This window comes from Vibrio sp. 14G-20 (assembly GCF_026241515.1).
Taxonomy (GTDB): domain Bacteria; phylum Pseudomonadota; class Gammaproteobacteria; order Enterobacterales; family Vibrionaceae; genus Vibrio.
Window position 1 is genome coordinate 1 of the sequence record NZ_JAPHPW010000013.1, and the last position, 115,343, is coordinate 115,343.

General features: G+C 44.4%; 72 protein-coding genes (1 of these 72 running past the window's edge). 29 read left to right on the forward strand and 43 right to left on the reverse strand.

All coding sequences use genetic code 11. The annotated features are described in order from the left end of the window. Positions 1 to 84: 84 nt before the first annotated feature. The 7 genes from OQJ75_RS13205 to OQJ75_RS13235 form a co-directional block, all read right to left on the reverse strand. Entirely contained in the window at positions 85 to 1,506 is a 1,422-nt protein-coding gene (locus OQJ75_RS13205; protein ID WP_265973858.1) for a hypothetical protein, read from the reverse strand. Positions 1,507 to 1,739: 233 nt separating this feature from the next. Continuing rightward, the gene (gene cydC / locus OQJ75_RS13210) at positions 1,740 to 3,461 is read right to left on the reverse strand and encodes a heme ABC transporter ATP-binding protein/permease CydC (protein WP_265973857.1); all 1,722 of its coding nucleotides are present in this window, start codon (positions 3,459 to 3,461) and stop codon (positions 1,740 to 1,742) included. After that, the gene (cydD, locus tag OQJ75_RS13215) at positions 3,454 to 5,238 is read right to left on the reverse strand and encodes a heme ABC transporter permease/ATP-binding protein CydD (RefSeq protein ID WP_265973856.1); all 1,785 of its coding nucleotides are present in this window, start codon (positions 5,236 to 5,238) and stop codon (positions 3,454 to 3,456) included. The genes cydC and cydD overlap by 8 nt, the downstream gene beginning before the upstream one ends. Before the next feature lie 161 nt (positions 5,239 to 5,399). Continuing rightward, entirely contained in the window at positions 5,400 to 6,359 is a 960-nt protein-coding gene (trxB, locus tag OQJ75_RS13220) for a thioredoxin-disulfide reductase (RefSeq protein ID WP_265973855.1), read from the reverse strand. A 319-nt stretch (positions 6,360 to 6,678) separates the two neighbouring features. Next, positions 6,679 to 7,206 (reverse strand): hypothetical protein, encoded by a 528-nt coding sequence (locus tag OQJ75_RS13225; protein WP_265973854.1) that lies wholly within the window; start codon positions 7,204 to 7,206, stop codon positions 6,679 to 6,681. Next, entirely contained in the window at positions 7,206 to 7,601 is a 396-nt protein-coding gene (locus tag OQJ75_RS13230; RefSeq protein WP_265973853.1) for an STAS-like domain-containing protein, read from the reverse strand. Before OQJ75_RS13230 ends, OQJ75_RS13225 begins: the two co-directional genes overlap by 1 nt. 1 nt (position 7,602) lies before the next feature. Next, entirely contained in the window at positions 7,603 to 8,646 is a 1,044-nt protein-coding gene (locus tag OQJ75_RS13235; RefSeq protein ID WP_265973851.1) for a hypothetical protein, read from the reverse strand. Positions 8,647 to 9,554: 908 nt separating this feature from the next. Here OQJ75_RS13235 and OQJ75_RS13240 point away from each other — a divergent pair. Then, positions 9,555 to 10,211, forward strand: coding sequence for a 2OG-Fe dioxygenase family protein (locus tag OQJ75_RS13240; RefSeq protein WP_186728011.1), 657 nt, complete (start codon positions 9,555 to 9,557; stop codon positions 10,209 to 10,211). Continuing rightward, a complete protein-coding gene (locus tag OQJ75_RS13245) occupies positions 10,195 to 11,430 on the forward strand; it encodes a cysteine desulfurase-like protein (protein WP_265973850.1) in 1,236 nt (411 codons plus the stop codon). Before OQJ75_RS13240 ends, OQJ75_RS13245 begins: the two co-directional genes overlap by 17 nt. 155 nt (positions 11,431 to 11,585) lie before the next feature. On the opposite strand, the gene OQJ75_RS13250 is transcribed toward OQJ75_RS13245, so the two are convergent. Next, positions 11,586 to 12,257, reverse strand: a complete 672-nt coding sequence (locus OQJ75_RS13250) for a type 1 glutamine amidotransferase domain-containing protein (RefSeq protein WP_265973849.1) — start codon at positions 12,255 to 12,257, stop codon at positions 11,586 to 11,588. A gap of 214 nt (positions 12,258 to 12,471) precedes the next feature. Here OQJ75_RS13250 and OQJ75_RS13255 point away from each other — a divergent pair, with 214 nt between their 5' ends. Both OQJ75_RS13255 and OQJ75_RS13260 read left to right on the forward strand, forming a co-directional pair. Further along, positions 12,472 to 13,356: a LysR family transcriptional regulator gene (locus tag OQJ75_RS13255; protein ID WP_265973848.1), complete on the forward strand. Its 885-nt coding sequence runs from the start codon at positions 12,472 to 12,474 to the stop codon at positions 13,354 to 13,356. A 304-nt stretch (positions 13,357 to 13,660) separates the two neighbouring features. Continuing rightward, a complete protein-coding gene (locus tag OQJ75_RS13260) occupies positions 13,661 to 14,953 on the forward strand; it encodes a sensor domain-containing diguanylate cyclase (protein ID WP_265973847.1) in 1,293 nt (430 codons plus the stop codon). Positions 14,954 to 15,078: 125 nt separating this feature from the next. Here the strand turns inward: OQJ75_RS13260 and OQJ75_RS13265 are convergent, their stop codons facing one another. Further along, positions 15,079 to 15,903, reverse strand: coding sequence for a DUF2797 domain-containing protein (locus OQJ75_RS13265; RefSeq protein ID WP_265973846.1), 825 nt, complete (start codon positions 15,901 to 15,903; stop codon positions 15,079 to 15,081). 302 nt (positions 15,904 to 16,205) lie between these two features. On the opposite strand from OQJ75_RS13265, the gene OQJ75_RS13270 reads away from it, so the two are divergent. Both OQJ75_RS13270 and OQJ75_RS13275 read left to right on the forward strand, forming a co-directional pair. After that, positions 16,206 to 17,501, forward strand: a complete 1,296-nt coding sequence (locus OQJ75_RS13270) for a GGDEF domain-containing protein (RefSeq protein ID WP_265973844.1) — start codon at positions 16,206 to 16,208, stop codon at positions 17,499 to 17,501. Positions 17,502 to 17,629: 128 nt separating this feature from the next. Beyond that, positions 17,630 to 17,980: a GlpM family protein gene (locus tag OQJ75_RS13275; protein WP_048607138.1), complete on the forward strand. Its 351-nt coding sequence runs from the start codon at positions 17,630 to 17,632 to the stop codon at positions 17,978 to 17,980. A 248-nt stretch (positions 17,981 to 18,228) separates the two neighbouring features. Here the strand turns inward: OQJ75_RS13275 and OQJ75_RS13280 are convergent, their stop codons facing one another. From OQJ75_RS13280 to OQJ75_RS13290, 3 genes are all read right to left on the reverse strand, one after another. Next, a complete protein-coding gene (locus tag OQJ75_RS13280) occupies positions 18,229 to 19,599 on the reverse strand; it encodes an SLC13 family permease (protein ID WP_265973843.1) in 1,371 nt (456 codons plus the stop codon). Positions 19,600 to 19,796: 197 nt separating this feature from the next. Further along, positions 19,797 to 20,597, reverse strand: coding sequence for a SanA/YdcF family protein (locus OQJ75_RS13285; protein ID WP_265973842.1), 801 nt, complete (start codon positions 20,595 to 20,597; stop codon positions 19,797 to 19,799). Between the two features lie 172 nt (positions 20,598 to 20,769). Further along, positions 20,770 to 22,458, reverse strand: coding sequence for an NAD-dependent malic enzyme (locus OQJ75_RS13290; RefSeq protein ID WP_265973841.1), 1,689 nt, complete (start codon positions 22,456 to 22,458; stop codon positions 20,770 to 20,772). A gap of 183 nt (positions 22,459 to 22,641) precedes the next feature. Between OQJ75_RS13290 and OQJ75_RS13295 the strand changes: the two genes are divergently transcribed. Both OQJ75_RS13295 and OQJ75_RS13300 read left to right on the forward strand, forming a co-directional pair. After that, positions 22,642 to 25,026: a helicase-related protein gene (locus tag OQJ75_RS13295; RefSeq protein ID WP_265973840.1), complete on the forward strand. Its 2,385-nt coding sequence runs from the start codon at positions 22,642 to 22,644 to the stop codon at positions 25,024 to 25,026. A 203-nt stretch (positions 25,027 to 25,229) separates the two neighbouring features. After that, the gene (locus OQJ75_RS13300) at positions 25,230 to 25,607 is read left to right on the forward strand and encodes a transporter (RefSeq protein WP_248371848.1); all 378 of its coding nucleotides are present in this window, start codon (positions 25,230 to 25,232) and stop codon (positions 25,605 to 25,607) included. A 182-nt stretch (positions 25,608 to 25,789) separates the two neighbouring features. Here the strand turns inward: OQJ75_RS13300 and OQJ75_RS13305 are convergent, their stop codons facing one another. The 7 genes from OQJ75_RS13305 to OQJ75_RS13335 all read right to left on the reverse strand — a co-directional run bounded on the left by OQJ75_RS13305 (position 25,790) and on the right by OQJ75_RS13335 (position 31,899). Then, positions 25,790 to 26,893, reverse strand: coding sequence for a phosphoribosylaminoimidazolesuccinocarboxamide synthase (locus OQJ75_RS13305; RefSeq protein ID WP_260809383.1), 1,104 nt, complete (start codon positions 26,891 to 26,893; stop codon positions 25,790 to 25,792). A 275-nt stretch (positions 26,894 to 27,168) separates the two neighbouring features. Continuing rightward, entirely contained in the window at positions 27,169 to 27,576 is a 408-nt protein-coding gene (locus OQJ75_RS13310; RefSeq protein ID WP_248371844.1) for a SulA-like leucine-rich domain-containing protein, read from the reverse strand. 336 nt (positions 27,577 to 27,912) lie between these two features. Next, positions 27,913 to 28,101, reverse strand: a complete 189-nt coding sequence (locus tag OQJ75_RS13315; RefSeq protein ID WP_017078672.1) for a hypothetical protein — start codon at positions 28,099 to 28,101, stop codon at positions 27,913 to 27,915. Between the two features lie 165 nt (positions 28,102 to 28,266). Next, positions 28,267 to 29,382, reverse strand: coding sequence for a J domain-containing protein (locus OQJ75_RS13320; protein WP_265973839.1), 1,116 nt, complete (start codon positions 29,380 to 29,382; stop codon positions 28,267 to 28,269). 157 nt (positions 29,383 to 29,539) lie between these two features. Beyond that, positions 29,540 to 30,205, reverse strand: coding sequence for an OmpA family protein (locus OQJ75_RS13325; protein WP_248371840.1), 666 nt, complete (start codon positions 30,203 to 30,205; stop codon positions 29,540 to 29,542). 112 nt (positions 30,206 to 30,317) lie between these two features. Further along, on the reverse strand, positions 30,318 to 31,007 hold the full coding sequence (locus tag OQJ75_RS13330; protein ID WP_248371838.1) for a DUF2786 domain-containing protein: 690 nt from the start codon (positions 31,005 to 31,007) through the stop codon (positions 30,318 to 30,320). Positions 31,008 to 31,215: 208 nt separating this feature from the next. After that, positions 31,216 to 31,899, reverse strand: coding sequence for a DUF3334 family protein (locus OQJ75_RS13335; protein WP_248371836.1), 684 nt, complete (start codon positions 31,897 to 31,899; stop codon positions 31,216 to 31,218). Between the two features lie 222 nt (positions 31,900 to 32,121). Here OQJ75_RS13335 and OQJ75_RS13340 point away from each other — a divergent pair, with 222 nt between their 5' ends. Next, positions 32,122 to 35,157: an FAD-binding and (Fe-S)-binding domain-containing protein gene (locus tag OQJ75_RS13340; RefSeq protein WP_265973838.1), complete on the forward strand. Its 3,036-nt coding sequence runs from the start codon at positions 32,122 to 32,124 to the stop codon at positions 35,155 to 35,157. Between the two features lie 67 nt (positions 35,158 to 35,224). Next, positions 35,225 to 35,686: a methyltransferase family protein gene (locus OQJ75_RS13345; RefSeq protein ID WP_265973837.1), complete on the forward strand. Its 462-nt coding sequence runs from the start codon at positions 35,225 to 35,227 to the stop codon at positions 35,684 to 35,686. 142 nt (positions 35,687 to 35,828) lie between these two features. Here the strand turns inward: OQJ75_RS13345 and OQJ75_RS13350 are convergent, their stop codons facing one another. From OQJ75_RS13350 to hutC, 6 genes are all read right to left on the reverse strand, one after another. After that, on the reverse strand, positions 35,829 to 36,554 hold the full coding sequence (locus tag OQJ75_RS13350) for a DUF3581 domain-containing protein (RefSeq protein WP_265973836.1): 726 nt from the start codon (positions 36,552 to 36,554) through the stop codon (positions 35,829 to 35,831). A gap of 226 nt (positions 36,555 to 36,780) precedes the next feature. Next, the gene (gene hutH, locus OQJ75_RS13355) at positions 36,781 to 38,313 is read right to left on the reverse strand and encodes a histidine ammonia-lyase (RefSeq protein ID WP_265973835.1); all 1,533 of its coding nucleotides are present in this window, start codon (positions 38,311 to 38,313) and stop codon (positions 36,781 to 36,783) included. Between the two features lie 14 nt (positions 38,314 to 38,327). Beyond that, on the reverse strand, positions 38,328 to 40,022 hold the full coding sequence (hutU, locus tag OQJ75_RS13360; protein ID WP_265973834.1) for a urocanate hydratase: 1,695 nt from the start codon (positions 40,020 to 40,022) through the stop codon (positions 38,328 to 38,330). A 66-nt stretch (positions 40,023 to 40,088) separates the two neighbouring features. Next, positions 40,089 to 41,153: a formimidoylglutamase gene (hutG, locus tag OQJ75_RS13365; protein ID WP_265973833.1), complete on the reverse strand. Its 1,065-nt coding sequence runs from the start codon at positions 41,151 to 41,153 to the stop codon at positions 40,089 to 40,091. Continuing rightward, positions 41,140 to 42,390 carry an imidazolonepropionase gene (hutI, locus tag OQJ75_RS13370; protein WP_265973832.1) on the reverse strand — a complete coding sequence of 417 codons (1,251 nt, stop codon included), beginning with the start codon at positions 42,388 to 42,390 and terminating at the stop codon, positions 41,140 to 41,142. The genes hutG and hutI overlap by 14 nt, the downstream gene beginning before the upstream one ends. A 113-nt stretch (positions 42,391 to 42,503) precedes the next feature. Continuing rightward, positions 42,504 to 43,217: a histidine utilization repressor gene (hutC, locus tag OQJ75_RS13375; RefSeq protein WP_265973831.1), complete on the reverse strand. Its 714-nt coding sequence runs from the start codon at positions 43,215 to 43,217 to the stop codon at positions 42,504 to 42,506. Between the two features lie 181 nt (positions 43,218 to 43,398). Between hutC and OQJ75_RS13380 the strand changes: the two genes are divergently transcribed. Beyond that, positions 43,399 to 44,142: a sporulation protein gene (locus OQJ75_RS13380; RefSeq protein WP_016789246.1), complete on the forward strand. Its 744-nt coding sequence runs from the start codon at positions 43,399 to 43,401 to the stop codon at positions 44,140 to 44,142. A gap of 112 nt (positions 44,143 to 44,254) precedes the next feature. Here the strand turns inward: OQJ75_RS13380 and OQJ75_RS13385 are convergent, their stop codons facing one another. Next, complete coding sequence (locus tag OQJ75_RS13385; protein ID WP_265973830.1) at positions 44,255 to 45,238, reverse strand: DUF3187 family protein; 984 nt, start codon at positions 45,236 to 45,238, stop codon at positions 44,255 to 44,257. A 403-nt stretch (positions 45,239 to 45,641) separates the two neighbouring features. Here OQJ75_RS13385 and thrS point away from each other — a divergent pair, with 403 nt between their 5' ends. From thrS to OQJ75_RS13415, 6 genes are all read left to right on the forward strand, one after another. Beyond that, a complete protein-coding gene (gene thrS / locus OQJ75_RS13390) occupies positions 45,642 to 47,570 on the forward strand; it encodes a threonine--tRNA ligase (protein WP_016768282.1) in 1,929 nt (642 codons plus the stop codon). Between the two features lie 2 nt (positions 47,571 to 47,572). Next, positions 47,573 to 48,124 carry a translation initiation factor IF-3 gene (gene infC, locus OQJ75_RS13395; RefSeq protein ID WP_080572739.1) on the forward strand — a complete coding sequence of 184 codons (552 nt, stop codon included), beginning with the start codon at positions 47,573 to 47,575 and terminating at the stop codon, positions 48,122 to 48,124. A 104-nt stretch (positions 48,125 to 48,228) separates the two neighbouring features. Beyond that, positions 48,229 to 48,423: a 50S ribosomal protein L35 gene (gene rpmI, locus OQJ75_RS13400; protein WP_004738430.1), complete on the forward strand. Its 195-nt coding sequence runs from the start codon at positions 48,229 to 48,231 to the stop codon at positions 48,421 to 48,423. 42 nt (positions 48,424 to 48,465) lie between these two features. Beyond that, entirely contained in the window at positions 48,466 to 48,819 is a 354-nt protein-coding gene (gene rplT, locus OQJ75_RS13405; RefSeq protein ID WP_004733517.1) for a 50S ribosomal protein L20, read from the forward strand. A 208-nt stretch (positions 48,820 to 49,027) separates the two neighbouring features. Then, on the forward strand, positions 49,028 to 49,345 hold the full coding sequence (gene yqfB, locus OQJ75_RS13410) for a N(4)-acetylcytidine aminohydrolase (RefSeq protein WP_029203739.1): 318 nt from the start codon (positions 49,028 to 49,030) through the stop codon (positions 49,343 to 49,345). Between the two features lie 40 nt (positions 49,346 to 49,385). Further along, entirely contained in the window at positions 49,386 to 49,820 is a 435-nt protein-coding gene (locus tag OQJ75_RS13415) for a hypothetical protein (RefSeq protein WP_265973827.1), read from the forward strand. Between the two features lie 108 nt (positions 49,821 to 49,928). Here the strand turns inward: OQJ75_RS13415 and OQJ75_RS13420 are convergent, their stop codons facing one another. The 4 genes from OQJ75_RS13420 to OQJ75_RS13435 form a co-directional block, all read right to left on the reverse strand. After that, positions 49,929 to 51,167: a leucine-rich repeat-containing protein kinase family protein gene (locus tag OQJ75_RS13420; protein ID WP_265973826.1), complete on the reverse strand. Its 1,239-nt coding sequence runs from the start codon at positions 51,165 to 51,167 to the stop codon at positions 49,929 to 49,931. Between the two features lie 115 nt (positions 51,168 to 51,282). Next, positions 51,283 to 52,857: an ABC-F family ATP-binding cassette domain-containing protein gene (locus OQJ75_RS13425; protein WP_265973825.1), complete on the reverse strand. Its 1,575-nt coding sequence runs from the start codon at positions 52,855 to 52,857 to the stop codon at positions 51,283 to 51,285. Positions 52,858 to 53,329: 472 nt separating this feature from the next. After that, on the reverse strand, positions 53,330 to 53,908 hold the full coding sequence (locus OQJ75_RS13430) for a TetR/AcrR family transcriptional regulator (protein WP_265973824.1): 579 nt from the start codon (positions 53,906 to 53,908) through the stop codon (positions 53,330 to 53,332). Then, positions 53,905 to 55,341, reverse strand: a complete 1,437-nt coding sequence (locus tag OQJ75_RS13435) for a coniferyl aldehyde dehydrogenase (RefSeq protein ID WP_265973823.1) — start codon at positions 55,339 to 55,341, stop codon at positions 53,905 to 53,907. Before OQJ75_RS13435 ends, OQJ75_RS13430 begins: the two co-directional genes overlap by 4 nt. Before the next feature lie 561 nt (positions 55,342 to 55,902). Between OQJ75_RS13435 and speA the strand changes: the two genes are divergently transcribed. The 3 genes from speA (at position 55,903) to OQJ75_RS13450 (ending at position 84,080) form a co-directional block, all read left to right on the forward strand. After that, positions 55,903 to 57,810 carry an arginine decarboxylase gene (gene speA / locus OQJ75_RS13440; protein WP_265973822.1) on the forward strand — a complete coding sequence of 636 codons (1,908 nt, stop codon included), beginning with the start codon at positions 55,903 to 55,905 and terminating at the stop codon, positions 57,808 to 57,810. Then, positions 57,810 to 58,736: an agmatinase gene (gene speB, locus OQJ75_RS13445; RefSeq protein WP_009846513.1), complete on the forward strand. Its 927-nt coding sequence runs from the start codon at positions 57,810 to 57,812 to the stop codon at positions 58,734 to 58,736. The genes speA and speB overlap by 1 nt, the downstream gene beginning before the upstream one ends. A gap of 672 nt (positions 58,737 to 59,408) precedes the next feature. Beyond that, the gene (locus OQJ75_RS13450) at positions 59,409 to 84,080 is read left to right on the forward strand and encodes a retention module-containing protein (protein ID WP_265973821.1); all 24,672 of its coding nucleotides are present in this window, start codon (positions 59,409 to 59,411) and stop codon (positions 84,078 to 84,080) included. A 136-nt stretch (positions 84,081 to 84,216) separates the two neighbouring features. Here the strand turns inward: OQJ75_RS13450 and OQJ75_RS13455 are convergent, their stop codons facing one another. The 5 genes from OQJ75_RS13455 to OQJ75_RS13475 all read right to left on the reverse strand — a co-directional run bounded on the left by OQJ75_RS13455 (position 84,217) and on the right by OQJ75_RS13475 (position 90,016). Continuing rightward, positions 84,217 to 84,981: a transporter substrate-binding domain-containing protein gene (locus OQJ75_RS13455; protein WP_265973820.1), complete on the reverse strand. Its 765-nt coding sequence runs from the start codon at positions 84,979 to 84,981 to the stop codon at positions 84,217 to 84,219. Positions 84,982 to 85,244: 263 nt separating this feature from the next. Continuing rightward, a complete protein-coding gene (locus tag OQJ75_RS13460; protein ID WP_248371803.1) occupies positions 85,245 to 87,011 on the reverse strand; it encodes a sodium:solute symporter family protein in 1,767 nt (588 codons plus the stop codon). A gap of 1,002 nt (positions 87,012 to 88,013) precedes the next feature. Next, on the reverse strand, positions 88,014 to 88,640 hold the full coding sequence (locus OQJ75_RS13465) for a bifunctional 4-hydroxy-2-oxoglutarate aldolase/2-dehydro-3-deoxy-phosphogluconate aldolase (protein WP_017069898.1): 627 nt from the start codon (positions 88,638 to 88,640) through the stop codon (positions 88,014 to 88,016). A gap of 73 nt (positions 88,641 to 88,713) precedes the next feature. Continuing rightward, the gene (locus tag OQJ75_RS13470; protein ID WP_265973819.1) at positions 88,714 to 89,646 is read right to left on the reverse strand and encodes a sugar kinase; all 933 of its coding nucleotides are present in this window, start codon (positions 89,644 to 89,646) and stop codon (positions 88,714 to 88,716) included. 34 nt (positions 89,647 to 89,680) lie between these two features. After that, on the reverse strand, positions 89,681 to 90,016 hold the full coding sequence (locus tag OQJ75_RS13475; RefSeq protein WP_265973817.1) for a cupin domain-containing protein: 336 nt from the start codon (positions 90,014 to 90,016) through the stop codon (positions 89,681 to 89,683). A 333-nt stretch (positions 90,017 to 90,349) separates the two neighbouring features. On the opposite strand from OQJ75_RS13475, the gene OQJ75_RS13480 reads away from it, so the two are divergent. From OQJ75_RS13480 to OQJ75_RS13490, 3 genes are all read left to right on the forward strand, one after another. After that, the gene (locus OQJ75_RS13480; protein WP_265973816.1) at positions 90,350 to 92,548 is read left to right on the forward strand and encodes a heparinase II/III domain-containing protein; all 2,199 of its coding nucleotides are present in this window, start codon (positions 90,350 to 90,352) and stop codon (positions 92,546 to 92,548) included. A 2-nt stretch (positions 92,549 to 92,550) separates the two neighbouring features. Then, on the forward strand, positions 92,551 to 94,704 hold the full coding sequence (locus tag OQJ75_RS13485) for a heparinase II/III domain-containing protein (RefSeq protein WP_248371799.1): 2,154 nt from the start codon (positions 92,551 to 92,553) through the stop codon (positions 94,702 to 94,704). A 302-nt stretch (positions 94,705 to 95,006) separates the two neighbouring features. Continuing rightward, the gene (locus tag OQJ75_RS13490; RefSeq protein WP_265973815.1) at positions 95,007 to 95,843 is read left to right on the forward strand and encodes a fumarylacetoacetate hydrolase family protein; all 837 of its coding nucleotides are present in this window, start codon (positions 95,007 to 95,009) and stop codon (positions 95,841 to 95,843) included. A gap of 111 nt (positions 95,844 to 95,954) precedes the next feature. On the opposite strand, the gene phnE (OQJ75_RS13495) is transcribed toward OQJ75_RS13490, so the two are convergent. From phnE (OQJ75_RS13495) to phnD, 4 genes are all read right to left on the reverse strand, one after another. After that, positions 95,955 to 96,785 (reverse strand): phosphonate ABC transporter, permease protein PhnE, encoded by an 831-nt coding sequence (gene phnE / locus OQJ75_RS13495; RefSeq protein ID WP_265973814.1) that lies wholly within the window; start codon positions 96,783 to 96,785, stop codon positions 95,955 to 95,957. A 10-nt stretch (positions 96,786 to 96,795) separates the two neighbouring features. Continuing rightward, entirely contained in the window at positions 96,796 to 97,596 is an 801-nt protein-coding gene (phnE, locus tag OQJ75_RS13500) for a phosphonate ABC transporter, permease protein PhnE (RefSeq protein WP_265973813.1), read from the reverse strand. Beyond that, positions 97,593 to 98,411 carry a phosphonate ABC transporter ATP-binding protein gene (phnC, locus tag OQJ75_RS13505; RefSeq protein WP_265973812.1) on the reverse strand — a complete coding sequence of 273 codons (819 nt, stop codon included), beginning with the start codon at positions 98,409 to 98,411 and terminating at the stop codon, positions 97,593 to 97,595. The genes phnE (OQJ75_RS13500) and phnC overlap by 4 nt, the downstream gene beginning before the upstream one ends. A gap of 143 nt (positions 98,412 to 98,554) precedes the next feature. After that, entirely contained in the window at positions 98,555 to 99,433 is an 879-nt protein-coding gene (gene phnD, locus OQJ75_RS13510; protein WP_265973811.1) for a phosphate/phosphite/phosphonate ABC transporter substrate-binding protein, read from the reverse strand. A 345-nt stretch (positions 99,434 to 99,778) separates the two neighbouring features. Between phnD and OQJ75_RS13515 the strand changes: the two genes are divergently transcribed. Then, positions 99,779 to 100,495: a FadR/GntR family transcriptional regulator gene (locus OQJ75_RS13515; RefSeq protein ID WP_017632247.1), complete on the forward strand. Its 717-nt coding sequence runs from the start codon at positions 99,779 to 99,781 to the stop codon at positions 100,493 to 100,495. A gap of 262 nt (positions 100,496 to 100,757) precedes the next feature. On the opposite strand, the gene OQJ75_RS13520 is transcribed toward OQJ75_RS13515, so the two are convergent. The 4 genes from OQJ75_RS13520 to OQJ75_RS13535 all read right to left on the reverse strand — a co-directional run bounded on the left by OQJ75_RS13520 (position 100,758) and on the right by OQJ75_RS13535 (position 104,238). Then, a complete protein-coding gene (locus tag OQJ75_RS13520) occupies positions 100,758 to 102,257 on the reverse strand; it encodes a tripartite tricarboxylate transporter permease (RefSeq protein ID WP_210473535.1) in 1,500 nt (499 codons plus the stop codon). A gap of 8 nt (positions 102,258 to 102,265) precedes the next feature. Continuing rightward, positions 102,266 to 102,727, reverse strand: coding sequence for a tripartite tricarboxylate transporter TctB family protein (locus tag OQJ75_RS13525; protein ID WP_265973810.1), 462 nt, complete (start codon positions 102,725 to 102,727; stop codon positions 102,266 to 102,268). 88 nt (positions 102,728 to 102,815) lie between these two features. Further along, a complete protein-coding gene (locus tag OQJ75_RS13530; RefSeq protein ID WP_265973809.1) occupies positions 102,816 to 103,742 on the reverse strand; it encodes a tripartite tricarboxylate transporter substrate binding protein in 927 nt (308 codons plus the stop codon). 25 nt (positions 103,743 to 103,767) lie between these two features. Then, positions 103,768 to 104,238 (reverse strand): hypothetical protein, encoded by a 471-nt coding sequence (locus OQJ75_RS13535; protein WP_265973808.1) that lies wholly within the window; start codon positions 104,236 to 104,238, stop codon positions 103,768 to 103,770. 1,084 nt (positions 104,239 to 105,322) lie between these two features. Here OQJ75_RS13535 and OQJ75_RS13540 point away from each other — a divergent pair. The 5 genes from OQJ75_RS13540 to OQJ75_RS13560 all read left to right on the forward strand — a co-directional run. Continuing rightward, positions 105,323 to 107,101 carry a sodium:solute symporter family transporter gene (locus OQJ75_RS13540; RefSeq protein ID WP_265973807.1) on the forward strand — a complete coding sequence of 593 codons (1,779 nt, stop codon included), beginning with the start codon at positions 105,323 to 105,325 and terminating at the stop codon, positions 107,099 to 107,101. Positions 107,102 to 107,319: 218 nt separating this feature from the next. Continuing rightward, positions 107,320 to 109,398: a DUF4962 domain-containing protein gene (locus OQJ75_RS13545; protein ID WP_265973806.1), complete on the forward strand. Its 2,079-nt coding sequence runs from the start codon at positions 107,320 to 107,322 to the stop codon at positions 109,396 to 109,398. A 604-nt stretch (positions 109,399 to 110,002) separates the two neighbouring features. After that, on the forward strand, positions 110,003 to 110,884 hold the full coding sequence (locus OQJ75_RS13550) for an NAD(P)-dependent oxidoreductase (RefSeq protein WP_004733521.1): 882 nt from the start codon (positions 110,003 to 110,005) through the stop codon (positions 110,882 to 110,884). A 1,067-nt stretch (positions 110,885 to 111,951) separates the two neighbouring features. After that, positions 111,952 to 113,823: a methyl-accepting chemotaxis protein gene (locus OQJ75_RS13555; RefSeq protein ID WP_265973805.1), complete on the forward strand. Its 1,872-nt coding sequence runs from the start codon at positions 111,952 to 111,954 to the stop codon at positions 113,821 to 113,823. 238 nt (positions 113,824 to 114,061) lie between these two features. Continuing rightward, on the forward strand, positions 114,062 to 115,343 hold the 5' portion of the coding sequence (locus tag OQJ75_RS13560; RefSeq protein WP_265973804.1) for a polysaccharide lyase family 7 protein. Its footprint extends 461 nt past the window's final position; only the first 1,282 of its 1,743 coding nucleotides appear in the window; it begins with the start codon at positions 114,062 to 114,064; its stop codon lies off the right edge, out of view.

The following is a 115,343-nucleotide window of genomic DNA, read 5'->3' on the forward strand; positions in this document are numbered from 1 at the left end:
ACTCCGTTATTACTCAATTGTAGTTGCAATAACGGGGCGGACCATACATTTTTGTGTCTGCTCGTTGGAGCTTAAGCTGCCGAACTAGTTGTTTGGATAGCCTGGGAACTTAGCTTTAAGATTAGCGCGAGTAGGGAAGTATTTTTCCATAAACTTCACCATCTCTGGGTCGTTAGCTTGCAGCTCTGTGAATGTCGAAGAACTTAGCTCTTGAGCTCTGTAGCCTTTGTAGTTCACGTCGTAGTAGGCATACAGAGAGTAAGCTAGGTATTCTTGATCGTATGACTCTGCGTCTAGATCCGCTTCGACAATCGTTGAGTCTTTTCCGTTTGGAAAGTAAGAACCAGCAAGAATCGCTTTTTCATTGAGTTCATCTAACTCTTTCTGCATCTCTGCCCATTTCGAAGAAGACGATTGTACCGCTAGGTTCATCACACCGTAATCGTGTACAAAGTGGATGATCTCTTCAAAGGCAGCGTCTCTCTGAGTCGCTAAGTCCGGTTTGTTCTCACCTTTTGTCGTGTCTGTAGTTTCAGTCGCGAACAGATCTTGGAAGCGGTAATTCTCATCTAAGAAGTCACCTCCATCTCTGTCAGACCAATCTTCATCGTAAAAGAACCCCATGGTCGCTTTACTGTCGTAAATAGCCTTGGTCACTTCTGCCGGGAAGCTATCTAGGTAGTACTGCATGATGTTCTTAACGTGAGCGACTTTTGCTGCACCGTTATTCTTTGACTGGTCTTCAATCAACAGTGGAATCTTATAACCGTGTGCTTCTACGCATGTGCGTTGCTTGATGCCATTAGCGAGCAAATCACCTGTCGTATTCGTGGTAACAGAGCAATCGCTCGTTGGTACTCGCGCAAATGTCTCTGACGCACTTTGAGCAAAGGATGGAACAAATTGAATACCGTTACTCAAAGTGTTGCCCACACGAACATAGAGGTTCATCGGTCTCATTTGATCGATATTAAATTTGACGCCTGTGCTATCAGTAATGAATTGCTTGTTGATAGTGACAGTATCGGCCTGTTTCCATCGAACAACGTTGTTTATATTGTTTTCAACTTCGGCAATTGCAAGCTTTTCAAGAGTGCTCGTTGAGTTAAAGTTTTCGTAGTAAATACTGAAGTTTTCAACGTCGAACGTCTTACCTGCTGAGTTTGTTGCCGTCACAGAGAAGGTGATATCTGCATCACTTTGAGTCTTGTAATTGCGCTCAGGAATGCCGTGAACTTGCGCGAAACTGCCGCTCGCTTTTTGTGTATTACCGTACTGGGTAATATCAATGTTCACGTTCTTGTCTGTACCCGTTGCAATCGATTTAACACTGAATTGCAGTGAGTAATTACTTCCTAAGCTAACAACGGATTTGGCGCTTGATGCATCGATGACATTCTTTGATGCGCTCGTGTTATTGCTGTCGCTGCTTCCGCCGCACGCAGTGAGCATCGTAGTCAGAATTAGAATTAGAATTAGAGTTGGAATTGTGAGTTTGTATACCATAGGGGACCAAGTTATCTACAAGCTATAAAGCCTGCATGTTACAAGAAATGGCATTTGCTCTTGGTAAGCTTTTGTAAGTTGTGTATTGATGGTGCTTACAAATGAATGTCATGTTATTTGCTAGAGCTATTGGTTATTGGTTGATGGTTGTTCGCCACTAGAATCACAGGCAACAAAAAGCCCAAGCATGAACTCGGGCTTTGAATGGTTTTTAAATAGAAGCTATAAAGGCGCTAGACTGCCTGACGAAGTTGGAAGTAACGTCCTTCTGCGTTTAGTAGCTTCTCATGAGAGCCGTTTTCAACAATCTCGCCTTGTTCAATCAGAACGATAGAATCCATCGATTCCAGACCAATCAAACGGTGCGTAATGAAGATAACCGTCTTGCCTTCAAAGTGCTTCTCGAACAGCGTCATGATGCTTTGCTCTGTTTGCTTATCTAAGCCTTCTGTTGGCTCATCAAGAAGCAGGATAGGGGCATCATGAAGGATTGCACGCGCGATACCAATACGGCGCTTCTCACCACCAGACAGTTGACGACCACCGTCACCTAACCAGCTATCAAGTGCAGTATTCTCAAGCAGCTTTTCTAGGCCAACGTCTTTAAGGATGTTCGCTAGGTGATCATCATTAGCGTCTGGTTTTGCAATCAACAAGTTGTCACGCAGAGTGCCGTTTAAGATGTCGACACGCTGGCTCACCACACTGATAGATTCACGAAGCTGTGATTCGTTCCACTGAGTCAGTTCAATGCCCGCGATTGAGATGTAACCCTTCTTCGGATCCCAGTAGCGAGTCAGAAGCTGAATCAGAGTCGATTTACCAGAACCCGTTTGACCCACAATCGCCACCTTGTTGGTAGCCGGAATTGTTAGGTCGACAGCATTCAGAACATTGCGCTCAGAATCAGGGTAGTTAAATGTCACGTTTGAGAACGTAATATCAAGCGGCTTGTTGATGTCGAGTTTCTCTTCAGCGAACTGAACTTCAGGTTCTGACAGAATCACTTCGTTCAAGCGACGCGCAGAAGACAGAGTTTGACCTAAATGCTGGAACGCGCCTGCGATTGGCATTAATAGCTCGAAGCTTGCCATGGTTGCGAATGCCATTAGCGCGATGAACGGGTCTGGTGCATTACCACCCACGCCGTCAGCCGCAAGCCAAAGCATAAGAACCAGCGTCAAACCGTTGAACAGCATTAGCGCTGCTGAAGCCATACCGGTTAGGTTAGCGTTTACAAACTGATTCGCCATCAGCTTGTGTTGCGTTTCTAGAATTGCATGGCGGTAACGCTCTTCAGCACCGAACAGAGTCAGTTCGCTGTAGCCTTCAATCCAATCTAGCGTCGTTACACGAAGATCCGCTTTGTTCTGTGTCAGTTCACCACCGTTACGTTTTCCCAATTTGTAGAACAAGATTGGCCAAAACAACAGCATGATAAGAAGGATAGAACCTAAGATTAAACCTAGTGAGCTATCGAACCACATCAAGAACAGAGTCAGGAAAAAGATCCCGAACACACCCACCGTCACTGGGCTTACTAAGCGTAAGTACACGTGATCCATGGCGTCGACATCAGCAACCAAACGGTTGAGAAGATCAGCATCACGAAGGTTTGAGATACGACCTGGGATCAGCGGAGCCAGCTTCTTGAAGAAGAAGATACGCAGATCTGTTAACAGTTTGAATGTTGCATTGTGGCTGACAACACGTTCACCCCAACGACCCGCTGTTCGGCTCATTGCCAAACCACGCACACCACCACCCGGTAGCATGTAGTTGAAGGTTTCACGTGCAATCGTAAGGCCAGCAACCGCAGAAGCTGAAATGAACCAACCCGATAGCGTTAACAAGCCGATAGAAGCCGACAGAGTAGCAAAAGCCAATAGCATGCCTAGCGATAGGCCAAACCAATGCTTTTTATAGAGTTTCAGGTAAGGCAGTAAATCACGCATCTAAATTACCCTTATTGTCTTGTTGAGCTAAGTTCGCGTTAAGCATCTCTTCGAATAAACCACCCGCAGTCGAAAGCTGAGAGTAATGACCTTGTTCAACCAGACCACCATCGCGCATCACCAGAATATTATCGACTGATTTAAGAGGGGCAAGTTGGTGCGTCACAAGCAGGGCTGTGCGACTTTCGATGTTCCTGTTAATGCCTTTCATTACTAACTGTTCGCTACGAGTATCTAGGCTGGCAGTTGGTTCATCTAACAACCAGAATTGGCCATCTTGAATCATTGCGCGAGCTAGTGCCAAGCGTTGAGATTGACCAACAGACAGGCCGCCAGAGCGATCAGAAATCATATAATCTAAGCCGTGTTCGTTAACGAACTCGCTCGCAAATGATTGCTCAAGTGCATTCTCGACAACTTGGTCAGCGATATCATGCTTACCTAGAGTGACGTTGTCACGAATGCTGCCATGCAACAACAATGGGTTTTGACCAACCCAACTAATCGTTTTACGCCAAGAGGCTAAGTCGAGGTCACGCAGTTCAACGCCATTGATTTTCAAGCTTCCTTCATAAGGCATGAAACCAAGGATGGCGTTGATCAAACTTGTTTTACCCGCACCGCTTGGGCCAACTAATGCAGTTGATTGGCGAGTATTCAGTGCGAACGAAATAGGGCCAACTAGTTGAACACCTTCAGGGCTCAACACTTTAAGATCTTGAGCCTCAATATTGATGCCTTGAGCTGGGTCCAGTTGAGTGTCACCTGATTTAACCTTAGTGATGTCGGTTTCTAGGAACTCGACAATACTCTCGGCAGCGCCCACCGCTTGCTGCTTCGCGTGGTAGAAAGTACCTAAGTCACGTAGAGGCTGGTAAAACTCAGGAGCCAAGATAAGGATAAACAAACCAGCAAATAGCGTAATGCCAACGCCGTAGTGACCGAAGTTAAGCTCGCCGATGTAAGTGAAACCAAAGTAAACCGCTGTCATCGCGATAGAGATAGACGTGAAGAACTCAAGCACAGCAGAAGACAAGAAAGCGATCTTCAATACATCCATAGTGCGCGTTCTGAACACCTCTGATGCACCTTTCAATACTTCAGTTTCAGCGCTAGTACGGTCGAAAAGACGAATCGTTGTCATGGATTGCAAACGGTCGTAAAAGTGACCTGAAAGACGCTGAAGCGCTTTGAAGTTTTTACGGTTTGCATCAGCCGCTTTCATGCCAACCAATGCCATGAACATCGGCACCAGTGGCGCAGTCAGCAAGAAGATAAGGCCAGCCGCCCAGTTTACTGGGAACACCACGACTAAAATAATGAACGGAATCATTACCGACAAAGACATCTGAGGTAAGTAACGAGAGAAGAAGTCTTGCATGTCTTCAACTTGTTCTAGCAACAAGGTTGCCCACGTACCTGCAGGCTTACCTTTGATGTAAGCAGGACCAAGTTCGCGTAACTTATCGAGAATGAGCTGCCTAATATAAACACGGATCTGTTCACCACAGCGATAACCTGCGATTTCACGCCCCCATGTACAGCCCGCACGGCCAACGACCGAAAGTGCCAAGCCAGCAAAATGACCAACCAGTTCAGATTTATCGACATTCTCGATGATCAGCTGGTGAAGAATAGAGGCGAGAAGAGCTGCTTGAGCAATTAAAAACACGCTTGAAAGTACGCCAAGGCTAATCGCAATCATAAGCCAGCGTTTCGCTAACTTACTCTGTTGCTTAAGCCACTTGTTCAAGCTGCGTTGTTTTTTCTTATCCATTATGAAGGCTTAATGATAATTATTATTTGTTGAGGGCGGCTAGTATACAAAAGAAAGCCCAGTGGATATACCACTGGGCTTTAGGGATTTACAACAAAATGTGATGACGCCCTGCATCTACTGAGGCGAGAGCACCGATAATCAAATCTGCAATCTCAGATTTACTTATCGTTAAGGCCATCTAGGAAGCGTTCAGCATCCAGTGCAGCCATACAACCTGTGCCAGCAGAAGTGATTGCTTGGCGGTAGTTGTGGTCCATTACATCACCCGCAGCGAATACGCCAGGGATGCTGGTTTGTGTTGCGTTACCTTCTAGACCAGATTGAACGATGATGTAGTCATCTTTCATGTCCACTTGGCCTTTGAAGATTTCCGTGTTCGGTTGGTGACCGATAGCAATGAATGCGCCCATTACTTCGATGTCTTCTGTTTTATCAGACTGAGTATCTTTAATACGAACGCCCGTTACGCCCATATCGTCGCCTAGAACTTCGTCTAGCGTGCGGTCAGTGTGAAGAATAATGTTGCCGTTCTCTACTTTGTCCATTAAACGCTTCACAAGAATCTTTTCAGCGCGGAACGAGTCACGACGGTGAACTAGGTGAACTTCAGACGCGATGTTAGATAGGTAAAGTGCTTCTTCAACAGCCGTGTTACCGCCACCCACAACCGCTACTTTCTGGTTGCGGTAGAAGAAACCATCACACGTTGCACAAGCAGAAACGCCGCGGCCTTTGAATGCTTCTTCAGAATCTAAACCTAAGTACTTAGCTGATGCGCCCGTTGAGATGATCAACGCATCACAAGTGTACTCGCCAGAATCGCCTTTAAGACGGAAAGGGCGGTTTGAAAGGTCGACTTCGTTAATGTGGTCGAACAGGATCTCTGTTTCAAAGCGCTCTGCGTGCTCTTTCATGCGATCCATTAGAGCTGGACCCGTTAAACCTTCCGCATCACCCGGCCAGTTTTCTACTTCTGTCGTGGTTGTAAGCTGACCACCTTGCTGCATACCGGTAACAAGTACTGGGTTTAGGTTTGCACGAGCAGCGTAAACTGCAGCTGTATAGCCAGCAGGGCCAGAACCAAGAATCAATAAATTACAGTGCTTTACGTCGCTCATGAGGACTCCGAAATTGAAATTGTTTTTATTTATAATCGCTTAGGATTGTATGGAAAATATGGAGGCAATAAAAGTGTAAACAAGGGCTGAAGTGTAATTAATCGTTATAGTTTAGAACTTAATCGAGACAAACGTTTTCGTGGCTGGAAGAGCAGTGGGCTTGCTCTCTTTAGGAAGTCAGATTCATTGAGGAAAATGGGTAAGGAAACGGTTGTCTGTCGATTGATAGTTAGCTTTGAAGAAGGTGACTTGTTTGAATGTTGTCAGGGTTAGACGTTAGCCATAAATGAAAAAGCCTCCCTGAGGAGGCCGAGGCCGTTTAAAAAATTAGCGATGTAATTAGGTAGAGCATCGCTAATGTAGTGCTGGCTAGGAAAGTGTAACCAATACCAGTGTAATATGTTTGTGCATCATCTAGCTTAGGGTAACTAGGTTGAATCTCGTGAAAATATGCTTTGTCGATACTGCTTAGTAATTTATAGCAGCGTTTTCGAAACAATGGAGAGTTACTTATTATAGTTTCTACATCAAAAATCATCAGTTCTTGCAATGGTTCTTTAAGCTCCGTTACGTTAGATTTTTGAGCAAGGACTAAATATTTTGAAATTTCTAACTCGATAACCTTAATGTGCATACCAAGAATTAGTTCCCTTTCGCTTACAAGTAGTCTCCTGTTTTTCAATTCTCTTAAATTGCTCAAAACTTCAAGTCTGTTGACTAAGCTATCTCTGATTTTAGAAAGTTCACTTCTATTGAGGCTTCTTTGGTGAGTAAAAACGGCTATTGCTAAACCGGCAACAGTCGCGATGAGCGTTACTAGAGCTACTGTATTTGGGTCTTTAAACATTATAGTTCTGTCGTGCCATCTCTCGTTGGATCAGGTTCATAGCCAGGTGGCTCTGATGCATACTTCGATTCGGATATTGATAACTCAACGAGTGTCTTTACCTGAGTTGTATCTTCTGGATATATGAACTTTATTTTTTTAGGTAGGTGTTCTTTGGTGATATAGGCTTTTCTTATCAAACCGCCTATAGCTTCACTTAGGAACGAACGCCCATATAAGCTTTCATCGCTGAAATCGATAGTCAGCTCTTCTATGTCTTTATCAAGTATAGCTGGGAGGATGAATTGTTCTCTAAACACTTCCCCGGCAGTAAATTCACAGCCTGGAGCATCGAAGCGATATCTACCATAAGGAATATCGCTGAAATCTCTTATGATATTGATAGTTTTTTTCATTTTATAAGCTCCATTGAATCAAAGTGCCATTTAGATGGCTTTGTAAAGCAAATGTAATCTCAGGCTCATCGTCACCATCTTCTTTAAATAGTGAATATTGATAAAGACCTTTGCAACTGAAAATTAGAAGAAAGCTCTCTTTTTCATTTTTTATCAGCGCTTTAATTCGACTACTTCCTTTTCCATGCTTATCTTTTTTGGTCGTCGATAGCTCACTAGACATAGCCGCACGTATTAGAGCTTCATCTGCAATCGTTTCTCTCAAATGAGCAGTGACTGTAGGAGCTGGAAGGTCTTTTAGTTGTGTTTTTGCACTATCGACATCCTCGTAATACATTTCGATTAGCTTCGCATAGTCGACGTCACTTTGTAATATTGCGTTTGGAATTCCTCTCCCTGCGTCATAGATTGCTATGAATAGCTTATCTTCAATCATATCACAGCAAAACCACCATAAACGATCTTCATGGTTCATTTCTGGGTACGCATGTCTCCCTACATTATCAAGTGTTTCTTGTATAGCAATTCCTATTTCAAACCTGCGATCAGTAAAGTTTGGAGCTTCTTTGTCCAAGTAAAGCTCAACTACGGTATCGATTATTTTTTTTTGTAGCGCAATCACCTCAGCGTTGTTCCCTAAAATAACAGGAATTCCAGTTTTATTGTTTAAAGTATCCATTCTCTTTTCCGGTGATTGAAAGCCACCACAATTTTTTATGCAGGAATTAACTGAATCAGAGGTACTAGATAGAATAATACTGATGGTTTTACCTTTACCATGTGTATCTAATATCGAGTAGATAACTAGGGCTGCTGTTGCTAGTAAAATTTTAGTATTTCTGAATGAAATTATGATCTTGTCATGAGTTTTTAAAGCGTTTTCAATTGCTTCTAGGAATTGCTGGTTAGCAAGATCAAATCGAGTGTTTAGATAATCTATGTACTTTGGTGCTGTGATTGTTGGCACCGGTAAAGGCAAAAGCATCGGTTGACGGGGTTTTTGTTGTTTATATTTTTTAGTTCTTTTTTTTGCAGGTTTTGCCATACGACTAGTTCTCTCATGAGAAATGGATTCGCGAGATTGCGGTTAAAGTTTGTTTTTAGTTTTAACCAAGGAAGTGTATCTAAGTGTTTAATGGTTAACATTGTACTACTTAGAATCTTGATTTTAAATCAGAAGCTTAGTTAGGTTTTGTGAGTTCAGCATACATTCAAATAACGGTATCTATCCAAACGACATAGTTCTGTTTGTCTATCCTTCTCACCCTATCCTAAAGATACTAATACGAGCATTGCAAAGTGATGCTTATCTTTTCCAAATGTACTTTATGTTGAGATCGTTGATTAACGGCTCCAAACCACTGCAATTCTTCAAGGTAAATGGCTGTTCAGAGATATTCCGAAGGAAATTGCTAACTTAAAATCTGTGTGGTTTTATTTGGGGCGGCCGAGTTCCCCCCGAACTCGACCTGTTCCAGACGCGCAAGCAAAGGCGTGTGGATTCTGGCGTACTCATAAATTAACCAATTTCAGTTTGTTGTGTAAATAATCAATAGCTTGGCAATTGATAGGTAGGTCGTATTTCGCTGTGCAAAAGCATAGAAATGAATGATGACGAGTGTGATGCCTGAACTCATATAAGAAGGCTGGTGTATTGAAGCGAAAGGGCTGACACAATATGAAACATCAATTGCTAGTTAATAATGTCGTTAAATTTGAATTTGTAGGGATTTATAACTAGCTAGTGGAGTGTGCTAGTTTTAAGAGTTGGTCATCTTTTATTCTGGTGTTATACACTGCTTTTTAATTTCAGGTTAGACTTAGCGTCTGAATTATTAAATCTGACGGGATAAATGATTGTTTAATGTTGATTTGGCAAGATCTTCAAGTATCCTTTGTGTAAACAAAACGTTAAATATCGAAAGTTAATTAACAATCATTAAGGAGTCGATGATGTTACATGCTCACGAAAATACCCTACATATTACCCACCTCAGTAACCACGCAATTGAGGAGTTGTCACCGTCATTCTCTAAGCTTCCAAGCACAGAGCATGCGGATGGTCAGTTTCGATTGAGAAGGTACTCGGTGGTTCAATTCAGTAATGGACAAGTCGTAGAGCTAGACAAACATAACTTTGTTCAGTCTGAAGACATTAATCACTTTCAAGGTGACGTTGTTCGTCAATTCGAGCCAATTGAAGCACCAATCTTAAGCAGCGAAGGCATGCAAGAGATGTGTGAGTTGTTCATTGAAACCAATGGGCTTGAAGACGGACAAGAAATCGAAATCCACCAAATCCGTATCGCTGCCATTTTTGAAGAGACACAGGTTGCGCCAGAAGGTGTTCACCAAGACGGCTTCGACCACATCGCTTTAATTGGTGTTAACCGTCATAACATTGTAGGTGGCGAGATCATGCTGTACCAAGATTCACATGAAGCGCCATTCTTTAGAAAAGTGCTTGAAGATGGTGAAGTCGCAATGCTGGCCGACAGCAAGCTTTGGCACAACGCACAGCCGATTCGTACCATAGACCACGATGAGATGGGCTATATGGATGTGTTTGTTCTAACGGCTAAGGATGCGCGCAATGTCCTTCACTCTTAATGATGTGCGCCAGCAGTTTAGCGCGCTAGGCCAGTACCATAACGGCAAGCCGGTGACCTTTTTTGATGGGCCGGGTGGCTCTCAGGTTCCTGAAAATGTTTTAGCATCCATGACGGAATACCTCGGGCACTTTAATTCAAACCTAGGCGGTCATTACTTTTCTAGCCAAAAGACTACAAGCTTAATGCAGCAAGCGAGAGAAGCGGCACAAGCGCTACTCAATGCTGAGTCTTCTGGCAACGTTGTGTTCGGTGCGAACATGACCTCGCTGACCTTCCAACTTAGCCGCGCGATCAGCCGCGATTGGAAGGAGGGCGATGAAGTTATCGTCACTGCGTTAGACCATTACTCAAATGTATCGAGCTGGCAGCAAGCAGCAGACGACAAAGGTGCGATTGTTCGCCAAGTTCGTGTCGACGAGTCGGACTGCAGCCTAGACATGGCGCACTTTGAGTCTCTGCTAAATGAGAAGACCAAGCTTGTTGCTGTGACGTTTGCTTCGAATACCACTGGCTCGATTGTTGATATGGCGAAAGTTATTGAGCTTGCACATCAGCACGGTGCGCAGGTTTATGTTGATGCTGTGCATTATGCTCCTCATCACTTGATCGATGTTCAACAACTGAATTGTGATTTCTTAGCGTGTTCAGCTTATAAGTTCTTTGGCCCGCATGTGGGTATTGCTTACATTGCACCTCAATGGTTGCATACGTTAAAGCCATACAAGGTAGAGCCTGCAACTAACATTGGCCCAGGCCGTTTTGAAACTGGAACACAAAGCTTCGAAGGCCTTGCAGGTGTGATTGCAGCGGTGGATTACTTAGCACAGTTTGGTGAGCCAACAGATTCACTGCGTTCTCGTTTAGAGCAAAGCTACGCGCTTTATAACAAGCATGAAAGCCAGCTGAGTGAGTATTTCCTAAAACGCTTGGGCGATCTGGAAGGGGTAAAACTTTATGGTAAAACGGAGTTTGATTCGAACCTGAGAACGCCAACCTTTGCTATCACCTTTGATAACCACTTGCCAGAGTTCATCGCTAAGAAGCTGGGTGAGCATAATATCTGTGTGTGGAACGGACACTTCTACGCGCTAGGTTTGGTGAAGCAGTTGGGTATCGAAGAGCAGGGCGTGGTGCGTATTGGTTGTATGCATTACAACTCGATTGAAGAGATCGACTTGCTGTTCAATGTGCTTGAAGGGATCTTACGAAGCCATTAGCAGAAGTAACTAGCAAGAAGTCACTAGCACTTAATCGCGACAGAATTAGAAAAGAGCATACTTCTCTCATTAATATTGAGTAGGAAGTATGCTCTTTTTCGTTTCACCGCGCTTATTGAGTTAGCGCCTGTGACCTAATCAAGACAGCGATTCGACTAAGAAAGCTGCTCAACAATGGCGACACCCACTGCGTGTGCGCTGGTTGGGTTCTGGCCTGTAATCACTCGCTCATCAACAATCACAAGCTCTTGCCAAGGTTGAACCTTGTTGAAACATGCTGCGCCACGAGCAAGCGACTCTTCCAGTAGGAATGGAATGTCGTTGATGGTGCCAAAGTCGATCTCTTCTTCACGTGTAAAGCCCGTCACCGATTTAGAACTTAGTAGCTTCTCGCCGTTGCTCAGTACGATAGGAAGTAGGGCTGCTGGGCCGTGACATACTGCCGCGACAATCCCACCATCTTCATAATGCTTTGCGGCGATGCTAGCGAACTGCTCGTTGGCTGCTAAGTCCGAAAGCAAACCGAATCCACCTGGGTAGAAGATAGCGTCGTAGCTTTCTGCATTGATTTGGCTTACTGGAATCGTGTTGTTAATGCGGTTTTGGAAATCATCATCCGCCAAGATATCAGCATTAACCACATCTCCCTCAATATCCGTTCCGTAGAGTGGCGCTTTGCCACCATTGATAGAAGCTATGTCGTATTCGAACCCAGCAGCCATGATCTCTTTAAGAGCGTGGGTAAGTTCTGGAGCGTAAGTACCGTTCGCTTGGTCTGTATCGCCAAGCGTTGCGTGGTTAGTTACTGGAATTAGTATTTTTTTCATGATTCATCCCTTTGAGCTGCTGTTTTTTTATTTAGGTGCTGACGCTTTTCGTTAAGCGCTGATGCTTTTCGTTAGGCGCTAGGTATCGCGCTGTTACTTAGCTATCGCCGTCTTGTTGTATCTAATACTAGTTCCAAACCGATTAGGTGATAATATGCTAAACAGGCAAAACATTGTTGCCATATAGCAAAGATAGAATACGAGTAGATTAAGTATGGATAGCTTTGAAGGGATTAATGAATTTGTTGCGGTCGCCGAATGCCACGGCTTTTCAGCGGCCGCCAAGCAGTTAGGTTGCAGTACCAGCCATGTGAGTCGGCAGGTTTCAAGGTTGGAAGAGAGAGTGGGAGTGGCTCTGCTTGCGCGTTCAACTCGTATGGTTAGCCTGACTGAGTCAGGCCACACTTACTACCAACAGTGCAAAGACTTAGTGATTGGGCTGCAACAAGCAAATGAACAAGTTACGTCTCAACAAACTCAGCTTAGCGGTACTTTACGTGTCAGTGCGGCGGGTGCATTTGCAGAGAACCATGTTGCCGCAGCGCTGATGGAATTTGCTAAAGATCACCCTGATCTGACTATCGAAATGAACTTCAACACCAAGATGGTGAACTTCATCGAGGATGGTATCGACTTCGCGATTCGCTACGGTCGATTAGACGATTCAGGGCTGGTGGCAAGAAAGCTGGTTGATCGCCCGATGGCCGCGGCGGCAAGCAAAGATTACATTGCTGAGTTTGGTACGCCAGCGAATCCAGATCAACTCAAGCTGCACAGCTGTATTATCGCCAACAGTGACCAATGGTTATTCGAGAAAGATGGAAATCCGCTAACTGCAGTCAGAGTTCATGGCCGTTGGAGAAGCAACAATTCAAGCGTGGTACTGAAAGCTTGCGAAGAGGGGCTTGGTATCGTTTATCTTCCTAAAAGCAGCTTCAATGGCAGTCTTAGTAATGGAAAACTCGTCCCTGTGTTAGAAGAGTATTGGGGAGCGGGCACAAGCAGTTGGATTGTTTATCAGAACCGTCGTTTTCTTCCACAGAGAGCACGGTTGGCTATCGACTTCTTAGTCTCTTATTTCTCTGATTGGAATGAATAGCTCGTAGGTTCAAAGAATAGCGCGCAGGTTTAAAAGAATAGTGAACAGGGTTTGAAGTGGTTGGGAGCGGATTCTTTCATCAGTTCAAAGCCAAAAATAGAAAAAGATAATGGTTACATTGGTATAGGTTATCTATTTCTGTTTTTTGACGCGAATAATGGGATTGAGATGCTTGTCTACTTTTACTAACTCGTGTTAGCGATTGAGTTGTAGAGAAGGCCGCAACAGTACGATATACTAGATGGCATATTAATGTCCCTAGCGCGTGATAGATTGTGTGGAAGCGTTGGCAGGATGTGTTGTTATGCTCCAGTTCGTGAAGTATAGCTATAATGCGGAGTTGGCAATGTCTTCAATAAATTTCGAATCCACGTACGGTGTAATAACTATTCAAGATATGAATGTGGTTAGTGTTGACGCTAATTATGCTCGTATTTATGGATACCAATCACCCGAAGAACTACTTTCCAATATAGATAGCTTTCTGGATCTCATACCAGAAGAGTTTCATGTTCTCGCCTACCAAAATTACCTTGAAACCGTCAGTGGTCAACGCGACCCGCAGGTGCATACTTACACCAATGTTGATCGCCATGACCGAGAGTTCACTGTGTTCTCTATCGACCATGTCACTGAATGGCAAGGTAGGCCAGCACTGCAAGTAACGGTCATCGATCTTTCTCCTGCGATTCAGCTACAAAACGTAGTGCGCGAGCAAGACAAGATGTACCACGATATGATCATGCAATCCGGTCAGGGCATCTTGGTTCATCGAGATTTTAAGCCATTAATGGTCAATCAATCTTGGGTGAGACTTCAGGGTGGAGAGTCGATTGAGCAAGCCTTGAAGCTAGACTCTATCCTTGATTTGGTGCCTAAGCAAAATGTCGAAAGCATCTATCAACGCTATCAATCGGTGATTTCGGGTGAGCCTTCAGGCATGAGCAATGTGGTAGAGAACATCGGTTTAGACGGCGTGCATCGCTTCTTCAATATCTACGATAATGCGATCACTTGGAAAGGCCAGCCTGCGGTTCAGGTTGTGCTCGAAGACGTGACTCAAAAGGTGATGCTGGAAAGGCAATTGGTTCACCAAGCGAATTTCGATGAAATGACCGATTTGCTTAACCGCAGGGCGATTTATGAGTGGCTGAGAGATCACCTTGTCTCTGAGACTCACTTAGTGTGTATGTTGCTTGATATCGATGACTTTAAATCGATCAATGATACCTACGGGCACATGGTGGGTGACGAGGTGATTTGCGCATTGGCTGATATTACCAAGCGTAATGTTGAGGCTGTGGGCGGTGTTGCGGGTCGATGGGGCGGTGAAGAGTTCATTGTATTTATCCCAAATGCGTCGCCTCAGGTTTCACGTCAAGTGTCTGACCAGATCCGAGAGCAGTTTAATCAAACCGAATTTAAGATTGATGAGCACGTTCGCTTCAATGTGAGTGTGAGTATCGGTGTGAGTGATAGCCGAGCTTGTGAAGGAACGGTTTCTATCGATGCACTAGTGAACGTCACCGACCAATCCCTTTATCGTGCAAAAGCGGCTGGCAAGAATCGCGTGTGTGGCGATGTGGTCGCGCTTTAGATCTTGCTAGTAAGTAACACTGCTTTCTAATTAAAAATGCCCTGAAGTCATGAGCTTCAGGGCATTTTTCGTTTTGGCTACCAGCGGAAGAGCGCTAACAATTAGAAGCGCTCAAGTTCTACAAGTTATGCAGACACTTCCATTTCGTAAGAACCAAATTTACGGATGTTAATCACACCAGTATCTAGGATAAGGTATTGGCCTTTAATGCCTTGAAGTACGCCTGTCACTTCAGGGTTCTTATCAAAGTTGTGCGATACTATCTTCACTGGGTGCTGCTCAACTGGGTAGCTCAGTGAAGTGATGTTTTCGCTCAGAATCTCGATAGCATCATCACCAAACTTGGCTCTGATCTCTTGGATCTTATCCTCAACCAGTGGTAGCAGCTCTTTGGCTTTTTCTACCAACTCCATATCGTCGCCGTCGCCTTTTAGCAGCGTGCGCCAGTTGGTTTTGTCAGCAATGTGCTTCGCTAACTCAACTTCGATCAGGCCAGAAATCTGACGTGTTTTTACCTTCAAGATAGGCAAACCTTGAGTCGCGCCTTGGTCAATCCAACGGGTAGGGATTTGAGTGTGACGAGTGATACCCACCTTTAGGCTTGATGTGTTCGATAGGTAAACGAAATGATCAACCATGCAGTTCTCTTCGCCCCATTGAGGCTCACGACAAGTGCCTTCATCGTAGTGGCACGTCTCTGGTTTCATGATGCACATGTCGCAGCTTGCTAGCTTTTTCATGCACACAAAGCAGTGGCCTTGAGAGTAGCTTTTCTTGGTTTTCTTACCACACGAACAACAAAAAATATTGCCAGTATGGGTAAGGTTGATGGTTTTACCAATCAGAGGGTTTAGCTCTACAAACTCTTCACCTACAGGTAAACGGTAAGTAACCGCACCATCAAGGGAAGCACTCATCTTCTTGAGTGTTCCTTTTGCTAATAAAGACATGACATTACTCGTTGTATTTTGATTATTATTTCGTCCACTCGCTCGCCTTGTGAACAGGCGATACGGTTAACGATGATTTGCGATGAGTATAACAAATAGAGTCTACTTTTATACGCAATATTGCTCGATTATTGCGATGGATAATTGATGGTAAACACCCAGTTTAAACTATGGTATGACATTTTGTTCAGGCGTGATATAACGCTTTTTAGTGGATTATTGGCATCAATATCACTAATCAATTCAGTTTATTTTTTATCATGAAATCCCAACGATAGGGACCTTAAGCCGGAAGCTTAGACGTGAAGTGGATCCATAAGATTGTTATCTTTCTCGTTATCGCAACACTTGCCATTGTGCAGTATTACCGTGTGAGCGGAAATCGTGTGATAACGGCAATTACCCCTGATAAATATGAATTTATCGCAACCAGCGATCAAGTTGATAGGGGAATCAGTACATCCCAGTTTTTCTATGAAAATGGGCAGTACATTCTCGAGTGTGAACTTAAAGAATCCGAGTATCCGTGGCCTTATTGCGGCTTATCGATTCGAATCAACCCTGACATTACCGAAGGTCTTGATCTTTCCCAATATCACACCTTTAGAGTGAACATTGATTACCATGCAGAGGCTGACTCTAGCGGTCGTTTGAGAACCTACCTACGTAACTACAACCCTGCTTATTCGGTTCCTGATAACGAGTACACACATAAGTACAACGGAATGGAGTTTTCTCCAGGAATCGATGGTGGTGTGATTGAGATTCCGATCAAAAACCTACAAGTGATGACATGGTGGTTGGCTGATAACGATATTGCGTTAGAGCATTCGGCCCCTGAGTTTTCGAATGTGAATATGGTCGAGTTTGCTACTGCGTCTGGGGCGAAACTCGGTCACCACAGAATCGTCATACGAAGTATTGAATTCGAAGGCACGTATATCACGGGTGAAAGTCTGTTTATGATTTTGCTGTTTGTTTGGGTCGGTACGGGCACTGTGTTCCTGCTTTCAGAGTTGCATCGGTCAAGAAAGCGCATGGTGATTGCAGAGAAAAGACATCATCACTTGAAGAACGTTAATCGGGCACTGAGAGAACAAAACTTTGAATTTTCAGAGATGGCCCATCGTGATGAGTTAACAGGAATACTCAACCGACACGCGATTCGTGATTGGTTGAAAATGCAGTCACAACATGTGACGCAAGGACATGGCAAGCTGGGTATGTTGTATCTCGATATCGACTATTTCAAGAGCGTGAATGACAAGTACGGACACCAAATGGGTGACCATATTTTACGTGAGTTCAGCATGGTGGTGGGCAGTTCGATCAGCGCTACCGACAAGTTGGTTCGTTGGGGCGGCGAGGAATTTATTGTTTTTTGCCCTGAGACTGATCTTGGCGAAGCACAAAGGAAGGCCGAGAAAATTCGACTTTTAGTCAGCCAACACCTTTGGGTTCATGGCGATCCACTGACATGCAGTATTGGTGTTGCCGAGATGAAGCAAGAACGAGTGACAGAGACCATTGCTCGCGCTGATGAAGCTTTATATCTAGCGAAGCATTCAGGTAGAAATCAGGTGATCTTGAGTCACTAATCTGAAAATTGTTTTGATTACTTAATAAGCCACACGTGCATATGTGACGTGTGGCATTTTTATGGGCGCTATATGAGTTTACCCTCTAGAACCTTTTGTTGGTTAGTATGTTTGGATAACGTATTGAAATGATTTCACTGTTCTTTAAATGTTTGCTAGGTGCAGCGGCGGTTTTATTAATTGCTCTGTTGTCGAAAAGTAAGAGCTTTTATATCTCTGGTTTAGTGCCGCTGTTTCCGACCTTTGCTCTGATTGCTCACTACATTGTCGGAACGGAACAAACCATGGTCGAGTTGCGTACCACAGCGTTGTTTGGCCTGTTTTCACTTGTGCCATACGCCGCTTATCTTGGCGCAGTGTATGTGTTCAGTTATCGCTATAACTTGGTATCGACACTCTCGTTGGCAACCTTAGTGTGGGTGTTGTGTGCTTCGATGCTACTGCTAGGTTGGACGCGTTTGGTGCCAAGCGCAATTTAACGCTGTTGTTCTGAATAGTTATGAGTTGTTTGCTTTAGCCAATAGCCAATAGCCAATAGCCAATAGCCAAAAACAAAAAAGGTGGCGCGGGGCCACCAAAAGGGAAAAGCGTTTCTTGTTTTTATGTACCCGTTCAGTTGACTGATAGTTTCAAACTGAGCGGGCATTTTTGTATTGGTTGAACCGGGGGAAGTTCAACCAGTTTAGGGGAGCATTCCTACAAGTATGCGCTTATAGGACGTTAGTGCTTACCAGAAGATCCAAGCGAACAGAGTCAGAACTAGGATACAAACTAGGTTTAACACCATACCGATTCGCATCATCTCTTTCTGCTTAATGTGGCCTGATCCAAACACGATTGCGTTAGGTGGTGTCGCGACTGGCAGCATGAAGGCACAAGATGCAGCAACCGCAATCAGTGCAGACAAGATAACTGGAGACATACCCAGCGCTTCTGCAATAGTCGCAAATACAGGGACAAGCAATGCCGCACTCGCTGTGTTACTCGCAAACTCTGTTAGGAATACCACGAAGGCTACCACGGCTAGAATCGTAAGCAGTACGCCAGCTGTTTCTAAAAAACCGCTTAATGAGTGTGCTAGGAAAACGCTGGTGCCTGTTGCTTTAAGAATGTTACTTAGACAGATACCGCCACCGAACAGGATCAATACACCCCAGTCTGTCGTCTTCTCAACATCTTTCCACTCAACTGCTCTAGAAGCGCCTAGTAGTACCATCGCACCAATCGCTACCAAGCTGTCGAACTTAGAGAAGCCGCCGATCATTGCGTTGATTGGCTTACCGAATATCCAAAGCGTAACCGTTAGTAAGAAGATAGATAGCGTGATTTTTTTGCTGTTCGTCCACTCAACAGGCGCGTGGTCTAGCTCGAATTTGTGGTCAAGTTTTGGCTTAGTCATCACGTAAAGAATAATCATCGCGATTGGCAGTAAGATCATTGAGATAGGTAGGCCAAGTGCCATCCATTCTGTGAAGCTTAAGCCAACTTCTGCCGCCGCAATTGCGTTTGGTGGGCTACCAACCAAGGTTGCGATGCCACCGATTGAAGCACAGTAAGCGATACCCAATAGTACGAACACGTAGGTGTTGCGGTCTTCACTTTGGTCAACCTTGTTCATGATGCCAAGAACAAGAGGAAGCATCATTGCTGTAGTGGCTGTGTTTGAGATCCACATAGATAAACCCGCACTCACACCGAACAACATAAACACAGCGACCGACATTCTGCCTTTTGCTATCAGCAGCACTTTGTCAGCAATCGCTTTATCTAGCTCTTGCTTGTTCAGTGCGGCTGCTAATGCGAAGCCACCCATGAACAAGAAGATGATTGGGTTTGAGAAGTTAGCCAGTGCTGCGGGCGTGTTGAATACACCAAACAAGACAGCCAATAGGGGAACGAGCAAAGCGGTGATGCTGACGTGAATAGCTTCTGTTAACCATAGAATGGCAACGAACACGAGAATACTTAAACCTGTATTCACTTGCGCTTCGAATGGCAGGGTATTGAGCAAAACTGCAAATAGCGTGAAATTACCAATTAATATCATGCTGTTGCGGGTAAACAACCAGTGTTTCAGTGTAGTAACAAGTGCCGTCATAAGACGCTCCTTTTGTTTATCCTCGTTTTATTGGTGCACGACTTCATTGAGTCGTGCTTATTATTTTCGAGGTATATAGCTTGATGTAGGGTCAGACTTTGTTGGAAGAATGTTACTCAAGTTAATAAAGGAGTGTTGGTGTGTTTTTGCTTAACAATGGGGAAGTGTGAGGCAACAAATTCAAAATGTGTAGTTTTCTACACATCGGTCTCTTCAGGGGCTGCAATCGGGCTTGTTGTAGGGTCGACAACAGGGTTTACAGTGGGGTCAGTAATAGGGTTTGGGATCAGAAATGATTCCGGTTTTGGACTCGGTTGAATGGGCTCTTTAGGTCCAAGGAACTTTGGCGTTGTCCCCATGATATACAGATCAAGGAATGCTTTGGTGCGCGCAAACACTTCACGTAAACGTATTGAACTTCCCGAGTGATGAGTCGGTCCTGAAACCGCTAAACACTGCGCATGAATATCGTAAGAATTGGCGATAAACAGTGCTCTTTCACAGTGGAATTTTTGAGTGATGATCAGGAAGTTATCGGTATCGAATATCTTTTTGGCGCGAACAATTGAGTCTAAGGTTCTGAAACCCGCGTAATCTAGATTGATGCGTTCTTCGGGGACGCCTGCTTTTAACAAGTCGCGCTTCATCGTCCACGGTTCATTGTAAGAGCGATGAGCGTTATCGCCGCTCAGTAGAAATTGGTCTACTTTTTCACGATCGAACAGCTCAATCGCGGCTTCGATTCGGTGCTTATAATAGTCGTTGAGTGTTCGACCCAAATATTTGCTCGTGCCAAGCACAACGGCGACCTCAAGCTCGGGCACTTCATCTATATCGTAGATGATGCGATCTTCCGCTTGCCATGAAACCCAATAATCGATCGCAATAACCGCAGCGCTGCCTACTAAGAACACGAGGAAAGCGCCAAACAGAAAACCTTGCAGTTTTTTGTAAGCTTTATTTAAGTAGCTACGGATAATGTGAGAATCAAATTTCACTCTCGGTATGGTCCTTTGACTGAGCATTAATTTTTGAGTGCTCGATAATACCAAATAAAAATGATAAAAATCAGTTAAAAAGACAAGACAGTGTGAAGAAAAAAGCCCCTGCAGGTGCAGAGGCTCATATAAGAGTAGTTAACGCTCTTTATTTAGAATACAGCACACTTTATTAGAATGCCGTGCGCTTGTAGCGACGGTAAACTGGCTGCCAGAAGTGCTGGTCGATCGCTTGTTGCAGTGCTTCTTCAGTGATTTCCAGTGCCACACCCTGTTCAATCGCTTTCTTACCCACAGCAAAAGCAATCTTCTTAGATACCGTGTGGATCTCTTCCAATGGTGGAAGTAGAGCGCCTGAACCGTTAATTGCTAGCGGAGAACACGTTGCAAGCGCACGGCTCGATTCCATTAGCATTTCGTCAGTGATGCGTGAAGCGTTCACAGCCAGTACACCAAGGCCAATACCTGGGAAGATGTAGCTGTTGTTACATTGAGCGATTGGGTAAGTCGTGCCGTTGTGAACCACTGGCTCAAATGGGCTACCTGTTGCAACAAGTGCTTGGCCATCAGTCCAACGAATGATGTCGTTTGGCGTTGCTTCAACACGGCTTGTTGGGTTCGACAGTGGGAACACGATAGGGCGTTCACAGTGCAGGTTCATCTCTTTGATGACTTCTTTGCTGAATAGACCTGGAGCACCAGATACACCAACCAATACTGTTGGTTTCGCGTGGCGAACGACGTCTAGTAGAGAGAAACCAGTGCCGTCGCTTTCCCAGTCTTTGGTGTTTTCGTTGGTTTGAACGAGACGCTGTTGGAAATCAAGCAGGTTTTGCATGCCTTCCTGTAGCAGACCCCAACGGTCAACCATGTAAACTTGAGAGCGTGCTTGTGCATCGCTGATACCTTCAGACACCATTTGAGCAATGATAGCTTCAGCAATACCACAACCTGCAGAACCCGCACCTAAGAAGGTGATGCGTTGATCTGAAAGTTTGCTGTTTGCTGCTTTACATGCTGCAAGTAGAGAACCAACCGTTACGGCTGCTGTGCCTTGGATGTCATCGTTGAAACAACAGAGGCGATCTTTGTAACGCTCAAGCAGTGGCATTGCGTTCTTTTGTGCGAAATCTTCGAACTGAACTAATGCATCAGGCCAACGGCGTTGAACCGCTTGGATAAACTCTTCAACGAATGCATCGTAATCCGCACCTGTGATACGAGGGTGACGCCAGCCCATGTACATTGGGTCTGCAAGACGTTGAGGGTTGTTTGTACCCACATCGAGCACGATTGGTAGCATGTAAGCTGGGCTGATACCGCCACAAGCTGTGTACAGTGCTAGCTTACCAATTGGAATACCCATGCCACCGATACCTTGGTCTCCCAAACCAAGAATACGCTCACCATCCGTAACCACGATAACTTTAACGTTGTGGTTTGTCGCATTGTTCAGTAGGTCATCGATACGATCGCGGTTCGGGTATGAGATAAACAGACCACGGCCACGACGGTAAATATTTGAGAAGTTCTCACATGCTGCGCCAACCGTTGGCGTGTAAATGATAGGCATCATTTCAGAAATGTGGTTTTGAACTAAACGATAAAAAAGCGTTTCATTAGTGTCTTGGATGTTACGAAGGTAGATATGCTTATCCATATCACTTTCGAAGTTACAATATTGTTTGTATGCACGTCCTACTTGCTCTTGGATTGTTTCGGTTGTTTCCGGTAACAAACCTTCAAGGTTGAAAGAACTGCGCTCTTCAGCCGAGAATGCGCTGCCTTTGTTTAGAAGAGGTGTACTTAGTAGAGCAGGACCAGCATAAGGGATATATAGAGGGCGTTTATCGTTGTTCATTGGATGCCTAATATGGGAGAAAGGGTAACTGAAAAATGATAACGGTTTAGTTATTCAATTGTAAATAGTTTCTCCGCGATCTGAGCAAACAAAATGATATTCTTACCTCTGTCCCACACTTATCGAATTTCAACACGATAATTCGTTATACTCTGCACACACTTTTTCGCAATTCTCCATTTTATGTCATTACTTCCCATCGATGCTTATCAAAACGTATTCCACGAACAAATCGTTAGTTCTCACCTTGTCGTAGAGGCTGAAACCGGATCAGGTAAATCAACGCGCTTACCAATTTGGGCTTCTCAACATGGGCGAGTGTTGGTGGTGGAGCCAAGACGCATCGCGTGTACATCACTGGCTAAATATTTAGCGCAACAATCGAGAGAAAAGCTGGGTTCAAAGGTTGGCTATGCGATTAAGCTAGAGTCGGAATACAACGAGCAAACAGACGTTGTGTTTGTGACGCCCGGTATCGCGCTGCGTTGGCTGTCAGAAGATGGATTAGCTAACTTCGATGTGATTGTGGTGGATGAATTTCATGAGAGACGTTGGGACATTGATCTGCTGGTGGCGATTCTGAAGCAAAAAGCGAGTCATCGTTTGGTGATCACTTCAGCAACCATTGAAGGTGAACGCCTTGCTCAGTATTTGGAGGCGAATCGCATACGCTGTGAAGGACGAACTTATCAAGTTGGGATTGAACACCGAGCGAATGAATCCAGAGCTCTGCCGGATAGTCGACATCTAGAGCAGCGCATTGCTGAAGAAGTGAATCATCAATTGATAGCGTCTTCTGGCGATATATTGGTTTTTCTGCCGGGTAAAAAAGAGATCGTGCAATGTGAACAGGCCTTAGCGAAAAATCCAGATATCCAAGTCGTTAAATTACATGCGTCGGTGAGTGATAAAGAACGAGATTTGGCGCTCTCTGGTCGTAATATCGATACTAAAAATGACGGCGACAGTTTACGAAAAGTCATTTTGGCGACCAACGTTGCTGAAACCTCATTAACCATTCCTGATATTGGTGTGGTGATAGATTCAGGATTAGAAAGACGCACCGTCCAGCGTAATGGCAGAACCACATTGATGCTTAAATCCATATCACGAGCGAGTGCCAAACAACGAGCAGGCCGCGCGGGTAGGGTAATGGACGGCGTTTGCGTGCGTCTATATGGTGAGCATGCGGCGTTAGAGTTAGTCACACCTCCTGAATTACAGCGTGAAGAGTTGACCGAACCGATGTTGGCCGCAGCATGTTGTGGTGCTCCGCTTGAGAGCTTGTCTTTCCTTGATCCTATTCCTGAAAAATCATTAAACAGCGCGACTCAAACCTTGCTGACGATGGAAGCGATTAACGCCGACCATCAAATTACCGAGCATGGTAAAAAGCTGTATCCGTTGCCGATAGATGCTTTGTATGCCGATATCGTTACTCGAATCAAAACCAAATCATTAAAAGAAGCGATGGTCGATCTCACTGCGGCGTTGTCCGTTCCTGCTCGCTTGTATCAGTTACCAAACAATGCAGAACACCTAGAAGCGCTCGCGCAACAAGAGAAAGAAGGGTGTGATTTATCTTTACTCATTCAGGTTGTGCGTGGTCGCGAATATCCGCATTTAGACATCGACCAGCAAGCACGGAATGAAGCTCAAGGTCTGGCTAAGCAAATGCGTGAGGTATTTGAACTTCCGCAGTTAGAGGTTGCCTCTCGCTACCAACGCACTGCTCTACTTGAAACCATTATTCAGCTGCATCCTGAATTGGTGTTTGTACGCCGACTGAAAAGAACAGAAGCCTTTGCTAACGGGATGTTAGAAGTAGTACTCGGCCGTCAGAATCGCTTCCCTGACAATGCACAAGCGATGTTGGTGCTTGATACCCACAGCTTGCCGGGGCGTGGTGTGAAGCAAACACTTACCTTAGCGACGACCACTGCGCCTGTTCCTTTAGAACTCGTTGTTGAAGCAGATTTGGGTGAATGGCAACAAGGTCAAACTGTGGTCAATGATGATGGCGTGTTTACCGAAATGGCATTGGTGTACGCCGGCCGCACGATTACTACCAAGCTGGTGGCGGCAGAAGGTCAGTTATCTTTGAAGCCTATCGTTGATCTTGTGGTAAGTGGTGCTCAGCTTCCTGGCTTTGCAGAGGTTCGCACTCAAGAGATTAAGCATTGGCAATTGTACGTGAAACTTGGGTTAGATGAACAAACCAAATATACGCCAGAGATCGAGCAATTGAGCTTTGAACTATGGTTTATAGAGCAACTGGAAGTGTTAGGCGTGACGGATGTCAGTGAGCTGGAAATGTTCGAACATGACGATATTCCCTTTGATGGTATACCTACTTGGCTGTATAACGAATTCTCGGAAAAATACCCGTTTTCATTGTGTCTTGCCGACTTGCAACTTGAGGTGGAATACCTGACTGGAAGGAAGTTGATTTACGTTCATTATCAATCGGGTAGTCGGAAGTTATCACCAAAACGTTGGGAGCTACCGACATGGTCTGGTTGGCGTATTCAATATAAAAAAGCGAGCCGAATAATTGATATCAAATAGATGGATAACTTTTATCTCTAAAATATTAATCAAATAGGTGCATATATGATTTTTCAGTGCTTATTTTGTTACAAGTTTGATTTTTATATGCCTTTTTAACCAATCAAAAGGTCATAAAAGACTATTCTTCTATATCCTATTGCTATAAAGAAAAAGTTGATAGATATTGAGTATATTGTGTTGCCAAAGTGTCGGGGGACATCATGGATAAACAGGAAGAAACGCGTGTAGAGTTCGATTACACAACATTTCTTGGCGCCTCATGCAGTAAAAAATGGACTTTTCTGGAAGCACTCACCACAATTGCGCCAGTGTTCAGTACCGTTTGGCGAGATAGCATTAAAGAGCTGGGTACCCCAGAGGATCGCTTATGGCAGATGGCATTGAAATCAATGTCGACACGTAAAAGCGATGAATCAAACATTGTTACTTTGCTTAAGCTTGCCAAGCTCGAAGGTATCAATGAACTTAAGGTGGTTATGCCATATTCTCTTGAAGAAGAGCAGATCGAGTACATCGAATCGCGCAGTCATTTAGTAATTGCGGGTAATTCTGGGGAAGAGTTGACGATTAGGTTGTAACTCAGTCGCCTATAAGCTCTCTCAAAGGATAGTAAAAACGTACACGTAAAAAGGGCCTCAATATTGTGAGGCCCTTTTAGTATCTAAAATCTGAGCTTATTAGCTTATTAGCTTATTAGCTTTTTATCTTAAGATTAAGCAATTAAGCAATTAAGCAATTAAGCAATTAAGCAATTAAGCGACTAGTCGATTAGACCATAGTCAGCGCGCAGAACATCAATGATCTCTTGCTTAGGATTTTCGCTCAGTACGATCTCTGCACCTGTGATTTTCGCTGCGATATCAAGGTAAGTGCGAGACAGAGACATTAGCGAATCAAGAGGCAGTTCATTGTCACGAGCCAATGCTTCACGTTCTGGCATGCGTTCTTTGTTCAAAAGAATGTCGGCATCAGGGAAGTAGTTAAGCAAGAACTGACGGAAGCCTTCTTTTGAATTCTCAACGATGTTGCCGTTGTTGTATTCCTGAGTATCCCAAATGCGAGATGAATCTGGAGTACCGACTTCGTCCATGTAGATAAGTTTTTCTTTGCCTTGAGCATCGTTGACGTAGCCGAACTCAAATTTTGTATCAACAAAGGTTTGGTCTACTTTTGCTAGCGCTTGGCTGATTACGTTGAAGCCTTCTTTAAGCAGTTTTTCGTAATGAGCGATGTCGCTTGCTTGAGTAAAGTTGAATGCTGCGAAGTTATCTTCGATGTTGTTACGTGTGATGTTCACATCGTCAGCTTCTGGAACGCCAGGAATATCTCTTAGAATCCCTTTAGTAGAAGGCGTGATAAGTAGCTCAGGCAGCTTCTTGTCTTTCTTTAGGCCTTCAGGCATCTCGATACCACAGAATTCACGTTCGCCGTTCGCGTACGCACGCCACATAGAGCCTGTGATGTATTGACGACAAATCGCTTCAATCATGACTGGACGAGCTTTTTGTACAATCCATACGAATGGGTGAGGGATATCAAGGATATGACTGTCAGCAAGGCCGTTGTCTTTAAACAATTTGAACCAGTGGTTAGAGATAGCATTCAGAGCCGCTCCTTTACCTGGAACACCTTTTAGATTCCCTTCACCACGCCAGATGCAATCAAATGCAGAGATACGGTCACTGATCACCATGATTGCTAAAGGCGCATCTGGTGCTACATCGTAGCCTTTCTCTTTAATTAGTCGTTGGCTATCTTCTTCAGTTAACCAGTAGACTGAGCGAACCTTGCCACTGTGGACAGGTTTGTCAGTACGGATTGGTAGGTCATCATTTACGGCAAGAACTTGATCAGCAAGGCTCATTTAGACATTCCTATCTTTTATCAAACGTCATACAGAGAAGTGCGGTGTGCACATGATTAGACGGGCATTATACCCAATCTACTGTTTGCTTCCAGAGAAAAAGCAAACGATTGCTAAATCTATTAATCAAATAAAAACCCCCGCCTAACTATTAGCTAGAAAATTAGCGAATTGTAGGGCGGGGGAAGGCAGTCTGTTGGGCTATGTTTTGGCGCTATGTTTGTTAGCTAAAAGATTGAGCTATGTTTCTGAACCAAAATGTTAAGCAACGTAGATCAGTGAATACGCTCTGAATTTGCATCCATAAAGAATACTTCACATTGAAAGCGCATTCCTAATGTTCTTAGGTATTGCTGGCTGAACTGATCAATCGATGCACTTGCAACAATCGCACTCGCATTCTTAGAGCGGATGGCTTTCTCAACCGTTTCAACTTCCGTCATCTGGTGAGAGGCTTTCATGTGAATAACGCGGTCACAGCACACGTTGTGTTGCTTAAGCTGCTTAGCCGATGGTCGTGGCGTTTGAGCTGTAAACAGCAACCACTGATGTTGATTGGACAGCAACGCCATTCTTGCAAACAACGCTTCCTCGTTTGAATTTTTACTTTTACGAGAAGCTGATGTAAATGCGCAGTGAACTAGCGGGCTAGAGTGTTGTGCTTTAACGTGTGCTTGAATCATTTTGCTGTCCTTATATACATGCTGTATGTGTATACAGTAGTTTTAGTTGCTTATAAGATCAAGCCTTTTTTGCGGGATTATTGGACGATTCTGTCTGGAGTTATGGATGAGATATAATTAAGTAATTGAAATTATTCAATAAATTAAGTTTGAATGAATTTGTTGTTTTGTCTCATAAGTTGAAATAATGTGATTTCTATACAGGTGTATACAGTGGTTTTTACAGAAAAGTACTGTATACACCTGTATAGAAGATAAGAAGATAAGAAGATAAGAAGATAAATCCCAGATACAAAAAAAGCGCCTTAGGCGCTTTCTTATATTTCACGGTGTTGCTTATCTCAATGTCGCTTGGGAGAGTTTTGTTCTCATTTCCATTTCACCAATATTGAACTGGCGAACATCAATGGTTGCAATATCATTGCACTCTTTACATGCATGATGACACTTACCATCTAGGTAGTCGTGCTTTTTTACTAGGCTTGGCTTTTTGCACCAATCACAAACGCCTTCTATTGTGAACATATTTTCTCCTCACCTGTTTAAGTCAGGTGTATTTTCGGCGCAAAGTATGACACAAGTAAGACCCATTAGTTAATAGTTTGTTACCCGTTTTTGAGAAGGTGATCGATTGCAACACCAATAAAATCGATATCTCCGTGAATTGGAAAGTCAAAGTTGTTTGGTTGTTTACGATTTTGTAACACTTTGTAAAATGGTTTTTAGCGCATTGTTCAAACGTTTCATTTCTTCGTCACATCCGTGACCATCTGGATGGTAGATCTTTGATAGCTGTTTGTATCGGATCTTGATGCTTTTTTGGTCAGGTATTGAACTCGGTGTGTATCCAAACAGAGCGCAAGCCACTTGTAAATGACTTAGGCTTTTGCTGTTTTTCTGCTTCTTTAATTCGTTATAAATGGTTTGAAGCTGACGCTTTTGCTGCTTAATGGTGAAATCCTTCGAGTTAAGTTGCGCTTCAAGAGTCTGTTGTTGCTGATTCAATTCACCAGACTTTAAAATCTGTCCCTTTCTCGAGATCACCAGAGTCCCACTGATACTCACGATAGAAATCAAAATGGCCAGTATTGCGCCAATCATATAGTCAGAGTTCGTTAGATTAGAGCTTGCCGCTTGCCCATTATAGGGCTGAACGGAAGGGAATGAGCTTGATAGCCCTTGATTAGGTCGTTGTTGACCAGACAGCGCCTGACTTGTACTGGTTTCAGTATTGACGTCATCATTGAGCTTCTCAATCGAAGAGATCTGCTTAGCACGCTGTTGGTTGAATTGTGCTTCTAAAACACGGTTGTAACCATCTTCTGCTTGTGGATTATTTTGTAAGGCTGCTTCATACCATAGTTGCGCGGCATCTAGTGGTTGAAGGAGCTCCTTATCAAGTGAGGATTCGTAGATCTTTGCTACTTTTATAGGCGCTTGCTTGTTACCTTGCAGTGCCGCTTTGATAAACCACTCTAAGGCCAGTTTGTTATCTTGTTCGACACTTATTCCCGCCAAATACCACTCACCGAGTTTAAATTGCGCATCTCCATTGCCATTGTCTGCAGATTGCGAGTACCAATAGAATGCGTCATCGATGTTTTCAGGCACATCCGTTTCCAATTCATACGCTTGCGCCAATTGGTATTGAGATGCTGGATCTTGAGGTTGTGAACCTAATGACAGCTGAGGGCTACTTTCTGCATGAACCAAATGTGTTGAGAATAACTGTATCGTGGCAAAGATGAAGGCGAGAAGCAGAGTTCTTAGAGGCGATGATGACAGAAAGTTGGATAGGATAAGCAAAAGATAAGTCTCGTAAAAAAGTCCAGAATCGATATGTCAGTATGAATATGCTTTATGGTTGTTGGCTATTATTATCACGTTAAATGAATAACATAACTAATAAACAACTATATAGAGGTTAATTCAATAGATAAAGACGGACTGGGCTTTAATCGTGCTACTTAAGCGGCAAGATTTGAATTTCTACGCGACGGTTACAAGCACGACCTTGAGAGGTGTTGTTGTCACACAGAGGGTAACGCTCACCGTTACCACGAGCAATGGCACGACCTGCTGCAACGTCTTGAGAGATCAAGAATGCACGAACAGATTCAGCGCGACGCTCAGAAAGTATTTGGTTCGTCGATTCGCTGCCAGTGCTGTCAGTGTGACCTTCAATCACTAGGCTAGTGTCCGGGTATTCAACTAGGATGCGAGCAACGCCGCGAAGGGTATTGTGAATGCTTGATTCCAAAGCGTAAGAGCCAGAATCAAAACCGATGCCGTTTTCTAGGCGAAGTAGAAGTTGGTTTTCGCCAACGCGTTCAACTTGAACGCCTGAATTCATTAGCTCTTCACGAAGGGCTGCTTCTTGTCGGTCAAAGTAGTATCCAATACCACCACCAACAGCCGCGCCACCTGCCGCACCAATAAGTGCACGTTTACCTCGGTCTTTGGAGTTACCGGTAGCAGCACCAGCAACGGCACCAGCAAGTGCACCAATTAGAGCGCCTTGAGTTGCAGAGTTAGTCTCAGATTCGCCAGTTGTAGCGTTTTGGCGTTGAGTAGCCTGACAACCCGTTAAAGCGATAGTAAGCGCTAGGGCTAGTGTGATTTTTTTCAACGTATTTTCTCCATCATGTACTTCTGTCAAACGAATGAATCCGAATGACAAACATAGTCCCGTAAATTTTGCTGATGGTTTTATCAATACGTAGAAGTAATGTAAAGTGGCTCTATGATTTAGTTATCTTTTTAGCTGCCTGGGTACCGCCAACTGGTCGATTAACAGACAATTTACGACCTTTCTTCAAACCAACTTCATAATCGGCGGTGAGGTTTTTCATCGCTTCTCTCAGTTGCTGTTTGAACGTTTCACGGTCGATATTTTTGAACTCTTTATCAATGTAGTTATTGATTTTGTTGTTTGACTCGTCGTCTGGAGTAATGGTTGGCAACTTTTCAAGCGCACCTTCTACCCAGCCAGAAACGTAAGAATTTACGCGACGAGTGACTTCTAGCGAACCTGTGCCAGAGCCAGCAAAGCTGTTTCTGAATTGGCCTGTGTGTTCATTCAGTTCGCGATATATGATATCGAACGCAAAGGCTGCGAAGATCGCACGGTCGGCTTCCCCAATGAACTCAACACGCTTGAGGCCTTTGTGATTCAGTAACACGGCTTCTACGCCAAATTTGGTGTTGATACCGCGAATAACACGCAGCAGTGTAGAACTGATATTTGCAGGTAACAGGTGGCTGGACTGAGTTTTCCCCATCTTGATAAATTCAATATCGTCTTTTTCGAGACCATATTTCAGCATCAAGTTATGCGCCATCTTTATTGCATTGGCAGCTTCATTGACGTTCGCAGAATTACCAAGCTCAAGACACTTGGCAATTTTCTTTAGGGCTTTTTTCTTATCCATCGACTACTTAATCATTACTGCAAATTTTTAAAAGTCCAACATTTTACATGTTTTCGCGGGTAACAGAAAGGCAAAACTGGTTTGATGAACAAGTGAGGCGTTAACATTGGATTGTGTGAACCGACTTAGCGCCAAAAACAAAAACGCCATCAAGAGCATTGATGGCGTTCGTGACACAATTTGTCATTATGGCTAGAGCTTTAGTAAACTAGATCCCAAGTTCATCGAGTAGATCTGCTGCAGAATCATTGCCTGAGCTTTGTGTTGGTTTGTTCGCTTCTTGCATTTTTTTCTGAGTCGCTTCAAGAATGCTATCTGGGCATTCGTCTTCAGCGATTTCAAATTCTTCCAATTGGATGAATTCGGTCTTATCCATTGCAAGCTCAAGATAGAAGATGTTGTTGTTCGCCGTCGAGAAAGTCACACGGCGAGCTTGTGGACGATCGAGGTTAGTATCAACTGAAAGGTTCACCTGCTTGTTCAGTGCCAGCATTTTCGGTTGGTTCTGCGTGATGTTGGTTTGCAGTTCCTTGCGAATTTTATTCGTGAAATCACCAACTAGTTGGTTCATTAACTCGCCTAAAACATCGCCCACTTCGTCAGACGTGTGAAGTACTGCTAACTCATCTTCTGGCATGCCCATGTTACGCATGTAATTGGTATAGATCTCTAGCGCCGCTTTAGACGTAAAATTGATTACAACAAGACCAGAAAAGCCGCCATCAAACAGAACGAAGCAACCAAAATCTGGTTTAAGGCTTGTCTTGTTAATCTTTTGCACCATAGCTGAATAGGACACCTGAGAAGCCGTCGCTGAAGTGAGTACGCTTGAGACTGATTGGCATAGTTTAAGAAGAATATCTTCAGTTGTGACTGTTTTGTTTTTTTTCATTGTTATGTGCTCGTGGAGATGTCTTAAACAAAATGTTATTCAGTATGTTGTTACTGAATTAAGACGAAAGTGACTATTTCTCCATTCTTGCACTGAGATTCTGATTTGATCACCTTTTTATATGATCTTAATAGTAGTAAAGTGACGAAATTCAAAGAAAATTATTAAAAATCTCAGATAACCCAATGCTGATAGGATCAGCGAAGTAGGGGCAGGAAGCAAATGTTACCAAGACTTCAACTCAATGCTGATGTCGATCCAGTTGTCGTACGCTTTTTAGATGAACTAAAAACAGCGGGCTTTACTGGCGACATTGAATCTCAATATTCTAGCCGTTTGGCTGTGGCGACTGATAACAGTGTCTATCAGCAATTGCCGCAGGCGGTCATCCTTCCTAAAACAACGCAAGACGTTGTGCTTATCGGTAAAGTGGTTTCTAAATCCGCTTACGAACGTGTGACGTTTTCCCCTCGTGGTGGTGGTACCGGAACTAACGGACAATCTTTAACAAAAGGTGTCGTGGTTGACCTATCACGATACATGAATAAGGTTCTTGAGATTAACGAGAAAGAAGGCTGGGTAAGAGTTCAGTCTGGTGTCGTTAAAGATCAATTGAACGACGCTGTTCGCCCTTATGGTTACTTTTTCTCTCCAGACCTTTCTACCAGTAACCGAGCAACCTTGGGGGGCATGATCAATACCGATGCTTCTGGCCAAGGGTCATTGAAGTACGGTAAAACGTCGGACCATGTATTGTCACTGCAAGCGGTGTTTGCAGATGGTTCATGTCTTGAATCTGATTTATCACATGGCTTACCCGTTGAGGGTGAATTCGCTCACCATGCACTTGCGGTGACTGAGGCGGTTTGTCGAGACAAGCGCGCTCAAATCTTAGATAAATTCCCTCCGTTGAACCGCTTCTTAACAGGCTATGACCTAAAGAATGCAATCAACGAACAAGACGACAGCTTTGACCTAACTCGCGTTCTGTGTGGCGCTGAAGGCTCGTTGGCATTCATCACGGAAGCAAAGTTAAACCTAACCAAGATTCCAAAAGCGCGCACACTGGTTAACGTGAAATACAACACGTTTGATTCTGCGCTGCGTAATGCGCCGTTTATGGTGGAAGCGAAAGCTCTGTCTGTTGAAACGGTTGATTCAAGAGTATTGAACTTAGCGAAACAAGACATTGTTTGGCATACCGTGAGCGACCTGCTTATGGATGTACCGAACAAAGAGATGCTCGGCATCAATATGGTTGAGTTTGCAGGCCAAGATGAAGCGGAAGTCGAACAGCAAGTTCAAGCGCTGACTGCACGCCTTGAAACCATGGTTGAAAGTGAAGAGGCCGGCGTTATTGGCTTCCAAGTTTGTAGCGATTTGGCGAGTATTGGCCGTATCTACAACATGCGTAAGAAAGCGGTGGGTTTATTAGGTGCGGCGAAAGGCCGAGCTAAGCCAGTCGCTTTTGCAGAGGATACCTGTGTACCACCGGAAAACTTGGCGGACTTTATCTCTGAATTTAGAGTACTACTCGATTCAAAAGAGTTGAACTACGGCATGTTTGGCCACGTTGATGCAGGCGTACTGCACGTTCGTCCAGCTCTAGACTTGTGTGATCCGATGCAAGAAGCCTTGATGCACGAAGTCTCTGATGAAGTGGTTAAGCTGGTGGCGAAATACGGCGGCTTAATGTGGGGTGAACACGGTAAAGGTTTCCGATCTGAGTATGGTCCAGACTTCTTTGGTGAAGAGCTATTTACCGAGTTAAGACGTGTTAAAGCCGCATTCGACCCGCACAACAAGATGAACCCTGGCAAAATCTGTACGCCATTAGAAAGCGACGCTGAGTTGGTGAAAGTCACCGATACCAAGCGTGGCTTCTACGACCGCCAGATCGACGTACAAGTTCGCGATAGCTTCAAACAAGCCATGGAATGTAATGGTAACGGCTTGTGCTTCAACTACGATACTAGCTCGCCAATGTGCCCTTCGATGAAAGTGACGGCTGACCGTCGTCATTCGCCAAAAGGCCGCGCAGGCTTGGTAAGAGAATGGTTGCGTCAACTTACTGAACAAGGTGTTGATATTCTCGACCTTGAGCAAGAAGCGTTGAAAGATAACACACCCGTTAAGACTATGATTGAGCGTGTTCGCAATACGATGAACAAACGCCATGAGTACGATTTCTCGCATGAAGTTCATGAAGCGATGAACGGTTGTTTGGCGTGTAAAGCATGTGCGAGTCAGTGTCCGATCAAAGTTGATGTGCCGAGTTTCCGTTCTCGTTTCTTGAATATCTATTACTCACGCTACCAACGTCCAGCGAAAGATTACTTGGTAGCGAACATTGAAACTATGCTGCCACTGATGGCGAAAGCGCCAAAAGTAGTGAACGCTGCATTGGGGCAAAAATGGATACAAACCGCAACGGCTAAAACCGTCGGTTATGTTGATGCACCACTGATGTCGGTGCCTACGCTAAAAAATCGTCTAGCAAGTAAAGAGCTGCAACTTTTCGACTTACAGTATTTAGAAGGCTTGTCTTCCGAACAGAAGAAACAGCATGTGCTGATCGTTCAAGACCCGTTTACCAGCTTCTATGATGCTGAAGTGATTGAAGACTTCGTCACTCTGGCTCAAAAGCTTGGCAAAACCCCGGTGCTTCTGCCGTTCAAACCGAATGGTAAAGCGCTGCACATCAAGGGCTTCTTAAATCGTTTTGCACGTGAGGCGAAATCGACTTCGGATTTCTTGTCGATGGTGGCGGATATTGGTATTCCTTTGGTCGGCGTTGATCCTGCTCTTGTGCTTTGTTACCGCGATGAATACGTCGAGATCTTAGGTGATAAGCGCGGCGACTTTGATGTGCTTACCGTGCATGAATGGTTAATGCCATCGCTAGGTGAGTTCGAAGCGCGCTCTGCAAGTGAAGAAATGTGGTACTTGTTTGCTCACTGTACTGAGAAGACCAAAATGCCGAACGCTGAAAAAGAGTGGGGCACTATCTTTAAACATTTCGGTGCTGCGTTAACCAGCGTTCCTGTAGGTTGTTGTGGCATGGCGGGCACCTTCGGGCATGAAGTCGATAAGTTGCACATGTCGAAAGATATATACGGTTTAAGTTGGAAGCCAAGGATGCAAGACTTACCGAAAGAGCGTTGCTTAGTGACGGGTTATTCCTGTCGAAGTCAAGTGAAGCGTTTTGAGGGTGAGAAGCTTGCCCACCCATTACAGGCGCTAGCCAAAATTCTTTAATACATTTAGCCCAGCAATTGCTGGGCTTTTTTCTAAACTAACAATGGAATTGTTAATAAGGAAAGCTATGAGATTTCTAGAGTTAAAAGTACCACCCGTCGCACTATTCATTATTGTATTCATAGTCTCGTACTTCTGCGCCCAGCAGTTGAGTTTAGGGACATTGGCATTGCCTTATGGAATGGTCGTGCTCGCTGTTGGGATTGTATTGAGTGGCATCATTGGAATATCAGGCATATGGGAATTTCGAAAACAGAAAACCACCGTTAATCCGATCAAAGTCGAAACTGCATCGTCAGTCGTGGACAGCGGTATTTTTGGCTACACCCGAAACCCAATGTATTTAGGATTATTCATCCTACTGTTTTGCTTCGGTTACTTCTTCCAAAACCTGTTAAGTGTTTTGCTTAGCTTTGTATTCGTGGTTTACATGACCCAGTTCCAAATCAAGCCAGAGGAGCGTGCTCTAGAGCAATTGTTCGGCGCAGAATATGTTGATTACAAACAAAAGGTTAGGCGTTGGATATGATGTGCCTATTTGAGTGCGGGCTTGAGTGACTTAGCGTAATCAGGAATCTAAAAAGAAAAGCCCAGCTTGAGATTATCAAGCTGGGCTTTATTGATCTTGTTCTAGAGTTATTTACATCACGTGGTGTAAATAAGGATGCTGATTAAGCAGCTGCTGCGAACTGAGCTAGAAACATCTCTTTACGTTCGTTGAAGCGGTTTACTAGGTCGTCTACAGAAGCTTGGTCGTATGGCTTAAGAGCACTTGCTACCATACGCTTCACGCCTTTACCGACAACTTCGCCGTCTTCTTTGAAATCGAAGTTCAGTGTCACGATGCCACGCTTGCCTTCAACATCAAAAGTCGCACCAGAGAATTCAACTTCTGGGTGAGATAGGTCTAGACGAGTAAATTCAACTTCCATGCTCTCGTAAATCACAAGAGGGCGTTGGCAGTTGATCATCATCTGTTGCTCTTCCATAAGAGGAACCATGATGTGTGGGAAGTTCATACCAGAGAACTTAACGTAGTTTGTTACTACGTGCTCAATGAACGCTTGATCGTGGCTCTTTTCACCTTCACAAGACATGTGTAGGTACTCTTTGCCTTTCTCGTCAACCAGTGAGCTTTCTTTCTCACACTTGTTGTCAACGCTTAGCGCAATACCGTTACCCACCATACCTGAAAAATCAAAACGCATTTTTTGGCTGATGCCTTCTTTTTGCAGAAGTACTGCAAACAAAAGATCGCCAGGCACGCAGAAGCGCTTGTTGTCTTCATCGTGAATTGGGTTGAAGTCAGCGGCTACTTTTTTAGCAAAGTGGCTAGCCTGTTCACGAGTGAATTGAAATTGATTGTCTTCAGTTGAAAAGTAAGGTGTCAGAAACATAGTATCGCTATTAGTCATCAAATCTGGGGTGGATTATAGCTAACTAACTTCGATCTAATGGTCTATCCAGTTAACTTTGTTTATATATCAGTCAATTAGATAAATACGTTGGATGGTATGTGACGATTTTTAAGAGGATATGGTCTTTGACTCAATGCAACAAGGGCTAATCAATAGCCCTTGTTTATACAACACTTTAAGAGGTGTTATTTAGAGTGTTTCTGCTTTAAAAACTACACAGAGTGCCTTCTGGCATTAGGTGATTATGAACGGACAATTTGAGCAATAAATTCGCTTGTTCAATATCCGGTGCAAAATATCGGTCTTTGTCGTAGAAGCTGACTTTTTGACGCAGAATCTGTTTCGCCTCTTCCACACGAGGAGAAGATAGATTCGGCGCTCGGAAGTCTAGCCCTTGTGCTGCAGCTAAATATTCTACGGCCAAAATTCCTCGTGTATTTTCGGCCATGTATCTAAGCCTGCGTGCTGCGAAGGTGGCCATCGATACGTGGTCTTCTTGGTTTGCTGATGTCGGAAGGCTGTCTATTGATGCAGGATGAGCTAAGGTTTTGTTCTCACTTGCTAATGCTGCAGACGTTACTTGAGCAATCATAAAGCCCGAGTTCACGCCGCCGTTATCGACTAAGAAAGGCGGTAGTTTGCTTAGCGCGCTATCAATCAGCAGTGCCATTCTTCGCTCTGACAAACTACCGATCTCTGCGATTGCTAACGCAAGGTTATCAGCTGCCATTGCGACAGGTTCTGCGTGGAAGTTACCACCTGAAATGATGTCGCCATCGTCAGCGAAAACAAGTGGGTTGTCGGATACGGCATTTGCTTCAATGTTTAAGGTTTCTGCTGAATTACGAATCTGCTGTAAACAAGCACCCATCACTTGAGGTTGGCAACGTAGCGAATAAGGGTCTTGAACCTTTTCACAACAAGTGTGTGATTCGCCAATTTCACTCTTTTGATCAAGCATATGGCGGTAAGCAAGTGCTGCATCCATTTGGCCACGATGACCACGAACGCGGTGTATACGAGGGTCAAACGGACGACGACTACCCAGCGCTGCTTCTACAGACATCGCACCACACACGGTTGCAGACGCGAATAAGTCTTCTGCTGCAAACAAACCTTCTAATGCAAATGCAGTTGATGCCTGAGTGCCGTTTAACAGCGCCAGACCTTCTTTAGGTGCGAGCGTGATAGGCTCCAAGCCTGCTATCTGCATTGCTTCTAAGCCAGTGATGATCTTGCCGTTGTGGCGCGCTTGGCCTTCACCTAGAAGTACCGTACTCATGTGGGCGAGGGGAGCAAGATCTCCTGAAGCACCCACAGATCCTTTTTGTGGAACACATGGGTAAACCTGTGCGTTCACAAGATCGATAAGAGCATTGATGACCTTGAGTCGGATACCCGAGTAGCCACGAGATAAGCTGTTAATCTTTAGCACCATCATCAAGCGCACAGTTTCATCAGACATGAATTTACCAATGCCCGCCGCGTGAGAAAGCACGATACTTTTCTGTAGTACTTCTAAATCTTCAGGGGCTATTTTGGTATTCGCTAATAAGCCAAAACCTGTATTGATGCCATACACGGTGCGATCTTCAGCAATCACTTGCTCGACAACGTGCATGCTCGCTTCAATATCAGGAATCGCTGCTGGATCGAGTGATAAGTTCACAGGGCTACGGCTAATCTTACGCAGTTCAGGTAGGCCAAGAAGTCCTGGTTTAAGTAATAAATTCAACATGTTCTCTCCAGACATTAAAGGCGACGAAGTTCTTCGTTTAGCATAGGTAAATCAAGCTTCTGCTCTTTGGCACACTGCTTGGCAATATCGTAACCCGCATCAGCATGACGCATAACGCCAGTTGCCGGATCATTGTGAAGTACACGAGCAATACGTTGTGATGCATCTTCACTGCCGTCACAACAAATCACCATTCCTGAGTGTTGTGAGAAGCCCATGCCAACGCCACCACCATGGTGCAGAGAAACCCATGTTGCGCCGCCTGCAGTATTTAGCAGAGCGTTCAATAGAGGCCAATCTGATACCGCATCTGAGCCATCCATCATGCCTTCTGTTTCGCGGTTCGGGCTTGCGACTGAGCCTGAATCTAGGTGGTCACGACCGATAACAACCGGTGCTTTCAGTTCACCTTTTTTAACCATCTCATTGAATGCTTGGCCTAAACGTTCGCGATCTTTCAAACCGACCCAACAAATACGCGCTGGTAAGCCTTGGAACTGAATGCGTTCACGCGCCATGTCTAACCAGTTGTGCAAATGTGGGTTGTCTGGAATCAGTTCTTTTACTTTTTGGTCTGTTTTGTAGATGTCTTCAGGGTCGCCAGATAGAGCAGCCCAACGGAATGGACCGACGCCTTCGCAAAATAAAGGTCGTATATATGCAGGAACGAAGCCTGGGAAATCAAATGCGTTTTCCACACCTTCTTCCAGTGCCATTTGGCGAATGTTATTGCCGTAATCTACGGTTGCAGCACCACGGTACTGAAGATCTAGCATAGCTTGAACTTGAATCGCCATAGATTGCTTAGCGGCTTTCACCACTTTCGCTTCATCAGCTAAACGTTCTTGTGCTGCTTTCTCCATTGTCCAACCTTGAGGCAAGTAGCCGTTCAGTGGATCGTGGGCAGAGGTTTGGTCAGTCACTACGTCAGGCGTGATATTGCGTTCAACTAACTCTGGGAATACATCAGCAGCGTTGCCTAATAGGCCAACAGAGATTGGCGTGTCTGATTCTTTAATCATCGCCATCGCTTCATCGATGCTGGTGGCTTTTTTGTCGACATAGCCAGTGCGCAAGCGGTAGTCGATTCGTGATTCATCACATTCAACCGCGATCATTGAGAAGCCAGCCATAGTTGCAGCAAGAGGTTGAGCACCACCCATGCCGCCAAGACCACCCGTTAAAACCCACTTGCCGTTTGCTTCGCCTTGAAAGTGCTTCTTCGCGATGGCAACAAACGTTTCATAAGTGCCTTGGACGATGCCTTGTGAGCCAATGTAAATCCAGCTGCCGGCAGTCATTTGGCCGTACATCATCAGGCCTTCTTTATCGAGCTCGTTGAAGTGCTCCCAGTTAGCCCAGTGTGGAACAAGGTTAGAGTTCGCGATCAGTACGCGGGGTGCGTTTTTATGAGTCGGGAACACGCCTACAGGCTTACCTGATTGAACAAGCAACGTTTGGTCGTCTTCTAAACGCTCTAATACTTCAACAATTTTGTCATAACATTTCCAATCACGTGCCGCGCGACCGATACCGCCATACACAACCAGTGCATGTGGGTGTTCTGCCACATCAGGGTCTAGGTTGTTCATCAGCATACGCAGTGGTGCTTCTGTTAACCAAGATTTAGCGCGCAAAGTGGTGCCATGAGGTGCGCGAATTTCGCGAGTCGTGTCTAGACGAGGGTCACTGTTGTGGTGTTCCGTCATTTTGGAATTCCTTCTGTTTCACGTTATATCGTTGTAGTTGTAGTTGTAGTTATCGGTATAGCTGGATTAGTCGCTGGCCATTGCACTGGCTATATCCCAACACAAACGTGCCGCCAATCGAGCCGTTTGGCCATCGACGTCGTAGTCTGGGTTGCATTCCGCAATGTCCGCGATAATGAGTTTTTCACTGTGTTGGAAAATCTGTTCTAGAAAAGGAGCGAGTGCTTCATAGCTCACGCCTCTTGCCGCTGGTGCACTTACGCCCGGCGCAGTCGCTGCGGGGAATACATCGAGATCAATGGTGAGATAGAGGTAATCACACTCAGCGATGAATTTTTGCAACTTAACCAGTTGGGCAACTTGGTTCACTTGGGTCATGTTGCGGTCGTGTTCATACCAAACACCCAGTTGGTCGGCTTTGTTAAACAGCGCTTTGGTATTGCTGGCAGCACTCACACCAAGACAAGCGTAATGAAACGGCCACTGATGTTTGTGGCAGTAATCGCTAATCTGGTTAAAAGGTGTACCTGAACTGGGTTTAACATCAACAATGTCGCTTTCGAATTCACGAAGGTCAAAGTGAGCATCAAAGTTAACGATGCCTATTTTCGGTTTGTGTACTGGCTGATCTTTATCAAGACGTTCTGCTTTATGTAGGTTTTCCACTTTATGTAAATACTCAGCGAGGCCTTGGAAAGATGCCCAAGCCACTTCGTGACCACCGCCAAGGGTAATCACTTTGTTGCTTGCTAAAGCATTTGCAATCACAGATGCGCACTGTTTTTGGCTGTCTTCTAATTGACCATCATTGCACTCGATATCACCAAGATCCGCGATGTGTGCGTCATTGTGCCAAGCCATATTAGCCAGAGCTTGGCGAATCAGGTTAGGTGCTTGTTTCGCACCTACGCGTCCTTTATTTCTTGCAACACCTGCATCGCTGGCAAAGCCGACCAAAGCTATAGCGCCATCAGTAAGCTCGTTACTTAAATCGTTAGTTTGCACTTGGCTGGTGATGTGATGAACGCGGGTGCCGAGATCTCCATCTTCAAGATCATTACGCCCAGTCCACACAAAGTTATGTGTGGTTACTGCATTATCTTGGATGCCGTTGGACTTAGATTGAGTCATGACACACCTCGCCATTAACAATGCGTTTATGCAGATGAGGAACACCGACTTGATAGCTCAGGTCAGCAGGATGGTCGATATTCCAGATGGCTAAATCAGCGGCATAACCGACTTCGACTTTGCCTTTGGTTTGGGAGTCACCAATGGCAGCTGCGGCGTTACAAGTTACACCGCGCAGTGCTTCTTCAGGCGTTGTGCCAAATAGGGTGCAGCTCATGTTCATCATCAGTGTTAAATCAGCAAAGGGAGAAGTGCCGGGGTTTAGGTCGGTCGCGATCGCCATTGGAATGTTGTGTTCGCGAAGTAGGGCGACGGGCGGTTGTTGAGTCTCTTTTAAGAAATAGAAAGCGCCGGGTAGCAAGGTGGCAATTGTGCCTGATTCCGCCAGTGCCTTTACACCAATTTCATCTAAGTACTCAACATGGTCGACAGAGAGTGCGCCGTATTTAGCTGCAAGCGCACTGCCACCCATATTAGAAAGCTGCTCTGTGTGGCCTTTAATCGCGAGCCCATGTTTTTTAGCTGCGGCAAATACACGTTCGGTTTGTTCTAGGTTGAAGCCGATAGATTCGCAAAACACGTCAACAGCATCGGCGAGCCCTTGCTCTGCAGCTTTAGGAATGATCTCTTGGCAAACCAGATCGATATAGCTGTCCGGTTGCTCTTTGTATTCAGGTGGCACAGCATGCGCTGCAAGGAGAGTGGTGGTGATCTTAATTCGGCGATGATTCTCTAACGCTTTAGCAGCGCGTAACATCTTGAGTTCATCATCAAGCGTTAAACCATAGCCAGATTTTACTTCGATGCTGGTTACGCCACTTCTTAGTAGGCCATCAAGTCTCGGTAATGCCATTTCAACCAGTTCGGATTCTTGTGCTGCGCGGGTCGCGGTTACTGTCGCTAGAATGCCACCGCCTTGCTTGGCGATGTCGGTGTAAGACACACCATTCAAACGCTGCTCAAATTCATTGGCACGATTACCCGCAAATACGAGGTGAGTGTGGCAATCAATCAGCCCAGGGGTGACTAACTTGTTTTTGCAATCATAGGTGATGTGATCCGCAGAGCCATCAGTGCTCGGTTGCTCTACCTCAGAAGCATGTGCTTCGTGGTTTGAACAAGATATGGACACGATCTTACCGTCTTCGATAACGATATTTTGAGGGGAAGAGGGCTGATAACCATCGGCTCCCGAACTCATGGAGACCACTCGTGCGTTTTTGAGGATCAAATTCATAATCACCTAGATCTTTGCTAAACATCAAATGTATATACAAATAAATAGGCTAAACGCTGACCCGAATCAAGTTGATGTTGCAAAAATGTGATCGGCGATCAGGATGATGTTCTTTAATCTAGAAGTATCTTGGAGCTTAATTTGTACTTAGAACCAGGATGGTAGAGCAATGCAAAGCTGATTAGGCGCTCTTTGCTCCACGTTCTTCTATTCAAAAGTAGGCAAGGCTCTGATTCAGAAAGTTTTAGTGACGTTCTGATTTTAGAGTCAGGAATAATGGCTTCAACCGTATGCTCGATAGCACTCAACGGGCAGTTTTTTGAAAGATATTCGTTGGGCGTAGAGGTTGAAAAGTCTTGCTCTAGGTATTTTGGGGCGGCTTGAGAGTTCACCCAACGCGCTTCCAGTTGTATCGGTGCGTTGTCCGCAAAGTGTATGATTTCACTATAGAACACTTCTGCGTTAATCATCACACCTAACCGTGTAGCCGTGCTTTCATCAGCCTTGATACTATTGTGCTTGATAACTTGGCTAGTATACGTTTGGCCTCTGTCTTTGATCTCTTGCGCGATGTTGTTGATATCTAGCAGGGGAGATTGCGCTTTTTCGTCGGGTTCACAAACAAAAGTCCCCAGTCTTGGTTTCCTGATGAGCTTGCCTTCAGACACAAGATCTCGAATGGCTTTATTGACCGTCATTCGACTCACTTTGAACTGCTCGGTGAGTTCTAGCTCTGTGGTTATCTGGTAACCCACAGGCCAATGACCACTGGTGATCTTGTCATCTATGAACTGTTTTATCTGAAGGTAGAGCGGCGCTTTCGACATAATGAAACCTTATTTGACTATACAAATAGAGTAACGGAATTTTTCGCGATTTCAACATTTCCTCGGGCAATGTGACCTTATTCAACATAGATGGGGCAAATTACTTGATTCTGTGAGGCAAGTGTCGCAAATTGTCACGCAATAACTATTCGTAAATCAGATAATTAGAAAGGGAAATAATATGTTTAAGAAATTAAAGGCCTCGTTGGGCATCGGTGCAGCAAAGGTTGATACTGTCTTAGATAATATTGAAGTTTTCCAAGGTGGAGAGTTGTCTGGCAATGTTCACATTGTTGGCGGCGACGTTGAGCAACAAATCGACTTGATTAACTTGGTTCTCAACACAGAAGTAAAAGTAGAAACGGAAGACAGTACCAGCTACGAAACCTTTTCACTGGGTCGTATTCAAGCGGTAGAGCCTTTCGTTATCCAACCGGGCGAAACCAAACTGGTTCCATTCCGACTTAAGTTAAATGATGAAACGCCAGTCACCGCGTTGAACGCACAAATGAATCAATGCCATGTGTGGGTTGAAACCAACCTAGATATTGGCTTCGCGATTGACCCTAAAGACCGTGACTTTATCTCGGTACACCCACTGCCAACTGTCGCTAAAATTATCCAAGGTGTGGAAGCATCGGGAATGGCAATGGTGAAAGCAGACGTAGAGAAGGGCTTCTTGAAAGGCAACAGCTTTGCTTCTCGTTCGGGTTGTTACCAAGAGATTGAATTTCGTAGCGGCGGTTTCATGAATAACAAAGAGATCGAGCTGTCATTCATCGTTGAAGGCTCAATGGTTCACTGCCTCGCAGAAATCGATCGCTCAATGAGCTTCCGTGGCGATCAATACATCTCATTCAGCTTGCCTGCAAACGCGGCTGACTCAGATATCCGCAACGCTGTATCAAGAATCATGAGTGCGTAGTTCCCTTTCTGTTAATAGTCGCTTTTTCTATTAATAGAGACAACATAGACTCCCTAAACCGAACTTATCCGTTCGGCTTTTTTTGATTTTACTTTGTCGACCTGAAACGTGTTTACCACTGATGACGATAGGCCAATTGGAAGGCAACATCGGTTGAGTTGTCCATGTTGAAGATGTTCTCGATAATGGATATCTCGATAGCTGAACGTTGCATGAGATAACGATAGCCAAGCATCATTTCATTCGCGGCTTCTGAAAACTCTGTGTCGCCATCTTCTGCACCTTCATACCATCGATACTCTAGGTGTAATTCATGGTTTTCAAATAACGTAAGCTGATAGCCTCCCATCCAGGACCATGTCGTTTTCTTATGTGAAAAGCCATTTTCTATCTCTCGATTAGACTGATTGGCGAACCCTAAGCTTGTATAAAAGGTATTGATGTCTAATTGGTACGCATAGTTGAATTGAGCGCTTTGCTCGTTGCTGCTTCCTTTGAAGGTGCCGTGGCTGACATTGTTATGATAGAGGGATACGCCAAAGGATAAACCGTGGTTTTCAAGGTCTATGATTTGGTATTGAGTGTAGAGGGTGAAAGCGCTAGTCAGCGTGTCGCCGGAGAAGTCTCTAATATTGATGTCGTGGTCTGGTGCGTAGATATCAAATTGGTGTCGCTCTTTACGAGTTCGCCCTGCTTGGTCGATGTCAAATAAGTCATGAAAGTTGATGGTAACTTTATCTAGGTGGTTGTTGGCAGCGTATAACCAGCGGTAATTGAGCTCGACTTGCCATGCTTTAGTTAATTGCCATCGTAGTCCTGTCTGAAGTTGGTTCTGATAATAGTCTAAATGATAGTCGTGAGAGTTAGCCCAGATACTCGCGGCGGTGAAAGCAGCAAACACTTCAACCTTATTCTCTTCGAGTGGAAAGCCAGAGCGGAGCGTTGGAGTAAGACGAACTGACTGTAATGGTGCTTGGGTATAACTGATTAGCGGGCCGTAATCTTTGTTGGCCCATGCGTTTGGCGCAGAAAAAATGGCGGCTATTATTAGCGGTAAAGGTCGTATGAGCGATATACAAGTAGCCTGTTTTCTCATATGCACCTCATCCGCATTCCGTTACTTCTATATAGCTTAGTTCTAAATATCGAATTCGTGGGGTCTAAGTCGGAATAGATAAGGTGTAATAAATAAGACGAAACAACAAATTAGGGTAGCTCGATTTTAAAGGTGGCTTGAAGGAGAGGCGAAGCCGCTGGTTGGCACGATGAGATCTTATGTATTGGGCCTATGGGAGTGTCGAGAGGCTCTCTCTGTCATTGTCATTTCATATAATTTCGTTACAATGTTTGGCTACTCACAAACGGGGCATCTGTATTTGCTTCTATGTGGGTATATTATTATGCATATATCTCCGATCAACATACTCGTTGATTGAAAAACATATATTAAACATTTTCATGTGTTGCTTGGTGTGCAACACCACTGTAAAGGACAAATAATGCCAATTATTACTCTTCCTGACGGTAGTCAGCGTCAATTTGACAACCCTGTATCAACTCTAGATGTTGCCCTATCAATCGGTCCTGGTCTTGCGAAAGCAACCATTGCTGGTCGTGTAGACGGCGAGCGAGTTGATGCTTGTGATCTTATCGAAAACGATGCAAGCCTAGAAATCATCACTGCTAAAGATGAAGTTGATGGCCTTGAGATCGTTCGTCACTCTTGTGCTCACCTTTTAGGCCACGCGGTTAAGCAGCTTTTTCCAGAAGCGAAAATGGCGATCGGTCCTACCATCGATAACGGTTTCTACTACGATATCGACCTTGAGCACTCTCTAACGCAAGAAGATCTAGAAAAGATTGAAAAGCGTATGAAAGAGCTAGCGAAGACCAAGTATCAGGTTGTTAAGAAGAAAGTTAGCTGGCAGGAAGCGCGCGACGCATTCGAAGCTCGCGGCGAGACTTACAAGATTGAAATCTTGGACGAGAACGTTTCTAAAGACGATCGTCCAGGTCTGTACCATCACGAAGAATACATCGATATGTGTCGTGGTCCACACGTGCCTAACATGAGCTTCTGTCAGCACTTCACTCTACTTAACGTAGCGGGTGCATATTGGCGTGGTAACAGTGACAACAAGATGCTTCAACGTATCTACGGTACTGCATTCCACGACAAGAAGGCGCTTAAAGCTCACCTTGTACGCCTAGAAGAAGCGGCTAAACGTGACCACCGTAAAATCGGTAAAGCGCTTGACCTATTCCACATGCAGCAAGAAGCACCAGGCATGGTGTTCTGGCACCACAACGGTTGGACTATCTTCCGTGAGCTAGAAGTATTTATTCGTCAGAAACTGACTGAGTACGATTACCAAGAAGTTAAAGGCCCATTAATGATGGACCGTGTTCTTTGGGAACGCTCTGGCCACTGGGATAAGTACGCTGAAGCGATGTTCACTACTTCTTCAGAGAACCGTGAATACGCTATTAAGCCAATGAACTGTCCTGGTCACGTTCAAATCTTCAACCAAGGTTTGAAATCTTACCGTGATCTACCGCTACGTATGGCTGAGTTCGGCTCATGTCACCGTAACGAGCCGTCTGGCGCACTTCACGGCATTATGCGTGTTCGTGGCTTCACTCAAGATGATGCTCACGTATTCTGTACTGAAGACCAAGTTCAACAAGAAGTGAAAGCTTGTATTGAAATGGTTTACGATACTTACACAACTTTCGGCTTCGAAAGCATTGTTGTTAAGCTATCTACTCGTCCAGAACAGCGTGTAGGTTCAGACGAAATGTGGGACCGTGCAGAGGCTGACCTTAAGCAAGCGCTAGAGGCAATGGACATTGCATACGAGATTCAAGAAGGCGAGGGTGCGTTCTACGGACCTAAGATTGAATTTACTTTGCATGATTGTTTGGACCGCGCTTGGCAATGTGGTACAGTGCAGCTCGATTTTGCATTACCAGAACGTTTAGGTGCTACTTACGTAGGTGAAGATAACGAGCGTCACACGCCAGTTATGATCCACCGCGCGATTTTAGGTTCACTAGAACGCTTCATCGGTATTCTTATTGAAGAATACGCTGGCTTCTTCCCAACGTGGTTGGCGCCAGAACAAGCAGTTGTAATGGGCATTACAGACAAACAGTCTGAATATGTACAAGAAATTACGAAAAAACTGCAAAAAAGTGGATTTAGAGTCAAAGCAGACTTGAGAAATGAGAAGATTGGCTTTAAAATCCGCGAACATACTTTGAAACGTGTACCGTTCATGCTTGTGTGTGGTGACCAAGAAATGGAAGCCGGCGAAATTGCAGTACGTACACGTAAAGGTAAGGACCTTGGTAAATTTAAAGTGGATGACTTTATTTCATACATCCAAGCCGAGGTTTCAAGCCGTAAGCTCAATCTGGAGGAATAGCTATTAAAGGCGGAAGACGTGGCCAACAACCGGCCAAACAAAACCAGCACCGTTTAAACGGTGACATTCGTGGCGTTCGTGAAGTGCGTCTAACTGGCGCAGACGGCGAAGCTGTTGGTGTAGTTTCAATCGCTGAAGCGATGGAAGCTGCAAATGAAGCTGGTATGGATCTTGTAGAGATCAGCCCTAACGCCGAGCCGCCAGTTTGTCGTGTGATGGACTACGGTAAGTTCCTCTTCGAGAAGAGCAAAGCTGCGAAAGAGCAGAAGAAAAAGCAAAAGCAGGTTCAGATCAAGGAAATTAAATTCCGACCTGGAACTGATATTGGAGACTATCAGGTAAAACTACGCAACCTGACTGGTTTCCTTGAAGACGGCAACAAAGTGAAGGTAACAATTCGCTTCCGTGGCCGCGAAATGGCTCACCAAGAAATCGGTGTTGACGTTCTTAATCGTTTGAAAGTAGATACTGAAGAATTTGCAGTTGTCGAATCTTTCCCAACGAGAATTGAAGGTCGCCAGATGATCATGGTGTTGGCCCCTAAAAAGAAGTAATTAACGGCTTTGCAAGTAATTAAACCCTGCAGCCTCAGGTTGCGGGGTTTTATTCGCCCTAATTACTATGTTATTAACAACTCAACAATGCGGAGTTATTCATCATGCCTAAGATGAAAACCAACAAAGGTGCTGCTAAGCGTTTCCAGAAAACTGCTGGTGGTATTAAGTTTAAGCACGCTGGTAAACGTCACATCCTGACTAAGCGTACTACTAAGAACAAGCGTCAGCTTCGTCCGAACTCGATCCTTCCTAAATGTGAAGTTGCTCAAGTTCTACGTATGATGCCATACGCTTAATTCTTTTTAGTTTATAAATTCGTTTAGTTTAGGAGAAGCATAATGCCTCGCGTAAAACGTGGTGTACAAGCTCGTGCACGTCATAAGAAAGTTCTAAAACAAGCTAAAGGTTACTACGGAGCACGTTCACGTGTTTACCGCGTAGCTTTCCAAGCAGTTACCAAAGCTGGTCAATACGCTTACCGTGACCGTCGCAACAAGAAACGTCAATTCCGTCAACTTTGGATTGCACGTATCAACGCGGCATCTCGTCAAAATGGTCTATCTTACAGCCGTTTCATTAATGGCCTTAAGAAAGCATCTATCGAGATCGACCGTAAGATTCTTGCTGACATCGCAGTATTCGACAAAGCAGCATTTGCTGTTCTAGTTGAAAAAGCGAAAGCATCTCTATAATTTAGAGTTAGCTTAAAGGTTTAAGAAAAGGAGAACTTCGGTTCTCCTTTTTTATTGCTTCTAATTTGACTTTTAAAGACTCCCAACTCCTTCCTTCGTCAGTCTTGGGAATGACGAGATGAACTTCCGCATCTAATTTTTATTCGCTTGAACAGGCATTCTGGTATATAAACATCTACCTATTCTTTAATGTTAAGCGACCGAATAAATGAGCGCACCTACCACTATGACGTTCTTCGAACGTTTTGAAACCGATATCCTTTCTGGCAAGAAGACAATTACTATTCGCGATGAATCTGAGCGTGACTACCAACCAGGTAGCGTTGTGGAAGTATCAACGCTAGAGCAGGGACGTGTATTCTGTAATCTTAAGATTGTTAGCGTTGAACCAATTCTGTTTGATGACTTAGGTGAGTTCCATGCTCAGCAAGAGAACATGACGCTGCAAGTACTGAAAGATGTGATTCAAGATATCTACCCAGGCATTTCTCAGCTGTACGTAGTCTCTTACGAGTTGGTAGCTTAAGCCTTATTGGATTGGATTGACTAGCTAGGGATGGCTATTGATGAGTAATAACCAGCAGACACTGCTTCAGCTTTACTGTCGCGAACAACAAGACCAGACGTTACTGGCTAAGCATGACTTAGATAGTGATTTGAGCGAGAGTGCCGATTATTTAAAGTGGTGCGAGAGCAAAAGAAACTTTGTTGAAGAAGATGTCTTAGGGCAGACTTGGGTAAAAAGTTGTCCAGCAGGGTACATTACTGAGGTGCACTTTCATTTTGATGGTAGTTTAACGGAATATCGTTTGTTTGACCGATTTGAAACCCAAGGTCATTGGCAGTTAAGAGACGGTTTGTTACACGTCGAGATTCTGAAGGGTGAGAACCGCTACCAGTTTGCTGTTGTGGCTCGCGCTGACCTTAATATCCACTCTGCGGTTGAGTATAAGAACGGTGAGTTGCATTCGTACTTGAAGCTGGTTCAAGTTGAACGCTAAACGTTTAGCGATGATTCGTTTTATGAACATATGAAAAAGCCAACAGTGATGTTGGCTTTGTTGTTTTCAATTCGACTGAGTAGTTTAAGTTATTAAGTTATTAAGTTATTAAGCTTCGAAGTTCGCCAATCGAGTATAAAGCTCGTTGCCTTGATATTGTTTTGCACATACCGTCAATAGGTCTTCAATAAAGTACTTCAGTGCACGCGCTTCAATTCGACGAATGCCTTGTTGCTGCTCTTTAGTTAGGTAACCATAGATAGTTGCCGCTCCGAAGTCACCAAAGATCATCTGACCTTGCTCGTTAACCAAAGTGTTGTGTGCGTATAGATCACCGTGACAAACTTTGTTTTGATGAAGGTGTTCAAACACATCAATCATCTGCTCTGTAATGCTATTGATCTGATCAATTGAAAGCTCAAAGCCTTCGTTGAACGTATCGCGAGTGCAGCTTTCAAGAGTCGGAGGTAAACCTAGGTTGTAGTAGTTGCTCGGGATAAGCTCCATCACCAACGCTAGGTAGTTTGACTGGTCGACTTGAGCGATAGACTTCACTAGGTTGCTATGTTGGCCTGCTTGAAGACACGCTTCAAGTTCATCATGTGGGTAACCGTCACTGGTCACTTCGCCTTTGAATACTTTAACGGCCACTTCTTGTGGGAAATCAAAGTCACGGTTTAACCAGTTAGCATGTGAAATTACGCCAGACGCGCCTTGGCCAAGTACTTGATTGAGTGAGTAGCTTTGAGAACTCACTGCAGGCACGCTATCTAAACTGCTAGGGTGTTTGCAAAACGGGTTACCCGCAAAGGCTAACCAAGCCAGTTTTGGTAGCTTGATAAGGAAATCTGGGAATTCAGTCAGTTGGTTTGCAGACAGGCGAACTAGCTCAAGGCTTGATAGGTTTTCCATGCTTTCTGGTAAAACGCGAATCTTGTTACCCGCCAATGCGAGTTTTTGTAGGCGAGGTCTTTCACCTAAAGAGTGAGGGAGAACCTCGATCGCATTGTCTGTCAGGATCAACCAACGTAATTGAGCTGGCAAAGACTGTTCGCTAACGGTTTTGATTTGGTTGGTTTTGAAGCCAACCATTTCAAGCTTAGGAAGTGACCCCAGAACATCAGGCAGCTGCGTAAACAGGTTATTCGACGCGAAGATAATACGCAGGTTGGTCAGCTGTGATAACTCTTCTGGTAAATCTGACAGTTGATTACCTGAAAGGTCCAGAATCTCTAGCGAATCGGCGAGTTCTAAGGTCTCTAAAGGAAACTCGGTGAGACCTTCTGACAGTTTTAAGCGTTTAATACCTTTAAGTTGCCCTGATTTTAGTTGTTCTAGAGTATGCAAACCTTAGCCTTATGAATAGATGTTCGAGGCGCGTAGTTTACTTGTCTCAATCGAGAAAGGCGAGTATCCGCAACAATACCCGCCTAACTAAACTCAGCGCTTGTTCATACGAAGATTAAAGTTGTATACGGTTTTGGCTAACGCCGGCCTCCTCAATAAAATCCGCATCATGACTGACTAAGATGAATGCGCCTTGGTATTCACGCAGAGCCGAAGACAATATTTGCTTTGAGTCGATGTCTAGATGGTTGTCTGGTTCGTCCAGTAGAAGAAGTGGGGTATCTTGTTTATGGCTAACGATCAACATCGCCAGTTTCATTTTTTCACCACCACTTAAATGTGCCACTTTTCGGTATACAGAGTCTCGCCTGAACCCTATTCCTGCTAACAAAGTTCTTGCATCACTTTCTGTTAATCCAAAGCTGTGTGCTATTAGGCTATCGAACATTGTGTCGTTGTCATCTAACAGGCCAAAGTGTTGATCCAAGTAGACAGTCGCCCCTAAGCGCATAATCGAGCCTTTATAATTGGTGTGTTTACCGTGAATGGCTTGTAACAGTGTCGACTTTCCACACCCATTAGCACCGGTTAAAGAAGACCGTTCCCCTTGCGATAGAGAGAAACTGATTGGTGCACCAGAGCCGTAAACAAGGCGGCAGTTTTCAACGGTTAACAAAGAACTCTTTTTACTGATATTATTTTGCTGCAGATACAAAGTTTGCGGTTTTAGCCGCTCCTTCTGCCCTTTAAGCGACTGAAGTTTATGTTGGTTTTGGTCAATGAGGTTCCTTTGGTTTGTCGCCAATGCGGCTTGGCTTTGACCTGCTTTATCTTTCATTGCATCCAATAATATCTTGGATTGACTACCTGACTTTCTTAGTCGGTTACCCTGAGACTCACGTTGTTGTGCTTTTTCCTTGTTAATCTGAGCTTGGCGCTCGAGTCTTTTCTTTTCCGATTGATGATGCGTTATCTGCTTTTCCAGTGCTTCACTTTGACTCGACATTTGCGTGAAGTAATCATCGTAATTCCCTTTGTAGAAGCGCATGCCCAAACTATTGAGGTGATAGATCCCTTCCATGTGTCTCAATAAGCTTCGGTCGTGACTGACGACAAGCACTTTACCTTCAAATAACTGGCACTGCTCTAGTAACCAATTGCGTCCATCGCTATCCAAATGGTTTGAAGGTTCGTCGAGAATCAGTATGTCGTGGTTTGATACGAATAACCGATGAAGCTGTAAAAGGGCGAGTTGCCCACCGCTCAATGTATGGCACGGTGTGGTCAACCCACTGGTTATTTTCAATGTGGCTAAAAGTTGCTTGGTATTCGCTTGTAAATCCCAATCCTCCCCAACGATATTGAAGTGCTGAAGTTCACAGCTGCCTTGTTCTATGGCGTGTAATGCGTCTAACTTTTCGGTGATCCCCAAGAAGTCAGCAATGCTGATTGCGCTATCCAATAGCTCTGAAGGTAACTGGGAGTAAAAGCCGATCGAGCCTTGTTTGGAAACACTGCCTGATGTGGGTTGCGTTTTCCCGACCAGTAACGAAAGTAGTAATGACTTTCCAGCGCCATTTCTTCCGACTAGGCCGGTGAGGCGAGTGCTCAAATTAAAGGTGATGTCTTTGAATAACCATTCACCAGTATCAAGCTGGAATGAGAGATTGTTGGCTAATATAGTAGGCATAGAAATACCTCCCTTTACGTGTAAACGAGTAAAAGGGGTGAGGCGCTTTTTTGCATAGATTCCTACGTGGGATTCTATGTCTAGATCGCCAAAGACGTTACTTAAGTAGGATGACAGCAAAAGATAGAGATGATCTTGCTGAAATGCTTTCTTTATTCAAGGTGCTGATCTTAAAGAGGTTGGTCTTAAATCGACTGCTCTTCAATAGCTTGATTTTTCAAGAAATAGATGACGAAGTAACGCCCACTAACCCCGAGAGTCCAAATGATTTTTATAAAAATAAATCGGATGTCAGGATGTTAGTACTTCATTATGGCGTTATTCTCTTTTGAAATGATGGTGGGATGTTACTGAAAGAAGGTGCTGAAAGTCAATATGATGAAGTGACTAAAATGTATCCAAATAATTAAAGCGCCAGTAAGGCGCTCTAGATCGTTCTTTGGAAAGCTAGATTTTTTGAGGAACGTGGGAATTACCGTTTTTGACCACCAACGGCTCGCCAACACATGTCAAAGCTATCGCTGATGTACTTGGCTAATTGATCTGGTGGTAACTCATTCTGCTCAATCAACCAGTTTGCACAAATCAAAAAGTGGCTGTGGATGAAGTGCCTAACAAGATTGATGTCTAACACCATCAACTCACAGGCTTCTTGTCCTTTCAAAACGATTTCATCTAGCGATGCGAACATCTGTGAGACGATAACTTCTCGAGTTTGAGTCGTCGGATCGAAATGAACATTGGTGAAGAACTTCATCGCAACTGGATTTTCTAACGCCCACTCAAGCCCTGTGATCCACATGAACTTTAATGCTTGATAGCGATCTTGTTCAGAGACATCTGTGTGTTTCGCCAGCGTCGAGAATAGCTCAAGTTTCAGTTCGCGAAATAGTTCATCAAGTAACAGCGACTTATTCTCGAAGTGGTGAAACAGTGTCGCTTTCGCTACGCCTGCCGTTTTCGCTATTTGTCCGGTAGATGTGCCCTCTAACCCTTGTTGAGAGAAGAGAAGGAGCGCAGCATCTAAGATTTTTTGTCTTTTCGTAATCATCTATTAAGTACTTTGAACAGAAGCTTTTTAATTGGGTTGTTGTAAGGAGGGTGCATTAACTTGGTGAAGTTAATTTTTCCTCTACTTAGAACGGTTTTGGCATGGCTAAAGGTCTTGAAGCCTTCAATGCCGTGGTAGTGTCCCATGCCTGAAGGGCCAATGCCACCGAACGGCGCATCTTCTGCAGCCACGTGTACTAGAGAGTCGTTAATACAAACACCGCCAGAATGCGTGTTCGATAAGAACTGATCTTGGATCTGTTTATCATGACTCATCAGGTACAGAGCAAGTGGACGTTCTCTGGTTGTGATGTAGTTAGTCGCTTCTTCAATAGAATCATAAGGTACGATAGGCAGAACAGGGCCAAACAACTCTTCTTGCATCGCGATCATGTCGTCGTTCACTTCGGTGAGAAGGTGCGGCGTCATTCTGTGGTTTACATCGTCCTGTGCTTGCTCGGTTACCGTGTGAATAACCGCGCCTTTAGATTGAGCATCTGCAATTACACCCTTCAAACGATTGTATTGGCGCATATCGATCACTGAGGTTAAATCTTTGCTCTCGATACCGTCTTTATATAGCTTGTGGAAGTAACGCTTATAAGCCGTAATGAATGCATCGACTTTTTCTCGTGGTAATAGGATGTAATCGGGAGCTACACAAATCTGACCTGCGTTTAAGCTTTTTGCAAACAGGATGCGTTCAACAGCGTCAGCCACATCAAAGTCAGGGGCGATAATCGTTGGAGACTTGCCGCCTAATTCCAAAGTGACAGGCGTTAAGTTGTCGGCTGCCGCTCTCATTACGTGCTTACCCACAGAGGTCGAGCCGGTAAATAGGATATGGTCAAACGGCAGTTGGCTAAATTTAGCAGAAACGTCAGCTTCGCCTTCGATAATTGCGACCTGATCTTCATTAAAGCCTTCAGCCAGCATGGCTTTTAAAACACGGTTGGTCGCAGGAGTAAACTCAGACATCTTGAGCATCGCAGTGTTACCCGCCGCTAACGCCGTGATCAGAGGCCCTAAAGAGAGCATGACAGGAAAGTTCCAAGGCACAATGATGCCGATAACGCCAACAGGTTGATAATGCACAGTTATCTTAGCCGGTGTTAGCATCAAACCTGCTTTACGGCGCGATGGCTTTAACCATTTCTTAAGATTCTTATCACTGTAATTAATTTGGTGAAGAGAAGGGGTAATATCAGCGATCAAGCTATCGTGTTTTGCGCGATGACCATAATCTTCAGACACTGCGTTAATCAATTGCTCTTGGTTGCGTATTAGTAATGCTTTTAAGGTGGAGAGATTTTTTCTTCTCTGCTCAAGCGTAGGATTAACATTATTGCGGTAGTGATCTTTTTGTCGGTTGAAGATCTGATCCATGTCGTTAATGCTCGACGGGTTTGGTTCAAAGTCTAGATTATGGCTCATAGTATCTCCTAAATTCGAAGGCTGACCGATTGGTTGGTCAGTTAAATCTACGCGAAGATTTCGACGTTTACAAGAGATGAACGGAAAAAGCTCAATATTTGAGCGGTCACAACGTTGAAGCGAGCGGTTTTTAGTTGGAAAAACGAGGTACTAATGGGTACAGAATCATAGGGTATATGCAGTGTTGGTGATAATGGGAGCTCTGACTGAGAAGTGCTGATATTTGTCATGACCTTGACTTAACCTCACTTATTTTTCGAAAAACTTGATGTATAACTAGCATTTTTTGCACCTAAATTTTTGTGGGAAAGTGCTTGAGTTGTGATGCATTTCAGCCTGTTTTCTAGCCTAAAACCTTGTAATTCCTTACTTGTCACTTTAAGTCGGATCGTCGATAAAAAAATGTAATCGTAACCACAAATATCAATGGTTGGACTCACTCTTAATAATATCGGTTAATGCAGCCAACAAATCGTTTTTGAGCGTTTTTTGTTGGGTTATACCTCGCTATTCCAAAGAGGTATCTTCTGTCGATGGCCCTATAGTGTGAGGTCTCTAGAATTGGAAAATTCGGTTAATTTGGAACGCATCCGTGCTGAGTATAATGTAAAGCACTGGAGCCAAGGTTTTTATGGAATTGATGATAACGGCGAGGTGTATGTTTCACCGAGCGAAACCGATCATCAAGTTCCGCTTAGTCAGATCGTAAAACAGTTAGAGCAGCGAAATATTGGTTTGCCTGCTCTTGTGCGTTTTCCTCAAATAGTGCATCAACGTGTGCACAATATCTGTAACGCATTTAACCAAGCGATCGACGAATATCAGTACGACAACCGTTACCTGCTTGTTTACCCGATTAAAGTGAACCAGCAGAAAGAAGTGGTTGATGAGATCTTAGCGAGCCAAGCTCAATTAGAGCAGAAGCAATTGGGCCTAGAAGCGGGTAGCAAGCCTGAACTATTAGCGGTATTGGCGCTGGCTCAAAAAGCGAGCTCGGTGATTGTGTGTAATGGTTACAAAGACAGAGAATACATCCGTCTTGCGCTGATTGGCGAAAAGCTAGGTCATAAAGTATTTATCGTTCTAGAGAAGCTATCAGAACTTGATCTTGTTCTTTCTGAAGCGAAAGCGCTTGGCGTGAAACCTCGTTTAGGTTTGCGTATTCGTCTTGCTTCTCAAGGTGCAGGTAAATGGCAAGCAAGTGGTGGCGAAAAGTCGAAGTTTGGATTGTCTGCATCACAAGTATTGACCGTTATTGAACGTTTAAAAGCAGAAGACCAACTCGATGTTCTCGAGTTAGTGCATTTCCATCTTGGCTCACAAATGGCCAATATTCGTGATGTGCGAAATGGCGTGAGTGAAGCGGCGCGTTTCTATTGTGAACTGCGCGATATCGGGGCTCAATCGAAGTACCTCGATGTGGGTGGCGGTTTGGCGGTTGATTACGACGGCACACGCAGCCAGTCTTCAAACTCAATGAACTACGGCTTGCTTGAGTACGCTCGAAACATTGTGATGACAGTCGGGGACATTTGTAAGCTCTACAATCAGCCACAACCTGTGATTATTTCGGAATCTGGTCGTTCGTTGACTGCGCATCACGCTGTGCTTGTGACTAATGTGATCGGTACAGAAAGCTATTTTCCGGAAGATATGGCGGCTCCAGAAGCTGACGCACCAATGTTGCTACACAACATGTGGAAGAATTTCTTAGAACTAGATGCAGGCAACGATGACCGAGCGTTGATCGAGATCTATAACGACACTCAGAGTGATATCGCAGAAGCGCACAACCAGTTTGCAACAGGCATGCTGAATCTTCAGCACCGTGCTTGGGCAGAGCAGATGTCTTTGCGTATTAACTACGAACTTAGCTCTCGTATGAGCACTAAGAACCGTTACCACCGTCCTATTTTGGATGAGCTGAGCGAGCGTTTAGCCGACAAGTTCTTTGTTAACTTCTCGTTGTTCCAATCGTTGCCAGATGCTTGGGGTATCGATCAGGTATTCCCTGTGTTGCCTCTAAGTGGTTTGGATAATGCGGACGAGCGACGCGCTGTTGTATTGGATATCACCTGTGATTCTGACGGTACGATTGATCAGTACGTTGACGGTCAAGGTATTGAAACGACTCTGCCAGTTCCTGCATGGAACCCAGATGAACCATACCTGATGGGCTTTTTCTTAGTAGGCGCATACCAAGAGATCTTGGGTGATATGCATAACCTATTTGGTGATACCCACAGTGTCGTGGTGAATGTTGATGAAAGTGGTCAAGCGAATATCGACTACATCAATGAAGGCGATACGGTTGAAGACATGATGCGTTATGTTCACATCGATACGGATCTGATTCGTCAGAACTACAAAGATTTGGTCACGGCGAAAGTACCAGATCAAGAGCAACAAAGCGTACTTGAAGAGTTAGAGCAAGGCTTGATGGGTTATACCTATCTTGAGGATTTTTAATGAACGATCTATTTACTAAACCAGATTACTCGCTGTACTCCAATGCAATGACGTTTATGCGTCGTCCATTGGTGCAAAATCCAATCGACAATGATGCTGATGTGGTTGTGCTGGGCGCGCCGTTAGATATGGCTACGTCGGGTCGACCGGGGGCTCGTATGGGGCCTGATGCGATTCGTCGTGCGTCGGTGAACTTGGCGTGGGAAGGCAAAAAATTCCCTTGGGACTTCAATGTATTTGAACATACTTCAGTGATCGATGCTGGCGACCTTGTGTTTGATTGTGGTGATGCAGAAGACCTAACTCAACGTTTGGAAGCGGCGGCTGATGCGATTCTAAACAGTGGTAAAACTCTGTTAGGTTTAGGTGGCGATCACTTCATTACACTGCCTTTACTTAGAGCATACGGCAAGAAGTACGGTGAGATGGCTTTGATTCACTTCGACGCGCACACTGACACTTACAGTCAGGGCAGTCGTTACGATCACGGCACTATGTTCTACCATGCGCCAAATGAAGGTTTAATTTCGCCTGAACATTCAGTGCAAATTGGTATTCGTACAGAGTACAAGCAGGAAGGCCACGGCTTTAACGTTATTAACGCGATGCAAGCGAACGACATGAGCGTGGACGAGATCATTGCTCAAGTGAAAGGCATTGTCGGTGATAAGCCAGTTTACCTAACGTTTGATATCGATTGTCTGGATCCTGCTTTTGCCCCAGGTACAGGTACTCCGGTATGCGGCGGTTTGAATTCAGATAAAGTTTTGAAAATCATCCGAGGCCTGCAAGGCATCAATATGGTTGGTATGGACGTTGTAGAAGTTTCTCCAGCGTATGACCAAAGCGAGATTACAGCATTAGCTGGTGCGACGATTGCTCTCGAGCTGCTTTACGTTTGGACGGCGAATCGCTTAACAAAATGACACTAGTGGTTAGTTGTATTGGTTAGCTAACCGAACGTGTCACCTATTTATTCAGAAGCCCATCAGGTTGAACTTGATGGGCTTTTTGTTTTTAAGAGAACTAAAATCAAAGGTTTAGGGCTGTGAAAATCGTCTTGCCGTTTCCGTGAACTAATGTGCCGATAGCTACGTAACATACAAGCTATAGCATGGCTTTTGAGCGAAAATTCATCACCTTGATCTTGAGTAATGTCTCAAAGCTGGGACTTACCTCGCTTTACTAACGATGGATAGCTCACCTCAACTAATACCCTGTATTCGTTAATGATTTATCAATTTGATTACTGTATATATTTATAAAATGAAAAGGTGCAATTACATTGTGAAATCACTTGTATATTAATCGGCATCCTACTAACTTTTAGCTAGTCTTTTTAAGCTTTCAAAGAAAGCTTAAATATTAGAAAAGACGTCTCTTAGCACAGACATGGCATTTTTTATGGGGAAGACTAGGCTTAAGAGTAAGTAAACTATAATAAAACAGGTGAAATACATCTCTCCAAGGGTGGTTTGGACATAAGAACGAATTGTCATTGAAAAGAGCTAAGTATGAGTTTGATTAAAACCTGAAATTGCTATTACAAATAATTTTCACAGCTCTGAAGAACAGTGCTTTGTGACAACGGGGGATGTATGGATATTGAAGTTTCGCGCCAGGCTGCAGTAGTTGAAGCTGTGAGTGGTGATGTTGTCGTAGTTAAGCCTGACGGCAGTGCAAGAAAGGTTTCAGTTGGCGATACTATCCGTGCAAATGAGATCGTTATTACTTCGAACGGATCGGAAGTTCTATTAGGTGTTCAAAACGCTGCTATTCCAGTTGGCGAGAATTGTGTCGGTTGTGTTGATAATAATGTTGCGTGGGCAGAGGTACCAATTGCCGGTGAGGTTAATTTCGATTCAGAGCAAGCGGACGCCGGAACCTTTACCGACGATGACCTTGCTGCTATCCAAGACGCAATTTTAGGTGGTGCCGACCCAACTCAAATATTAGAGGCAACGGCGGCTGGTGGCGGGCTGGGTTCTGCAAATGCTGGCTTCGTGACCATCGATTACAACTATACGCAAACTCAACCGACAACTTTTTTTGAAACCACAGGGCTAGACGACGAAGTTACAGAAGAACCTCGCGAAGAGTTCCGATCGATAACCCGCTCATCTGGCGGTCAATCAATCAGTGGAGTGCTCACTGAAGGTTCCATTTCTGATAATACCTATCCCCAGTCTATTACATCTACAGAGACGATAATTGCCGGCAGTTTAGCGCTCGCACCTGATTCTTTTACCCCAGAAACGTTATCCCTCGCGTCACTACTTAGTGAACTTAATAGCGACATTACCTCAAGCGGTCAGCCCGTCACCTTCACGTATGACGCGGTGACCAATTCTATCGTTGGTGTGCAAGGTTCTGACGAAGTATTACGTATCGACATTGAAGCCGTCAGTGTTGGCAATAACATTGAGCTTTCTTTAATCACAACGATTTCTCAGCCGATTGATCACGTACCGTCTGTTGGCGGTGGCCAGGTTTCCTACACTGGCGACCAAATTGATATCGCCTTCGATATTCAAGGTGAAGACAGCGCAGGAAACCCATTAGCAACACCAATCAATGTGCAAGTTGCCGTGGTTGATGGGGTCGATCCGTCTGCTGAAAGTGTGAATATCAGTAACGTTGAAACGAGCAGTTCAGCAATCGAAGGCACGTTCTCCAATATTGGGAGTGATAACCTTCAATCAGCAGTCTTTGATGCAAGTGCATTAGAACAGTTTAATGGCGTACTCAGTGATAATCAGAACACGCTTGCCAGACTTTCTGATGATGGAACGACTATCACTCTGGCTATCCAAGGTCGTGGTGAGGTGGTTCTCACTATCTCACTTGATACCGATGGCACCTATAAATTTGAGCAGTTTAATCCGATCGAACAGATCGGCACTGACTCACTCTCTTTTTCGCTGCCGATCACGGTTACGGACTTTGACCAAGATGTTGTAACTAATACCATTAACATTGAGATTGCTGATGGCGATAGCCCGGTTGTGACCAATGTCGACAGTATCGATGTTGATGAAGCTGGTATTGTTGGTGGTTCTCAAGAGGGAACCGCACCCATAGCGGGTAGCGGAAGTATTACTGCAGATGTTTTTGATAGTGATATCATTGACCATTATGAGCTTGAGCCGACGGAGTTTAATACTGGTGGTTCTTTAACGTCTAATGGCGAAGCCGTATTGCTTGAGCTGATTGATGAAACTAACGGTGTAAGAACTTACGAAGGCTATGTTGAAGTCAATGGTTCTCGAATTACGGTCTTTGACGTTAAAGTTGATAGCCCGTCATTGGGGAACTATGAATTCACTCTGTACGAAGAGCTTTCTCACCAAGGTGCTGAAGACGCGTTGTTGACCTTTGCTTTGCCTATTTATGCCGTTGATGCGGATGGAGACCGTTCTGCACTATCTGGCGGTTCGAGTACACCAGAAGCCGCTGAGATTCTCGTTAATGTCACAGATGATGTTGTTGAGCTCGTTGATAAGGTTGAATCAGTCACTGAACCAACTTTAGCGGGCGATACTATCGTTTCGTATAACCTGTTCAGTTTCGAAGGCGCAGATGGTTCGACAATTCAATCGTTTAACTACGACGGTGTTGACTATCCACTAGATCAAAGCTTGCTCCCCGATGCTACCCAGACTTTCAGTTTTACTGAGGGTGTCGTCACTATCTCATTAAACGGTGATTTCAGTTTTGAAGTCGCTCGTGATATCGACCACTCAAGCAGTGAAACTATAGTAAAACAGTTCTCATTTTTAGCTGAAGATGGTGATGGAGATACTGATACCTCAACACTTGAACTGAGTATTACCGATGGTCAGAACCCAACTATAGATCTGATTCCACCTGTCACTTTATTTGAAACAGATCTTGCCGATGGTTCTGCGCCAAGCGGAAGTACAGTGAGCGCAACTGAAACGATTACCTTTACTGCAGGCAGTGATGATGTAGCGAGTTTCCGTATTGAACCAACCGAGTTCAATGTGGGTGGTGTACTCAAATCGAATGGATTTTCGGTCGAGATAAAAGAAGATTCGGCTAATCCGGGCACTTATATCGGCTTTATTACTGATGGTTCGAATACTGAAGTTCCTGTATTCACGATTGCCTTCTCTACAAGTACGTTGGGCGAATACACCTTTACTCTACTTGAAGCGTTAGACCATGCGGATGGTTTAGATAACAACGATCTGAGCTTCGATTTGCCTGTTTATGCGGTTGATACGGATGGCGACGATTCATTGGTGTCTCAACTTAACGTGACCATCGGTGATGATGTTCAAATCATGCAAGACGGCACGTTAGATATCACTGAGCCAAATCTGGCTGATGGAACAATCACAACCAATACCATTGATGTAATGCCAAATCAGAGTGCGGATGGCGCGACGATCACTCAGTTTACCTATGACGGTCAGCTACGAACACTTGATCAAAATGACACTGGCGAACAGCAATTCAGCTTCACGGAAGGCGAACTGTTTATCACCCTTGAAGGTGAAGTGCGATTTGAGCCAAATCGTAATTTAGACCACACGGCAAGTGAAGATATCGTGAAGTCGATTGTGGTGACTTCAAGTGATTTTGATAATGATCCGGTGACTTCAACCGTAACATTGACGATCACGGATGGTGATAACCCTACGATTGACGTTATTCCAAGCGTTATTCTTTCCGAAACTAATCTAAGCGATGGCTCAGCTTCGAGTGGCAGCGCGGTAAGCTCGACTCAAACCATCACGTTTACCAATCAAAGTGATGATGTGGTTCGTTTCCGTATTGAGCCAACGGAGTTCAATACTAACGACGATCTTAAATCGAACGGTTTAGCCGTTGAGTTACGTGAAGATCCGGCGGGGTCGGGTGATTACATTGGTTTTACTACCAGTGCGACGAATGTCGAAACCACGGTATTTACGCTGAGTTTCTCTAGCACCACTTTAGGTGAATATACCTTCACTTTGCTTGAAGCGTTGGACCACCAAGATGCTCGAGGTAATAACGACCTCAGCTTTGATTTACCTGTTTACGCGGTAGATAGCGATGATGATGATTCTCTGATGTCTCCGCTCAATGTGACTATCGGTGATGATGTTCAAATCATGCAAGACGGTACGCTCAATATTACTGAGCCGACAGTCGCCGATTTAACCGCCGTCACACCACCGACGACTGCTATTTTCGATGCGATGCCAAATCAAAGCGCTGATGGCGCGACGGTCACTCAGTTCACTTATGATGGCCAACTTCGAACGCTTGACCAAAATGACAATGGTGAGCAGCAGTTTAGCTTCACGGAAGGTGAACTGTTCATCACTCTTCAAGGTGATGTGCGCTTCGAGCCCAATCGTAATCTAGACCACACGCTGAACGAAGACATCGTGAAATCGATTGTGGTGACATCTAGCGATTCGGATAACGATGTGCTGACCTCAACGGTTACGTTGACCATTACCGATGGTGATATCCCGACCATTGATAATGTCCCAATTGTGAACTTGTCAGAAACGAATTTGAGTGACGGCTCTGCGCCAAGTGGCAGCGTGGTTAGTTCAACTCAAACCATTACCTTTACCAATCAAAGTGATGATGTAACAAGTTTCCGTATTGAACCGACTGAGTTCAACGTCGGTGGTGCTTTGACATCAAACGGCCTGGCAGTCGAACTGAAAGCCGATCCAACCACGCCGGGCGGCTACATCGGTTATGTTACTGATGGTTCGAATGTTGAAACCAACGTATTCACGATTAGCTTTTCAGATACCAACTTAGGCCAATACACCTTCACCTTACTTGAAGCGTTAGACCATGTAGATGGCCTCGCAAATAATAATTTGAGTTTCGACTTGCCGGTCTACGCGGTCGATAGCGATGGCGATGATTCTTTGGTTTCTCAGTTAAATGTAACCATCGGTGATGATGTTCAAATCATGCAAGGTGGTACGTTAGATATCACTGAGCCAAATCTTGCAGATGGCACAATCACAACCAATACCATCGATGTGATGCCAAATCAGAGTGCCGATGGTGCGACGATCATTCAGTTTACTTATGATGGTCAAGTTCGAACACTGGATCAAACTGACAATGGTGAGCAGCAATTCAGCTTCACAGAAGGTGAGTTGTTCATCACTCTTCAAGGTGAAGTGCGATTCGAGCCAAATCGCAATCTAGACCACACGACTAGCGAAGACATCGTGAAATCGATTGTGGTGACCTCAAGCGATTCAGACAATGATGTACTGACTTCTACAGTGACGCTGACGATTACCGATGGTGATATTCCAACCATTGATGCCGTGCCAAGTGTGACTCTGTCTGAAGCTAACCTTAGTGACGGTTCTGCACCAAGCTCCAGTGCCGTCAGTCAGACCGAAACGATTACCTTCACGAACCAAAGTGATGATGTGGCGAGTTTCCGTATTGAGCCAACGGAGTTCAATGTAGGTGGCGCACTGAAATCGAATGGCTTTGCAGTTGAGATAAAAGAAGACTCTGCTAATCCGGGTACTTATATCGGCTTTATTACTGATGGCTCGAACGCTGAAGTTCCAGTGTTCACCATTAGTTTCTCGACAACCACATTAGGTGAATACACCTTTACCTTACTCGAAGCGCTAGACCATGTGGATGGTTTAGATAATAACGATCTGAACTTTGATTTGCCTGTTTATGCGGTTGATACCGACGGCGATGATTCATTGGTGTCTCAACTTAATGTGACCATCGGTGATGATGTCCAAATCATGCAAGACGGTACGTTAGATATTGTTGAGCCAAATCTGGCTGATGGAACAATCACAACCAACACCATTGATGTGATGCCAAACCAAAGTGCCGATGGCGCGACGATCACTCAGTTTACTTATGATGGTCAGTTACGAATACTTGATCAGAATGACACAGGAGAACAGCAGTTTAGCTTCACCGAAGGCGAGCTATATATCACCCTTGAAGGTGAAGTGCGCTTTGAGCCAAATCGCGATCTAGACCACTCAGTTAGTGAAGATATCGTGAAGTCGATTGTCGTGACTTCAAGCGATTTTGATAACGATCCGGTGACTTCAACCGTAACGCTGACGATAACTGATGGTGACAATCCGACTATTGATGCGGTGCCGAGTGTATCGCTGAAAGAAGCGGATCTCGCTGATGGCTCATTGCCAAGTGGTAGTGCGGTTAGCCAAACGGAAACCATCACGTTCACCAACCAAAGTGATGATGTGGTTCGTTTCCGTATTGAGCCAACGGAGTTCAATACTAACGACGATCTTAAATCAAACGGTTTAGCCGTTGAGTTACGTGAAGACCCACAAGGTTCGGGTAATTATATTGGTTTTACGACCAGTGCGACGAACGTAGAAACTCAAGTATTCACGTTAAGCTTTAATGGTGGGTCATTGGGTGAGTACACCTTCACACTCATCGAAGCCTTGGATCACCAAGATGCCCGTGGCAACAACGACCTAAGTTTTGACCTACCTGTTTATGCGGTAGACAGTGACGGCGATGACTCACTGATGTCACCGTTAAGTGTGACCATCGGTGATGATGTTCAAATCATGCAAGATGGCACATTAGATATCGTTGAACCAAATCTTGCAGATGGCACAGTGACAACGGGTACTGTTGATGTGATGCCAAATCAAAGTGCCGATGGTGCGACGATCACTCAGTTCACTTATGACGGTCAACTACGAACACTTGATCAGAATGACAATGGTGAGCAACAGTTTAGCTTCACAGAAGGTGAGTTGTTCATCACGCTTCAAGGTGAAGTGCGCTTTGAGCCTAATCGTAATCTTGATCACACGCTGAACGAAGACATCGTGAAATCAATCGTGGTGACGTCTAGCGATTCTGATAACGATGTATTGACCTCAACTGTCACGCTGACCATTACCGATGGTGATACCCCAACCATTGATAATGTACCAACAGTGAACTTGTCGGAAACCAATCTGAGTGATGGCTCTGCGCCAAGTGGGAGTGCGGTTAGCTCAACTCAAACCATTACTTACACCACTCAAAGTGATGATGTGTCCAGCTTCCGCATTGAACCAACGGAGTTTAATGTTAGTGGTGCTTTGACATCAAACGGATTAGCAGTCGAGTTGAAAGCCGATCCAACCACACCGGGCGGTTACATCGGTTTTGTTACGGATGGTTCGAACGTTGAAACCAACGTATTCACGATTAGTTTCTCAGATACCAATTTAGGCCAATACACCTTCACCTTACTTGAAGCGTTAGACCATGTAGATGGCCTCGCAAATAATAATTTGAGTTTCGACTTACCGGTTTACGCGGTCGATAGCGATGGCGATGACTCGTTGGTGTCTCAACTTAACGTAACCATTGGTGACGATGTTCAAATCATGCAAGGTGGTACGTTAGATATCACTGAGCCAAATCTTGCAGATGGCACAATCACAACCAATACCATCGATGTGATGCCAAATCAGAGTGCCGATGGTGCGACGATCACTCAGTTCACGTATGACGGTCAACTACGAGCACTTGATCAGAATGACTCTGGCGAGCAGCAGTTTAGCTTCACAGAAGGTGAGTTGTTCATCACGCTTGAAGGTGAAGTTCGCTTCGAGCCAAACCGTAATCTAGACAATACGCTTAGCGAAGATATCGTGAAGTCGATAGTGGTGACCTCAAGCGATTCAGACAATGACGTATTGACTTCCACAGTGACGCTGACCATTACTGATGGAGGTATCCCAACAATTGATGCCGTGCCAAGCGTTACGCTTTCGGAAACGAATCTTACAGATGGTTCTGCACCAAGCGGAAGTGCAGTCAGTCAGAACGAAACGATTACTTTCACGAACCAAAGTGATGATGTAGCAAACTTCCGTATTGAACCCACCGAGTTCAATGTGGGCGGTGCACTGAAATCGAATGGCTTTGCAGTTGAGATAAAAGAAGACTCGGCTAATCCGGGCACTTATATCGGTTTTATTACCGATGGTTCGGGCTCTGAAGTTCCTGTATTCAAGATTGCCTTTTCTACGAGTACGTTGGGTGAATACACCTTTACTCTGCTTGAAGCGTTAGACCATGTGGACGGTTTAGACAACAACGACCTGAGCTTCGACCTGCCGGTTTATGCGGTTGATACAGACGGCGATGATTCATTGGTGTCTCAACTTAACGTGACCATCGGTGATGATGTCCAAATCATGCAAGACGGTACGTTAGATATTGTTGAGCCAAACCTTGCTGACGGCACGATCACAACCAACACCATTGATGTGATGCCAAACCAAAGTGCCGATGGCGCGACCATCACTCAGTTTACTTATGACGGTGTCGTAAACACACTGGATCAAAGCATTTCAGGCGAACAGCAATTCAGCTTCACCGAAGGTGAGTTGTACATCACTCTTGAAGGTGAAGTACGCTTTGAGCCCAATCGAAACTTAGACCACTCGGTGAGTGAAGACATCGTGAAGTCGATTGTGGTCACTTCAAGTGACTTCGATAATGACTCTCTGACTTCTACCGTAACGCTGACGATTACGGATGGTGATAACCCGACGATTGACGTTATTCCAAGTGTTACGCTTTCTGAAACGAATCTGAGCGATGGTTCTGCTCCGAGTGGCAGCGCGGTAAGCTCCACTCAAACTATCACGTTCACCAACCAAAGTGATGATGTGGTTCGTTTCCGTATTGAGCCAACGGAGTTCAATACTAACGACGATCTTAAATCGAACGGTTTAGCCGTTGAGCTACGTGAAGACCCTGCAGGGTCGGGTGACTACATTGGTTTTACGACCAGCGCGACGAACGTAGAAACTCAAGTATTCACGTTGAGCTTTAATTCTGGTTCATTGGGTGAGTACACATTTACACTCATCGAAGCCTTGGATCACCAAGATGCCCGTGGTGGCAACAACCTCAGTTTTGATTTACCCGTTTACGCGGTAGATAGCGACGGCGATGATTCACTTATGTCTCCGTTAAACGTCACTATCGGCGATGATGTTCAAATCATGCAAGATGGCACGTTAGATATCGTTGAGCCGAATCTTGCTGATGGCACAGTGACAACGGGTACTGTCGATGTGATGCCAAATCAAAGTGCCGATGGCGCGACGATCACTCAGTTCACTTATGACGGTCAACTTCGAACGCTTGACCAAAATGACAATGGCGAACAACAGTTTAGCTTCACGGAAGGTGAACTGTTCATTACGCTTCAAGGTGAGGTGCGCTTTGAGCCTAATCGTAATCTAGACCACACGCTGAGCGAAGATATCGTGAAGTCGATTGTGGTGACGTCTAGCGATTCCGATAACGATGTATTGACCTCAACCGTCACGCTGACCATTACCGATGGTGATATCCCAACCATTGATAATGTTCCAACTGTGAACTTGTCGGAAACGAATCTGAGTGATGGCTCTGCACCAAGTGGGAGTGCAGTTAGCTCAACCCAAACCATTACTTACACCACTCAAAGTGATGATGTGACAAGCTTCCGAATTGAACCAACCGAGTTCAATGTTGGTGGTGCTTTGACATCAAATGGTTTTGCGGTCGAACTGAAAGTCGATCCAACCACGCCGGGTGGTTACATCGGTTTTGTTACGGATGGTTCGAATGTTGAAACCAACGTATTCACGATTAGCTTTTCAGATACCAATTTAGGCCAATACACCTTCACCTTACTTGAAGCACTAGACCATATAGATGGCCTCGCAAATAATAATTTGAGTTTCGACTTACCGGTTTATGCGGTCGATAGCGATGGCGATGACTCGTCGGTGTCTCAACTTAACGTGACCATTGGTGATGATGTTCAAATCATGCAAGGTGGTACGTTAGATATCACTGAGCCAAACCTTGCAGATGGCACAATTACAACCAACACCATCGATGTGATGCCAAATCAGAGTGCCGATGGTGCGACGATCACTCAGTTTACGTATGACGGTCAAGTTCGAACACTGGATCAAACGGACACAGGTGAGCAACAATTTAGCTTCACAGAAGGGGAGTTATTCATCACTCTTGAAGGTGAAGTTCGCTTCGAACCCAATCGTAATCTAAACCACACGCTTAGCGAAGACATCGTCAAGTCAATTGTAGTGACCTCAAGCGATTTAGATAATGATGTACTGACTTCCACAGTGACGCTGACCATTACTGACGGTGACATCCCAACCATTGATGCCGTGCCAAGCGTGACGCTTTCGGAAACTCATTTAGCTGATGGTTCTGCACCAAGCGGAAGTGCAGTCAGTCAGACCGAAACGATTACTTTCACGAACCAAAGTGATGATGTAGCGAGTTTCCGTATTGAACCCACAGAGTTCAATGTCGGCGGTGCGCTTAAATCGAATGGCTTTGCAGTTGAGATAAAAGAAGACTCTGCTAATCCGGGGACTTACATCGGTTTTATTACTAATGGCTCGAACGCTGAAGTTCCGGTATTCACCATTAGCTTCTCTACGAGTACGTTAGGCGAGTACACCTTTACTCTAATTGAAGCGTTAGACCATGTGGATGGTTTAGATAATAACGATTTGAGCTTCGACCTGCCTGTTTATGCGGTTGACACAGACGGCGACGATTCATTGGTGTCTCAACTGAATGTGACCATCGGTGATGATGTTCAAATCATGCAAGACGGTACGTTAGATATCACCGAGCCAAATCTTGCTGACGGCACGATCACAACCAACACCATTGATGTGATGCCAAACCAAAGTGCCGATGGCGCGACCATCACTCAGTTTACTTATGACGGTGTCGTAAACACACTGGATCAAAGCATTTCAGGCGAACAGCAATTCAGCTTCACAGAGGGCGAACTGTTTATCACCCTTGAAGGTGAAGTGCGCTTTGAGCCGAACCGCGATCTAGACCACTTAGTTAGTGAAGACATCGTGAAGTCGATAGTAGTAACTTCAAGTGACTTCGATAATGATCCGGTGACTTCAACCGTTACGCTAACTATTACTGATGGTGATATCCCAACCATCGATGCCGTGCCAAGCGTCTTGCTTGAAGAAGCGGACTTAATTGACGGCTCATCGCCAAGTGGTAGTGCCGTCAGTCAAACTGAAACCATCACTTTCACGAATCAAAGTGATGATGTTGAAAAGTTCCGATTAGAGCCAACTCAGTTCAATACAGACGACTCACTTAAGTCGGATGGCTTGATCATTGAAATACGAGAAGAGCCAACAGGCTCTGGTAATTATATTGGTTTCACGACCGATATTTCGAATGTCGAAACTACCGTATTTACTCTCGACTTCAGCAGTACGACTTTGGGTGAGTACACCTTTACGCTGCTAGAAGCAATCGACCACACACCAATCCAAGGCAATAATAATCTAACATTCAACTTGCCAGTATACGCCGTTGATACCGACGGTGATGACTCTCTCATGTCACCGCTGTCAGTCACCATTACCGACGATGTTCAAGTTATGGTAAGCGGTGATCTGACGATTGAAGAGCCTACTGTGGCTGACTTGGCTGCAGGAACTCCGGCGACATCGGTCTTCGATGTCTTGACCTCGCCAAGCGCTGATGGCGCGAGCGTGACGCAATTCACTTATGACGGTCAGCTTCGAATTTTGGATCAAACTGACAATGGTGAGCAGCAATTTAGTTTCACAGAAGGTGAGCTATTCATTACGCTTGAAGGTGAAGTGCGCTTTGAGCCCAATCGTAATCTTGACCACACGCTGAACGAAGACATCGTTAAATCAATCGTAGTGACGTCTAGTGATGGTGATGACGACGTTCTTACCTCAACAGTCACTTTGACCATTACCGATGGTGATGTTCCGACCATCGATGTGATTCCACCCATCTCACTGGCGGAATCGAATCTCGCAGATGGCTCTGATCCATCGAACTCTGCAGTCAGCGACACCAAAATTATTCAGTTTACTCATGAGAGTGACGATGTTGAGTTTTTCCGTATCGAGCCAACGCAGTTCAATACACTTGGCACGTTAACATCCAATAACTTGGTCGTTCAGTTGAAAGAAGACCCTAACAGCGCTGGCGATTACATCGGCTTTGTTAAAGACGCTTCGGATGTTGAAACCAATATCTTTACGGTGAGTTTCTCTGACTCTAATTTAGGCCAATATACCTTCACGCTACTGGAAGCACTCGATCATGACGATGGTCTGGTGAAGAACAGTTTGAGCTTTGACCTGCCGGTTTATGCAGTAGACAGCGACGGTGATGACTCAGTGATGTCGCCATTAACGGTGATCATCGAAGATGATGTTCAAGGCATGAGTAACGGAATCTTGACCATCGAAGAGCCGACGGTTGCCGATCTTGCGGCAGGGGTGGTGGCCACAACCACGTTTGATGTAATGCCGGAACAAAGTGCTGATGGTGCGACCATCACTCAGTTTACTTATGACGGTCAAGTTCGTACTCTAGATCAAACCGACAATGGTGGGCAGCAATTTAGCTTCACGGAAGGTGAGTTGTTCATCACTCTTGAAGGTGACGTACGCTTTGAGCCAAACCGTAACCTTGACCATGAATCTGGCCCAATCGTGAAGTCGATTGTGGTGACATCCAGCGACGGTGATCTCGATGTTGAGACGGCAACGGTTGTTTTGACCATCACTGATGGCGATATTCCAACGATCGAATCCGTGCCGAGCGTGTCGCTCTCAGAAACGCAACTTGCCGATGGTTCAACGCCGAGTGGCAGTGCCGTTAGTCAGACCGAGACCATCTCGTTCACCAACCAAAGTGATGACGTAGTGAGTTTCCGAATTGAGCCAACAGAGTTCAATGTCGGTGGAGCACTGAAATCGAATGGCTTTTCGGTCGAGATAGAAGAAGATTCGGCTAATCCGGGTACTTACATCGGCTTTATTACTGATGGTTCAGGCGCTGAAATTCCTGTATTCACCATTAGTTTCTCTACGACCATACTAGGGGAATACACCTTTACTCTGCTTGAAGCGTTAGACCATGCGGATGGTTTAGATAACAACGATCTGAGTTTTGATCTTCCGGTTTATGCAGTTGATACAGACGGCGACGATTCATTGGTGTCTCAACTAAATGTGACCATCGGTGATGATGTCCAAATCATGCAAGACGGTACGTTAGATATTACCGAGCCAAATCTGGCTGCTGGCACTGTAACGACTAACACAATCGATGTGATGCCAAATCAGAGTGCTGATGGTGCGACGATTACTCAGTTCACTTATGACGGTGTCGCAAACACATTGGATCAAAGTATTTCAGGCGAACAGCAGTTCAGCTTCACAGAGGGCGAACTGTTTATCACCCTTGAAGGTGAAGTGCGCTTTGAGCCGAACCGCGATCTAGACCACTTAGTTAGTGAAGACATCGTGAAGTCGATAGTAGTAACTTCAAGTGACTTCGATAATGATCCGGTGACTTCAACCGTTACGCTAACTATTACTGATGGTGATATCCCAACCATCGATGCCGTGCCAAGCGTCTTGCTTGAAGAAGCGGACTTAATTGACGGCTCATCGCCAAGTGGTAGTGCCGTCAGTCAAACTGAAACCATCACTTTCACGAATCAAAGTGATGATGTTGAAAAGTTCCGATTAGAGCCAACTCAGTTCAATACAGACGACTCACTTAAGTCGGATGGCTTGATCATTGAAATACGAGAAGAGCCAACAGGCTCTGGTAATTATATTGGTTTCACGACCGATATTTCGAATGTCGAAACTACCGTATTTACTCTCGACTTCAGCAGTACGACTTTGGGTGAGTACACCTTTACGCTGCTAGAAGCAATCGACCACACACCAATCCAAGGCAATAATAATCTAACATTCAACTTGCCAGTATACGCCGTTGATACCGACGGTGATGACTCTCTCATGTCACCGCTGTCAGTCACTATTACCGATGATGTTCAATCATTAGTCACGGGCTCTATGACGGTTAAGGAACCATCAACAGGTGTTGAAACCTCCAATATTATTGATCTAATGCCCGATAGTAGTGCGGATGGAGGAACACTGACGAGCTTCAGCTATGATGGCGGGGCTTTACAAACACTTAATCAAAACATCGCAGGCGAACAGTCGTTTATTTATGACGAGGGTACGTTATACCTCACCATCGACGGCAACATGCGATTTGAACCGGTGTCAGACCTCGACCATTCTGGTGGCGATATCCTCAGAACTATCTCGGTTAATTCAATCGATGGAGATGGGGATATTGTCAGCACCTCTGTGTCGCTGAGGATAGAAGATGGCGACGAACCAGTGATTGACCTCATTCCTGATGTTGCTCTGAATGAAGCAAACTTAGCTGATGGTTCTGCCTTTACAGGTGCAGCTGTCAGTGAAACAAAAGTCATTACCTTTACAGAAGGCAGTGATGATGTGACGCACTTTAGAGTCGATACCACGAACTTCAACTCGTTAGGAACATTGAAATCGAACGGGCTCACAGTTGAAATTAAAGAGCAACCGACTGATTCAGGGAACTATGTTGGTTTTGTTACCGGAGCTTCAAATGTTGAAACGAACGTGTTCACACTTGAGTTTTCAGACAACAATGTTGGTCAGTATACATTTACGCTTTTAGAAGCTTTAGATCACGCTGATGGTAACCTGTCTAATCTCTTAGATTTTGATATCCCTGTGATAGCGGTTGATGCCGACAACACCGATTCAGCTTCGTCTTCTTTGAGCGTCACCATTACCGACGACTTACAACAAACGCAAGATCGCATTTTAAGTATTGTTGAACCCGTTACGACTTCCGGAGCAGGTGGCCCGCCAACTACAGGTATTGTCGATGTTATGCCTGCAGAGAGTGCAGATGGTGCGACTGTTACCCAGTTTATATACGGGGCTGATGGGCCGTTTACGCTTGATCAAACTGATTTAACAGAGCAAGAGTTCTCAGTTGCAGATGGACTGTTGTTCGTTAAGTTGGATGGTTCGGTCCGTTTCGAACCAGATAGAGACCTTGACCACTCGAATGGCGGTATTGTTCGAACCATTACCGTGACAACAAGCGATTTCGACAACGATATTGAAACCGCAACGGTGACGCTTACTATCACGGATGGTGTTGATCCTGTTATCAATATTGTCCCTGATGTTTACTTATCTGAAGTGAACTTATCCGATGGTTCAATGCCGACGGCAGGGCCAGTTAGCTCAACTCATACTATCACCTACACACAAGGGAGTGATGACCTTAGCCATTTCCGAATCGCTACGGATGAATTTAATTTTGGCGGATTACTGAAATCAAACGGTTTAGTCGTTGAATTGAAGGAGGAGCCTGCGGACTCGGGTAGCTATGTCGGATTCACCACAAGCGGTTCCGGTGCAAAAACCGATGTCTTCACGGTTAGTTTTGATAGCGTTAACAAGGGACAGTTTACCATTACCTTGCTGGAAGCACTCGATCACCTTAATGGCCTCAATTACAACGATCTGAATTTCCGCTTGCCAGTTTACGCTGTCGATACGGACGATTCTGAATCGACAAGACGAGATGTCGTTGTGACCATTGAAGATGACATTCAGCAAATGCAGGATGGGATTCTGACCATCACAGAACCAAGCTCTGGCACGCCGACAACAGCAACGGTTGATGTCATGCCATTGCCAAGTGCGGACGGAGCGACCATCACCGAGTTTATTTACGATGGTGGATTAGCCATTTCGCTCGATCAGACTGTAACGGGTGAGCAAGAGTTTACCTTCAATGAAGGCTCTTTGTTCGTCACTTTAGATGGTGATGTTAGGTTCGAGCCAAATAGAAATCTCGACCACTCTAACGGGAATATCGTTAAAAATATCGTCTTCACTTCATCGGATTTCGATAACGATATCTTCATGTCGAGTGTTCGACTGACCATTATTGATGGTGAAGGGCCTGAGCTGAATGTAGTGCCCGGCGTCACTTTATCAGAAAGTAACTTATCAGACGGCTCTTCTCCTGACTCGATGCTGATTAGCGAAACCAATACAATCACATCATTCGCTAGCAGTGACGATATTGCAAAAATTGTTGTCGACACGTCTCTGTTCAACACTGGTGGATTAATCAAGTCGAATGGCCTAGTCGTTGATTTAAGGGAAGATCCAGCAAACTCTGGTGACTACTTGGCGTTCACGACGGTTTCACCGGGCGTTGAGGTGCCTATTTTCACCTTAACGTTTGATAGTTCAAATCCAAGTATTTATACCTTTGTGTTGCTAGAGCGCTTAGACCATGCGCCTGGCGATGGCAACAATGACATTACCTTCGATTTATCGGTTTATGCCGAAGACACCGATGGTGATGTGTCCGCTTCTAAGCAACTTGAAGTGGTTATTGGTGATGATGTTCAAGTGATGCAATCGGGAGACTTACTGGTCACTGAGCCAACCTCGGGCACGGTGAGCAGCAATGTGTTGGAAACAATAACGGGTCCAAGTGCCGATGGTTCAATAGTTACTAAATTTACCTATGATGGTGGTGCCGAGGTTCTTCTCGATCAAAACGATACGAATGAGCAAGCATTTGTTTACCCAGAAGGGACACTGTTGATTAAGTTGAATGGTGATATCCGCTTTGAGCCAAACAGAAATCTAGACCATGAAAATGGCGATATTGTTAAAACCATTATCGTTACATCTGAAGACCAAGACACAGATATAGAGGACTCGACAGTCACCTTGACCATTGTTGATGGTGCGCCACCGATTATTAATGTTATTCCGCTAGTCAGTTTGAGTGAAGTTAACTTAGTCGATGGTTCTTCACCAAGTTTACCTGTGAGCCAAACAGAGCAGATAACCTTTACTGAGGGTAGTGACGACGTTAGCTACTTCCGTATTGCGACCAATGAATTTAATGTCGGTGGAGTTCTAAAGTCCAACGGATTAGTAATTCAATTGAAAGAAGATCCAGCCGACTCTGGTAGTTATGTTGGTTTCACCAAAGACGGTCTCGATCCGGAGGTTGAGATCTTTAACATTGATTTCTCTTCGTCGGTATTAGGGGAGTACACCTTTACGCTCCTTCAAGAAATCGACCATGCGGACGTTCAAGGTAATAATGACCAAATATTTACCTTGCCTGTTTACGCGGTAGACACTGATGAAACCGACTCAGCAATGACACCACTCAGTGTCACCATTACCGATGACGTGCCTGAAATTACTGAGATAGAGGCTGGCAGTACTTTTATTGTGGATGAAGAGGAGATTGGTACACCAACGCAAGCCTCGGGAACTTTTGTGACGACCGAAGGTGCAGACCAAGTTGAGGTTTACGAGCTGCGTAATATCTCAACGCTGGAAGCAACGCTATCGTCGGGTAGTGAAGGTATTAAGATCACAGAAATTACCGGCGCTGCTAATACTACCACCTACCAAGGTGCAACCGACCCAAGTGGAACACCAATTTTCACATTAGTGTTGACTGATGATGGTGCTTACACCTTTACCTTGCTTGGTCCTCTCAATCACGCGACGACACCGAGTAACCTCGATACATTAACAATACCATTTGATGTTGTTGCCGTTGACGGTGATGGTGATGATTCGAATCAATATGTATTGCCGATAGAAGTCCTAGATGACGGCCCAACCATGACCGATCCGACCGGTGAAACGGTTGTTGATGAAGACGATTTAGCGGGAATAGGTTCTGACCAAACGGAAGATATGGTCATTAATGGTTTGTTTACCATCGATGAAGGTGCGGATGGTGTTGTGTTGTATGAGCTGATTAACCCTGATGCAGTGCTAACTGGGCTTATGTCTAATGGTGAAGCGCTAGAGTGGCTTCCTGTTGTTGATAGTGGTACGACATTTACCTACACAGCACAAACTGAAACAAGTAACGAAGCTGTGTTTGAAGTTGTGTTTGATACTGCGGACAACAGCTATCAGTTTGAACTGTTTAAACCGCTCACACACCCTCTTGCTGACGGTGAAAACACCATCGAACTTGGTTTCTCAGTTGTGGCTGAAGACTTTGACCAAGACCAATCAAATACGATTGATCTGACAATCACAGTGACGGATGATGTTCCGTTAGTGACAACTCAGTCGATTACTCGTCTTGAAGGTCAGAATTACAATGGTTCTAAAGTCGATATGTTTGCTAACGCGACGGATGAGGGGGCAGATGGCGCGGTACTGAGTCGAATTGAAGGTATCTCAAGTAACGGGGCTGATATTGTTTTTCAAAGAGGGAACAATACTGGCTTTAGCGATGGCTTGAATGTTCAAAGTGGACGTCGAACTATCCGTGTTTATGAGCAGACCGATGATGGCAATGGTGGTACTCAGGAAAGACAGCTGGGTACTTTACGTATCAACTCAAATGGCGAAATAGAATTTAGAGCCAATGGTTATCTAGATCATGACGGCGATGAGATCAACTTCTCGATCAACGTAATTGCAACCGATGCAGACTTAGATACCTCTGAAACGCCACTGAATATTACTGTCGTTGACCAGGACTCAACGGCTGTGTCGCTGAAAGTGACGACAACAGAGGATATTGGTCGTGATGCATCAATTGATTATGCAGCGGGTAGTGAACCAACAGACCTAGAAAACACTTTTGATAATCAAGACGGTCTACCTGATGCACCTGCCCAGGTCGCATTGCAAGTAAACTTGTACGACCAAGATAATACAGAGGCGATCGGCCAGCTGAAGATCTTCGATAATACTAATCATAGAGGTACTTTCTATTACTTTGATGGTGCTGAATATGTGAAATTGTCGACAGATGTAGATGGTAACTATGTACTAGATGGCGCAAATATCGTTCAGAGTTTCATGCCTGACCCCGATGATTTAACTGACCCAAAAGATGTTATAGCTACCATCGACAATCTTTATTTTGTACCAGACCGAAACTACGGTTCGAATGACAATGGTGTGCGAATCAACTACGAACTCGAGATTGATAATAATGGTTCGCTAGACCACACCGTAAACTCAAACTTTAGAATTGAAATTGAAGCGGTTGCCGACATTGCGACTTGGGATGATGCGAATAGCACTTACACTTATCTTCCAGATACAGACAGCATGGGTGCAGAGAGTCCGGTAACGGAAGATGGAAATACCATCACTCTTAACCTCGAGGCTGATTCTCAAGATACTTCTCGCCCTGAAACACTCACATATAAACTTACTGTTGATGAGGGTGTTGGGAAGTTTACTCTATTGGATAGTTCAGGTAATCCGATAGGGCCTGTTGGAGGCCCATATGTTATTGATGCGGCAGATATCAATAGTACGGTCGTCGACCCGATTGATAACTTCTCAGGCACCATCAGCTTTAAAGTAGTGGCTTTGACGGAAGAAACCCGTAATCCATTCCTAGATGGCGATAATAGCGGTGCTAACAGTAAACAGGTTGCCACTTCTGAAGAACGAACATTAGTTATTGATGTACTTCCAGACGCCGACTTAGGCTCCTTAAGCGTGAATCGTAAAACCATCAATGAAGACAATATTCTCGATCCAGATACTGTTGGGGATCCTAACAATAGAGTCGCGTTTACTCTTGATGAAGTGATTACGATGACGCCTTCTGAAGATATGGATACGTCGGAAACCTTATACGTACGCATCAACAATATTACTCAGGGAGCAGGGCTTTATTTACTCGGGACCGATACCCTTGTATCAACCGTGACCATTGAGGGTGTCGACTATCAAGAGATTCTTTACTCTGAACTTGCCAATGTAGAAGTGATACCCAAAGACCACAGTAATGAAGACTTTAGCTTTGATGTGTTAGGTGTTGTCAAAGACAAGGCAGATCTTTCAACGGGTGAAGTAGTTGATGAAATCACATTTGGTCCTAAAACAGTCAACGTTGAAGTCATTGGTGTTGCTGATGTGCCATTTGGTGGAACTAATGGTACCGATTGGGAAGAGTTTACAGATGGCGGTGTGAGTGGGGTACAAACCACAATCCAAGAGAGTCAGAGCGGAGACAGCTACGCTGTTCTAGATTTCACGGTGTTGTCTGGAGAGCGAAGACCTGATCCGGCAGCTGTAGACCAAACACCATTACCTGACGACGGTTCAGAATCCATAACCGTTATCCTCTCAGGTATTCCAGATGGCGTGATTCTCGAAGACGGCGATGGTACGGTGATCGACCTTAACTTTGTTGGTTATGAAACGGGACCGGGCGGTAGCCCTGATTTATCTAAACCTATCTACGAAGCGAACATTACAGAGGCGGGTAAAACGTCAGGTATTCGCATCAGACCTGTCGACTCATCGACAGAGAATATCCACATTCAAGGTCAAGTGATAGTGACCGAGAACGATGGCCATACCTTAACGTTCGACCAAGAAGTTCGAGTATTAGTTGAACCTAGAATTGACACCTCCGCGACCTATGCTAATACAACCACAGGGAATGAAGATACGGCCATCAATATTGATTGGCACCCAGAGGGTACTGACTATATTGACGATGATGAGCATTTCACTTCCATTACCATTAATGGCATCCCTGCGGATGTAGTCGCGGTGGTCAATGGTGATGTGACGGTCGATTCTAGTACGCCCGGCACTCTAGTAATCACACAGAAAGACTCCTCACAAACACCTGAGCAATTTACTCAGATTGCTTTGGCGAACAACTTTATCCAAATGACACCACCAGAAAACTCAAGTGTCGACTTTACGCTGACAACCGTCGTTGAGATGGAGGAGAGAGATTTCGAGTACACCGATGACGCTATTGTTGGTGAGGGCGGCCGAGTAGTTGCTAATCCAGCAATTACAGGCACCATCACAGTACAAGTTGTGCCTGTTGTGGAACCTGAAGATCCAGATGGAGATGGAGTTGACGATAACTTTATCGTTTTCTCCAATGAAGACGGTAGTGGCGAATTGGCAACAATTACCTCTGATGCCGCAGGTGTTATCAAATTTACGACCAATAGCGATAACCAAGCCGTAGATGGTGGCGGTGTTGAAATCTTGGATGGTGAGTACGTTATCCGTTACAAAGAAGAAGATGTCTCTCCTGAGTTTGCTATTAATGAAGTCGTTAACGAGGTTGTGGTTCAATTGACTACTACGTCTGATGGCGCGTTACCAGAAGAGGTGTTGAGTCAATTGCTCGTGACTGGTGCTGTGTATGAGGGTGATGGTCGTTGGGTGGTCACAGACGAAAATGCGTTTACGATTAGCGCACCAGAAGGCTTAGATCTAACTTCCCCATATAATGATGGTATATCGAGTAATACCAGCAGTATCAAAATGACTGCCTATACGGAAGTTGAAGACTTAGGGGATGAGGTCGGCGACCAAGAATCGGACGTTGTTATTCGTCAAGGCGACGTGATTTTGACCTTCCCTGAAGAGATAACAGGTGGTGGGGAAATCGCGGCGGATATAACAGCGACACCAGATCAAGTAATAGACGCTATCGAAGATATTCAGCTTATGCTCGGCGATGCTCTTGAAAGTATCATTAGTTTCAGTGGTGGTGATGCATTTAACGACCAAATTACCATCGTTATTGATGATACCGTGTTTCTTGACCCAGCAGACCCTACCCAAACGCTTAACATCAGCATAGGTGGTAGTGGTGAGATTGATTTTGTTAACGGCGAATATGTATATCAGTCCACTTTGATACAAGGTGCAACGCCAGACTTTTCTGATTTGGTGCTGAATTTACCCGCTGACTACTCTGGTGACTTTGAATTGCCATTTACGGTGATTACCAAAGACCTCATCTCTGGTGATGAAAATGTACTTGATACCAGCGCCATTATTAAAGTCTCCGCAGTAACCGACGTAGCGCCAAGTATTTCTGTCGATATCTCGGGTTCTTTAGGTGACTCGTTGAACCCAGTTGATATCGATGGCCAGCCGGGTGCTGAAGCTGTGGGTTATGAAGACACCTATATTGTGCTTGATTTCTCGGGTTCGGTTGCAGACCAAGTTAATGGTGTTGAAGGCGGTGATGAGCGCTTCACCGATATTACTCTAACCTTAACTGACACAAGTAATGGTGAATTTTACAGCGATACTGGAACGGCTTTGGGCACATCAATATCTTTCACTGAAACGGAAATTGAGAATGGAGCCTTATCTGGTGTGTTGTTTAGACCGAAAGAAAACTTCCCGACTTACGATGATGTAAATGGTGTTGATGTCAGTACCGTTAGCGTTACTGTGAGTGGGAATATCTTAGATACTGCGACGTTCAACGAAGATGGCTCAACAACGACGGAAGATGCAACTCCCGAGTTTTTCTCAACGTCGGTTAGCTTTGACGTAGTCCCTGTGGTAGATGATATTTCGATCACTGGCCCGGGAACGAACGCTGATGTCATTGAAATAACAGGTAGTGAAGATCAAGAGATTTCACTTGCTGGCTCAAGTCCAGTGTCGATAGCTTTGACAGATTTAGATGGGTCGGAAGAGTTTGTCTCTATCAAGTTCACTGATGTCCCTGATGGCTTCCAATTCAGGGTAGATAACTCCTCAGACTTCACGGTTAAGAATAATGGTGGAGGCGTGTGGAGTGTTCAATTGCCTTCAAGTGTCTCGAATTCATTCGATTTGAGCGAAATATCGGTACTGCCTCCGAAAGATTTCAGCGGTACTTTTGAGTTTGGTGTTGAGGTGTTTACGCAAGAATCTTTGCTCGGTGTACCAACTAACGCAGGTACTCTGCCAAGTTTCCAAGTGCATGTACTTCCGGTAGGAGACGATATTGATACGGACCCGACTGATTCGGTAGTCGGTTTAGAAGGCGAAAATATTGATATTGAAATCAACACTACTATTCTGGATAACGCATTTTCGGCATCGGGGAGTGGGACTTATACTGAAAATTCGCCAGAAACCATCCGTGTTGTGGTCAGCAATGTTCCACAAGACGCGTCAATTTGGCATCCGGATGGAACAACACTAGGTATTTACGATTCAGTATCTGATACATGGACGTTAGACGTAGATGCAACAGCACTCGATAAGATCGTGTTTAACTCCGGTGAGCACAATTCAGACACAGGTAATGCGCTTGGTATTGATACACCGTTGTCTATTTCTGTTCGCTCAGTAGATACAGATGCGGATAACACTGAGTATTTAGGGGCGGAAACCATTTTCAGTGTCGACTTGGTGGTTGATCCGATCAATGACCAACCAACCTTTGTCAATATTGAAAACTTAGAGACGCCGGAAGACACCTCTATTGCATTGAGTGATATATCGGGCTTTAAGATAGAGGACCCAGACGCCGTTTATGATGATCCGAACGCGATTTACACACTAACATTATCGGTCGACCAAGGTACGTTGACCTACACATCTTCAACGGGTGTTACCTCTACGCCAACCAGTGGCAGCGCCATTGTTCTCTCTGGAACTTTGGCCAATATAAATACAGCTTTGGATGCCGGGAGTGTCAGGTTTGAGTTGGGTGCGGATGAAAATTACTTGAATCAAGGAGGTGTGGCGACGGTAACTGCTACCGTTGATGATGGTGGAAACAACGGTTCATCAGGCCCATTGAACAATCAAACCACCTTTGAGATTAAAGTTACTGAAGTCAATGATGATCCAATGGCAACGGACATCGATTTAGGCACGATTGCTGAAGATGATCAAATCGTAATTAAAGCTGAAGATTTGATTGCCGCATCAAGCGATCCTGAAGGCGATAACCTGACAATAACCGATGTCAGCCTCACTTCGGGTCAAGGGCAGTTGGACTACTTTGAAAACAGTGGTGGTGTAGATGACCCGTTGATTACTGGCCCATATTGGGTTTTTGATGCCAACGATGAATACGATGCGACCAGTGGAGATATCAGCTTTACATACACCGTTCAAGACGATGGGCAAACCAATGGAGTTGATGACTTCCTAACAGACACCGGCGATTTGAGCTTAACAGTGACAGGGGTTAATGATTCGCCAATCATTAATGGTGACAATGTCACTTCGGCTATCGATGAAGATGTCGACCAGTTGATTAGTGGTATTACCGTCGCAGACCCTGACTATGTTGGCGTTCATGCTGACGATTTCATGACCGTCACCTTAAGTGTCGACTTTGGTACCTTATCGGTAACGCTTCCTGGAATTACCACTGTTACTGTCAGCGGGCAGGACACAAGCTCAATCATACTGGAAGGTAAACCAGCGGATATCAATGCAATCATTAATACACCAACCAACCCTATTGGCGTGTTTGTGAATACGCAATATATCCCATCGAACAGTATTCAGTTACAAGTGGTAGCTCAAGATAGTGGCAATCCATCTGGCATTATCATCGAAACACCACCAGAAGAGTTTACGATACAGGTGACACCAGTGGCTAACGCGCCAACGTTATCGATTGATCCTGCATCTAACTACGTGAGAAACATTACTGCGAGTCAGTCAGTCAGCGCGAGTGGTATTCCTTTAGTTGGAATTATCGCGGCCTTAACGGACATTACAGAAGAGCTAACGCTGCATATCAGTGATGTACCTGCTGGCGCTCAAATCACCAGTACAGCCGGCTCTGTTACGGATCTTGGCGGTGGTGTTTGGGTAGCAACGGCGGATGCAATTGAAAGCTTGCAAGCGGTTGGGCTTTCTCAAACTCCAGGTAACTACACACTGAAAGTTGAGGCGGTTTCTGAAGAGACTGACAACAACGATACAGCGACATCGGCTTCGATTGACCTTGACCTGAATATTGTGTCTGACGCGGTCGATATTAATCTGGCTTCGGAAACTGACGATATTCAGCTATTGGCTGGCGCGAATGCGACTGACCTAACTGCAGGCTCTGGAAATGACCGTCTAGAAGGTGGCGCGGGTGATGATACGCTTGTTGGTGGTGACGGTAATGATACCCTGATTGGCGGCGGCGGTTCAGATATTCTAACCGGTGGTGATGGTATGGATTCGTTCGTATGGCTTAATATCGAAGATGGTGTTGAAGATACGATTACCGACTTTGACTTGTCGGAAGGGGATAGTATTGACTTGAGAGAAGTGTTGCCAGAGCTTAAAAACACATCTCCAGACATGACCGCGTTGTTACAACAGATAGACGCGAAAGTGGAAGGGAATGACATTGAGCTTACGATCAAGTCTGATGGTTTAGGTACCACGGAACAGGTGATTGTGGTTGAAGATCTTGCACCTCAGTTGACGCTAAGCAGCACCATGCCGTCAGACATTCTGGATGCGTTAGTACAGCAGAATGTAATCACTCACGGTTAAAGTTAAATAGGTGAGCGCTAGTTACGTGTCCGATAGTTAAGGGCACGATAGTGATTAGAAGCGAACTATCAAACCATCACGAAATAGGCCAGCAATGCTGGCCTATTTTTTGGTCACTGTATAAATCGAAAAGAGGTTACTTAAGAGAGTTGTGGATCAGGAACTCTTCTTCAACGCCTTTTAGTTTCATCTCATCCATAATGAAGTTCACCGTGTTCAACAAACGTTGTTCACCTTTTGGAATCAGGTAGCCGAATTGGCTGTTGGTGAACGGTGTTTCACAGCGAGCAGCTTCAAGACGTTCATCAGTCACTTGATAGAACAGACCTTCAGGGGTTTCTGTCACCATCACATCAACTTTACCTTCCGCAACGGCTTGCGGAACGTCTAGGTTGTTCTCGTAACGTGTAAAGCTCGCATCTTGTAAGTTAGCATCCGCGAAAATCTCATTAGTCCCGCCGATATTGACGCCAACACGCACAGAAGAAAGGTTCACTTTCTCAATGCTGTTGTATTGTTCTGCTTTGCCTTTAGCGACTAAGAAACACTTACCAAAGGTCATGTAGCCTTGAGTTTGTTCTGCGTTTAACTGACGCTGCATTTTACGTGTAATGCCGCCCATCGCAATATCGTACTTATCGTCGTCTAGATCGGCCAGTAGATCTTTCCATGTGGTACGAACTATCTGTAATTCGACGCCCAGCTGCTCTGCAACATGTTTAGCTACGTCAATGTCATAACCAGAGTAGGTTTTGCCGTTGAAGTAAGAAAAAGGTTTGTAGTCGCCTGTGGTACCTACACGCAGAGTGCCTGACTTTTGAATGTCCTCTAGCTGGTCAGCTTGTGCTACACCGGAAAGTGCAAGAGTAATGGAAGCAAGTAATAGTGATGTTTTTTTCATTGTAGTTGTCTGTTGTGTTTGTGTTGTTATTCAAAGTAACAGAAACAATCAGAAAAAGAGATCAAACCATTGGAAAGGTCGTAAAAGAAGATAAAGCGAGGGTAGGAGATAGGTACTTCTATCGATTTGTGAGTATTGGTAGAGATGCGTTTCATATTCCATTTTGATAAACGGAGACAAACAAAAAGCCCATGTTATCGAATAACATGGGCTTCATTTTGGTTTAACTTGTTAGCTGCTTATTTAGCTATTTAGCTATTTAGCTATTTAGCAACTGACTCGTTGTTCATCTTAGCCGGAGCTTTAGACGCGTTAACCAGTAGGATACCAACGGTTAGTACCATTGAACCACATAGTAGGAACAACAAGCGTCCTGTTGGTTCGTTTGGAATCAGAGCCATTGCTAGGATACCGAAACCTGCTGTGCTGATAAGCTTACCAAGCATTGAACGCTGTTTAGTATCAAGGTTTTGTTGCTCTTCACCTTCCGCTACAAGCGGCGTGTTCCAGTTAGTGAATAGTTGGTCAACTTCTTTCTCACGCTCTGGCGATAGGCCTTTGTAGAAGCGAGAAGTCATGATGAAGTAACCACCTGTGAACACTACGTGAGCAGCTAAGCTAAGACCGACTTTCAAGTCGCTCCATTCACGGCCTGTAAGCGCTGTTTCTAGACCAAATAGGTTCTCGATGTCTTCTGCTTGAAGAGAGATACCGAAAATGTAAGAAACAAAACCACCAACCACTAGAGTAGACCAACCAGCCCAGTCAGGTGTCTTACGAATCCACATACCTAGTAGTACAGGGATAAGCATTGGGAAGCCAATCAACGCACCTACGTTCATCACGATATCGAACAAGCTTAAGTGACGTAGAGAGTTAATGAATAGACCAATCGCGATGATGATAACACCCATCATGATAGTCGTTAGCTTACTTACAATAACCAGCTCTTTCTGAGTCGCGTTTTGACGAAGAATCGGGCTGTAGAAGTTCATTACAAAGATACCAGCGTTACGGTTCAAACCTGAATCCATCGAAGACATCGTTGCAGCGAACATTGCTGACATAAGAAGACCAACCATACCTGCTGGCATTACGTTCTGTACGAATGCTAGGTAAGCAGCATCACCGGCTTTGTCGCCCATTGATGTGTATTGCTCAGCAAACTCAGGCATGAATGCACTTACGTACCAAGGTGGTAGGAACCAAATTAGTGGACCAACAACCATAAGGATACATGCTAGGCCTGCCGCTTTACGTGCGTTTTCACTGTCTTTTGCACATAGGTAACGGTAAGCGTTGATGCTGTTGTTCATTACACCGAACTGCTTCACGAAGATGAATACAACCCAAAGGATGAAGATGCTCACGTAGTTTAGGTTGTTACCTAACATGAAGTCGCCGTCGAAGTTAGCAACGATGTTAGTTAAGCCGCCACCGTGGAAGTAAGCTGCTACCGCACAAGTGATTGTCACGGCCATGATTACAAGCATTTGCATGAAGTCAGAAGCAACAACCGCCCAAGAGCCGCCCGTTACTGCCATCAATACTAGAACCATACCCGTTACCACAATGGTTGCTTCCATTGGGATGTTGAATACCGCTGCTACAAAGATAGCTAGACCATTTAGCCAGATACCTGCAGAGATAAGGCTGTCCGGCATACCTGCCCATGTGAAGAACTGTTCAGACGTTTTACCAAAGCGCTGACGAATAGCTTCGATCGCTGTTACCACACGAAGTTGGCGGAACTTTGGAGCGAAGTACATATAGTTCATGAAGTAGCCAAAAGCATTGGCTAAGAATAGGATTACAATAACGAAACCGTCATTGAACGCGCGTCCTGCGGCACCTGTAAACGTCCATGCTGAAAACTGTGTCATGAAGGCAGTTGCACCAACCATCCACCACAACATTTTGCCGCCCCCTCTGAAATAATCACTAGTTGACGTGGTGAACTTACGGAACATCCAACCAATAGCGATTAAAAAGAAGAAGTAGGCGAGAACAACAAAAGTATCAATAGTCATCTTTTCAGCCTTTTAAATATCATAATTAACTGGGCTTAGATTAACTCGTCCCAAGGTTTATTTGTACTACAATATGTCTTTAGTATGATCTAGGTCGCATTGATTTTTCACTAAATGCTGAAAGATCTTTTAAGTTACTGTTTTAATTGGTATTAATTGTGCGTGTATTTTATTTTTGTTGTGAAATAAATTGAAGGTTAAATGTTCATATGTATTACAATATAAGAAAAATCGCTCACTTCCTCTTATCTATAAGATTTTAATTATAGCCGTAACAAATATGCTACAAATTAGTGTGTTGTGCGACTAGGTTCACGTTAATTTACAACGCTATACTTGAAGATTCCTAATTGGGAGTTCAAGTGTAGCCTATTGTTTTCACTTCGCTATTTTTGTTTGTCTGCGGCTATGTAGCCTTTCTATGCTATTTACTACTTTCGATCTAGAGAGGCACATATTTGGAATTTTTGTCAGTGAGTGGGCGTTAAACTGGACAACGGGACACATTCTGCGGCTCACTTTGTCTATTGTGACCTTCTGTACATGCTATGCGAGATGTTTGATGATGTATTGAAAAGGAACATTTTTGGATAAGGGGTGATAGGCGTAGATGCGCCAGTAACGCTCAGCTAGATGCGTGCTGACGTTGATTGAAAACTCACATCACTACGCTCTTGCTTGTCTTAGTCACGGACCTGTACGAAGCCATAGAGATAAAGGTGATAGAATGTGGTGGGTAAACAGAAAGTCGATTGAGAGTGTCTTATACCAATCACAGTAAGTGATCAAAAATAGCGTAGGGAAAAGGCTTGAGAACAAGGCAGAAACTTTCGATAAGTAGTTATTCTACAATCAAAAGTTCTAACGCAGTTATCGGGCGTTTTAGCAAGCTAGGGTGACCAGCTATTTACTACGATGGGTATTACTGCTAGTCGGTGCGATAAACGGCAGATAACAAAAAGCCCCACCGAAGTGAGGCTTCATAACTAAATCTAAAACAGATTAAGCGTTAACGTGATCAACAGCGTCACGAACAAGCTTACCTAGTTCGTCCCACTTACCTTCGTCGATAAGGTTAGTTGGAACCATCCAAGTACCGCCACACGCAAGAACAGAAGGGATCGATAGGTATTCATCTACATTCTTCAAGCTTACGCCGCCAGTAGGCATAAATTTAACAGGGTAAACCGCTGTCAATGCTTTAAGCATACCAGTACCGCCAGAAGGCTCAGCAGGGAAGAACTTCAGCGTGCGAAGGCCCATTTCCATTGCTTGCTCAACTAGGCTTGGGTTGTTTACACCCGGTACGATTGCAACACCTTTGTCGATACAGTATTGAACAGTACGAGGGTTAAAACCTGGGCTTACGATGAAATCAACACCAGCTTCGATAGATGCGTCAACTTGCTCGTTAGTCAGTACAGTACCTGAACCGATTAGCATGTCTGGGAACTCTTTACGCATGATGCGAATAGCTTCGATTGCACATTCTGTGCGTAGCGTGATTTCTGCACATGGCATGCCGTTTTCAACAAGTGCTTTACCTAAAGGGATAGCGTCTTCAGCACGGTTGATCGCGATTACAGGGATTACTTTTAGGTTTGCTAGTTGTTCATTTAATGTAGTCATGAATTATTTCTCACGTTAAATGTGGGCTTGCTTTCAACTAAGCAAACCCTTGATTAATAGTTAAAGTGCGTAATTATAGAGACAGATCTGGCGTCGCATCTACAGGAATGATAGCACCTGGATGCTGAATCACAGTTCCTGCCACAATATGACCTGCCAATGCTGCATCACGTGCATTGCCACCGCTTAAACGCTTAGCTAAGAAGCCTGCGCTGAACGAGTCGCCAGCCGCTGTAGTATCAACAATGTTGTCTACTGGGTTTGGAGCAACGTACTGAGCATTTTGGCTTTCAACCACTAGGCAGTCTTTCGCGCCGCGCTTAATGATGATCTCTTTCACACCAGACTCAGACGTACGTGCAATACACTGTTCAATGCTTTCGTCGCCGTACAGCTCTTGCTCGTCATCGAACGTCAGTAGCGCTGTATCGGTGTACTTAAGCATTTTCAAGTACCAAGAAATCGCTTCTTGTTGGCTTTCCCAAAGTTTAGGGCGGTAGTTATTGTCGAAGAATACTTGGCCGCCTTGAGCTTTGAATTTGTCTAAGAAGTTGAATAGCTGCGTGCGTCCGTTCTCTGTCAAGATAGCAAGCGTAATACCACTTAGGTAAACCGCGTCAAAAGAGAATAGCTTATCAAGTAGAGCAGGCGTGTCTTGTTGATCAAACATGAATTTCGCAGCAGCGTCACTACGCCAGTAGTGGAAGCTACGCTCACCAGTTTCATCGGTCTCGATGTAGTAAAGCCCTGGTTGTTTGTGATCAAGCTGAGCAATTAAGCTCGTGTCGATACCTTCTGCTTGCCACTTTTCCAACATGTCGGTACTGAATGGGTCAGTACCTAACGCTGTTACATAGCTTGTTTGGATATCTTGCTCTTTTGTTAAGCGTGACAGGTAAAGTGCTGTATTCAGTGTATCGCCACCAAAACTCTGCTTAAGCCCGTCTTGTTTCTTTTGTAGCTCAACCATGCACTCGCCAATGACCGCGATGTTTAATGATTTCATATGCTTACCTTAGCAACTGAGGTTGCGCTATTAATTATTTTAGGAAATCTTCACGCGCAGGGTTGAAGATATCAAGAAGGATGCTGTCTTGCTCTAGAGCAACGGCACCGTGCATCATGTGTTTACGAGCGAAGTAAGCATCGCCTTCTTTAAGTACTTTCTTTTCACCTTCAATCTCAGCTTCGAAGCTGCCACGAACCACGTAACCGATTTGATCGTGAATTTCGTGAGTATGAGGGTGACCAATCGCGCCCTTGTCAAAACATAGGTGTACTGCCATTAGATCGTCAGTGTAAGCAACGATTTTACGCTTAATACCGCCACCAAGTTCTTCCCATGGGTTTTCATTTAAGATAAAGAAAGAGTTCATTGTGTATCTCCTAATCTGTTTAAATCTTTTAAGTGTTACTTAACTTACATTCATCATAAAGGAATGAGTCTAATTGTAATACAATATATCTAAATTTGTGTGATATTGATCAAGTGATACTTTATATAGCGTAAATAAATCAACAACTTAACAAATGGCTGATATTTACCATTAGTCAACCACATCAATGACTTACGGCTAATTATGTGACTCTACTCATCATTTGGCGACGAATAGGTATAATTAAAGCTCATATTGTATTACTTTATATGAAGTTTGAAAATTTAATCAAAGTTTAAGTAGATAAACTCTTTATTGAGGGTGACAAAGAATATGACGACTAAACCAGTATTGTTGACTGAAGCAGAAATCGAGCAGCTTCATCTTGAAGTGGGCCGTTCTAGCTTAATGGGCAAAACCATTGCAGCGAACGCGAAAGATCTAGAAGCGTTCATGCGTTTACCTATTGATGTCCCAGGTCATGGTGAAGCTGGGGGTTACGAACATAACCGCCACAAGCAAAATTACACGTACATGAATCTAGCTGGTCGCATGTTCTTGATCACTAAAGAGCAAAAGTACGCTGATTTTGTTACAGAATTACTAGAAGAGTACGCAGACAAATACCTAACGTTTGATTACCACGTACAGAAAAACACCAACCCTACAGGTCGTTTGTTCCACCAAATCCTGAACGAACACTGCTGGTTAATGTTCTCAAGCTTAGCTTACTCTTGTGTTGCTTCAACTCTGACACAAGAACAACGCGACAATATTGAGTCTCGCATTTTTGAACCGATGTTAGAAATGTTCACGGTTAAATACGCACACGACTTCGACCGAATTCACAATCACGGTATTTGGGCAGTAGCGGCTGTCGGTATTTGTGGTCTTGCTTTAGGCAAGCGTGAGTACCTTGAGATGTCAGTGTACGGCATTGACCGTAACGACACTGGCGGCTTCCTAGCGCAAGTTTCTCAGCTGTTTGCACCGTCTGGCTACTACATGGAAGGTCCTTACTACCACCGTTATGCGATTCGTCCAACGTGTGTGTTCGCTGAAGTGATTCACCGTCATATGCCTGAAGTGGATATCTACAACTACAAAGGCGGCGTGATTGGTAACACAGTACAAGCGATGCTTGCGACGGCTTACCCGAACGGTGAGTTCCCGGCTCTGAATGATGCTTCTCGTACTATGGGTATCACAGACATGGGTGTTCAGGTTGCAGTAAGTGTTTACAGCAAGCATTACTCGTCTGAAAACGGCGTAGACCAAAACATTCTTGGTATGGCGAAGATTCAAGACGCGGTATGGATGCATCCATGTGGTCTTGAGCTGTCTAAAGCTTACGAAGCCGCTTCTGCAGAGAAAGAAATCGGCATGCCTTTCTGGCCAAGTGTTGAATTGAACGAAGGCCCTCAAGGTCACAACGGCGCGCAAGGCTTTATCCGTATGCAGGATAAGAAAGGCGACGTTTCTCAACTTGTTATGAACTACGGCCAACACGGCATGGGTCACGGCAACTTTGATACGCTAGGTATTTCTTTCTTCAACCGCGGTCAAGAAGTGCTGCGTGAATACGGCTTCTGCCGTTGGGTCAACGTTGAGCCTAAATTCGGTGGTCGTTACCTAGATGAAAACAAATCTTACGCTCGTCAAACAATTGCACATAACGCAGTAACGATTGATGAAAAATGTCAGAACAACTTTGACGCAGAGCGCGCGGATTCAGTACATGGCTTACCGCACTTCTTCAAAGTAGAAGACGAGCAAATCAACGGCATGAGCGCATTTGCTAACGATCATTACGAAGGTTTTGACATGCAACGCTGTGTGTTCATGCTAAACCTTGAAGAATTAGAATCTCCGCTACTATTAGATCTTTACCGTTTAGATTCTGAGAAAGGCGGCAAAGGTGAGCATCAATACGACTACTCGCACCAATACCAAGGTCAAATTATTCGCACCAACTTTGAATACCAAGCAAACAAAGAGCTGAATACTCTGGGTGATGACTTCGGTTACCAACACCTATGGAACGTGGCAAGCGGTGAAATGAAGGGCACAGCACTGGTAAGCTGGCTACAGAACAACACCTACTACACGTGGCTAGGGGCAACGTCTAACGATAACGCTGAAGTTATCTTTACTCGCACTGGCGCTAACGACCCAAGCTTCAACCTACGTTCAGAGCCTGCGTTCATTTTACGCAGCAAAGGCGAAACAACGCTGTTTGCTTCTGTTGTTGAAACGCACGGTTACTTCAACGAAGAATTCGAGCAATCTGTAAATGCGCGTGGTGTTGTGAAAGACATCAAAGTAGTGGCTCACACGAATATCGGTTCAGTAGTAGAGATCACGACAGAGAAATCAAACGTGACAGTGATGATCAGCAACCAACTTGGCGCGACTGACAGCACTGAACACAAAGTAGAACTGAACGGCAAAGTATACAGCTGGACAGGCTTCTACTCAGTAGAAACAATTTTAAGCCCAGAATTAGAAAGCACAGCAGAGCAGGGGAAATAACAATGAGCTATCAACCACTTTTACTTAACTTTGATGAAGCAGCAGAGCTTCGTAAAGAACTTGGCAAGGATAGCCTTTTAGGTAACGCATTGACTCGCGACATTAAACAAACTGACGCTTACATGGCGGAAGTTGGCATTGAAGTACCAGGTCACGGTGAAGGCGGCGGTTACGAGCACAACCGTCATAAGCAAAACTACATCCATATGGATCTAGCGGGCCGTTTGTTCCTTATCACTGAGGAAACAAAGTACCGTGATTACATCGTTGATATGCTAACTGCTTACGCGACGGTATACCCAACACTTGAAAGCAACGTAAGCCGTGACTCTAACCCTCCGGGTAAGCTGTTTCACCAAACGTTGAACGAGAACATGTGGATGCTTTACGCTTCTTGTGCGTACAGCTGCATCTACCACACTATCTCTGAAGAGCAAAAGCGCCTGATCGAAGACGATCTTCTAAAACAAATGATCGAAATGTTCGTTGTTACTTACGCACATGACTTCGACATCGTACACAACCACGGCTTATGGGCAGTGGCAGCGGTTGGTATCTGTGGTTACGCAATCAACGACCAAGAGTCTGTAGACAAAGCGCTTTACGGCCTGAAACTAGATAAAGTAAGCGGCGGTTTCTTAGCGCAACTTGACCAACTGTTCTCGCCTGACGGCTACTACATGGAAGGTCCTTACTACCACCGTTTCTCTCTACGCCCAATCTACCTGTTTGCAGAAGCGATTGAACGTCGTCAACCTGAGGTTGGTATCTATGAATTCAACGATTCAGTGATCAAGACAACGTCTTACTCTGTATTCAAAACGGCATTCCCAGACGGTACATTGCCAGCGCTGAACGATTCATCGAAGACAATCTCTATCAACGATGAAGGCGTTATCATGGCAACGTCTGTGTGTTACCACCGTTACGAGCAGACTGAAACTCTGCTTGGTATGGCTAACCACCAACAAAATGTTTGGGTTCACGCTTCAGGTAAAACATTGTCTGACGCGGTTGATGCAGCAGACGACATCAAACCATTCAACTGGGGTAGCCTGTTTGTAACCGACGGCCCTGAAGGCGAGAAAGGCGGCGTAAGCATCCTTCGTCACCGTGACGAGAAAGACGACGACACCATGGCGTTGATCTGGTTTGGTCAACACGGTTCTGATCACCAATACCACTCTGCTCTAGACCACGGTCACTACGATGGACTGCACCTAAGCGTATTCAACCGTGGCCACGAAGTACTGCACGATTACGGCTTCGGTCGCTGGGTAAACGTTGAGCCTAAGTTTGGCGGTCGTTACATCCCAGAGAACAAGTCTTACTGTAAGCAGACGGTTGCTCACAACACAGTAACGGTTGATCAGAAAACGCAGAACAACTTCAACACAGCACTGGCTGAGTCTAAGTTTGGTCAGAAGCACTTCTTCGTAGCAGACGACCAGTCTCTGCAAGGCATGAGCGGCACAATTTCTGAGTACTACACAGGCGTAGACATGCAACGCAGTGTGATTCTTGCTGAACTTCCTGAGTTCGAGAAGCCACTAGTGATTGATGTATACCGCATCGAAGCTGACGCTGAGCACCAGTACGACCTACCAGTTCACCACTCTGGTCAAATCATCCGTACTGACTTCGATTACAACATGGAAAAAACGCTTAAGCCATTAGGTGAAGACAACGGTTACCAACACTTATGGAACGTGGCTTCAGGCACAGTGAACGAAGAAGGTTCTCTAGTAAGCTGGCTACATGACAGCAGCTACTACAGCCTAGTAACCAGCGCGAATGCAGGCAGCGAAGTGATTTTTGCTCGCACTGGTGCTAACGATCCAGACTTCAACCTTAAGAGTGAGCCTGCGTTCATCTTACGTCAGTCTGGTCAAAACCACGTGTTTGCTTCTGTACTAGAAACGCATGGTTACTTTAACGAGTCTATCGAAGCCTCTGTAGGCGCTCGTGGTCTAGTTAAATCAGTATCTGTTGTGGGCCATAACAGTGTCGGGACTGTTGTTCGCATTCAGACTACTTCTGGCAACACTTACCACTACGGTATTTCAAACCAAGCTGAAGACACGCAGCAAGCAACTCACACTGTTGAGTTCGCAGGTGAGACATACTCGTGGGAAGGATCATTTGCTCAACTGTAAATGATTAACACACATGCCGTTTAACGATGGCTTGTGTTGATGTGGTGCTTTGCGGGAACGAAGCATCACATTGAATTCAGTCGTGATTGCAAAATCGTTCGTTGATACCAACAACGACTGAATACATCGGGAATAAGTCAAACCGAGTAACTCATTGCGAGTTGTTCGGTTTTTTTATATGTGCAGAAAAGGGAACAATGTGACAAAAGAAAGATAATGCACTAAATAATCAAAAACAGTCATTATGATGTCGATGTGTAAGCTACAGTAAATGTTAGGAATGAAATAATTAAGGATAAATCATGAAGTTAATGGAAGGATTGGCGTTAATACTTACAGCTTCTTGTTCTACTTATGCGCTAGCGAATGACACACAAAACTATGCGAATACAGATCAATTCGTGCGCTATCTTTATCAGGACAAAATTAGCTACGGAAAGTTGACGAAAAGTGCAATTTTTCCAATCAATGGTGACATCTTTAGCGAGTACTCCGTTGATAATACCTCAATTCCACTAGAATCGGTTGAGCTGTTGCTTCCGACTGAACCCGAAAAAGTGTTCGCCGTTGGTATGAATTACATGAGCCACGCTGCTTCTCATCCTGATTTACCTCCACCAATGTTCCTAAAATTACCGTCTTCTTTGATTTTATCTGGCGAAAAAATTCATGCGCCTTTTGATGCCCAAAATGTGCATTTTGAAGGTGAACTGGTGGTCGTCATTGGCAAAGAAATTAGTAAAGCAAGTCAAGAACAAGCAGAAGATGCGATTTTCGGCGTGACAGTCGGAAATGACATAACGGAAAGAAGTTGGCAGAACAGTGATTTACAGTGGTTGAGAGCTAAGGCTTCGGATGGGTTTGGACCAATCGGGCATACTATTGTGAAAGGCATTGATTATAATAATGTTCAACTTACAACACGTGTGAATGGGAATGTCGTCCAGAAAGAAAACACCTCTTTTATGATCCATAGCCCGCGTAAAGTAGTCAGTTACTTAAGTCATTACTTTACTCTTAAACCCGGGGATCTTGTTTTCATGGGGACGCCAGGAAAAACACATGCGTTGTCAGACAAAGATCAAGTGAGTGTCACGATTGAAGGGGTAGGGACGGTCGTTAATGAAATTCGGTTCTAAGCGTGAGTTAGCCTGTAACGGCTTAACAAACGAAAAGCCTACTCAGTGTGAAGTGAGTAGGCTTTGATCTTATTGACTAGCTAACCAACTAGTTAACGTTGCGTTTATTATTTAGATTAAGGCTTTACGTGCTTTGGCTGCCAACCACTCCGAGAAAATAACTGTCACGAGAATCGCACAGAAAATCACAGTTACTTGAGGCCATGCAAGCATTGCCATCGACTCTTGCAGTTTTAAGCCGATACCGCCAGCACCCACCAAGCCTAAAACTGTAGACTCACGAATATTGATATCCCAACGGAATAAGCTCGTGCCGATGAAACTTGGCATTACTTGCGGAAGAATGCCGTAGTTCAACACTTGCAGCGGAGATGCCCCCGTCGATTGAATCGCCGACATCTGTGTTACGTTCACTTCTTCAATAGCCTCATACATTAACTTTGCCACGAAACCAATCGAACGTAGCGCTATCGCAATGATACCGGCCAACAAACCTGGGCCAATGATTGCTACCAACAACAACGCCCAGATTAAAGAGTTGATTGAACGACTTGCCGCGATGATGAACAGCGCAATAGGTCTGATAAACGTTGTGCTGGGCGTTGTGCTTCGTGCAGCTAAGAACGCAACCGGAAAAGCGAGTACTATCCCCAACAAAGTGCCAAGTGTCGCGATGTTAATCGTGTCCCACAACGGGCTCCAAAGTGACTCCAAGTAGCTCCATCTTGGTGGCCACATACGTGACGAGATATCAGCAAGTTGGTTGGGTGAATCAGTCACAAAGTACCAAATCGTGTCTTTGTTCATGATTTGCCATGTAAAAACCGTTAGGACAACAAAGCAAAGCCAACCAAGCCAGAGCATTAGGCTCTGTTTACTGTCGTAACGCTGCCATTGGGTACGATTCATAGAGCTTGTAGAGGTGTCATTTAGCGTGCTCATTCGTCGTTCCTTACTGCACATGTTTGCGGATGATGGTTGATAGATATTCACACATCATCACGATCACGATAATAATCAATAGAATAGCGGCCGCTGCGCTGTATTCGTAACGGTCCATAGCGGTGTTTAATGTTGCGCCGATACCACCTGCGCCAACAATGCCAATCACAGCAGACTCACGAAAGTTGATGTCGAGTCGGTACATCGAAAGCCCGATAAAGCGTGGCATCACCTGTGCTTGAATTGCGTAATTCACCTGTTGTAACCAGCTTGCGCCCGTTGCACGCATTGCGGTGAGTGGTGCTGGGTCAATGGCTTCAATCTCATCGGCGAACAGTTTTGCGAGAAAGCCGATGGTCGCGAAGGTGAGCGTGACAAAACCCGCAAACGTACCAAAGCCAAACAGAGCCACACACAGAATCGCAACGATGATCTCTTGTAAGCTACGAGCTATCGAAATAAACGCACGGCAGAATAGATAAACGGGAGTAGGGGCAAGGTTTTTGGCTGCGCCTAATCCGAATGGGATTGAGAGAAAGACACCTGCCACGGTTGACGTGAGTGTCATGGTTAAGCTCTCAATCAAACCTTGTGAGATGTTGTTCCAACGGCCGCCAAAATCAGGGTTCATGAAAGCCAAAATGAACTGCCAGCCGCGTTCGCTGCCTTCGTAAATTCGAGTCCAGTTTATGTGCACCGACTGGGTTGCAAGGTATAAGTATACCGCAACAATGATGATCAAACTCCAACGCAGCCATGGGTTGGAAATCAGTGGCGGCTTGGTCCATTGTTTTGGATATGACTGAATCATACTGTTGCCTCTGACAAGCGAGGATTCGTGATGTTCAGGTCATCTTCCTCTTCTTCTACCTGTTGGCTCCAATCTTCTTCACCGTAGATCTGTGTCAATACATCCTCAGTGAGCAGATTTGGTTTGTCATCAAATACAACACAGCCTGCATTTAGGCCGACAACGCGGTCAACAAACTGTTTTGCTAACTGAACGTCGTGAATATTGATGATGGCTGGTAGCTGTTGCTCTGAACAAATCTCGCTGATCAATCGCATGATCTGGCGAGCAGTACGTGGGTCGAGTGCGGCCGTTGGCTCATCAATCAACAGTAATTTCGGCTTTTGAGCGAGTGCGCGAGCTATACCCACACGTTGGCGCTGACCGCCCGACAGAGCATCGGCTCTTTTATTGGCGTGTTCTAATAATCCAACGCGGTCTAGTAGGCCATAAGCGGCTTGGATATCTGATTCTGGGAAACGGCGCGTAAAGCTTTGCCAGAAATTCACGTACCCTAAACGGCCTGAAAGTACGTTTTCCATAACCGTCAAACGTTCAATCAGTGCGTACTCTTGGAAGATCATCCCAATCTCACGGCGTGATTGCCTAAGTTGTCTCTTAGAAAGCGTTTCGAGGTTGGTATTGGAAAAGATAACTTCGCCGCTAGTGGGCTCAGTAAGTCGGTTAATACAACGAATAAGCGTTGATTTACCCGCACCAGATGGGCCAATTAATCCAACAACTTCGCCAGCATTCACTGATAAGCTGACGTTAGTTAGGGCTTTGTCAGAACTTGAATAGTGCTTGGTAAGCCCTTTAAGGGGAAGAGTCGACATAAAATTCCTATAAGGACGGTGTACTAAGAGTTCGCCAGAGGCAGACGTGGAGAGCAAACCGGAAAGAGTGGTGAATAACTGCAGGTAAGTATTCCTGCAGTTAGTTTAATCAGTGTATGATTGGCTTTTTAGTTCGTTTGAACTTAGCTACACGTGTAAGACACTTTGTTTGCTGTATCGATAGTACGAATTACTTCCCAGTGCTCTTGGTAAGTGATTGGAACAAATTTCGCTTCGCCGTTACGCTCGAATTCATCTTGAAGCTTTGTGCCTTCCCAGTCGAAAGTGAAGAAGGCTTTTTGAATCTTCTCTTGCAGCTCTGGCGTCAGGTTGTGTACAGTACCGTAAGCTGTTGTTGGGAAGGTTTGAGACTTGTAGATGCTCTTGATTTGACCTTCTTTCACAACTTCGCGTGAAAGCATACGGTTCAATACTGAGTTAGCAACGGCCGCCGCATCGTAATCCTTATGTGCTACACCTAAGATAGAGTTGTCGTGCGCGCCAGAGAACGCAGGTTTAAAATCACGATCCGGTTGAAGTTGGTATTCAGCATCTAAAATTGCAGAAGGAGCTTTGAATCCAGAGTTAGAAGTTTGCGCTGTGAAAGCGAGATTTTTACCTTTCAGATCTTCTACTTTTTCAATGCCAGAACCAGGATGAGTGATGATTTCCATTTCGTAACCGAAAGAACCATCTTCAGCCGCCATCATTGTGAATGGGGCAAAGCCTGCACAGTTAACCGCTAGTGGTGTCGAACCTGTGTTGAAACCTGCAATATGTAGACGACCTGAACGCATTGCTTCAATTTGAGCAGCGTTATTTTGAACAGGAAAGAAACGAACCGTCTTTTCTGTGGTTTTTTCAAGGTGGCTCAAAAACTCGCTCCACACATCAGCGTATACTGCAGGATCTTCAACTGGCGTATAAGCGAAAATTAGCGTGTTTGGGTCAACCCATTGTGATTCATCTTGAGGAACATCGGCGACCAAGTTACCAGAGCGATCTTCGTATCGTGTATCCATTGCTAATGCAGAACCAGAATAAATCAGCGCAGCAGTAATAGCGCTCTTAAGCGTGAGATTTGTTTTTTTTCGGTTTCATTATTTCAGTCCTATTGAGTTATCTGTTGGGAAGGGAGTATAGGAATCGACGATGACAGAACCGCTGCTTTTTGATGACGGATTTATAAATGATGTAACATAATATTTCTGGTTGGATGGGAGTGGATGTTTTCTAAGTGGTTGATTAATTTGTTAAATTAACAGGCTGTTCTTCGCTTTTATTTTACTCAATTGGCTGTAGGTTGAAATACTGTTATAGTCATCATTAAATAATACATAAACATAACATATAAAATAAGTGAACTTATGGTTAGCACTTTTAATTCAATTTCGGGCTCGAAGCGTAGCCTACACGTGCAAGTCGCACGTGAAATCGCTCGTGGAATCTTGTCTGGTGAACTGCCACAAGGTTCTATTATTCCTGGTGAAATGGCGTTGTGTGAACAGTTTGGTATCAGCCGAACGGCACTACGTGAAGCAGTTAAACTACTGACTTCTAAAGGTCTGTTAGAGTCCCGCCCGAAAATCGGTACTCGTGTAGTAGACCGCGCATACTGGAACTTTCTTGATCCTCAACTGATTGAATGGATGGATGGTCTAACCGACATAGATCAATTCTGTTCTCAGTTTTTAGGCCTTCGCCGTGCGATTGAACCTGAAGCGTGTGCATTAGCTGCAAAATTTGCGACTGCTGAGCAACGTATCGAGCTTTCAGAGATCTTCCAGAAGATGGTTGAAGTGGACGATGCAGAAGTGTTTGACCAAGAACGTTGGACAGACATCGATACTCGTTTCCACAGCTTGATCTTTAATGCGACAGGTAACGATTTCTACCTGCCATTTGGCAATATTCTGACTACCATGTTTGTTAACTTTATTGTGCACTCTTCTGAAGAGGGCAGTACATGTATCAATGAACACCGAAGGATTTATGAAGCGATTATGGCAGGTGACAGTGAAAAAGCACGTACAATGTCGGCTGCTCATTTGCAAGACGCCAACCACCGTCTGGTGACTGCGTAATAGGAATGAATAGAGCGTGTATGAGTAATTTCATATTGAGATGAACAGTATCACGCTCGGATAAACGACTTAAAAGGGTATGCCAAGTGCATGCCTTTTTTATTGTCTGTTTTTACAGAAATTGATTGTTTATTGTGTACTAAAAAGCCAGAGACATAGGTCTCTGGCTTTGGTGTTTTCATGTTATTGGTTATTGGTTATTGGTTATAAGTCACAAGCTAAATGCGATGTCTTAACCGCTACCCATTGAACAAACAGTCAACTATGGATATTGCTCAGTTTCCTTTTGTTTCTGCTTTTTCTTCATTTTCAACGTTGAATAAACAGAGAATACAGCTAACAAGATAAACGCGAGTGCAATAGGGCGCTCATAAAGGAAAGACCAACTGCCATCGTACATCAACAGTGATTTCCTCAGGTTTGTTTCTGCCATTGGCCCTAAGATGATCGCAAGCAGAATTGGCGAAGACGGAATATCCAGTTTAGTTAAGATAAAGCCAAGTAGACCGAAACCGATTGCAATACCCACATCAAACATCGAGTTGTTAATCGCGTAAGCACCAACAATTGAAAGGAAGACAATGATTGGAATCATGATGATCTTCGGTACTTCAATGATGCGGCAGAAGAAGCGAATACCCAGTAAACCAATCACTAACATCACAAGGTTAGCAACCAACATCGAACTGAATACGCCATAAACCACTTCCGGGTTTTGGGCAAACAGCAGAGGCCCTGGTGTTAAACCTTGAACAATGAGTGCGCCTAGAAGAACCGCTGCCACGGCATCCCCAGGAACTCCCAGTGTTAATAACGGAACTAGTGAGCCACCCGTTACACCGTTGTTTCCTGATTCGGCTGCTGCTAGACCTCGAACTGATCCTTTACCAAATTCTTCTGGGTTTTTCGATGAACGTTTTGCTTCGTTGTAACAAACGAATGCCGAAATATCAGCACCAGCACCCGGAACAGAACCGATGGTGGTTCCCATCAAACCACTTTTTACAGCCGTTGGTAGCATTTCTTTGAGGTCACTTTTACTTAATAGTTTGTGGTCAAATTTCGGTGCAACGACTTTTTTCTCAGAGAACAGTTTCTCTAGTTGGTTTAATGCCTCAGACAGAGCGAATAAACCAATCAAGACAGGGATGACATTGATTCCGCTGTAAAGATCCATGATGTCAAAAGTAAATCTTGGCACACTGCTGATTGGGTCGAGTCCTACAGTTGAAACCAATAATCCAATGGTTCCTGCAAGTAATCCTTTAAAAATGTTGTTTGAAGAAACACTCGCAATAATCGTTAAACCAAACAGAGCGAGTGCAAAATATTCTGGCGCATTAAAACGCAGTGCAAAGGTCGCTAATTTAGGCGCAATCGCGATGAGGACGATAGTACTTAATAGCCCGCCAATAAATGATGCAACAGCAGAAATACTTAATGCTCTTGCTGCTTGTCCTCTAACAGCCATCGTGTGACCGTCGAGTACACTTGCTGCAGAAGCTGGTGTCCCCGGGGTTTTAAGCAAAATTGCGGCAATTGAGCCACCGTAAATCCCACCAATGTATACACCAATTAACATCACAAGAGCTGAAGTCGGTTCCATACCAAAGGTAAATGGAAGGAGAATCGCCACGCCCATTGTCGCTGTAAGGCCGGGTAGTGCGCCTAAAATAACGCCTCCCAGTACGCCAAAAACAAGGACAGGAAGCACTGCAAAGCTAACTGCAGTTGCGAGGCCATCGATTAGATATTCAAACATATTACCTCCTATGACCACGTTGCTTCAGGAAGGGCGATGTAGAACACCTCGCCAAACAGATAGTAAACCGCGAAAACAAAGACAACGGCGACAACGTAATAGATTGGCTTCTTCACTTTGAAGTAAACGAGGTAAAACATAAATGCCATCAAACTCGCGTAAAGGTAGCCAACCACACTGATGAGTAATGCGTAGCCAATAAGAAAAGCAACGCCGAAAATCGACATCTTGCTTATCATCGCTTCTTGTTGTTCAGAGGAACCTTTTAATTTGTGTTGAATGATGAGAACTATACAGATAGCAATTTGGGCAATCACAATCATCATCGGGAAGAATTTTGCATCGACACTTGCATCTTGGTACATCGGACGATCAAATTGAGTGATCAGCGCGAGAGCGATTGCGCTAAGGATAATGATGATAGAAGGGAAAACGACGTTTCGGTTTAAGTTAGAGTGAGCGTTAGACATGGAGTTTACCCCTAAAAAGTAAAGCAAGGGAAAGGTACAAACTAATAGCAGAGGCACAACTGATAAAAGCTGTGCCTCTGAACAAAGGTTATTGAATTAATTGAGTCAGTGATTTTGTATCTTCTGCGACAAATTCAGTGAAGGCTTTGTCATCAAGGTTGTGAATCGTCATAGCACCTTTCTCCATGAAAGATTTGAACTCTTCACTTGCCATTGCTTGATCAAATGCAGCTCCTAGTTTCTCGATTACTGCATCAGGTGTATCTTTTGGAGCACCAATACCGCGCCATGTACCTGTTACTACATCAATGCCTTGCTCTTTCAAAGTAGGAACATCTGGAATGTATTGAATACGTTCTTCAGACATGACACCTAATGCTTTTAGTTGGCCTGAACGAAGTTGAGCGATAGCTTCACCAGGAGTAACCATAGTAACGTCTGTATGATGGCCTAATACAGCAGGAATTGCTTCTGATGCACCGTTGTAAGGGATAGCGTTTAGTTTGATGCCTTGATCTTTTTCAAGAGACATTAGGTAGAAGTTTGGCGCAGCGGTTGAAGCGAATTTTACGCTGCCTGGTTTTTCTTTGGCTTCCTTAATCAGGTCGTTAATCGTGTTGTATGGGCTATCGGCTGCAACCAATACGACCGCAGGATCTAAGTTAACTAAACGAATGAGTCTAAAGTCATCAGCGGTATGACGCATTAAACCCATTTGAGGAAGTGAAGCAATTTCACGTGTTACCACTGTCAACGTGTAACCATCAGCACGCTGCTGAGCACCAAAGCTCATACCAACGGCGCCAGCACCACCCGTACGGTTCATGATTGAAATGTTTTGTCCTAAAATGTCTTTCGCACTATTTGCAAGGGTACGGCCAACAGCATCGGTACCGCCGCCCGCGCCAAATGGGACAACTAAGCGAATATTCTTGCTCGGGTAGTCAGCTGCAATTGACGTTGCAGAAACAAGTATGCCGGCTGCCAGCATGATGGATTTCAATAATTTACTCATAGTAAGTTCCTTCTGTTTCTAATTATTAGCGATATGTTTTTGTAGGGTTTTCTGCTTTTTCTGTTTGGTACTCGTGCATTGTTAGCTGTTCAATAGCTACTGCTATCCAGCCACTGATCAGCATGTCATACCATTGTTGTACGCCACTGCAGGCAACAACCACGTTTCCGTAGACAAACGAACCATAAAACAGTAAGTCTTCGTCACGTAGTGAAGATGGGTGTTGGGAATGCAGTGTTAGATTGCTTGTCGATTCTCGCCACGCTTGTTGTGCTTTCTTACGGGCAAGGTGATCAAATTTGATTGTCCAGTTATCAGGATCTCCTAACGATTCTTCATATAGAATGGCGTCTTCAAAAGAGGATTCCCAAGGCTTAAGGTGTGGATTCATGACGACAATATGCAGTTCTTTTCGATTTGTTCTTTCAAACAGCTTGTCGATAGCGGGTTTTACGATGTCGATCGCGTCTTGAGTGATATCTTTCATTGAGCGCATGCCGCATGTCCTTACGTTTAGTAGATGAATATAGAATATTGTATGACAATAATTCTTCAATTAACGATGACTTGGAAGCGGGGAGCGGTCACAAGTGAAAGTCTTCTAACAAGACTTCGATCTTGTTTTAACCATATTATGTCGGAAATAGTGTGATTCTGGTCTTTTTATGAACTGGGTATGAATAGATACAGATCCGGTTCCAGTTTTATTTTAGCTTGATAATGGAGCGCCCTAAAAAATACGGGATAAATGCGCACATGTCCGCGGCTCTCCTACAAGACGCTAACTACCGTCTAGCAACTGTAAGCTAAACGAGGTTTTGAACTTTCATGTGAACCAAGTAAACGTCCCGATGAACTGTTTATAGGTTCATCAAAACCAGTCAAAAAGGTATGCCAAGTACGTGATTTTTTTGTTTTGGGAAGCGTGTTGCACCATGTGTAGCACTGTTTTGGTTCATTCCCGATTAACTCTTTCTTAAGTCAATTCTTCCTTGTATACGTCTAGCGGTAGTGCTTTAGCATCGCAATTAAAAGAATATTGCGCCCGAGATACGTGTCTTAGACACTCGAACCCCCTAAAAAATAATTATGCATCATTTATGATTTTTCATTTTTTGTATTTTGAATCCACCATCATCTCAACAAGATATGACGCTTCTATATTGATTAATTTACGTAGAATTCTAATGAAATTAGCTACTCTCAATTGATAGAAAATACTGGTTTATTGTGTGATAAATGAGGGGAATTCAGTTCTGATTTGGCTTTTATTATTTTTGAGAATTTTATATTTATATGTGTTTGGTTGTACTTGTTAATAAGTGTGCAAAGTCTCACTTTCTCATAAGTAATTGATTTTTATAGGGTAGGTGTTCTTGTGGTTTGGTTTCTCATGTTTTTACCTCAAACCCCAGTAATTTCCTTAATGGATTAGCCATATTCCATCCTATGTCATATATATAATTAACTTAATCAATCAAAATAAGATCGCCATCACTTATTTGGATTATTGTACTACAAATAAGGTTTGAGATTTCCTATAGTCCTCGTAACAAATTACAACGGACAAAGGATACACGATGGAACTCAACACGATTATTGTCGGCATTTATTTCCTATTCTTGATTGCGATAGGTTGGATGTTTAGGACATTTACTAGTACCACCAGTGATTACTTCCGCGGGGGCGGTAATATGCTGTGGTGGATGGTTGGTGCAACCGCCTTTATGACCCAGTTTAGTGCATGGACATTCACCGGTGCGGCAGGTAAAGCGTATAACGATGGTTTTGCCGTAGCGGTTATCTTTATCGCTAATGCTTTTGGTTACTTCATGAACTTCGCATACTTCGCACCTAAGTTCCGTCAACTACGTGTAGTGACGGTAATTGAAGCAATCCGTATGCGTTTTGGTGCGACTAACGAACAAGTGTTCACTTGGTCTTCAATGCCAAATAGTGTGGTTTCTGCAGGTGTATGGTTAAACGCATTAGCAATCATCGCTTCTGGTATCTTCGGCTTCGACATGACAGCGACTATCTGGATTACTGGTCTAGTAGTATTAGCTATGTCAGTAACGGGCGGTTCATGGGCAGTTATCGCATCTGATTTTATGCAGATGGTTATCATCATGGCAGTTACGGTTACATGTGCTGTTGTAGCGGTTGTACAAGGTGGTGGCGTTGGCGAAATCGTTAATAACTTCCCTGTAGCAGAAGGCGGTTCATTCCTTTCTGGTAACAACATTAACTACCTAAGCATCTTCAGCATCTGGGCATTCTTCATCTTCGTGAAGCAATTCTCAATCACGAACAACATGCTTAACTCTTACCGTTACCTAGCGGCTAAAGACTCAAAGAATGCTAAGAAAGCAGCACTGCTTGCATGTGTGCTAATGCTTTGTGGTGTATTCATTTGGTTCATGCCTTCTTGGTACATCGCTGGTCAAGGTGTCGACCTAGCAGCTGCTTACCCAGAAGCTGGTAAGAAAGCAGGTGACTTTGCATACCTATACTTCGTACAAGAGTACATGCCAGCAGGTATGGTAGGCCTTCTAGTTGCGGCGATGTTTGCAGCGACAATGTCTTCTATGGACTCAGGTCTAAACCGTAACTCAGGTATCTTTGTTAAGAACTTCTACGAAACTATTGTTCGTAAAGGCAACGCAAGTGAGAAAGAGCTAGTAACGGTTTCTAAGATTACTTCTGCAGTCTTCGGTATCGCTATCATCCTTATCGCTCAGTTCATTAACTCGCTTAAAGGTTTGAGCCTATTCGATACAATGATGTACGTTGGTGCTCTAATCGGCTTCCCAATGACTATCCCTGCATTCTTAGGCTTCTTCATCAAGAAGACTCCAGACTGGGCAGGTTGGGGTACGCTAGTAGTGGGTGGCTTTGTATCTTACTACGTAGGTTTCGTTGTAAACGCTGAAATGGTGTCATCTGTATTCGGTCTTGAAGAGTTAACGAGCCGTGAATGGTCTGATGTTAAAGTTGCGATTGGTCTAATTGGTCACATTACACTAACAGGTGGCTTCTTCATCCTATCGACATTGTTCTACAAACCACTGTCTGAGAAGCGTCAAGCAGACGTTGATAAGTTCTTCGGTAACCTATCTACTCCGTTAGTCGCTGAGTCTGCAGAACAGAAAGTACTGGATAACAAGCAGCGTGAAATGCTTGGTAAACTGATTGCAGTAGCAGGTGTGGGTATTATGCTAATGGCTCTACTAACTAACCCAATGTGGGGACGTCTAGTCTTCATCTTATGTGGTGTGATTGTTGGTGGTGTTGGTGTGCTACTTGTTAAAGCGGTCGATGACGGCGGCAAGCAAGCGAAAACGGTAACCGAAAGCTAATACATAGAAAACGTTTATAATAGAATGCGACGACTCGAAAGGGCGTCGCATTTTTTGTTCTGCGAAACGGAAAAACCGTCAGGTGAAAGATATCTGACCTAAATCACGAAAACTGTACAAAGTGGTTCAATCGAGTCGAAATGTATTCAATTGTCCTACAATAAGACGTATATTATTGCTAATTCCTTTCAATCAACTTGAAAAATAAGTGAGTTAGAATGAGCGACCAAAAATCTCTTGATGCAATCAGGAAGATGAAGCTGGAGAATGATACTTCAGCAGGTAATCTTGTAGACCTACTCCCTATCGAAGTACAGAAACGTGACTTCGATCTATCATTCCTAGACAACTTGAGCGAAGCGCGTCCACGTCTTCTTGTTCAAGCTGATCAGTTAGAAGAATTCAAAGCGAAAGTGAAAGCTGATGAAGCTCACTGCATGTTTGATGATTTCTACAACAACTCTACCGTTAAGTTCCTTGAGACTGCTCCTTTTGAGGAGCCTCAAGCGTACCCAGCTGAGACGGTAGGTAAAGCTTCTTTGTGGCGTCCTTACTGGCGTCAAATGTACGTTGATTGCCAAATGGCACTGAACGCGACACGTAACCTAGCAATTGCTGGTGTTGTGAAAGAAGACGAAGCGCTAATTGCTAAAGCAAAAGCTTGGACTCTAAAGCTGTCTACCTACGATCCAGAAGGCGTGACTTCTCGTGGCTATAACGATGAAGCGGCTTTCCGTGTCATTGCAGCGATGGCTTGGGGTTACGACTGGTTACACGGCTATTTCACCGATGAAGAGCGTCAGCAAGTTCAAGATGCTTTGATTGAGCGTCTAGACGAAATCATGCACCACCTAAAAGTGACGGTTGATCTATTGAACAACCCGCTAAACAGCCACGGTGTTCGTTCGATCTCTTCTGCTATTATTCCAACGTGTATCGCGCTTTACCACGATCACCCGAAAGCAGGTGAGTACATCGCATACGCGCTAGAATACTACGCAGTACACTACCCACCATGGGGCGGTGTAGACGGCGGTTGGGCTGAAGGTCCAGACTACTGGAACACACAAACTGCATTCCTAGGCGAAGCATTCGATCTATTGAAAGCATACTGTGGCGTAGACATGTTCAACAAGACATTCTACGAAAACACCGGTGACTTCCCGCTTTACTGTATGCCTGTTCACTCTAAGCGCGCAAGCTTCTGTGATCAGTCTTCAATCGGTGATTTTCCTGGTCTAAAACTGGCTTACAACATCAAGCACTACGCGGGTGTTAACCAGAAGCCTGAGTACGTTTGGTACTACAACCAACTGAAAGGCCGTGATACTGAAGCACACACCAAATTCTACAACTTCGGTTGGTGGGACTTCGGTTACGACGATCTTCGTTTCAACTTCCTTTGGGATGCACCTGAAGAGAAAGCACCATCGAATGATCCACTGTTGAAAGTATTCCCAATCACGGGTTGGGCTGCATTCCACAACAAGATGACTGAGCGTGATAACCATATTCACATGGTATTCAAGTGTTCTCCGTTTGGCTCAATCAGCCACTCTCACGGTGACCAAAACGCATTTACGCTTCACGCATTTGGTGAAACGCTAGCGTCAGTAACAGGTTACTACGGTGGTTTCGGTGTAGACATGCACACTAAATGGCGTCGTCAAACGTTCTCTAAAAACCTTCCACTATTTGGCGGTAAAGGTCAGTACGGCGAGAACAAGAACACAGGCTACGAAAACCACCAAGATCGCTTCTGTATCGAAGCGGGTGGCACTATCTCTGACTTCGACACTGAATCTGATGTGAAGATGGTTGAAGGTGATGCAACGGCATCTTACAAGTACTTCGTTCCTGAAATCGAATCTTACAAGCGTAAGGTCTGGTTTGTTCAAGGTAAAGTATTCGTAATGCAAGACAAGGCAACGCTTTCTGAAGAGAAAGACATGACTTGGCTAATGCATACAACTTTCGCAAACGAAGTGGCAGACAAGTCTTTCACTATCCGTGGCGAGGTTGCGCACCTAGACGTAAACTTCATCAACGAGTCTGCTGATAACATCACGTCAGTTAAGAACGTTGAAGGTTTCGGTGAAGTTGACCCATACGAGTTCAAAGATCTTGAAATCCACCGTCACGTTGAAGTGGAATTCAAGCCATTGAAAGAGCACAACATCCTGACGCTTCTCGTTCCTAATAAGAATGAAGGCGAGCAAGTTGAAGTGTCTCATAAGCTTGAAGGCAACACGCTGTTGCTAAATGTTGACGGTGAAACGGTTTCAATCGAACTGTAATTCGCTGAAGTAACATAAGCTAAATATTAGAAACTCCGAGTGAAAGCTCGGAGTTTTTTTGTTTGGCTAGCTAGAACCCATTAGATTGAAAAAACTTAAATTGCCCTAAGATAAATAGCTACTCGATGCCGACTCAATGGTTCTAGGGATAAAACTGAAAGCTGATACTGAAAAAGACCGGACATGTACGTAGTCACTATACTGAATGAAATATCCAAGAGCTGTAGAGGGGACTCGTACATATCCATCTATTATAAATAGGGTGACACGCCTGTTTGTTAGAAACGGTTATGACTTACTTTTCCGAGGGCAGTCTAGTCACTGGTTAAGTAAGGGAGTACTAAACTATACATAGGTAAAGGCGTAGCTTATTCTTATTAATCGTATGATATTTAACGTACGTTATTTCATCAATAGACAGTTTTTTAAGTGGCATATAGTGCCTGTAAGTACAAAGCGTGACCCATATTTTCTCGTAAAGTGAATCCCCGTCACAACTTGCGTCTAACCATCGAATCAATGCCCTAAAACTATTGCGTAACGAGAAAGACGTAGTTATTATAATGAGCATATAATCATACAATACTATATTTGGAGTTTGAACATGACTAAACCTGTAATCGGTTTCATTGGCCTAGGTCTTATGGGCGGCAACATGGTTGAAAACCTGCAAAAGCGCGGCTACCACGTAAACGTAATGGATCTAAGCGCTGAAGCTGTTGCTCGCGTTACAGATCGCGGCAATGCGACTGCATTCACTTCTGCTAAAGAACTAGCTGCTGCAAGTGACATCGTTCAGTTTTGTCTTACAACTTCAGCTGTTGTTGAAAAAATCGTTTATGGCGAAGACGGCGTTCTAGCGGGCATCAAAGAAGGCGCAGTACTAGTAGACTTCGGTACTTCTATCCCTGCTTCTACTAAGAAAATCGGCGCAGCTCTTGCTGAAAAAGGCGCGGGCATGATCGACGCACCTCTAGGTCGTACTCCTGCACACGCTAAAGATGGTCTTCTGAACATCATGGCTGCTGGCGACATGGAAACTTTCAACAAAGTTAAACCTGTTCTTGAAGAGCAAGGCGAAAACGTATTCCACCTAGGTGCTCTAGGTTCTGGTCACGTAACTAAGCTTGTAAACAACTTCATGGGTATGACGACTGTTGCGACTATGTCTCAAGCTTTCGCTGTTGCTCAACGCGCTGGTGTTGATGGCCAACAACTGTTTGACATCATGTCTGCAGGTCCATCTAACTCTCCGTTCATGCAATTCTGTAAGTTCTACGCAGTAGACGGCGAAGAGAAGCTAGGTTTCTCTGTTGCTAACGCTAACAAAGACCTTGGTTATTTCCTTGCTCTTTGTGAAGAGCTAGGTACTGAGTCTCTAATCGCTCAAGGTACTGCAACAAGCCTACAAGCTGCTGTTGACGCAGGCATGGGTAACAACGATGTACCAGTAATCTTCGACTACTTCGCTAAACTAGAGAAGTAATCGACGTACGACCTCGCTTGGGTATTGCCTGTCTTTTTTAGGCGGCGATACCTCAGCGAGGTTCGTTTTTATCTGCCATATTCATTCCCTCGTTAAAATCTTCTACTTCTACTTCTACTTCTACTTCTACTTCAATTTCTTCAGCTACCTCTAATCAAAACTCTGTTTAACTCTTTTACTACCTCAATTCCGATTTTTGTTTCTATTTCTATATTTATATCTATCTGTAAATTCAAAACCTCCTAGCACCAACTCGCTCACTCATTTTTCCTCGCAAGCTTGAAACTAGCGCGCTTACGCGATTGTGGGTGATGGCTGAACACTACTCGAATACCGGGTCCAAAAATAAAACAAAAAAAAGCCCACACAGCTGGTGACTGTATGGGCATGTTCGGACGAGCCGTCTGAAAAAACGAATGAACAATCTAAGTGAAGTACCGTTTAACGAGATCCCCCGACAGTTTCTACGTTAACCGTGTTCAATGACCTTAAAGCGAGACGCTTCAATTTCCACTTTGAATTGCACAAAAGCATTCAGAAAGAACTTAAGTTATGATTCAAATACACCTTAACTTAAGGCTTATTGTATTACAAATAAATTTTAAGGTTGAATGCCTTTAGTGAATGGGTTGTTAGTGAAAATGTGACTTAAGGCCCACTTTCCTAGTCAGCGAATTGAAATTGGTATAAATAATTCAAGTAGAAGCATTATCGGCGAAGTTGTAAGGTGAATATCAAAAATTCGATCAATTTTAGTAAGTTGCTAATTCTGTTCTAATCGAGTTAAAAGTCAAAATCCATAAATGATACCTATGTCACAAGGTGTTTTTAGCCAGTTTTAATATATCAAGATCGCTCACAGAAAGGGCTGTCAATTAAACATACAATACTAATTAAATTAATGGTTATGACGATGGAACGGCATGAATAAGTTTCGCTTCCCGTATCTTCGAAAATGTAAAAAATGACCATTTCACTCGGATAAAAATAATAGACATAGGTTGATATGGATGATGAGTTTTACGAATTCAAAATTGTCTCTAGGGTTTAAAGGAAAATTGATTTTAATGGTGGCGATCGTCAGTTCTAGTGCGTTGGCATTTACGAACTGGTTTACGCTTGACTTGGCAACAGACCAGGTAAACCAAACGATTTATAACGAGATTGACCACTCGCTGACGATAGAAATTAATCAAATAGAAAGTACCGTTCAGCGCACTATCGATACCGTAAATTCAGTCGCTCAAGAGTTCATGAAGTCACCATACCAGGTACCTAATGAAGCGCTTATGCATTACGCCGCCAAGCTTGGTGGCATTGATAAAATTGTAGTGGGTTTTGACGACGGCCGTTCTTACACTTCTCGTCCTTCCGAGTCTTTCCCTAACGGTGTTGGAATCAAAGAAAAATACAACCCAACGACTCGCCCTTGGTATCAACAAGCGAAATTGAAGTCAGGTTTATCTTTTAGTGATCTGTTTTTCACTAAGAGTACTCAAGTACCAATGATTGGGGTGACGTATTCTTATCAAGATCGCGTAATCATGGCGGACATTCGATTTGATGATTTGGAAACTCAACTCCAACAACTAGATAGCATCTATGAAGCCAAAGGTATCATTGTTGATGAGAGAGGAATGGTTGTCGCATCCACAATAGAAAACGTGCTTCCACAGAGCAATATATCTTCTGCTGACGCGTTAATGAAACTCAACAAGGCCATCGAACGACCAGATCAATTTATTGAAGGTGTGATTGATGGTAATCAGCGAATCTTGATGGCTAAGAAGGTCGATATTGGCAGCCAGAAAGAGTGGTACATGATTTCAAGTATTGACCCTGAACTCGCGCTCAATCAGTTGAATGGTGTGATGTCAGATGCTCGAATGTTGATTATTGCCTGTGTCTTGGGCTCGGTCATATTGATGATTCTACTCCTGAATCGTTTCTACCGCCCAATCGTGTCACTGCGTAAAATTGTTCACGACCTTTCTCAAGGTAATGGAGACCTGACTCAAAGGCTTGCCGAGAAAGGTAATGACGACCTAGGACACATCGCCAAAGACATCAACTTGTTCATCATTGGCTTGCAAGAAATGGTTAAAGACGTGAAATTCAAGAACTCAGATTTGGATACCAAAGTCTTAAGTATTCGAGAAGGTTGTAAAGAAACCAGCGATGTATTGAAAGTTCACACAGACGAAACCGTTCAAGTTGTCTCTGCGATTAATGGGCTGTCAGAAGCGTCAAACGAAGTAGAGAAGAGTTCTCAGTCCGCGGCAGAAGCAGCAAGAGAAGCAGCTGTTTTCAGTGATGAGACGAAACAAATTAACACAGTGACCGAAACCTATATCAGTGACCTTGAGAAACAAGTCTGCACCACCTCTGATGATATTCGCTCTATGGCCAACGAAACACAGAGCATTCAGTCGATAGTGTCTGTGATTGGCGGTATTGCTGAACAAACCAACTTGCTTGCGTTGAATGCATCCATAGAGGCGGCGAGAGCGGGCGAGCATGGTCGAGGTTTTGCCGTGGTGGCTGACGAAGTCCGTGCGCTAGCAAACCGAACTCAAATCAGTACCTCTGAAATAGAAGAGGCGCTATCTGGGTTGCAATCTAAATCGGATGGATTGGTGAAATCGATTGAGTTAACGAAGAGCAATTGCGAGATGACTCGTGCTCAAGTAGTTCAAGCGGTAAACATGCTAGCGAAGCTAACGGAGCAGATGGAAACCGTGAGTCGTTTCAATAACGATATCTCTGGTTCTTCGGTCGAGCAGAATGCACTGATTCAAAGTATCGCTAAGAACATGCATAAGATTGAAAGCTTCGTTGAAGAGCTCAATAAGCTAAGCCAAGATCAACTGACAGAATCCGCTGAAATCAAAACACTGAATGGCAGCGTCAGTGAACTGATGAGCAGTTTTAAAGTTTAAGTTTTTTATGAATAATATTTAAAAATCAATGTCTTAACTTTTATTTTCAGTCAAAGAGCCACTCAATAACTTTCGAGTTTAGAGTGGCTTTTCTGCGTTGTTTTTGTCTCTAAACCCTACGTAAAAACTGCTCATATAACTTCATCTGTCGCATCTCACATTCTGATAAATAGATAATTGACATAAAATAGTACAAATATACATTGTCACTCTACTCTTATGGATAAGTGAGATAAATGTGAATAAGCCAATCCTCATCGTTGCGCTCGCTTCGCTCACATACGGCTGCGGTGGAAGTAGCTCAAGTGACAGTAGCGATCCTTCCGATACCAATAATCCAGGAACGTCTAATGGCACTGTTGCGCCTTATTATATTGCTAAGTATCAAAGCATCCTCTCTAGTTCTGACCTTCAGGTATCGGATCCTAACGGCACAGAGGGTAACAAAACCTCTGAAGTTAAAGATGGGGATTTCGATGGTTACCTCAGTGATTACTTTTACGCGGATGAAGAGACGGAAAACCTAATCTTCAAAATGGCGAACTATAAGATGCGTTCAGAGGTTCGTGAGGGAGAAAACTTCGATATCAATGAAACTGGTGTAAAGCGAAGTTTGTATGCGGAAATAAGCTTACCTGATATCGAACATGCAATGGCGAGTTCACCTGCCGATCATGATGAAGTGACGTTGTTACAGATACACAATAAGGGCACTGATGAGAGTGGCACAGGTTACATCCCTCATCCGTTATTGCGTGTGGTGTGGGAGCAAGAAAGGGACGGCCTCACAGGACATTATTGGGCAGTCATGAAAAACAATGCGATTGACTGTAGCAGTGCTGCTGACTCTTCGGATTGTTATGCCACTTCATACAATCGTTACGATTTAGGTGAGGCGGAACTGGATAGCTTTACCAAGTTTGATCTTTCTGTTTATGAGAACACACTGTCGATCAAAGTGAATGACGAAGTAAAAGTGAATCAAGATATCACGTATTGGCAGTACCTATTGAGCTACTTTAAAGCCGGTATCTACAATCAATTCGAAAATGGTGAAGCGACGGCCTACTATCAGGCGCTGAGATACACCACGACTCAAATCAATGGGTCAAAAGATTGGGATATTGATGATTGGAAGCTGACTATTCCGGCAAGTAAAGATATATGGTATGGAAGCGGTGGTGATAGTGCTGCTGAGCTAGAACCGGAACGTTGTGAATCGAGCAAAGATCTTCTTTCAAATGACAGCGACGTGTACCACAGCGATATTAACCTTTCTTACTTCAATGCAGATGAAGGAAGAATGCACTTTAGAGCGGATATGGGATACGGCACCTCTACGCAAAACTCTAGCTATATTCGTTCTGAGCTTAGAGAGTTGTACCAAAGCAGTACTCAACCAGATTGCAGCACCAGCGATGAAGATACAAGTTGGTATTTGGACGACACCAGAGCCAACACAACCAGTCACGAGTTAACCGCAACCCTGCGAATCGAGGACTATCCGAACATTAATACCC

Excerpts from the sequence above, each read along its gene's own strand:
- OQJ75_RS13205 (WP_265973858.1), bottom strand. The coding sequence starts at position 1,506 with ATGGTATACAAACTCACAATTCCAACTCTAATTCTAATTCTAATTCTG.
- cydC (WP_265973857.1), bottom strand. The coding sequence starts at position 3,461 with ATGCGTGATTTACTGCCTTACCTGAAACTCTATAAAAAGCATTGGTTT.
- cydD (WP_265973856.1), bottom strand. The coding sequence starts at position 5,238 with ATGGATAAGAAAAAACAACGCAGCTTGAACAAGTGGCTTAAGCAACAG.
- trxB (WP_265973855.1), bottom strand. The coding sequence starts at position 6,359 with ATGAGCGACGTAAAGCACTGTAATTTATTGATTCTTGGTTCTGGCCCT.
- OQJ75_RS13225 (WP_265973854.1), bottom strand. The coding sequence starts at position 7,206 with ATGTTTAAAGACCCAAATACAGTAGCTCTAGTAACGCTCATCGCGACT.
- OQJ75_RS13230 (WP_265973853.1), bottom strand. The coding sequence starts at position 7,601 with ATGAAAAAAACTATCAATATCATAAGAGATTTCAGCGATATTCCTTAT.
- OQJ75_RS13235 (WP_265973851.1), bottom strand. The coding sequence starts at position 8,646 with ATGGCAAAACCTGCAAAAAAAAGAACTAAAAAATATAAACAACAAAAA.
- OQJ75_RS13240 (WP_186728011.1), top strand. The coding sequence starts at position 9,555 with ATGTTACATGCTCACGAAAATACCCTACATATTACCCACCTCAGTAAC.
- OQJ75_RS13245 (WP_265973850.1), top strand. The coding sequence starts at position 10,195 with ATGTCCTTCACTCTTAATGATGTGCGCCAGCAGTTTAGCGCGCTAGGC.
- OQJ75_RS13250 (WP_265973849.1), bottom strand. The coding sequence starts at position 12,257 with ATGAAAAAAATACTAATTCCAGTAACTAACCACGCAACGCTTGGCGAT.
- OQJ75_RS13255 (WP_265973848.1), top strand. The coding sequence starts at position 12,472 with ATGGATAGCTTTGAAGGGATTAATGAATTTGTTGCGGTCGCCGAATGC.
- OQJ75_RS13260 (WP_265973847.1), top strand. The coding sequence starts at position 13,661 with ATGCTCCAGTTCGTGAAGTATAGCTATAATGCGGAGTTGGCAATGTCT.
- OQJ75_RS13265 (WP_265973846.1), bottom strand. The coding sequence starts at position 15,903 with ATGTCTTTATTAGCAAAAGGAACACTCAAGAAGATGAGTGCTTCCCTT.
- OQJ75_RS13275 (WP_048607138.1), top strand. The coding sequence starts at position 17,630 with ATGATTTCACTGTTCTTTAAATGTTTGCTAGGTGCAGCGGCGGTTTTA.
- OQJ75_RS13280 (WP_265973843.1), bottom strand. The coding sequence starts at position 19,599 with ATGACGGCACTTGTTACTACACTGAAACACTGGTTGTTTACCCGCAAC.
- OQJ75_RS13290 (WP_265973841.1), bottom strand. The coding sequence starts at position 22,458 with ATGAACAACGATAAACGCCCTCTATATATCCCTTATGCTGGTCCTGCT.
- OQJ75_RS13295 (WP_265973840.1), top strand. The coding sequence starts at position 22,642 with ATGTCATTACTTCCCATCGATGCTTATCAAAACGTATTCCACGAACAA.
- OQJ75_RS13300 (WP_248371848.1), top strand. The coding sequence starts at position 25,230 with ATGGATAAACAGGAAGAAACGCGTGTAGAGTTCGATTACACAACATTT.
- OQJ75_RS13305 (WP_260809383.1), bottom strand. The coding sequence starts at position 26,893 with ATGAGCCTTGCTGATCAAGTTCTTGCCGTAAATGATGACCTACCAATC.
- OQJ75_RS13310 (WP_248371844.1), bottom strand. The coding sequence starts at position 27,576 with ATGATTCAAGCACACGTTAAAGCACAACACTCTAGCCCGCTAGTTCAC.
- OQJ75_RS13315 (WP_017078672.1), bottom strand. The coding sequence starts at position 28,101 with ATGTTCACAATAGAAGGCGTTTGTGATTGGTGCAAAAAGCCAAGCCTA.
- OQJ75_RS13330 (WP_248371838.1), bottom strand. The coding sequence starts at position 31,007 with ATGGATAAGAAAAAAGCCCTAAAGAAAATTGCCAAGTGTCTTGAGCTT.
- OQJ75_RS13335 (WP_248371836.1), bottom strand. The coding sequence starts at position 31,899 with ATGAAAAAAAACAAAACAGTCACAACTGAAGATATTCTTCTTAAACTA.
- OQJ75_RS13340 (WP_265973838.1), top strand. The coding sequence starts at position 32,122 with ATGTTACCAAGACTTCAACTCAATGCTGATGTCGATCCAGTTGTCGTA.
- OQJ75_RS13345 (WP_265973837.1), top strand. The coding sequence starts at position 35,225 with ATGAGATTTCTAGAGTTAAAAGTACCACCCGTCGCACTATTCATTATT.
- OQJ75_RS13350 (WP_265973836.1), bottom strand. The coding sequence starts at position 36,554 with ATGTTTCTGACACCTTACTTTTCAACTGAAGACAATCAATTTCAATTC.
- hutH (WP_265973835.1), bottom strand. The coding sequence starts at position 38,313 with ATGTTGAATTTATTACTTAAACCAGGACTTCTTGGCCTACCTGAACTG.
- hutU (WP_265973834.1), bottom strand. The coding sequence starts at position 40,022 with ATGACGGAACACCACAACAGTGACCCTCGTCTAGACACGACTCGCGAA.
- hutG (WP_265973833.1), bottom strand. The coding sequence starts at position 41,153 with ATGACTCAATCTAAGTCCAACGGCATCCAAGATAATGCAGTAACCACA.
- hutI (WP_265973832.1), bottom strand. The coding sequence starts at position 42,390 with ATGAATTTGATCCTCAAAAACGCACGAGTGGTCTCCATGAGTTCGGGA.
- hutC (WP_265973831.1), bottom strand. The coding sequence starts at position 43,217 with ATGTCGAAAGCGCCGCTCTACCTTCAGATAAAACAGTTCATAGATGAC.
- OQJ75_RS13380 (WP_016789246.1), top strand. The coding sequence starts at position 43,399 with ATGTTTAAGAAATTAAAGGCCTCGTTGGGCATCGGTGCAGCAAAGGTT.
- OQJ75_RS13385 (WP_265973830.1), bottom strand. The coding sequence starts at position 45,238 with ATGAGAAAACAGGCTACTTGTATATCGCTCATACGACCTTTACCGCTA.
- thrS (WP_016768282.1), top strand. The coding sequence starts at position 45,642 with ATGCCAATTATTACTCTTCCTGACGGTAGTCAGCGTCAATTTGACAAC.
- rpmI (WP_004738430.1), top strand. The coding sequence starts at position 48,229 with ATGCCTAAGATGAAAACCAACAAAGGTGCTGCTAAGCGTTTCCAGAAA.
- rplT (WP_004733517.1), top strand. The coding sequence starts at position 48,466 with ATGCCTCGCGTAAAACGTGGTGTACAAGCTCGTGCACGTCATAAGAAA.
- yqfB (WP_029203739.1), top strand. The coding sequence starts at position 49,028 with ATGAGCGCACCTACCACTATGACGTTCTTCGAACGTTTTGAAACCGAT.
- OQJ75_RS13415 (WP_265973827.1), top strand. The coding sequence starts at position 49,386 with ATGAGTAATAACCAGCAGACACTGCTTCAGCTTTACTGTCGCGAACAA.
- OQJ75_RS13425 (WP_265973825.1), bottom strand. The coding sequence starts at position 52,857 with ATGCCTACTATATTAGCCAACAATCTCTCATTCCAGCTTGATACTGGT.
- OQJ75_RS13430 (WP_265973824.1), bottom strand. The coding sequence starts at position 53,908 with ATGATTACGAAAAGACAAAAAATCTTAGATGCTGCGCTCCTTCTCTTC.
- OQJ75_RS13435 (WP_265973823.1), bottom strand. The coding sequence starts at position 55,341 with ATGAGCCATAATCTAGACTTTGAACCAAACCCGTCGAGCATTAACGAC.
- speB (WP_009846513.1), top strand. The coding sequence starts at position 57,810 with ATGAACGATCTATTTACTAAACCAGATTACTCGCTGTACTCCAATGCA.
- OQJ75_RS13450 (WP_265973821.1), top strand. The coding sequence starts at position 59,409 with ATGGATATTGAAGTTTCGCGCCAGGCTGCAGTAGTTGAAGCTGTGAGT.
- OQJ75_RS13455 (WP_265973820.1), bottom strand. The coding sequence starts at position 84,981 with ATGAAAAAAACATCACTATTACTTGCTTCCATTACTCTTGCACTTTCC.
- OQJ75_RS13460 (WP_248371803.1), bottom strand. The coding sequence starts at position 87,011 with ATGACTATTGATACTTTTGTTGTTCTCGCCTACTTCTTCTTTTTAATC.
- OQJ75_RS13465 (WP_017069898.1), bottom strand. The coding sequence starts at position 88,640 with ATGACTACATTAAATGAACAACTAGCAAACCTAAAAGTAATCCCTGTA.
- OQJ75_RS13470 (WP_265973819.1), bottom strand. The coding sequence starts at position 89,646 with ATGAAATCATTAAACATCGCGGTCATTGGCGAGTGCATGGTTGAGCTA.
- OQJ75_RS13475 (WP_265973817.1), bottom strand. The coding sequence starts at position 90,016 with ATGAACTCTTTCTTTATCTTAAATGAAAACCCATGGGAAGAACTTGGT.
- OQJ75_RS13480 (WP_265973816.1), top strand. The coding sequence starts at position 90,350 with ATGACGACTAAACCAGTATTGTTGACTGAAGCAGAAATCGAGCAGCTT.
- OQJ75_RS13485 (WP_248371799.1), top strand. The coding sequence starts at position 92,551 with ATGAGCTATCAACCACTTTTACTTAACTTTGATGAAGCAGCAGAGCTT.
- OQJ75_RS13490 (WP_265973815.1), top strand. The coding sequence starts at position 95,007 with ATGAAGTTAATGGAAGGATTGGCGTTAATACTTACAGCTTCTTGTTCT.
- phnE (WP_265973814.1), bottom strand. The coding sequence starts at position 96,785 with ATGAGCACGCTAAATGACACCTCTACAAGCTCTATGAATCGTACCCAA.
- phnE (WP_265973813.1), bottom strand. The coding sequence starts at position 97,596 with ATGATTCAGTCATATCCAAAACAATGGACCAAGCCGCCACTGATTTCC.
- phnC (WP_265973812.1), bottom strand. The coding sequence starts at position 98,411 with ATGTCGACTCTTCCCCTTAAAGGGCTTACCAAGCACTATTCAAGTTCT.
- phnD (WP_265973811.1), bottom strand. The coding sequence starts at position 99,433 with ATGGATACACGATACGAAGATCGCTCTGGTAACTTGGTCGCCGATGTT.
- OQJ75_RS13515 (WP_017632247.1), top strand. The coding sequence starts at position 99,779 with ATGGTTAGCACTTTTAATTCAATTTCGGGCTCGAAGCGTAGCCTACAC.
- OQJ75_RS13520 (WP_210473535.1), bottom strand. The coding sequence starts at position 102,257 with ATGTTTGAATATCTAATCGATGGCCTCGCAACTGCAGTTAGCTTTGCA.
- OQJ75_RS13525 (WP_265973810.1), bottom strand. The coding sequence starts at position 102,727 with ATGTCTAACGCTCACTCTAACTTAAACCGAAACGTCGTTTTCCCTTCT.
- OQJ75_RS13530 (WP_265973809.1), bottom strand. The coding sequence starts at position 103,742 with ATGAGTAAATTATTGAAATCCATCATGCTGGCAGCCGGCATACTTGTT.
- OQJ75_RS13535 (WP_265973808.1), bottom strand. The coding sequence starts at position 104,238 with ATGCGCTCAATGAAAGATATCACTCAAGACGCGATCGACATCGTAAAA.
- OQJ75_RS13540 (WP_265973807.1), top strand. The coding sequence starts at position 105,323 with ATGGAACTCAACACGATTATTGTCGGCATTTATTTCCTATTCTTGATT.
- OQJ75_RS13545 (WP_265973806.1), top strand. The coding sequence starts at position 107,320 with ATGAGCGACCAAAAATCTCTTGATGCAATCAGGAAGATGAAGCTGGAG.
- OQJ75_RS13550 (WP_004733521.1), top strand. The coding sequence starts at position 110,003 with ATGACTAAACCTGTAATCGGTTTCATTGGCCTAGGTCTTATGGGCGGC.
- OQJ75_RS13555 (WP_265973805.1), top strand. The coding sequence starts at position 111,952 with ATGGTGGCGATCGTCAGTTCTAGTGCGTTGGCATTTACGAACTGGTTT.